Genomic DNA, 81,277 nt, shown 5'->3' on the forward strand with positions numbered 1-81,277 from the left:
CACTGCCCCGCGCACAGCGGATCAACCCCGGCACCGGTGCCGCCCTCGCCGTGGTCCCCATCTGGACCGACAAAGAGGACAGCCAGCACCGTTCCTTCGGCGTGTTCTACCTGCCGCCGGCAGGGGACATCTGGATGCTCCGCCCGGGCTTCACCGGGTTCCTTGAACCCGGCGTTGACGACTTCGAGCACCTGGTGGCCCTCCGCAACGACGCGTTCCGGAAGGCCGTGTCCCACGCAAACGAATTCCTCTTCGGCCCGCCACGGCTCGTGGAGTGACCTTGTTTTCTGGCCTGCAGGGTTCAAGCCGAAGATGCTTCGGTCCGGAAAAGCAGTGGTTGTCTTCGATCCGGAAATAATTAGTGGTTGTCGGGGGCGTCATTCCACCGCGGGAAGGAGCGCCGGGTGTCCACAGTGCAGGCACCGGTTACGGGCAGCAGTTCACGGCCTATGCGTGGACGGGGACGGTGCCGATGACCAGTGTGCCCTGGGCGGCGGCGTGGCGGAGGTCGAGGCCATTGAGTGTGATGCTGAGGTTGTCGCCGCTGATGACCAGGACGTGGCCGCCGCAGGCGGCCTCTAGCCACAGCGCGTCTGCAGGCTGCTCCGTGTGGAGCTGGTCCCGGAAGAGGTTTTTGCCGCGGATGCTGAGGGTGATGAGGCCCTGTGGTGTCACGGCGAAGCCGCAGCTCGCAGACGTTGCGGTGGCCTCTTCCAGGATGTCGCCCAAATCCGGGCTCATGGCCAGCTGGAAGCCATGGAAGAGCAGCACCGAGACGAGGGCGGAGGTCATATCGCCGTCATTCTCCCGGAACGTCACGACCGGGACCAGCGTATAGGCCAGCACCGGCACCAGCCGTTCCTCTCCGTTGGCGGTCTGCTGCGTCAGGACCAACCGGGCCGCCACAGGGGTGAGCTCGCTGGGAGCCCAACGGCCCCGCTGGACACTCAGGCCGGGATCGCTACAGCCGCGGTGGCACACACAGTCGGTGAACGTGACGTAATTGGTGCCGTCCGGCCCGGTGCTTTCCGTGACGTTCACCAGCAGCGAGAGCGGCTCACCGGACTCAAGGGGCCCCCGGCAAGCAGCGCACGCGGTCGCCATGGAGGCAGCCGTGAGCACGTAGTCGATCGTGTCCCTGCCTTTGAACGACTCCAAACGCCCGTCCCAGGCAACATGGCGCGTGACTGGCATGGCAGCGAACCCCGTCCTCCTCATACTCCCAGGAACTCTCTGGTCCCGGGGTCGTGTCTCCTTCGTCTTCATAGGGCGCGGTCCCCGGGTCACGGGTACCGGAAACCGCGCCCGGGGGAGGGGCACCTCGCCGCTATTGCTGCCTGCCGGGCAGAGAGGCAGTGGCGTCCGGCGCTCCTCCCTGTCGGTTAGGCGCTGATCTGCTGCTGGGCGCCCTGGCCGGTGGTGATTTCGATCTTGCGCGGCTGTGCCTTAGGAGCGACCGGGATGCGCAGGGTCAGCACCCCGCCGTCGTACCCGGCCTTCACATTCTCGGCATCCAACGCGTCGCCGAGGACCAGCTGCCGGCTAAAGACACCCTGCGGCCGCTCTGCGGCCACCAACTCGGCCCCTTCGGGGGCGGTGATCTTCCGCTCAGCCTTCACGGTCAGGACGTTCCGCTCGACGTCGACGTCGATCGAGTCAACATCCACGCCGGGCAGGTCGGCCGCGACGACGAATTCGGTGTCCTCCCGCCACGCATCCAACGGCATGGCGGCCGGGTGCGCGGCCGTGCCGAACACCTGCTGGGCAAGCCGGTCCAGCTGGCGGAACGGATCGCTCATCATCAACATCACATACCTCCTTGTTCACTGTTCACGGGTCTCGGATGATCTATATCCGCCGATATAGATTTTTTACCACTTTCGTTAACCTCAGGCAAGGGCCTGGACGGGTGAAACTCCGCCCCTCCGACGGGGACCGAGGAGATGGTATGGCTGCCCGCCACAGTGTTTAACGGTTGTTTGGCAGCAGGTAGCTGTGCTGCGTTCCAAGGCGTGGTCCGGACACTCCTCCCTGCGTCCGCCACCGAGTCGGGACGGCGCGGGAAGGTCAGCCTTCACATTCGGTGCAGTACTTCCTACCGCCTTCTTCACGGGCCAGTTGGCATCTGTGGTGGACGAGGAAGCAGGACATGCACGTGAATTCGTCGGACTGGGCCGGCACGACGTGTACGAGCAGTTCCTCGTTGGAGAGGTCCGCGCCGGGCAGTTCAAAGGATTCGGCGAGGTCTGCCTCGTCCAGGTCAATGACTGCGCCGCCTGCGGCGCCGGCTTTTTTCGGTTTTCAGCTCCACGAGAGGCTCCGTGGCCTCGTCGTCCTGCGTCGCCCGCGGCGCATCGTAATCGATGGACACGCCTGATGCTCCTTCATCTGGTCATGGGCAAATCTTCGCTAACCAAATTCCAACCTCAAGGCCAAGGGCCCTATTCCCCGTGGATGAAACGGTAATACTGGAAAAGTCCTTGAGCCGGCGTGGCCCAGCAAAAAACTGACGTGCCTGGCGGCACTGTCTTACCGACGATCTGTCCGCCGGCTCAAGGTCCGTCAAAGAGGGTGTTGATCCAGGCGGACATGACCTCATAGGAGCCTGATTCGACCAGTCCAATTATCGTTTTGTCTGCCCACCTGCCCCGCGCCCGATCAATCAGCATGGATCTCGGCTGAGGGGCAATTTCCATCTTGGCAAACGAATCAATCCAAGTCATCGCGGGCATTGACACCCACGCCGATACACACCATGTCGCCGTCATCAATGAACACGGCAAACCCCTCGCGGATAGGGAATTCCTGGCCGTGTGATCGGGATACCGAAAGATCTTAGACTTCATCCCCCGCTACGGCACGGTCACCGCGGTTGGTGTCGAGGGAACAGGATCCTATGGCGCGGAACTCACCAAGACGCTTCGCAATGAAGGGCTCACCGTGTTGGAGGTGAACCGCCCGAACCGCGCTGCGCGGCGGCTGAAGGGAAAGTCTGATCCGCTGGACGCGTACCACGCCGCTCAATCAATACTCGACGGCCGGACCACCGCGATCCGGAAAGCCAAAGACGGCCCCGTTGAATGCCTGCGAGTCCTGCGGGCCGCCCGCACATCAGCGGTCAAAGCCCGCACCGCCGCAATCAACCAGATCAAAGGGCTCCTGGTTACGGCCGCGGACAAAGTCCGCGCAAGATACCGGACACTCGGGGCCAGAGCTCTAATCACCGCCCTGCAGCGGCACCAGGCCTTCGGGACGTATGGGCGACCCAACCTTTGTTTGCCTCCTGACACTGAAGGCCCTGGCCACGCGTTGCCAGTCCCTGTCAGCAGAAATCACCGCCACGGACGCCGCACTCCAGGAAATCCTCGACACCTATGCCCCGATGCTCTGCGACCTACCCGGCGTCGGCACGGAAGTGGCCAGTCAACTGCTCGGCACCGTCGGGCGTCGGGGTCGCACCCATAGCCGCATCCTCGGGCAAAACCACCCGCCACCGGCTCAGCAGAGGCGGCGACCGCAATGCCAACCACGCCTTGCATTCGGTAGCCCTTGTCCGAATGGCTTCGTGCCAACGAACCAAGAAATACGTGACTAAACGCACCGCCGAAGGCAAGAGCAAACGGGAAATCATGCGCTGCCTCAAACGGTACGCAGCCCGGGAAATCTACCGCCAAATCACCAACCCTCAAGCAGCCCCCAACAACACCGACCTGCGCCACATGCGCACCAAACTCGGATTGACGATCACCACCGCAGCACGCGAACTTGGCCACTGGCCATCCAAAATTTCCCTTCTGGAACGGGCCTCGTCCGCAACGACGCCCTCGCCGTGGACTACCGCCAATGGCTGACCGAATAAACAACCAAAATCAGGATTTGAGAGGATTAGGGTCACCAGATCATCTGCAATTCACATCGACAAAGGTTTTTGGTGGCCTGTTCGAGCTCCAACGGCCAAGCAGCTCCGCACTCCTCCGTTAGCTTGCGCGCCCGGGCTACGTAGACGATCGCCAGGCTCTGCTGCTCTTCTCGAATGCTGAACTCACTGAGCATCGGGATCGGTCATGGACAGCGGCCCTCCCTGCTCACAGGCATGAACGACTCCAGCAGCGCGCCACCGACCGCTTCGACAGAGGCCACGCGGGTGATCTTTGGCAACACCCTCGCTCGCTTCCTCCATTAGCCTTGCTTGCCGCTGGGACGACGGGCAGGCTTGGGCCGACGGGTCCGCTCAGGCCGTTAGGGGCACTTTGAGGAAGTCATCGAGTGCCGCACGCGTAAATGCACTCTGCCCGAGGCCCAGGTGGCCGCCGGACTCCTGTGGGATCAGGACGCATCCGGGGATGCGATGAGCCGCCTGCTCGGCAGGGGCGAACGCGCACAACGGGTCGTCCTTGGCTTGAACGATGATCGTCGGGACGGCGATCTTTTCGATGGGAAGGTCATTGACGGCGGGGTTCGAGACGTAGGCGTCGAACACGGCACCCGCTGCTCGCGGGCCAATCGGGAAGATGCTCTCCACCATCTCGTCCATCTCTTGCGCCTGCTCCGGCGTCTTCGGAAATCCCGCAGGAACCCCCAACAGGCGGGCGAATTGTGCTCGTGCGGCCTTCTTCATCACCCACAGCGGGAGGTCGGCGTAGAGCAACTTCGCCCACACCGGTGGGGCAACCGCCATCGGGCCGCCCGGGAAGCTGCCTGACAGGACGACGAGGTGTTTCGTCCGATCCGGATGGCGCAAGGCGAACTCGAACGCGGCGGTGGTACCGGCGGAGATACCCACCATGTCCACCTGGAGGACATCGAGATGGTCGAGCAGTGCGGCGAAGGCATCGGCCTGGTCCCGCGGACTCGCACTGGCAGCAAGCCCGGAACCTAGATAGCCAAAGCGTGATGGGGCGATGATCCTGTATCCGCGCAGGATCGAGCGGACGGAGAGCAGGGCCCCGTCGCAGCCGTGGAAGATGCCGTGACTAACGAGAACCGGGTCGCCGGCACCGGACTCGGCGTACTCCACCGTACCGAAGGCGGTGCTGATGTAGTGGCGCTGAACGGCTGACAACCGGTTCCGAGCGACCATGAAGTCCCGCCGGTATGCCCGGATGACGCCTGTGGCGAGCCCCGCTACGGTGGTGGCCGTCGCGGCGATGAGTATGCGGGTGGTCAAGGTTGTCATGACCTTCATGGTGTTCGCGGACGAAGGGTACTCCCAGAGGCCAAGGTCCCGCATAACGCGACCGGCGCCGGCACCTTTCGTTGGCCGGGCCCACTGCGTCTCAGTCCTTCTTGCCCATGCCCACACTCTGAAAGCACGTTCGTGGATGGGTGGCTGTCGCATTCGAGGGTGACAGGAGTATGGGGACATCTCCCGACGTCAGGTCGTTCGGCACTGATGGGTGTCCGCTTCCGGACAGATCATGGAACCGAGGAGGCAACAGCAATGAATACCCTTCGAAATGTTGATTCAGGTGGCGACGTGATCTCGCGTTGGTGGCGTAGTCGGGCTGTCAAGAGAGGCCTGATCTTGGCGGCGATCCCAGCTGTCGTGGTGTACGTCATCACGGATGTCCTCTCGGCCCTGCTATACGGCGGCTACAGGTTCCTGGACCAAGCGATTAGTGAACTGAGTGCCTTCGGATCACCTGTCCGACCGCTCATGGTGACCGCCATCCTCACCCACGCTGTGCTCCTGCTGGCATTCGCAATAGGCCTTCTCCGGGTGGCGCAGCGAGGAAGCGCCTTGTGGTGGATTGGCACCATCGGGGTCGCGGGTTTCTTAGTCGTAGGCATCCCGAATCACACGTTCTGGGCGATGAGTTCCCGGGGGACGGTGACGGGGTTCAACGACACGATGCACATCGCGTTGTCGATCGTGTTCACGGTGATCGTGGTTGCCACGATGATTCTTTCTGCAGTCGCGTACCGCGGCTGGTTCCGCCTTTACGCGGTGGCTACCCTGGCCGTTGTGGTCGCGTTCGGGGCAGCTGCTGGCGTCGCGATCCGGGGGATCGAGCAGAACGAGACTGCGTGGGCAGGCGGGTTTGAGCGGATCAACGCTTATGCCTACTTCGCATGGCTCATCGTGCTCGCCGTGATGGTGACTCACCATGAACTCGACTCCCCACGAGTGGGTGGCGAGGGCGACGGTTCCCGTCCCGAGGTACCCGCGTGAGGGCTGTCAGCGCATGCACCTAGGAGCGGCCCTGTCCGCCGACCGTGCGGTGCCGGTCAGTGATGCCCACAGCTCAAGTTCCACCTCCCACCGGGGAACCGATCGGATTGATGAGGTTACCCCGGGGTGCGAAAGTTGCCGGAGTGTTGAGCAGCTGGCCCTAAGCAGGTCTGGCAGTTGCGGTTGTCCGTGACGCGAGGCTGGCGTGGTTCCACGGCATGGTGTTGCAGAAGTGGCCCAGTGCGCTGCCCTGGTCGGAAGCTCCTATACCCGGATCCTCAGGCAAGACCACCCGTCACCGTCTCCTCAGAGGCGGCGACCGCAACGCCAACATGCCCTGTACCAGGTGGTCCTGGTCCGCGTGGCTTCCTGCCAACGAACCAAGGACTACGTGGCCAAACGCACCGTGGAGGGCAAAAGGAAAACGCGAAATCATGCGCTGCCTCAAACGCTACGCCGCCCGGGAAATCTACCACCAGATTACCAACCCCCAGGCAGCCCCCAACAACACCGACCTGCGCCAGAAGCGCACAGAACTCGGCTGCACCATCACAACCGCAGCACGCGAACTTGCCCACCGGCCCTCCAAAATTCCCCCCTGGAACGCGGCATCCTCCGCAACGACACCCTGGCGGCGAACACCCGCCAATGGTTGACCGACCAAACAGGGCAGAGAGATAGCCCGTAAAAGACGGGTCCTTGGCCCCTACGGCGGAGGATTGCCTCAGGGAAGACTAGTTGCATGCGAAACCTCAGCACGTTGAGTGAGGAATCATGTCAAGAACGAACTTGAGCGGGAAGGCCAGACTTCTTCCGGGGATCACCTGGTCGACGTTCCTCGTCGGGGCGATACTGCTACTTAACCTCGGCGACGCCACGCTCTATGGCGTCGGAGTTCCGCTCGCCGCCCTGGTCCTCGTACTTATCCTGCCCGCTTCGCGACCCAGATGGGCTGTTCGTGTTGACTGGCTCGATATGGCCGCAGTCTTCGGACTCTACGTAGGTGTCGTGGCCCTCTTCTGGCTGGCTTTTAGGGTGTTTACCCAGGCAAACACTCTCGGGCTGTTCCTCTCGTTCGCTGCGGGGATGCTCCTCGGCGTCCTAGGTCCAGTTGGATACAACACGTGGATCCGGCGTAGAGCCCTGAGTGGTTTGGGCATCACTCGCAGGAATGTGGGCCAGGCCTTCGTCCTAGGGCTTGTCCTCGCGGCGATCCAGTTCATCATCACGTTGTGGGGATATCCGCTCCCGCGTCCCGTCGACTGGGTACCGCTGCTGGCTTTGGCAGTCACCGTGGGATTCTTCGAAACGGTCTTCTTCAGAGGATTCATTCAGACCCGCCTCGAGGCCAGCTTCGGTCCGGTCGCAGGTGTCGCCGGAGCCGCCGCCCTGTACGCGGCGTACCATGTCGGATATGGCATGGGAGGGTCCGAGATGCTCTTCCTTTTCGGGCTCGGCACGGTCTACGCGATCGCCTTCACCCTTGTCCGCAACGTCATCGTCCTCTGGCCTCTGCTGGTGCCCCTCGGATCGTTCTACAACAACCTGCGCGGCGGCGGGATCCCGATGCCGTGGGAAGCCATCTTGGGTTTTGTGGACGTGCTGGGGCTCATGTTCGCCGCCGTCTGGTTTGCCTCAAGGCATGAGCGTCGTCTCAAGGCGGCTGGAGCGCCCCACAGCAAGGAGGCCACGCCGAAACCCCATCAGGTTCGTCGACGAGAGTAGTGAGCGCGTTCCCTCAACCGTCACGATCCTCATTCATTCATTATGAATTGATCGCATGCCAAACAAGCGGTGGCGCCACTGTTCAAAATTCCCTTCGTCATGATTTGAAACCTATAGGAGCATCGTCTTAGGTGGAACGCGGAGCGTCAGTACGCCGTCCCAAGCTCAAAGCGTGGACAATGTCCACACCCATTTTCACCAGCTCAGACGATCTCAAAAGTGGGGCCCGACGCCGGGAGCGCAGGAGCTCTTGTATTCTGCGCCAGGAGACTTCCGTAACGGAATCCCCCGCCCACCGACGCGTCAGGCATCCGCCACCACAGCGGATAAAGGATCCATTCTCGGCGTTGGGTTTCATGGTTCAGAAGAGGGTTGGGTTGGTCTGTGTCGTAATGGTGTGGGACTGGCTCGGATTGCCTATGTTTTCGGGACTTCCCAGTGTTTTCAAGGGCCGGAATGCAGTTCGAGTCCCACCTTGGGCACACATTTTCCGCCAGGCTGGGGCCCCTACGGCCTCTAGCCCGGCTGACAGTGTCAACATCCTGTCGGCGGTGGCTCGGATGGCGTCCTCAAGCTGTGTAATTATTGTTGGCCGTTTCTGTGGTCGGATCCTTCCTTCTGGATTCAGCGAGGGTGTGCTTCTTACTCCTTCATTGCGCGGTCTGGGCCGAGCGACATGACTGTATTGGAGCTGGGGGAGTGGGATTGCGCCGACTTGTTGTCTTGTGGTGATCATGACTGATCATGGGCTTGTTCGCGGCTTGCAGCATCACAACTGAGCTTCCTTGGCTTCTTTTTTGCGGGTTTGATCCGTCGGACTCGCTGCATGGGTTGGCCGAAGTGCACGTTGGCTGGCCATTGCTGCTGGCGCTGATGCCGGCGTCAGCGGTGGATAGTGTCCATGGAAGACTCGCCTGGTTTCCTGCGGACGCAGAAGCATCATCAACTCCAGAGGTAAGGGCTCTTCGGCCAAATCCCATGTCGGAGAGCCGATATCCGGCCTTTCGTCGAGTATGGCCGTCAGGGGATTGGGGGAGGGCCCGCTAGCAGGGGGCAAATCTGGTTTCTCCGAGGTGCGGGAGTTCCCACAGCTCCTTCTACGACCGGTGGTGGTCCATGAGCAGCTTGGCCATGGTCCTGGCGCGGCCGGCAGCGCGGGCGTCGCCCTCCGCCGCGGCGACGATAGCTCCCTTGATCAAGATGTGAATAGACCAGGCGAAATCGTGCGGGTCGTTGAGCCCGGCCGATTCTGCGAGTTCCGCGATCTGTTGCCGCGTCCTGTCCAGGTACTGGATGCTCGCTTTCCCGAGGGGGTGGTCGGAACCCATTTCCATCAACACGTGCAGGAAGGAGCTGACCTGGGCCGCGCCCTCGCGGAACCAGTCGTCGAAGACGTCAAAGATGGTCAGCATGGCTGCCTCGTCACTGGTTCCGCGGCGGGCGATTGCGTCCTCGATCGCGACCGTGCGTTCCAGATACCACTGCTCGAGGAAGGCCAGCACGACATCGTCCTTGGAGCGGAAGTGCCTGTAGAAGGTTGCCTTGGCCACGCCTGATGCGCGGATCAGTTCGTCGACTCCGACGTCGCGAATCCCGCGGCGCGCGAACAGCTGGTAGGCCGCGGCAACGATCTTCTCCCGAGGACCGCCTGTTGCGGAGCGCCCTGACTGTTCAGCGCCGCTTTCTGGAGTTTCCACACACGGATAATACACAATCCCACGGGACCAAGACAGACAGACCGGTCTGTCTCGTGCTTCGGAACATTGGTCCTATCCTGCGAACCCCGTGGAGAGACATCAAGGAGAACAACTAGCTGGGGGGTTCACCCGGACCTCTGGAGCGTCGGCCGGGGTCGAGGCTGAGGATGCCAATCCGCGGAGAACCCTGCGCCTATCTAGGCGAGCTTTGGAACGCCGATAGTGGAGATCCATAAACTTGGGCCGACCGTGGGAGGGCATTTGGAACGCCACCGATCGAAGGGTTAGCAGCCGGCTAGTCACTGCTCTGCGGCCGCTCTTGCGACACCCATTTGGCTGTGGCCTCCGTTGGGTCGGGTTCTTGGCTCGCGTGTCGGAAGGTCAACTCGTACCTGCCTTCAGGACTTTCTATCGGGAACTCCGATAATTCTCGAAGCTCAGACTTACGGTCCTTGTCTCCACCTTGGTAGGTCACGTGCAGCCTCATAGTCGCAACCGTAGAACACCTGCTGGCTCATAGAAAGCTCTCTTCAGGCAGCGCGCACGGCGTGAGCGCTCTTCATGAACTCCAGATCCGAGGATGCTGCGTTCGCCGATGACGTCGCCTCGTCGGCTTCGACGGAGCCGATTCATTGCACGGCTTTCCCTGAACTTCGGGTTCGGTGGAAAGCTCGGGATCGCCGTAGGCCACCTGCGCTCATTCCAGGACCTGGTCTGCTTCCTTGACGTACGCGCCATCCAACCGGTCGTGGACAGCACTTTTGCCGTCGAGGACGCCCAAAGAGCCTACGAGAAGCTGGCTGAGGGCGCCTTTGGGAAAAGTCATCACCCATCGCCCAACAAGAGCCCGGCCCCTCCGCCGAGGGCAGAACCTGAATGCGGTCCCGGTCCGGTGGGGCGGGAGGGCATGGGTCAGGATGATGGTGTGACGTCGATGAGTACCTTCCCGATGGTGCCCTGCTCCACGGCGTCATGTGCCGCTGCGGTCGCTTCGAGCGGGAAGCGGGTCAGCGGCAGGCCGTGTTCTTCGCCGACGCGCAATGCACCGGCCTTCAGCGCCTGGGAGACGGCGGCCACGGCGTGTTGTTTCTGCTCGTCCGTCACGGTGTAGGTGAGGATGAACTGGTATCGGACGTTCTTCGTCATGCTTTCACGGATGGGAACCGTCACTGATTCCCCGGGATTCGCCGCGTAGATGGCTATGGTTCCGCTTGGCTTGAGCACCTGCACGTCGGAGTCGATGTTGGCTGGGGCGTTTACGTCGACGATGGTGTCGACTCCGCCGGGGGCGGAGCGCCGGACGGCAGTCACGACGTCGTCGGTGCGGTAGTTGACGACGGTATGGGCGCCGGCGCTGTGTGCGAGTTCAGCTTTCCGGTCTCCGCTGACGGTGGTGATGACGGTTGCTCCGGCCCAATTTGCGAGCTGAATGGCAGCGTGTCCCACTGCGCCTGCGCCGCCGGTGACCAGCACCGTTCGTCCGGCCAGGGCTCCGGGGGAGAGCCTGGCAGGGCCGTCCTCGTTTGAGGTCAGCGCCCGGTGCGCTGTCAGGGCGGGGATGCCGATGGACGCGCCGGTGTCGAAGGATTCAGCGTCCGGAAGCGTGACTGCTTTGGCCGCCGGTACGACCGCGTACTCCTGTGCCGTGCCCTCATTGCTGCCCCAGGCGACGTCCCAGAGCCAGACGCGGTCTCCGGTGCTGAGTCCTGTCACTCCGGAGCCGACTTCGTCGATCACGCCGGCGCCGTCCTGGTTGGGAACCTTCGGTGCCTCCAGCGTGGTGCTTGCTCCTCCGCCTGCCCGGGACTTCCAGTCGGTGGGGTTCACCCCGGAGACGACCATGCGGACCCGGACCTCACCCTGGCCGGGATCAGCCAGCGGCTTGTCCTGAAGCTTCAGCACCGAGGACGAACCTGTCTCTTCGTACACAATCGCTTTCACGTCTTCTCCAATGAGTCGGGGTACCCGGGGCCGGCCTTACCAAACCAACCTATCGAAGGACGACGACCAACTTCCTGTGCATGATCCTTTTGCCGTCTGGCACTCGGTTGAGGTGGAAATGACGTCAGATTGGGGTGAAGTTCCAGCTGACATGCGGTAGGTCTGGCGCGGCGATAGGTGAAAGTTCTTGCGTCAGCGGGGCAGGAGCAGGCGGATCTGGGTCCTGATGTCCTGCACAATGTCCTCGATGCGAAGAGCGGGATTCGCACTCATTGCCATGCTGAGGAACATGACGGCCGAGACGATGCGTGCGGTTGTTGCGGCATCATCGGCACTGAAAATTTCATCGCGGCCCAGGATGGCAGCGATGGCCTTCTCGGTCTGCGCGACGATGGAAAGGGCTTCACTGTGGTGTGGCTCCGTTGGGTCCCCGAAGACCATCTCCCGCAGGTAGGTGCGCCCATTCTCGACCTGAACGCGGTTGCACTCCACGATCGGCCCCACGATGGCCATCAGCGCATCCAGTGCATCCGGGATGGTTTCAGCATTGGCCCGGCCCCGCTCGAGCGCTTCGGCGTAGTGCGCGTTCTGCACGAGTAGAAGGAGTTCTCCCTTGGTCTTTGCGTAGAGGAATAGGGTTCCGGTGCCGATGTCGGCCTTATCGGCGATTTGCTGGGTTGTGACCTCCTCGATCCCGTGTTCCGCGAACAGTTCACTGGCCGCGGCAGTGATGCGGTCAAGCTTCTGCTGCTTGTTCCGCTCGCGTCGTCCGAGCGGCTGGGATGCGACGGGCATGAAGGTTCCTCTGGGCGTAACTGACTGGACTCAGTTATGAGTGTAACGACCACGGAGAGCCGAGGGCATCCCCGGTATGTCTACTTCTCGCAGTGGGAGGGCTTGACCGTGCTTCACGCAGGTAAGCGCGGCGTCTGTGTTGTAAGCGTGAGTTGCCGGCGACGAGTTGCTTTGTGACGAACCTGCGGAAATGAGTGCGGGCCTTTTAGTAGTTCATATCGTTCCGGTTGCGGCGGTGACGTGGGGCGCCCATTGTGCCTCCTGGTCTCGAGCGGTGATGGTCAGTTGGCGAGGAATTCGACGGCGGCGGGGGCGAATTTGGCGTGGTACTGGAAGATGGCGCCGTGGCCGGAGTCGGGGTAGATGATCAGTTCGGATCCCTTGATACGCCGGTGCAGGTCTTCGGAGAGGACGGATGGCACCATGCGGTCGTTGTCGCCGTTGGCGATGAGGGTGGGGTGCGTGAGCGTGGACAGGTCTGACGGGGTGGAGCGGCTGAACGACTGGATGGCCTTAAGCTGCGTTTGGAATGCACGGGTACTGATCGGCTTGTCACGGTTGGCGGCGCGTTCCTGAAGGCGTTTGATGAACGCTTTCGCGGCCGGCTTGCCGGTGGTGTTGCGGTTGAAGAACAGGAATTCCTTGGGATCGGACCGTGTCAGTGTTGCGCGCAGGATGTCCCGGTAGGTGGTGCCGACCACTTTATCCATATCTTTTCCTCCTCTCGGGCCGGTCCCGGTGAGTACGAGCTTGCGGACCAGGTCGGGATGCCTGAGGGCGAGGTCTTGGGCGATCATGCCGCCCAGGGAGAAGGAGAAGACATCGATCGTGTCGAACCCGAGGGCCTTGATGAAGGTGTAGGCGTCGTCGGCCATTGCCTCGATACTGTCGGGAACCTGCCCGGTGGAAGCGCCGACGCCGGGCTGGTCGAAGGTGATGACGTGGCGGTTCTTTGCGATGGGGTCGATGATGCGGGGATCCCAGTTATCCAATGTGGCGGCGAGGTGCACGAAGAACACGACGGGGATGCCGCCTCTGGGCCCCAGCTCGCGGTAAGCGTAGGTGGTACCACCGGCGGTGATGGCTTTGGTAGGTGCTTTCGTGTAAGAAGTGACGACGGATTCGTGCGGGGTGCCGGTGTTGTCCATGACGGTTAGTTCTCCTGGGTGGTCTGCGAGGTGGAAAGGCTGGGGCGGGTTCAGGCGGTGAGACTGAGCACTGCTTTGCCGCGGATGCCGCCCGCGGCCAGGGACTGCAGCGCCTCTGGGGTCTGGTCGAAGCTGAAGACTCTTCCTACGGTGGGGCGTAGCACGCCGTCGTCGACCAGGGCGCTGATCTGGCGCAGTTGGTCGCCGCTGGCGCGCATGAAGAGGAACTCATAGCTGACGCCGAGTTTCCTAGCCTGCCTGCGGATCTTGCTGCTGAGCACGGTGGTCGCCAGGCGCAGCATGGGACTCAGGCCGGCTTTGCGCGCGAATGCCGGATCCGGCGGGCCAGAGATCCCGATCGCCTTGCCACCGGGCTTGAGGACGCGCAGTGACTTCTCGAGGTTTTCCCCGCCGAGGCTATCCAGCACCAGGTCGTACCCGTTGAGGAGCTGCTCAAAGTCCTGGGTGCGATAGTCGATCACGATGTCGGCTCCGAGGTCGCGCACGAAGCCGGCGTTGGAGCTGCTCGCGGTGGTCGCAACTGTCGCGCCGAGGTGCTTGGCGAGCTGGATGGCGATCGAGCCGACCCCGCCGGCGCCGGCGTGAATGAGAACCTTGTGTCCTGGTCGCACGTTGCCCTGCTCGACGAGGGCCTGCCATGCCGTCAGCGCCACCAGCGGCAGCGAGCCCGCCTCCTCCATGCTGGCCGATGCAGGCTTCAGCGCAAGGTCTTCCTCGGCGACGGCGATGCGCTCGGCGAAGGTGCCGATGCGGTCCTGGTCGGGGCGGCCGTACACCTCATCGCCGGGCTTGAACCCGCGCACCTTTGCCCCGACTTGGAGGACGGTGCCAGCGACGTCGTTGCCGAGGATCAGCTGAAGTTTGTAGGGCAGGATCTGCTTGAACTCGCCCAGCCGGATCTTCTCGTCCAACTGGTTCAGGCCCGCTGCCTGCACCTGCACGAGGACATCGCAGTCCCCGACGATTGGCTCGGGGACGTCCGCCTCGCGCAGCGGCTCCCGGTACTTGGTGACTACGAATGCTCGCATGCCGTGATGCTCCTTCAGGGGTGTTGGTTAGATCGGTCGAAAAAATGATCATAATCAATTATGACTAAGCTCAGATATTTGTCAAAAGGGAAGCCTGATCGCTGCGAGTAGGGGAGCACTGGCTGAGCAGTTCTGAATTACGGAGTCTGGAGAGAACAACGCCACGAACGGTGGCAACAAGAGCCCTTTTGCAGGCAGTCCCCCGCCTATTTCGTAACGCCGATAGTGAGCGTTTCATCATTCTGGAACGCGCTGGGCATGGTGGCTGTTCGATGCTCGATAGGGCGACGTTCTGGTCATGGCCTTCTCGGTCTTTCCGCCCATGAGTTGTTCTAAGGAGGTCGCAACGCTATGACGTTCATTGAATCCCAGTCCTCGGCTTGCTCCGCAGATCAATGCACGGTCAGGGTCGCGGGTCGGACTCCGCGGGGCCGCGGAAAAGTGGTGGCACGAGGCGGAAGGATGGCGTGCGGTGGAGAGGCATGCTCCACGCTCGAAGGATTGCATGAGGCCGGTCGGTGTTGCATCCAGTGGGGAAAAAGCGGGTGTGCACAATGTGCACACCCGGGGCTTCAGATTCGGCTGTACCGGCAGCGGACAGGGCCGGATTCGGGATGTTTTCGGGGGAGTGGCGGATTCTCAAGGGTTGGCGCCCGGTTCGAGTCCCACCTCGGGCACAGTGTTTCCAGTCAGGGGCTTTTTAGTCTCTGAGTGTGCACATTTTGTTCACTGGTGGGCCCCTTCAGGGGCCTTTTTTTTGTTGGTGGCCGTTGCCTTCTCTCTTGTTTGGTAGCGGTGTCGCTCGTTAACCGTTCATGACGGTGAGGGCGGCTAACTGCATGACCTGACGGGGGTTGGGGGAGCGGTGCCGCCGTGGCTTGGTTTGCATTCTTTGATGTCCCGACTGTTCATGCCGACGTTCCGAGAAGGTGCATGACCTGTGCGTCTTGTTGACGGGTTCTGCGCGGCGTGGGGTGCAGAACCCTGCCAATCAGGAGGATCCCATGTCGCTCATGCGGTGGCCATGCTCTCGCTCTCCGGCCATACGGAACGAAACTGTCCAATCGAACGAGCGGCTCCAAGGCTCTGGTGGTGCAGCGGGCTTTTCGGGCGTTGGAGATCGTTCAGTGTTCAGGCCAGAACGAGTATGTCCGAACCTGACAGAGTCATTAGCCCGTAAGTAAAGGCGCCCAGGTCCCACGCCTCGGCGAGACCTCCGTTGGCCCAGAAGGCGAGCGAGAGAACGAGCAGGGTGAAGTGTTCGCCGTCCAGGCCGGTCCTGGCCGCTTGGGGCAGAACGTTGACGTCCATTGATCCCTCCCGTATCGGGTGTCCTTTCCGATACCGCGAGCACAGACGATGGCGAACGCCAGCTCAGCCAACCGACCTGACCCTGGCCTAGCGTTGTCTGTGTCCGAGCCTTTCCTTTGAATCCCGTCGGCGCTGGCCCATTGTGCGTATCTGCTGCAGGAACCGCCTGCGGGGATAGTCTCCAGCCGGGGCCGGCGCCGGTTCTTATTCATCGCCGCGAGAGAAGCGCTAACGGTGCTTTGCGGCTTCGCTCATCTCTCACAGTCCCACCGTGACGCGCTGGACATTATGGTAATTCTTGCCAAAAATTCATGGGACCCCAAACGTCAGGGAGCTCCAACGATGACTGTGACATCACTGTTGAGTGAGACGGCCGGTTCATGTCCGGTAGGGCCATGCCTCCATGGACAGCTGTCGGTCAGCCGGCGCGGTGTCAGATCGGGGAGAGGCGGTGAACCAGCAGCCGGTGTCATGGCGTTCGGTCCCCGGGTCGGTTTGGCACCTGTACCAGCCGCGGGCTGAAGCTAGAGAGGACGGGCTGGCCCTTCGCTGCGGAAGTCGGTCCGCTCAGCTTGAGGGCGTGGATCGTGCCGACATCATGGGGCCGCTTAAACGGCGTCTAGAGGGACAGATCCGACCAGGTGTGGCCAAGGCGTCGTCCCGGCCGCCAGAGCCAAGCTGAAAAGAGGCAATGTGCACACCCTCGGTTTCAGATCGGGTCTTATGACGGCCGAACTGGGCCGGATTAGCGATTGCGGGGAGTGGCGGATTCTGAGGACTCGTACCCGGTGAGCGGCCTAGGGATCCGGTTTTACTTTGCGGTGTTCTGGGCGGCGAGGTCGTCATCGAAGCCGCCCAGCGCTCTGAGTTCGGCCAGAGTTTCATCACCCAGAGCGGTGGTGCACAGCGTATGCGGCATGGACCGGGCAGCGTTGGCGATGATCGCCGCTTCCCTCGCGTCGGCTTTGGCCTGATCCGGGTGAAGGCCCGCGATTCTTCGCATCGCTAAGCCCTGCGGGTAGCCAACGGCTGCACCGGCCGCTTGGGCCACCGCGACCTGCAGCGCTCCAACAGGGGCACGCTGGTCCACCACAAGGAGGATCTTCCCATGCGCGAAGAGGGAGCCAAGAATTTCCCGGAGCCGGTTCTCGTCGTTTGGCAGAGCCCGTCGAAGAGCGTTTTGCTGGCCCTGTCCAGGGCCACCGCATGGTGGCCTGACTTCCGGACGCCACACCCGATGAGCACGTCAATGTCTTGGTGATCCAGAAATCACCGCCATAGTCGCTCCTATGTTCGGAGTCCACCGAGCTGTGTTGGCTGGCCGTCAGCGGGCTCCCTGTTGCGTTCGGCGGCGGCGGTTCACGGTGTCGGAAACTGCTACGCCGATGAGGGGAAGAACGGCCCCCATGGCGGCAACAAACGCGGGGAGGAGAAGGCTCAAATTTGCCAGCACCACTAAAGCTCCAATGCCGACGAGATCAGATGGGGGGCGCAGGCCCAGTACCTGTCGAATAAAAAAACCCCGGCTGGCAAGGAAGAGTGCCGGCCCACTAAATAGAAGTAGAACGGTGGACAGGTCGGGGCGGGCGGCCGGATCGCTGATCACGAGCTGATCACCAACTGCCACCAGGATCAGGCCTGCGAGTAACACGACCAAGGTGTTGCCAGCCAAAATGCCGGGCCGGAACTGATCATCGACCGAAGCAAGCTTTTTCAGAATGTCCTGTTCGAGGCCGTGGAAGTAGCACCACCAGATCGCGACGCTTCCGGCCAAACTTATGGTCCCGGTCAGAAATATCAAGGGGTCCTCCAGGTTGCCTGCAATCGCCAGGCCGGTTGAGAGGATCGTCTCGCCGAGCGCGATCAGGTAGAACAATCCGAACCTCTCAAAGATCCTCTCTCCCGGGAGCGGGACCCGGCTTCCTTCGGTTTTCCGGCCCGGCAACCGGTGCGCCAGCATATGGCCGCCCAGATCGATCGCGGCAGCGACACCCCAGAACATCAAACGGGGCCCTGGATCGAAGAAGACGCCGGCAATCCAAAACGGCGCGCTCATACACCCCCAGATCAGAGTGCGCACGAAATGGTTGTGGGTGGTCGGGTCAAGTCCGACAGTGAGTATCCACGCGCCCCGGCCCAGCTGGACAAGGAGATAGCTCGCAGCAAAGAGCCAGCCGAAGGCGTCAAACGCTGAGCCGATGGAGGCGTTCATGAACAGTGTGACAAGCATGATGATCAGCAGCATCCACTGGACTTCAAGCCGGGAAGTGTCCAGCAATGTAGCCGACCAGGTCGTGTACACCCACACTTTGTAGACCGCAAGAAGTAGCACAAACGTCTCACCGGCCCCCACCCAGGAGGGATGCTCCAGCAGATGATGGGACAGCTGCGATAGCGCGAAGACAAAGACCAGATCGAAGAATAGCTCAAGGCGTGTAACCCGGTCTCCGGAGGTTGCGGAACGCGTCAGCGGCCTGGCACGGAACATCAGTATCCTCCACTGGGCTAGGAGCGGACGGATGCCCCCTCCTGTTGTCGAAAGACTGACGACGGTCAGCAGAGAAGTCAAGGGGGAACTCGGCAGAGAGGTGGAACGGTGCACCGTCCGGCGGCGTCATGGAGCCGGTTCAAGCTGCCGCGGCCTCTTGACAGGCTCAATGTCCCCGGGTTGACTCCGGCCCTAACGAGGCGATTCGCCAGCAGCCCGTCCTCCCTTGCGCGGAACGTGCGGTTAAGACGGGCCAGCGTCTGCATCAGTAGCGCCCCCTTGAGCGGCCGAATCAGATACAGGCTATGCAGCGGGCGGGGAGTCGTAGCCGGCGAGCATCAAGTCCTTGACAATCGCCAGTTCCAGTTCGTAGTCCACATAGCCCCTCGTCTTGACCCCACAGACGAATGTCTCCCGCCCCCTTACCGTCAGACGGCCGATGCTAGCGAACGAGGTTCAGCGCCGCGTTGACGATGGATGCTTCGTCGATACCGTGGATCCGGTGTGGCGCCGTGCGCTGGCTGACGCAGATAATGTGCGAAAGCGCGCCGCCCGGGACGGCGCATAGCTGAGGGCACAGGAGCGCGCAGCGGTCTCTTTGGCGTGGCTGCCCGTCCTGGACAACCTGGAACTGGCCTTGGCTCATGCCCCGTCTGCCGGGGACCCGCTCGTCGATGGCATAGCCGCAATTCGATCCCAGGCCATCGATACCCTGGCCCGCCTGGGCTATCCGCGGATCGACTCCGAGAACGTCCCCTTCGATCCACGGACCCACGAGGTGGTCAGTGTGTCGGAAACGGACGAGACTGATCGCGCGCGTCCTGCGGCTGCATTCGGAGCTGGCGCTGAACTATGCGGCAATCCCGCTGGTACTGGACTTGCTGGCGCGGGTGGACACGCTGGAACGGCGTTTGGTTGAAATCACGCAAGTGGAAAGGACTACTTCGCGATGAATATGGAGAGTTTGACCCTGAAGTCGCAGGAGGCCTTGGCAGGGGCCCAGCGGATCGCCCAGCAACACGGCCATACCGAGACCGACGGCGAGCATCTGCTGGCGGCCCTGCTGGAGCAGGAGGGTGGCCTCGTTCCGCGGCTGCTCGTGGGCATGCAGGTTGACGTGGACGAGCTGAACAGGGCGGTCGAGTCCGAGCTGCGGCGGAAGCCGAAGGTCACCGGGCCGGGGGCAGCGCCAGGGCAGGTGTACGTGAGCCGCAGGCTCGGCACACTCCTCGATGCCGCTGAACGTGAAGCCAAACGGCTCAAAGACGAGTACGTCTCCGTGGAACACCTGCTGGTCGCGCTGGCGGAGGAAGGCCGGTCCACGGCGGCCGGCAAGGTGCTGGCCGAGCACGGCATCACTCGCGAGGCGTTCCTCTCGGTCCTGACCCAGGTCAGGGGAAACCAGCGCGTCACCTCGGCAACGCCGGAGCAGACCTACGAGGCGCTGGAGAAGTACGGCCGCGATCTTGTGGCGGACGCCCGCACCGGAAAGCTGGATCCGGTCATCGGCCGCGACGCGGAAATCCGGCGGGTCGTCCAGATACTTTCCCGCAAGACCAAAAACAATCCGGTGCTTATCGGCGAGCCTGGAGTCGGCAAAACCGCCATTGTGGAGGGACTGGCCCAGCGGATCGTCCGGCAGGATGTGCCGGAAGGCCTGAAGAACAGAACCATTTTCTCGCTCGACCTGAGCGCCCTCGTGGCCGGTGCCAAGTACCGTGGCGAATTCGAGGAGCGGCTGAAGGCGGTGCTGGCCGAGGTGCTGGCGGCAGAAGGCGGGATCCTGCTCTTCGTAGACGAGCTGCACACCGTCGTCGGGGCGGGCGCGTCCGAGGGGTCGATGGACGCCGGTAACATGCTGAAGCCAATGCTGGCCCGCGGGGAGCTGCACATGATCGGCGCCACCACCCTCGACGAATACCGGAAACACATTGAGTCGGATGCGGCTTTGGAACGCCGCTTCCAGCCGGTCCTGGTTGAGGAACCCGACGTCGAGGACGCCATTTCCATCCTTCGCGGCTTGCGGGAGCGACTTGAAGTCTTCCACGGCGTACGGATCCAGGATAGTGCTCTGGTGGCTGCGGCCACCCTATCCCACCGGTACATCACCGACCGCTTCCTCCCGGACAAGGCCATCGACCTCGTGGATGAAGCGTGCGCCCGGCTGCGCACCGAAATTGATTCAATGCCAGCGGAACTGGATGAGCTCACCCGAAAGGTCACGCGGCTCGAAATCGAAGAGGCTGCACTCTCCAAGGAGACCGATCCGGCCAGCAAGACCCGGCTCGAGGAGCTGAGGCGTGAATTGGCGGACCTGCGCGCCGAGGCCGACGCGAAGAGGGCCCAATGGGAAGCCGAGCGCCAGGCGATCCACAAGCTGCAGGAAATCCGCACTGACCTGGAGCGGGTGCGGCTGGAGGCTGAGGAAGCCGAGCGGAACTACGACCTCAACCGGGCGGCGGAGCTACGCTACGGCCGACTTGGTGACCTCGAACGGAGGCTGGCCGCCGAGGAGGAACGGCTGACCGCGAAACAGGGTGAAAAACGCCTGCTCCGCGAGGTGGTGACAGAAGACGAGATCGCCGACATCGTGGCGGCCTGGACAGGCATACCGGTCGCACGGCTGAAGCAAGGCGAACGTGAAAAAGTCCTGCACCTGGATGAAATCCTGCGCGCCCGCGTCGTGGGGCAGGAAGAAGCGATTAGCGCGGTGACGGACGCCATCATCCGCGCCCGCTCTGGTATCCGGGATCCCCGCCGGCCCATCGACTCCTTCATCTTCCTCGGCCCGACCGGCGTCGGGAAGACCGAGCTTGCCAAGGCTCTGGCTGCGGCGCTCTTCGACAGCGAGAACGCAATGATCCGGCTGGACATGAGTGAGTACCAGGAGCGCCACACCGTGAGCCGGCTTCTGGGGGCACCTCCTGGCTACATCGGTTACGATGAAGGAGGACAGCTCACGGAGGCGGTACGCCGGAAGCCTTACTCGGTGGTGCTGTTCGATGAGGTGGAAAAGGCCCATCCGGACATTTTCAACACTTTGCTGCAAGTGCTCGACGACGGACGGATTACGGACTCGCAAGGCCGGACCGTCGATTTCCGCAACACGGTCATCATTATGACCTCCAATATCGGCTCCCAGTACCTTCTGGAGGGTCCGGCCGAAGGCGGGGCGATCACCGAGGAGGCACGCGGCATGGTCATGGGTGAGCTCCGGGCGCATTTCCGCCCCGAGTTCCTCAACCGCGTGGACGATACGGTCCTGTTCGCACCCCTGGGACTGCCGCAAATCGAACGCATCGTTGATCTGCAGTTCCAGCAGCTGCGGCAGCGGCTGGCCGAGCAGCAAATAGAGCTGCACCTAACCGAGGAAGTGCGCCTCCTGATAGCCGAACGCGGCTTCGACCCGGTATACGGTGCCCGGCCCCTGCGCCGCTACATTTCCCATGTGGTGGAAACGCAAGTGGGCCGGGCCCTGCTGCGTGGCAGCGTCGCGGAGGGCGGATTGGTCAGGGTGACCGCATTCGAAGGGGAACTCGTGGTTGACTACAGCACGATAGAGCTGGAAGGGGCCGGAACCGCATGAACAAAGCCATCATCAAATGTCCCCATTGCGGCAAGTCCAACCGCGTTCCGGCTGTCGCCGAGGGCCGGCCACGCTGCGGGAGTTGCCACCGGGAGCTTCCCTGGGTGGTTGAAGCGGGCGACGACGACTTCGGCGAGATCGCCGAACGGTCCGGCGTTCCGGTACTGGTGGACTTTTGGGCGGTGTGGTGCGGACCCTGCCGGATGGTGAGCCCCGTGCTGGACCAGTTGGCACACGAACGCGCGGGGCAGATCAAACTTGTGAAGGTCGATGTGGACCACTCGCCGCAGCTCTCCGCCAGATTCGCCATTCAGGCAGTGCCAACGTTGCTGGTCATCGTCGACGGCAAGATCGTCGCGAGGCAGGCCGGCGCAGCTCCCGCCCCGGTACTAAGATCCTGGTTGGAGGGGGCTCTCACGAAGTAGCTCAAGAACAGCGGACGACCGCGGGCGGTTTCCCGCCACCCCTTATGGGCGCGGTGTCCCCGTTTTAGATGGTTGATAAGAATCCCGTGGTCTGACCGATTCAATGACCACACTGGCAACCATGTTGAGACGGGACATGCTCGTCGACTTCGAGCCGGCCACCTGTCTCGGACGTCGGTGCTCGGTGATGGCCGTGCGCCGAGCAGCGGAGGGATTTTCCTTTCATGAAGAGAAGAGCCGCGGCACGTCCTTGGTCCCTGCATCAAAGTGGGTGGGGACACTGTCCACACCCTGGGCTTCGGATTCGGTTATACCGGCATCGGACCGGACCGGATTGGGGATGTTTCGGAAGAGAGGCGGATTTTCAGGGGGAGCGGCTGGTTCGAGTCCCCCTCGGGCACAGTGTTTTGGCAAGTCAGAGCGGTTTGGAGGCTTGGAGTGTGCACAAAACTCGATTTCTGTGCACACCCGCCCTAATTTGGGAGCGCAAAAAAGACAGACGGATCGACGTCATTCACGGTCCTCTGGCGCAACCCTCAAACTCGAAAACAAGAGGGAATCACCTTCTTGACCGCCGCTGAAGCCCAAACCCTGAAAAGGCTGCTGGACTCGAACAACCAGTCCTTCGAAATCGCACAGCACGCGATGGTCAAGAACAGGGAGTGAGCCTGGAGCAGATCGTGTACGTGGCAGAACGAGCACCAAAGACCGCATTGTTCGTCCTCGTGGACCGGGTGAGGAAGAGTCAGCAGATCATCCGCGTAGCGCCGCATCCGGTGAAGGACGCAGGGGCGGATCCCCGTGATCAAATCCGGATTCCGGACCTGTCAGCCCGACGGTGCTTCCCATAAATCATTTTCGGAATGATTTCCGTATTAGTGACGCAAAGATCTGAACAATCCTTGGTCCGCATCAGCGTTGCTGTGAGGAGCCCTCAATTCCCTGCACCTGCCAAGGTGTCCGCCGGTGTGCCAAGAGGGGACCACAGGTGTGTAGGGTTAGCAACTGGTCTGAACCTAACGCTCAAGGGCCCTTTTATGCCAGGCGGACTGCCGTCTAAGGAACTGGCCGCACCATGACACCCGATAAAGTTGGTGCCATGGGGGATAAGAAGAACGAAGAGCATTTCCAACGGGTCATCAACCGCCCGTTCCGCTACGGGTACTCCGTGGGCGGCAAAACCATCTACGCGTACACGAAGGAGGAATGGGGGCTCGGTGCCAGCTCAGGCGGCGGCGACCATAACCTGATCCGTTCCTTCTACTTCAGCCTTTTCTTGACGGTTCTGGTGGCGCCGGTCTCGCTGTTCTGTCTGCTCCTCGGGATCCTCGCGATCTTCAAGATGCCGATCATGGGGCTGGTCATGGTGTTCTTCGGGCTTCTCTTCGGCCTCGCTGTCCTCCAGGGATACTTCAACATCACGGAAGAATGGCGCGGGCGCAAGGCCCGAAAACTCAAGGGCCTCCCGAAGCTTTGGTGGGAGGCTGACGATGACCGCGCCTACGACTGGTTCCTGAAGCACCCGGATCCCCGCATCCAGATGACCCTAGACTACTTCCCGTATTCCGTGAAGCTCCGTAAGGAAGATGAGTCCGCAGCCAACGTCATCACCAATCCGGTAGAGAACGCCCCGTGAAAATTGCCTTGTATGTCATCTGGGCGCTGTTCGTTATGGGAGCCGCGTTCTCCTGCACCAAGGCAGTCCGGACCACAAAGCGCCAGGAGCAGCTGATTGCCACCTGGCCCAAAGCCCAGGGCGTCGTGACCGGCAGCAGACAAGGCTGGAGTAACGGCGCGGGCAACGCAACTCGGAGCATCCGCTACTGGCCGCGCTACCAATTCCATGACAGCCGCGGCGTGCTCTACGTCGGGGAGTCCGATGTCTCCTACCGAGGCAAACCAGTCCCTGGGTCGCCTCTTGAAGTGGCCTACAACCCGGAGGATCCGAACCAGACCCTCCAGGTCACTGCCCGGTCCAATAAGGTCCTCGGCTGCCTGATCCCGGCCTTTGCGCTTCTGTCCCTAGCCGCTTTCTGGTTCATCGGGGTTTTCCCGGGCTGAGACAAAAATGCCACCCGTAAGAGAAAGATCCAACGTGAAGAAAATCCTGGCCGCCCTAGCCATCGCCACAGTCGCCGGCCTGACGGCATGCGCCTCAACCCCCAAAGAACCCATCGGGCCAAGCTCCATACCTACGGAGACAGCCGTCACCCCGCAGGCATCGCCTTCAGAATCATCACCGACAACCACGACTGACAGCCTGAAGGAGGCCTGCGAAACGCTCAACGCGCTCTACGCCGAGGACAAAGCCCTTCCCGGCACCGACCCGAACGCCTACGAGGACATCTACCTGAGGTCGCAGGACGCAAAAGACACGGTTTCAGGGGACCTGACAGGCCTTTTTGCGTCCCTGAGCGTCTTGGCCATCGATCACTCGGCAGCAGCTAAGAATGGAGGCCAACCCGAGCAGGGATCCAAGGACGCCATCCGGGACGCCGTCTTCGCCAACGCCGGCACCTGCACGGCCGAGGGCGTCACGCTCCGGCTCTAAAAACAGTCCGGCATGAAACCAGCAGCATCAGACTGACCAACGGGGGATCGAATGAACATCATGGCAAGGCGGGAACAGAGGCTCCCGGAAGGACTGACAAGCCGCCATCGCAGTCGTGGATTCGTTGCTGGGTTGCTGGCCTTAGGTCTGTTCCTCGGGGGATGTACCGTGTCCACGAACCACCCCGGGACCGAGACAAAGACGCTATCGCCCGGCGCTTTCTCCACCCTCGATGCCGCCGGCGTGGAGCAGATCCGCGCCAGCAAGACAGCGAGGCTGGACATGAGCTCCAGAACCTTGCAGAAGGCTGACGTGAACCTGGAGCCTACAAAGGACTATGGGCCCGAAATCAACACGAGGGACTCCAGCAAGATCAACCTCACCATCGTGGGGCCCTCGGGGGAGATCAACGGCGAAACGGACAGGATCCGCTTCAACACCTTCCACACGCGATCGGACTTCAGTGAGGTCACCTATTTCCTCACCACAACCTCCCGGGATGAGTACTACGGGTACATCCGGGACGGCGTACAACGTTACGGCATCGACGCCGACGCCGCGGAGCGGTGGATCACCTCAAATGAGAAGGAGCCCGGTTCAAGAAGCGACTACTCCCTGCCCTCGGGAACTGACACGGGCCTGAGTGTGAACTATGACCTCCGTTATGACGGCACGAAAGAAATCCAAGTGATCATCGTTCACGTCCGCCCAGCAGCCTAGAAACAGGCTGAAGCTGTCCCGCTTGCCCAGATCCTCTTCAAAGATAGGAACGACTATGGTCTACGACCGTGAGCGTGAGCGGCGCAACGATGCCGTCTACGCCGAACACAAGAGAGCCGTCGCCGCCGGCGAGAAGCGGGTTCTCCGCAAGACCAGCACCGGCGAGCTGCACAGCTACCCGGGAGACGAGATCGGCTTCACGCCCGGCCGCGGCCAGGCCCAGGTCAGCACCTGGTGGGGCATGGGGATTCTCATGCTCTTCTCAGCAATCTTGTTCATCGCCATGTGCTGGCTGTTCCAGCGTCCCCTGTGGGAAGGGGAGGCACCCGAGTGGGGCGCCTTGTGGCCGATTGGCATCTCAGGGTTTTTGACTCCCTATGCGTTCATACTGGCCCGCGATGAGTACAAGGCGACGCAGCTGCGCAAGCTGCGCGGCTCCCCCAAGCCGGGCACTTCCGGAGTGGTGGACATCGATCTGCTGGAGCTGGGACAGGAGCGTCTTGGCGGACCCGACACGTCCCGATAGGATTCGATCGATGTTCTCCCAAGACGAGCAGTTCCGCAGACACCGACTCACCAAGCCGCTGGCCGGGATTATCAGCAGCCACGGACGAAGTCAGGGGTCGGTCGGTCTGTCTTGCTCTACGGATGCAGCTTCCAAACGGGAAGGACATCACCCGAGTATGCGCGCGTAGGGGGTTATCGCACTGATACAGAGACTAGAAACCCGTGCTATGCAAGCTTCTACGCCCCAGGCCAATGCGGGATTGGCTATTCGGGCCAGCCCCGGCGCGTCGGCGCACCAATGATGATCCGGACAAGCCGTGGTTAGAGAGGGATCTAAAAATCACCTATGAAATGCGTTTGACATCTGGTTGGATATCTATGACAGATCGTGACAAGCCCCCAGATGGCCGGAAAGGGCACCCCGTGCCCAAAACCATCATGACTCCTGGCACTGGCAGCAGTGTTTGCTTATGGCACTGCTCCGGCCGACACTCAGCTGCCTCTTGATTCGCGACAGGCCGAAGATCTGATGGACAGTGCAGCGTTCAGCTTCGGCCGGCCCTTTGAGTGCACGGCGGAAATCACCGGCACGTCCGGTTCCGACTTCATCGGCTCCTGCACCACGCACTTCCGTGAGTTCCCCGACGGCCGAATTCCGCTCATCACCAAGATCCAGGATCATCTCACCTCCACAACAGCGTCTGGTTCCCGCAGGAGCCGGACGCTGTTTCGTTTCCAACGACCAAACATCCTCACGAGGCCGGAGTAGCATCATGACCGACCTGCACCTGGCCCTCGTCACTGAGTGGCGAAGGTCGTGTTCAGGTAAAGCTGCTTCAAGGGGGCGCAAGAGACGGACCGGAATCTGCGGGATCAGAGCCGTTCCAGGCCGACCCGGGGTGAGATACTACGCCACGGGCAAGGGGGCAAGGGGGCGAGAGAGTACGCAGGCTACATGGAGGCGTTCCGCGCTTGCCTCGCGCAAGACTCTTAGCTGAGGCACAAAACACTTTGTGGAACGTCCGTTCGTTGCTGGGCGGAGATGACCCTAGTGGGACTTCCCGGTTCATTGCCACCCGTCGCTCAACCGTATTGGGTACAGGTTTGCCCGAGGCGGCTCCTCGGGCGTTTTGCGTCTCCTCCGTGCTGGGGGCGACGCCCGCGAGGGCGGCGATGTTGCGGGCTGCGTTGATATCCCTGTCGAGGACAAAGCTACAAACCCGACATTCGAATGTTCGTTTTGGAAGTGTCAGTTTGGCTTTCACCGCGCCGCAGGTTGAACACGTTTGGCTTGTTGGCGCCCATTGACCGATGACTATCACCTCTGGGCTTGACCTGGCAACTCAAGAAAATCTGGGTCAGCTATTGATCGTGTGGCCGAAGCAGCGTAGATTGTTCAACAAGAGGATTGTTGAACAATCTGAGGCCCAGTAGGCAGCCCTTTCGGATGTTGGCTGCTCCCACGAAGGCCAAACCGGAACGGAATGGTCAGGAGAATAAGCCGTGAAGAAGAGGGTTCTGGTGGCGGAGAAAAGAGCCTGCGGAGCAAGGCAGGCGTCGACGCCACGGCAACAAAGCATGCATTGGGAATTGCCCGGCACTAGGCAAGGCCCCCTGGCAACATACATCTCGTTGTCCGAGAGCGACCTCTTTCCCGGTGATTCGGCGGCCCCGGCTTGCCTAGACTCAACCAATGAGCCGGAAGGCGCTCCCTGCTCGCTGCTCGTACTGGAAGACGAGCGCTTCCGTGCACCACGCCACCTCCAAATCGCTTAGAACCTTCGAGGAAACGCCAAATGCCGGCCGATGGAGGGGGTCAATCATCCGCCCTGGTCAGGGTGATCATGTAGCGGTCGTCCCCTTCGATGCCGTCGTCACCGATCAATTCCAAGTTGAAGTACTGCACCTCGACCCGGTAGGTCCCCGGTGGCACCTCCACCTTCCCGCCGCTAAAGCCGTTGTCCGTGGGTCCCGATACCTCCACCACTCCGCTGGGGACCTCCAGTGTTCCCGTCATGACCCTATCCACGCTGCCGGTGAATGAACGCTCTGAGTCGAGGCGGATAAGAACGGGTGCGTCGAAATCGCGCGCTGTGCCCACGGCTATATACCGGTCGCCTGTCCTCCGGCTGCACGACAGTGGAATAGTTTGTGCTTTTCCCGCTCGGGGGCGGGAGGGGCATTCGCCTGACAGCCGCCGCAGATCCGGTCAGACCAGCCAGCGCCACCAGTGTGACCGCTCCGGTTCCGGCGTCGGTTCCGGTTCCGGTTCCTCGCCCAAGGCCAGCGCGGCCTTCACAATGTCGTCCGCGGTGAGCGTCATGACGGCCTCGCGATCGAGCGCGTCCAGACTTTGCTTCTCGTCGAGTGACAGCCGCAGTGCCTGGCGGTTGAGCGCCTGCTCGAACAGCGTGCGGGCGAACCGTGCGTTGCCGGAGTCCTCGCCCGCGTGGAGCCCGGTGAGGATACGGCGCAGCATCTGGTCCGCGCCCGGCTCCAGTGTGTACTCGTGCTGGGCCAGCATCTGGTGGAAGATCGTCTGGAGTGCGTCGACGGAGTAGTCGGGGAACGTGATCTCGCGGGCGAACCGGGAGCGCAGTCCGGGGTTCGAGAGCAAGAAGGACTCCATCAGCCGCGGGTACCCGGCCACGATCACGACCAGGCGGTGGCGGTGGTCCTCCATCCGCTTGAGCAGGACCTCGATCGCCTCGGGGCCGAAGTCCGTCCGGCCGTCCTCCGGGGCCAGCGCGTAGGCCTCGTCGATGAACAGCACGCCGTCCAGCGCACGCCGGATCACCCGGTCCGTCTTGATGGCGGTCGCTCCGACGTACTGCCCCACCAGGCCCGAACGGTCGACCTCGACCAGGTGGCCTTTCTGCAGCAGACCGACCGCGCGGTACATCTCGGCCAGGAGCCGGGCCACGGTGGTCTTGCCCGTGCCCGGGTTTCCGAGGAACACCAGATGCTGTGAGGTGGCCACCTCCGGCAGGCCGTGCGCCTTACGGCGGGCCTGAACCTGGAGCAGTGCGACGAGGGCCCGCACCTGTTCCTTGACGGTCTCCAGTCCGACCAGCGCGTCGAGTTCAGCCTGAACCTCGGACAGCGGCCGGGCCGGCCCGGGCCTCGCACCGATGAGATCGCCGACCAGGTCGTCGACGCGCTCCGAACCGGGCAGCTTGAGCTGATCGGCCAGATGGCCGATGGTTTCGCGCAGGTCGTCGAGCGGATGGCGGCTGGCAGCCATGCATCCACTGTAGTACTCGATTCCCAGGTATTGAACGCGGCAACCCATCCTGCCCAAGGTTCTCGGCGGAAGCCGGCAGGGAGCGGTTCCATATCCCCTAAACCATCAATTTACTGGAGTGGGGCTTCTCTTCCCAAAACTGGTTCCCCTGGCGGGGGTGATACCTTTCTGCCCCCTGGGGTATGGAGCAGAGTGCGCAACGTCTGGATGGTGTCGGCCTCCGCGGCCGTCTTGTCGTCACGGTAGCGCTTGACGCGTGCGAACCGAAGGGCGATTCCACCCGGATAGCGGGGAGAGTGTTGGACGCCGTCGATGGCGATCTCGACCACGGTGACCGGCTCGGTCCACACCGTACCCGCCGTACGCCGCACCTCCAACTCCTGGAACCTTTCAGTCTGCCATTGCAGCAGCGCATCGGTGAGGCCCTTGAAAGTCTTGCCCACCATCACGTAGCCGCCGGGTTCGCCGAACTCGCCAACAGGGTCCAGGGCTCCGAGGTGCAGGTTCGACAGCAGCCCGGTGCGCCGTCCTGACCCCCATTCGCAGGCGAGCACCACCAGGTCGTAGGTGAGCACCGGCTTCACCTTGATCCAGTTCGAACCCCGCCGCCCCGCGGCGTAGGCCGAGCCCACCGCCTTCACGACCACACCCTCATGGCCGGCGGCCAGCGCATCGCGCGACACGCCCTCGGCAACAGCCGCATCCACAGTGATTTTCCCCGGGATGCGGTGACCGGGGGCGTTGCGCTCGAGCACGCCGATGCGTGTGGACAGCGGCTCGTCGAGCAGGTCGCGCCCGTCGATGTGCAGGACGTCGAAAAACCACGGATGCAGCAGCGTGGTGCGCGCCGCGTTCGCCCCGAACCGTGACATGGTCTCCTGGAACGGCCGGGGGCCGCCGTCCTCATCTAGGGCTAAAGTCTCGCCGTCGAGGATCACATCGCGCACGGGCATTCCGCGCACCACCTCCACCACCTCAGGCAGCCGATGGGTCACTTCGGCCAGGGAGCGGGTGTAGATGCGGACGTCGTCGCCGGAACGGTGAACCTGGATCCGTGCGCCGTCGAGTTTGTATTCCACCGACGCTTCCCCTGTCGCCTCCAGCGCCTCGCTGGCACTGGCCGCAGTTGCGGCGAGCATGGGCTGCACGGGACGCCCGACGACAAGGCCGACAGCGTCAAGCTGGGCCGCGGTGCCCGTGATCGCCAGCAGGGCGGTCCCGCCGAGATCGCCGGAGAGCATCGCTGCGCGGCGTACGGCCTCGACCGGCCGGCCGGCGGCGCGGGCGACCGCATCCGTCAGTACGCCTTCGAGTGCACCGGTACGAAGTTCTCCGAGCAGCACGCCGGCAATGAAGGCCTGCTCTCGTTCGGTGGCTTCCGCCATCAGAGTCCGGTGGGTGGCGGCGCGTTCCACGGTCGAGCCAGCGCCCGCGGTTGCCTGCAGCCGGTCCAACGCAGCGTCGAGGTGGGCAATAGTGAGATTCGGTTCAGGAGCGGGCTCGCCCCTGGCCGCCCTCATGCCACTCCAGCCGATCCCGACTCGGCCCTGGCGAGGCTTAGCGGTGAGCAGGCCGACCGCCGTCGGGATGTCCGCGGGGTCGAGCCGGAGCAGCAGGTCTGCAAGTTCGTTGACCTTGCCGAGCCGGGAACGGGTGGCCGCGACGGCTTCCAAGGTCCTCACGAGCACGTCGAGCAGCATGGCATCAGTCTGTCACGGCCACTTGCTATGGACCGCGATTAGGCCCTGCGCGTGGCAATCATCATCGCCAAACTGTTCGTCACCCCGACGGCGTCTACCAGGCGCCGGTGTCCGATGACGAGGCCGGCGCTGCCGTCGGCGAGGAGATTGGCCGCATCGACGCCTTGCTCCTCGGCCGGAAGACCTACGACATTTCCGCGGCCTACTGGCCGCACCAGTCCGACGAGATCGGCGGCACGCTTAACCGGGTGCCCAAGTTCGTCGTCTCCAATTCACTGGTGGCTCCGGCGTGGGCGGGCACCAAGGTGCTGCCAAAATGCAGTGGCCGCGGGCCGGCTCCGTGAAGAGTTAGACGAGGTGCACAGGTTCGGCAGCGGCATCCTCATCCGGGCGGTGTCACTGGTCTGCGACCGAGCGGGCAGCACGGTGACGCAGGACATGCCGGGCGCCTGATGGGCAAGGTTATCGCGTCCATCACCACGCCCGTTGACGGCTTGATTACCAGTCCGTTGCCGGCCTTGGCTGGACATGGGGTCGCCCTCGACCGGGTCTCGGTCGAGGGCGATCCCCGAAGTGCGGGGCGCTACATGGTCACGAGAGTACGAGAAGGACGCCTAGGATCCGGAGCCCTTCGCCTGGATCCCGCCCGGTGCACTCTCGGAGAGCAGATGCTCCCCCTCCAGTACCTCGGGGTCGGCCGGAGCTACGGTGATACGCCCGGCCCGGCTGCCGGTCTCGGGGAGCGTGAAGTAGACGATGAGACTGAGGGCGACGATGGCGATCATGTAGACCGCGACGAACATGGGTTGTCCAGCGCCGACGAATGCGGCGGCGATAAGTGGTGCGGTGCCGCCGAAGACGGCGATGACAATCTGATGCGCGAACCCAATGCCAGATACCCGGACTGCTGCCGGAAACAGCTCGGCCTGAATGGTCGGGTAGACCGCCTGCCAGATACCGAGAACCACCCAGCCGGATGCCGACACCAGAACGTAAACGCCGAAGCCTGGCTGGTTCAGCAGCAGGAGCAAGGGGTAGAAGAGCACGATCATGCCGATGGCACCGATGATGGGGAAGATCTTGCGTCGGCCCAGTCGATCCGAGAGCGCGCCGCAGACCGGCACGATGACGACGAGCAGGGCCAGCCCGATAACGCTCCCGGCCAGGGTGGAGGACAGGTCCCGGCCGGTGGTCAGCTTGGCGTAGGTGGGGAGGAAGGTGGCCCAGGTGTAGTAGGCCACGGCCGGGGCAGAGAGCACCGCTGCCTGCAGCAGAGCCTTCGGGTGTTCGCGGAGCAGGTCCATCAGTCGCGCCCAGGCGGACTTGTGATCGACGAGGGCCGTTGCCTCAAACTCAGGGGTCTCGTCTGCGCGGGCCCGCAGGATGAGGCCGACGACGCCGAGGACGCCGCCCACCAGGAAGGGGATGCGCCAGCCCCAGGCGGCGAGGTCGTCTGGAGCAAAGGATGATGTCACCATTGCCGCGGCGCCGGTTGCTGCGAGGGTCGCGAGGCCGCTTGCCATGTTGGAGAAAGAACCGAACAGGCCCCTCCGGTTCGCGGGAGCGTGTTCGACCATGAACGCGATGGCACTCTGCTGCTCAGTTCCGGCCGAGATTCCCTGGAGGATGCGTGCAACCAGAAAGAGAACAGGTGCTGCGAATCCGATCGTCGCAAATGGAGGTGTGAGGCCAATGATCAGAGCGCCAAGGGCCATCCCGGAGATGGACAGCGTCAGGATGAGCCGCCGGCCGTAGCGGTCGGCCAATGGAGAGATGATGATTCCGCTCAGTGGGCGTACAACGAACCCGACCGCGTAGGTGAGCAGTGCTGCGACAAGGGATGCGAACGGCGACTCGCTGGGGAAAATCTGTGACGAGAACACCGCTGCCAGCAGCCCGTAGATGTACCAGTCGTACCATTCCACGAAGTGGCCGATCGTGCCTGCCACCATGTTGATGTTGCGGCGAGGGCGCCCGGCGGACACTTCAGAATGCTCCGGGCTGCCGAAGGCTTCTTTTGAGGTCTTCATTGAACTCTCCATATTTTCACGTTTGCTGGGGAGGGGTATTGGAATATTTGGGACAACCGCAACGACGCGGTGGGCCGGTCTTGCCCGCCTGTACCTCGCTCGAACGGATTGCTGACGGCAAACTCCGGGGAGGCCGTCGCGGCTGCTTGCTGTTAATGAGATCGGTTGCAGTGACCGCGTCGCTGAGATCGGTTGCTGAGATCGGTTGCAAGCAACCATACGTAGGGTAGGCGGGTCTGTCAACGAATTTTTTCGATTCGGAAACGGGGGTCCCGATCTTGCCTCAGTGGCTGATAGGAGGAGCTGCTGCCGCCCTTGTTCGATGGCCCAACGCGGACCGGGAGGGCGGGGGGTGCCCTGAGCCGTTATCCCTCAACGGGCAGGGGCTTCTCGTTGTTGAGATCAAGGAAACGGACCCCGGACCAGGCGCAGTCCAGGCTGCCGTGTGCCGCCCAGTACTCGTCCCAATGCGCAAGTTTCCACCGATCTCTTTCCAGGCCCCTTCGAATAAGCCGTTCCCGGAGAACGTCCTGGGAGACTTGTACCCGCACCACTGTGGTCTGCGAGGGCGGCCAGTGGAATTCTTCTGCGGCGTTCGCCAGGTAGTCCGGGGCCGCGAAGTACGCGCCGAAAGGTGCGTCGAGTACGACCGATCGTCCCAGCCGCAGGTTCACTCCTGCGACATCCATGAGTGTCTGGTACTCCAAGGGCAGCAGCTTTTCCCGGTAGAAGGTGTTGGATTCCCGGTCGGTAGGGTCATGCCCCGTTGCCTCTAATGCGAACTCGACAAGGCGGCCGCATATCCGGTCCTTGTCCAGGTACGCGGCATTGTGCTCCTTTGCTGTTTGCTGGGCAATGGTGGTCTTTCCGGATCCCGCAGGCCCGACGACAATGAAGACTTTGGGGGCTGTCATTGGCGGGCCTCTGCCACTGCTGAGAGAAATTCTCTGGCGGCCTCGGTGACGCGGGAGAAGTCGCCGTCGGGTTGCCATGCTTTTGTCACGGCGCTGCCGACGCCGACGCAGGTGACGCCGGCAGCGAACCATTCGGCGACGTTCCCGGGAGTGACGCCGCCTGCCGGCATGATCGGCAGGTGTGCCAGCGGGGCGAGGACCGACTTCGCATAGGGGATGCCGCCGGCTTCGGTGGGGAAGAGCTTGAGGATGTCAGCGCCGGCTTCGGCGGACTCCACAAGTTCCGTCGGCGTGTATGCGCCGCTGATGGTCGGGACCTGGTACCGGTTGGCTGTCCGGATCATCGCCGGGTTCAGTTGGGGGCTGACCAGGAAGTCAGCGCCGGCGCGGATGCACTCGTAGGCTGAGTGCTCGTCCAGAACCGTTCCGGCTCCGATCGCGACTCCGTTGGGCCCGTGCTTGGCCGAGAGTTGGCGGATTACGTCCACGGCACCTGGGATCGAGAGCGTGATTTCAAGGGCCCGAAAACCTCCGGCGATTGCCGCTTCGGCCACCTGTTCTGCAAGCTCTGCGCTTTCCAGGCGCACGATCAGGACGGCCCCGGACTGGTCAATGGTCGTCAGGGTGCGAAGTTTCTTATGCATTGCTGGCCTTTCTTCTGGCCCGGGCAGTTTCCCCTTGTTGCGGGACGCCCTTGGGCCGCTATTGAAGTGTCGTTGACAAACTCTCCCACCATCCATAGTGTTATTGCAACCGATCTCAGCAATCGATCTCATACTGAGTGGACAACAAGATCTCATACTTAGCAAAGGAGCTGGCAGGGTGAGCAAAACACGCACGATCATTCTTGGTGCTTCACACTGGCACGTTCCGCTGTACGCCCCGGCAATCGGCGAAGAACACCAGGTCGTCGGCATCAGTGACGACAACGTGCCGCTCGTCCAGGGACTGGCGAAGGCTTGGGGCGCTCCGGTTGAGGCGGACTGGCGGACCCTGCTCGATCTGCCGGACGTGGGGCTCGCCTATGTCTTCGGCCCGCACGATGGAATGACGCAAAAGTGTCTGGCCCTGATCGAGCGTGGCATTCCGTTCGTGGTGGAGAAGCCGCTGGGAACGTCCTTGGCGGAACTTGTCCAGGTGCGGAAGGCTGCGGACGCGGCCGGAGTGGCCGCAACGGTTCCGCTCATTCAACGGGGCGGCCCCGCCGACCGGTGGCTGGCCAAAGCCGGTCGGCCCACGTACCAGAGGATCTCCTTCATCGCCGGACCGCCCTCGCGTTATCTGGATAACGGCAATCCCTGGATGCTGGACCCTGCCACTGCAGGGGGAGGGTGTTTGGCGAACCTGGGGCCGCATTTCGTGGACCTGTTCCTGCAGGCCTGTGGCGAGTCTGCGGTGAGTGTCGACTCGCGGCTCTCGTCGGCCCTGCACGGTGCGGCTGTTGAGGACCATGCCAGCCTCATCGTCACCACCCCGAGCGGGTGTGAAGCCATCGTGGAGGTGGGGTACGCCTTCCCGGGTTCGCCGTTGAAGCGGTACTGCAGTTACACGTCGTCGGGCGGGGCGGGATTCGCCTCCGTCAACTCGGACGGTTCTGCCACGTTCACCGCGTTGGACGGGACGACGGAGTCCGCCGTGATCGACGTGGACAGTGACCCTCTCTATGATCCGTTTGTACGCCGTGTCGCGCAGACGCTGGAAGATGGATTCCGGGGGTTACCGACGCTCGCCGAGCTCGAAGATGTGATGCGCCCAATTTGGCAGGCGTATGACGACCATCATGGAGGAGAAGAAAATGGCTGACCTGAGTATCGATGTTGTTGCGAAGGCGGCCGGCGTGCACCGGTCCACGGTTTCCCGGGCATTCTCCCGGCCGGAAGCGGTGAAAAGCGAAACCCGCGAACACATCCTCCGCGTCGCCGAAGGGCTCGGCTACACGATGAGCCCGCTCGCCCAGGCGCTGCGCCGAAAGACCAGCACCTTCGTCCCGCTCATCGTGCCTGACATCACCAACCCGTTCTTTGCAGAACTTGCCAAGACCATGACGCAGGCCGCCGATGAGCGCGGCTACCAGCTCCTGCTCTGCGTCACGAACGGAGACCCTGCCAAGACCGACGGGTATTTCACCGCGATGCAGGCCATGTACGCGCCCTTCGGCATCGTAGCGCCCTCCACCAAAGTCGACACCGACGCCCTGAAACGCTTCGATTTCGGCCACAAGGTGGTGGTTATCGACCGTGTGGAAGACGACGCCTTGGTTCCAACGGTCACCGTTGACAGCCGCCGCGGCATCACGCTCGCCCTGGAACACCTGCGTTCCTTGGGGCACACCTCGATCGGCTACGTTTCCGGTATCTCCGGAACCCACACCGCCCAGGACCGGATGGACGCCTATCTGGAACTGTCGTCGGAAGGCAACAGCACGCCCCTTGTGCTCGACAGCGGCTCCGATCCGGACGCGGGGGCACGCGCGGCCAAACACTACCTGGAATTGGAGAATCCTCCGACGGCGATTATCGCCGCCAATGACATGGTCGCCTTCGCCGTCATCTCGGCCTTGGGCCAAAGCGGCATCCGCGTCCCGGAGGACGTATCGGTCATGGGCTTCGACGGACTCGCTCTGGGGGCCCGGTTCAACCCGCCCCTGACCACGGTGCGGCAGCCCATCGCAGACATGGGAACCATCGCAATCGAACTGGCGGAAAAGCAGAACCTGAACGGCTCGGTGGACCACGTCATTCTGGAACCCGAACTTCTGGTGCGCGCCTCCACCTCAGGACGGCGCAAATGAAAGGTGCCAACGAAGGAACCCTACGCCGGCTGCCCGGGCTGCGGCACACCGACCACGTCGGCCTGACAGTTCCGAACCTCGAGGACGCCATCAGGTTCTTCGTCGAAGTGCTCGGCGCCGAGGAGCTGTACCGCTCCGACCGCGGACCCGACCCCGAGTTCATGCCCACCAACTTCGACGTCCCTGCCGATGCCCGGCTCACCCTCGCCATGCTCCGCCTGCCGCCGAACCTGAACATCGAGCTGTTCGAATGGAGCAGCGCTGAGCGGAGGGAAACCCCGCCCCGGCACTGCGACGCGGGCGGGCACCACCTGTGCTTCGTTGTGGACGACGTCGACGAAGCGATCGCGGTGCTGCAGGAAACCCCGGGAGTCCGCGTGCTCGGAGAGCGCAAGGAAGTCGCCGGCGACAGTCCGCGCGTGGCCGGCAACCGCTGGACCTACTTCATCACCCCCTGGGGGCTGCTGATGGAAATCGTCGACCGATCCCGCGTCGCAGCCCCACCCCGGCTCGTCGGCCCAGCGGACTGGACAGCCACACAAGACATTTTTAGGAAGGACAATCAACAATGAGGCTTGCAGGTCACACACTAGGCACTCCGGACCACACGGTCCCCGAGGCACTGAAACTTTTTCGAGCCGCAGGGCTCGATGCCGCCGAAGTCATCTACCAGGACGGCTACACCTCAGGTCTGCCTCAGGGGGACCGGCGTGCCGCACTGGAGGCACTGAAGGCGGCAGAAGGCGAGGGTCTGCCGATTATTGGCCTGACGCCCTACACCACGGCCATCAACGCCCTCGACGAGAGTGAGTGGCGCGGGGGAGTCGACGAATTCCGCGGCGCAATTGAGACCGCCCATCTGCTCGGCGCCGACCGGGTGCGCGTGTACGCGGGGTCCTGGCATCCGGGCGACTCCGATCATGCCAGGCGATGGGCGAAACTGCGGGAGGCCCTGCAGACCCTGGCACCCGATGCGGAACAGGCCGGCGTGCGGCTGTGCGTGGAGAACCACTTCGGCACCATGACCCAGACCGCGGCAGAAACCGCCGCGCTCGTGCAGGAGGTTGCCCACCCGGCCGTTCGCGTTCTCTACGATCAGGCCAACCTCACCTTCACCCACGACGAGACGTTCGAGGAGGCCTTTGCCGTCCAGGGCGACCTGATCGGTCACGTCCACGTGAAGGACCTCGTCTTCACCGATCCCAACGCGGCCTTCCGCGCCACGGAAACGGCCCGCGTCGACGCGTCCGAGCGCGCCGTCCGATCACGGGTCATCGGCAGCGGCGTCCTTCCCTGGCCCCAGATCCTCGCTGCGCTGCTGCGCCACGGCTACGATGACCTGCTGAGCATCGAGTACGAGTACCGCTGGCACCCGCAAGACCTCCCAACCCCAGAGGACGGATTCCGGGAATCCGCGACCGCACTGCGCGGAATGCTCACTGATCTCGCTGAAATGGAGAACGCCCGATGAACGCGCAGCGCCTCCGCGTCGGCGTCATCGGCGCAGGCAATATCGCCACCATCGCCCAACTGCCCACACTCGTCCAGCGCGATGATGTCGAGTTGGCAGCCTTGGTGTCCCGCCGCGAGGACCCGGGCAACCTGGTCCGGCGCTGGGGTTTCGGCGCCGCCTACAGGTCAGTGGAGGACATGCTGGATGCCCGGGAGCTGGACGCCGTCTTCGTCCTCACACCCCGGTCCGAGCACGCCCACGCGGTCCAGCTGTGCCTGGACAATGGCGTCGACGTGTTCTGCGAAAAGCCCCTGGCTCCGGCCACCGAGGAAGCCGAACGTTTGGCGGACCTAGCCGACGAGCGCGGCCGCATACTGATGGTCGACTTCAACCGCCGCTACGCCCCGGTCTACACCGCCGGCCGGGAGCTGTTTGGCACGAAAGGCGCCACCTTTTGTGTGGCCCAAAAGAACCGCCCCGGATCCGAATACCGCGCAACGTTCGAGAACGCCATTCACATGGTCGACCTGCTCCGCTGGTACTGCGGCGGCGAAGCCGTGGACGTGGCCGCACACGCCGCCGGTGATGACCCCTGGGAAGAAGACGGCGTCGCAGCCATGATCCGTTTCAGCACCGGCAACACCGGAGTGCTCATGGCTGCCCGGACAGCTGGTGCCTGGAATGAGAAACTGGACGCCTACGGTGACGGTAAGACGGTTGAGGTTCGCGCACCCGAAACAGTGTCGACCACTGTCAGGGGAGTCACCACGTCGCGGGAGCTGAGCGCGGAGGCTTACGGCTGGGCGACCGCCACCGAAACTCTTGGGTTCGCGGCGGCCGTCCACCACTTCCTGGACCGGGTCGCGGACAGGGCAGAGCCGCTCACCTCCGGCCGCGAAGCCGTCCATACCCAGCGGCTGCTCGACCGGATCCTCGCCGCTTCCGGACTGCCCACAGAAGAACAAGAAGGCCGGCAATGGGCAAGCCACGCCACGAGCGGCACCAGCTAATCAGCACGGGCACGTGCTCCACACTCTTTGAAGACACCTCAAGTAAGGACGTAGAAAGATGAAACGGGCAGTCCACCAACCAACCGCGGGGCAGCAACGGACAAGCGGAGTTATCAGATGAGCCTTAAAGACCAAGTCGTTCTGGTAACCGGATCAAGCGGCGGAATCGGCGATGCAGTCGTCGACGCACTCACAGCCGAAGGGGCCCTCGTCATAGGTGCCGACCGCGCCCCGAAGGAGGGCCAGGAACTGGCCGGCTTCTTCCCGCTCGACATCACCTCCGAAGAACAATGCGCCACAGTCGTCCGTGACATCACAACCAGATACGGGCGCATCGACGCTCTCGTTCACGCAGCTGGGGTCTTGGGCACCACGCCGGACATCATGGAAACAACGACCGAAGAATTCGATTCCATCATGCGGATCAACGGCTCCGGCACGTTCTCCATGGTCCGGGAAACCGCACAATCAATGATCGGCACCGGAACTCCAGGTGCCATCGTGATTCTCTCCTCCGTTGCAGCCAAAGAAGCCCGCCTCAACTACTTGCCCTACAACGCAAGCAAACTCGCAGTACTTCACATCATGTGGTCCTTCGCCGAGCTGCTCGGCCCTAACGGCATATCGGTCAACGCCATCGCGCCAGGCCCAGTAAACACTCCCATGTGGGCACAGTTCGCAAAAGACTCAGGACCGGACGCAACCGCCAACCGTGCCAAGCGCGCCGCGCAACTTCCCATGCGCCGGTTCGCCGAACCAGACGAAGTCGCCCGCGCGATCCTTTTCCTTGCCGACCCAAACAACCGCTACATCACGGGCGTGTCCCTCGATGTGGCAGGAGGAGCACACCTGGGAATGGGAACCTGATCCAGGAAACCAGGTGAGGCTGCAATCTAACCGCCAAACGAAGTTTGCAGTCGCAACCGATCGGCGCCGGCCCCCCAAACTTTCGGTCCGTCTGCCGCTTCAAAAGCGGCCGGTTGCAGGAAGCAGGAGCTTCACCGCACTTCTGTGCCCTGTGGTGCGGCGAGTTTCGCTGACTTAGGGGCGATGGCTGTTGGGACGGCGCGAGCGGCAATGACCAACGTGAAGGCCGTTGCGAGGCCGAGAACCGTCCACGCGTAAATTTCCCGGCCGGTGAGGTCGGTTGTTGCAAGCCAGCGGATGGAATAGTTCGCGGTGGCACCAACGGGAAAGGTGAACACCCAAAACATCTGCGTGAAGGGAAGCTTGCGGTACTCGGGGAGGAGCATGACCTGCGTCAGCGCCATGATCACCAGCACGCCTGTTAGACCAAGCTGGACGGCCCCCACAGGTCCCGGATGTGACAGCATCCAGGCAATGTTGGCCGTTGCAGGCGCAGCCAGGTACGCGGACAATCCGGTCTTGGCGGCTGCTGTCAGCTCGCCGCCGGTCATCAGCCGGACGGTGACGACGGTTCCTACGACCAGCCAGAAGAACGCGCCGATGCCAAACGCGGCCATGGCTGCATCACGGGCGTGGATGCTTGAGAATCCGATGCTGGCAACGAAGAATCCGGGCACGACGGGCAGCAGGTAGCCGGGATGGATGGACTGCATGGACACCCCGCCGGTGACCCAGTGGGCGAGGAGCTGGGCGGCGACGATGGCAAGGGCGGCAATGAAACCCGTGCACAGCCAGGCGCCCCATGGCGGCAGATACTGGCTGTAGTGGGACGAAAGCAGGATCCCCACTAGCGGGATGAAGGACGCGAAAGGCCCCGCCACTTCGTGTCGCAAGTCGGCCCGGAATGCGCCTTTCCGGCGGAGGCCCCGAAACACGTAGACGGCGGTCAGGATCAGCCACAGCGAGCTGGCTGCCCCGTAGAGGATTTCCTCCGGCCACATCGGGGACCCGAGAGAGCTCCTCGCGGCGGACCAGCCGCCGCCAAGGCCGGCAAGCCCCAAGGGCATGCCGAAGCGGCTCAACGCGGGCATTCCCGAAAGGCGGGCCGGGGGCAAGGCGCGCTCCTGAGCGGCAGGCGTCAGGGCAACGGCGGTGCCGGTATCAGTCATGTTGTCAGAGCGCCCGGTTGGTGAGGGAAGATGAGCAGCGTGCTCGTGGCGGTGGCGAGGAGTTTTCCGTCTGCGGTGCTGAGGCGGCCTTCGGTGAAGATCACCCGCGGGCCGGTTTTCACGACTGACCCCTCTGCGCGCAGAGCACCCTTCTGGAGCGTGATGGGTCGCAGGTACTTGACCGCCAGGTCGATAGAGGTGTAGCCGATCCCTGCTTCCAAAGTAGTGTGTGCTGCGCAGCCGAGCGCCGTGTCGAGGAGCGTGCAGGCCAGGCCGCCGTGCACCATTCCGAGGGGGTTGTAGTGCGCTTCTCCCGGCCAGCACTGGAACTCGACGTGTCCGTACCTCGCATCGACGAGATCGAAATTCATGAGGGAAGCGATCGGCGGCGGCGCAATGCTGCCGTCGCGGAGGCCGGAAAAGTAGTCCAGACCCGACAGCCGTGGCAGCTGTTCGAGCGCAATTGCCGGATCAATCCAGGTGAAGGTTTCCGAGCGTTGCGCCGAGCTGTTGGTTGACACCGGGGTTTCCTCCTTAGAGCTCTGCAGGTCAGGGTTTGTCGCGGTCATACCGGGGTGTTGGCTGCCAGTACGGGGTACAGATCCGAGATCGAGCCAGACAGGCCGCGCTTCACTCCGGCGCTGATTTCGTCCACGATGACCTCGTAATCACCTTGCTCGAGCCCATCGAACGACTTCCGCGCGACTTCCTCGGGAGAGGTCTTGGGGGCATTCACGCCCTTGGCCATGGCTGTGTCCATGTAGCCGACGTGAACACCCGTGACCTGCGTGCCTTGGGGGGCCAGTTCCACGCGGAAGGAGTTGGTCGCCGACCACAGCCCGGCCTTTGATGCACTGTAGGCGCCGGTGAGTGCGATCCAGCTGAGCACCGAGTGGATGTTGAGGACCGCTGATGTCCCGCTGGCGGCGAGCACCGGTGCGAATGCCCTGGTCAAGGCGACCGGTCCGAAGAAGTTGGTCTCCATGACCTCACGGATCTTCTCGTCGGGGAGTGCCAAGAACGTGTCCGATTCGACGCTCATGCCGGCGTTGTTGATCAGAACGGTGACGTCCCGGGCCTGGGTAACTGCGGCCCGGATCGAGTCAGGGTTGGTGACATCGAGGGCGAGGGGGACGACCCGGGAGTCGTTCCACTCTTGCGGGCGGCGGGCCGTTGCGTAGACCTTCGCAGCACCCCGGGCGAGGGCCTGTTCCACGAGCTCGCGGCCCAAGCCTCCATTTGCACCGGTAACGAGGACGACAGCACCAGACAGCAGTGGCATGGATTCTCCTGATCTCAGAAAGGCGGCGACGCGGTTGTCGCGACCTCAGAGCATCAGACTAGCCGAGTGAGTTTGATTTTCCAACTGACTTGTATACTTGAAGAAAGTACCGAAAGCAGGTGAACGATGAATCGGCCGACCGACAAGGCAGTAGATGCACCCAGAGCGTGTTTCATCGCGGCGGGGCTCGACGTGCTCGGGGAGCGGTGGGCGCTGCTGGCGCTTCGCGAAATGTCCTTGGGCGTTCACCGGTTCGATCAGATCGCGCGTAATACCGGCGCGTCCCGCGACATCCTGGTGGGCCGACTGCGCACACTCGAAAGCCAGGGCGTGATCGAGCGCGTCCAGTACTCCGAGCGCCCCCCGCGCTACGAGTACCACCTCACAACTTCCGGGGCCGAAGTCGCGCCCATCCTCATTTCACTCGCAGCGTGGAGCAGTACATGGATGCGCGACGAGACACCCCGGGCCTCCTACCGGCACAGTTGCGGGGCCGACCTGAAACCGGTGGTGTCGTGTGCGGAATGCGGTGAGGAGTTCACGCCAGGAAGTCTGATGCTGGGGCCGCTTGTGTCAGCGGCCGGTACGGACCCGCCGTCCGACCAGTAAGGAGGATCCGGCTGGGAATGGGCTAACGGAGGAATACATAGAAGACGACAGCTAGGCCGGGAAAGAGCGCCTGGCCAATGGCGCTGGCGAGAAGGCGCTTCTCCGTTACCCACAGCCAGATGCCGAGGAAGACGTGGCTCGCGCAGCAGAAAATAACGATTGCCGATCCGCCGGCCGCTGTGCTGGAGACGTTCACCATCCACAGACCCACTGCGATGCCCAGCCCGAAGAGGATGTTGTAGGCGCCTACATTCATCGCCCACATGCGAACTGCCCGCACATCTTCAGGTCTAATCAAAAAGATTCGGTAGAAGCGTCGATCACCATGAAAGAAAATCTCCAACATGCCGACGCTTATCAGGGCCAAACCGGTCGATCCGGCGAAAATCTGGCTCAGCATCTGTCTCGTGCAGTGGTGACAGGTCCGCCGTAACCAGGCTGACACAGTGAATCAACGTCCGCGCTTCCCGCCGGCAAATGGCAAGGATGTGGAACGGGCTGGGGTGCAGCAGATGGTTGCGGCTTAATTCGCGGCCGGCAGTGCGTCCGGGACGCGGGGTTGGGTGTCTCCGGTGAAGGTGAACTTCGCGTCGTCGCCTTCGCCGTCTACGTCCACCGCAACGAAGTCGCCTTCGCGAATTTCGCCGAAGAGGATCTTCTCGGAGAGCTGGTTTTCGATTTCGCGCTGGATCGTGCGGCGCAGCGGCCGGGCACCCATAGCAGGATCGTAGCCGCGGGTGGCCAGGAGCACCTTGGCCGCCGTGGTGAGGTCGATGCTGATGTCCTTGTCCGCGAGGCGCTTCTCCAGACGGCCGATCATCAGGTTCACAATCTGAATGATCTCGTCCTGGGTTAGTTGGGGGAAGACGATGACGTCGTCCACGCGGTTGAGGAACTCGGGGCGGAAGTGTTGCTTGAGCTCTTCCGTGACGCGGGCACGCATCCGGTTGTAACCGGTTGTGGTGTCCGTGCCTGATTGGAAGCCGGTGGCGACGCTCTTGGAGATGTCCCGGGTGCCGAGATTGGTGGTCATGATGATCACGGTGTTCTTGAAGTCCACCACCCGGCCATGGCTGTCGGTCAGGCGGCCGTCTTCCAGAATTTGCAGGATGGAGTTGAACAGGTCTGCGTGGGCCTTCTCCACTTCGTCGAACAGGACTACGGAGAACGGTCGGCGGCGGACCTTCTCGGTCAGCTGCCCGCCTTCGTCGTACCCGACGTAGCCCGGGGGTGCACCGAAGAGCCGCGAAACCGTGTGCTTCTCTGAGTACTCGGACATGTCCAGGCTGATCAGAGCGTCTTCGTCGGCGAAGAGGAACTCGGCGAGGGCCTTGGCGAGCTCGGTCTTGCCGACGCCGGTGGGGCCGGCAAAGATGAACGAGCCGCCCGGGCGCTTGGGGTCCTTCAGGCCGGCACGGGTGCGGCGGATAGCCCGCGAAACCGACCTAATCGCTTCATCCTGACCTATGACACGCCTGTGCAGCTCGTCTTCCATCTTCAGCAGGCGCGAGGATTCTTCCTCGGTCAGTTTGAAGACTGGTATGCCGGTGGAGTTTGCGAGGACTTCAGCGATCAGGTCCTCATCGACTTCGGAGACGTCATCGATGCCGCGGGTCTTCCAGTGGCGCTCCATCTCGGCGCGTTCGGCAATGAGCTTCCGTTCCTTGTCGCGCAAAGAAGAAGCACTCTCGTATGCCGCGGCGTCAATCGCGGACTCCTTTTCCGCTCTGACGACGGCGATCTTTTCAGCGAGAGCCTTCAGTTCCGGCGGGGCAGTCATGCGGCGAATGCGCTGACGGGCACCGGCTTCATCGATGAGGTCGATCGCCTTGTCCGGCAGGAAGCGGTCCGCAATGTAGCGGTCGGAAAGGTTCGCAGCGGCGATCAGCGCGCCGTCGGTGATGGTGACGCGGTGATGCGCCTCGTAGCGGTCTCGAAGGCCCTTGAGGATCTCGATAGTGTGGGGCACGTCGGGTTCCTGGACCTGGATCGGCTGGAAACGGCGCTCCAGGGCGGCGTCCTTCTCGATGTGCTTGCGGTACTCATCCAGCGTGGTGGCACCAATGGTCTGGAGTTCGCCGCGGGCCAGCAACGGCTTCAGGATCGAGGCCGCGTCGATCGCACCTTCGGCGGCACCGGCACCCACCAGGGTCTGGATCTCATCAATGAACAGGATGATGTCCCCGCGCGTACGGATTTCCTTCAGGACCTTCTTCAGCCGCTCCTCGAAGTCACCACGGTAGCGGGAGCCGGCGACGACGGAACCCAAGTCAAGGGTGTAGATCTGCTTGTCCTTGAGGGTTGCCGGGATGTCGCCGCGGACGATCGCCTGGGCAAGGCCCTCGACGATGGCGGTCTTGCCGACGCCGGGCTCACCGATCAGCACAGGGTTGTTCTTGGTACGGCGGGAAAGGACCTGCATGACGCGTTCTATTTCCAGACCGCGTCCAATGACCGGGTCCAGCTTGTTCTCGCGCCCGGCCTGGGTGAGGTTGCGGCCGAACTGGTCCAGCACCACGGAACCGGCAGGGGCGCTTTCAGTCTGGCCCTGGCCGACACCGGCACCGGTGGTTTCGTTGCCCTGAGAGCCGGAGAGCAGTTGGATCACCTGCTGGCGAACGCGGTTGAGGTCTGCGCCGAGCCTGACCAGCACCTGCGCGGCAACACCCTCACCCTCACGGACGACGCCGAGCAGGATGTGTTCGGTACCGATGTAGCTGTGGCCCAGCTGCAGCGCTTCACGGAGCGCGAGCTCCAGCACTTTCTTCGCGCGCGGTGTGAAAGGGATGTGGCCCGAGGGGGCCTGCTTGCCCTGGCCGATGATCTCCTGCACCTGCTCGCGGACGCTGTCGAGCGAAATGCCCAGGGATTCAAGAGCTCTGGCGGCCACGCCCTCATGCTCGTGGATCAGACCCGCCAGGATGTGCTCGGTACCGATGTAGTTGTGGTTCAGCAGGCGTGCTTCCTCCTGGGCAAGCACCACTGCTCGACGGGCACGGTCGGTAAATCGCTCAAACATTTCGCCACACTCCTGGCTGCCCCTACCTTGATCCTACGTCCGGCGCGGACCCTCGTGGTGGTGTTTCGCCGAGAGGCAGGATATTAGTCGCCAGAAGTTCAGCCCGCGACGCCATGCCGCACGTTTCACGCGTCCGTTATAGCGGATTGCGGCTCACCAGCGACTCTGCTTCAGTTCCGACAGCGACATCGGCGTGGCGCACGAGCGGCCGGGATCCGCCGGACGGGCTTCTGGACTTAGACTGCATCACCGCACGTTCATGATGAGAAAGAGAGCTGCTGATGGCTAGTGACCACAACGCCCCGCGCAAAAGCGAAGAAGAACCGGCCGCTCCGGAATCCCTGGCCGCCCTTCACGCCCCACGTGGGGGAGCGGCCAAGGCCGCTGACACCGACGTCGAGGCAAGCGACACCGCTGAAGGCATCGAACTCCCCGGGGCTGACCTGTCCCGTGAGGAGCTAGTCGAAGTTCTGCAAGGAAGGTGAAGGCTAGGCATTCGTGACGGAGCAACCATGAACCTACCTGCCAAGGAAACGCCCCCGGGCGCCCGAGGGCCGGCGTTCGTCCCGCAGCGGATCACCGGCCCGGTTCTGGTTGGCGTCGTGCCCGGGCTGCCCCTGGCAGTCGTGCACCGCGCGGCGGATCTGGCCTACAGCCTGAAGGTCAAGCTGATCTGCGCGTACGTGGACATCACCACTTACCTCGCTGAAGAGACGGAGGACAGGGTGGAGGCCAGCCCCCTGTCGCCCTACGGGATCATTGATGACGTGGAAGCCACGAGTGCCGGCATCCGGAAATCGCTTCAGGAGGTCCTGGGCGGAGCTGGGGTCCGTTGGTCTTTCCTGACACTGTCCGGGGATCCGGCCCGGGCGCTGGGCCAGCTGGCCGAATCGGCCGACGTATCGGTAATCGTCGTTGGCGCCCGGGGACCAGGCCTGGGAACCCGGCTGGAACAATTGCTGGTGGGTTCGGTCGCCGTCCAGCTCACGCGAGGCCAGCACCGGCCTGTTCTGGTCGTCCCGCTCGCACGGCAGAATGACTCAGGAAACAGCACTGACAGAACAGCCGATGGCTGAATCTGCGCCGGTTATCCCACCTGATCCGCTGCGTTCGGACCCCCGAACCTGTTGTGCCTACGACGACGATGCTCCTACAGGCGTCAAATCCGGACTTGGTGAGCTTGGCATCCTGCTATGCAGACTTGCCCTGCGCCGACGGCCCGCCCTGGACCGCAGAGCAGGAGAAGGACCATGAAGAGGCTCGTGCCGGCTTCGAGTGCGATACCGCCGAACGGCGCGAGCAGTTCGCCGCAACCATCCAGGGCAAGGCCGACCGGACGGCCGTGGACGCCCGGGTCCTAGCCGAGGTGAGCCAGGGCACCTACCTCCGCAAGGCCGTCCGTGCAGGCTCGAGCAATCCCCCCCGCCGCCCGCCCGAATAACAGCACGGCCTTTTGGGTCAGCTGATGAAGGGGAGCCGGTGATATAGCTGCCTACGCGGCCGCGCCCGCACGTCGCACCCTTCCCGGTTCAGCGCACGAACGGAAGCTAGTGGCGGATCTCCAGCCTGCTGCCCTTCGACTGCGAGATGTGCGCCTCGTCGAAGTGCGGTGAGCCGCTCAGGGATGCCTCGGAGAACGATCCCGAGCTGGTGGAGACATACTGGTAGACGCCTGGCTCAACGATCCTCGTGCTGAATCCCTGCTGGGTCGGCGCGCCGACGGCGTTCCACTGCAGATCGACAGCGAGCGTGGTCCCATCGGTGAGCGGCACAGTTGCCTTGGCGTGGACGGCCTTGCGGTTGAAGTCGAAGGCTTCCGCAGGGGCAGTGCCGTACACGTCGCGCAGGACCTCCATGGTGCACTCGTTGACCATGAAGTCGTAGTACGCGACCGTAGGGCCGAACCCCTTGTCCGAGGCGAGTAGATCCTTCTGGGCGACGATGCACCCGTCTGGGCTCCTTGTCTGAGAGGTCGCGTAGGCGAACTCCCCGCTGTATCTGTCGCTGACGACTTGGTTCGCTGCGGAAGCCGAGGGCGCCATGAGGAGAGTGACTCCCATGGCCGCGACCAGTGACGAAGCGAAGAAACGGACGGAAGTGCGCATGATCCACCTGACTTTCGAGAGCGTTGCTGCCGGTGCAAATGATGGTCGCATCGCATTCATCCCCAGCACAAGGGGTTAATCCAATCGTTAGCGTTTTGTCTCCTCGGGTGAAAAAAGCTGACGTGCGCCCACATCCCGGCCGCTGCTGAGTACGGAGAGCACGCCGTGAGGCCGTTCGTCATTGATAACGGCGGCTAGGGCCAGAACACTCAACGGAGTGTTCTGGGATGGCTTAACGACAACGGCGTCTAGAGTCGCAACGGGGTTGTGGTTCCCTCTGATCCGATCAGAATCCTAAGACGGGAGTGTCTGCACCATGTAGTCCAGATCAGCGGAAGCGACGAAGAACGAAATCGCGCCTGGCGGATTTCGGACCACTGCCCGCTCTGGGCCGAGTTCCGGCTGGACGGAACGTTACGGCTGGTCAGCGGTTGTTTTGAATTGCGGGCTTGACCACCATGGAAGTGTGGGAACGAAAGACAAACGGTATAGGATCGGGTTCGCCCTCTGCCTACTGATCCCTCTAAGTGGGGCCGCAGGGTGCGTCTATGAATACCCGGAGCCCGTGCACACGCCAACAGCTGAGCTGATGCCGGTACCAGGGCCCCCGAAGCCATACGCTGATCCTCAGGTGCTGGAGCGCGAGGTCAAAAACCACGCTGAGCTAGACCGGCTCCTTAAGGCAGTGCCGGAACCGGTCATCCTTTCCGACATGGGGCCATTGGATGGTCCCGCCAGGGGTTTTGGCAAAACCGAGAAGGTGCCGGCGGCCGGGCAGTACACCGTCACTGCAGCCTGTGTTGGTGCTTCCGGTGCGAAGGTCGCCGTTGGACAAGAGCATCCCGGTGCCCCCTTTCGGCCGGTGGAGCTCGCGCTGGATTGCGTTGGGGCCACTTCGCATGTCATGGCACTTCAGCAGGGCTACATTTTTGCGCATCTTTTGCTGCCCGGCCCGGGCGATACGCCTTGGACAGGGGCAGTGGGCGGTGTCCGTGTGAGCGGACTGGTTGAGGCGCCTAACGACTGCTTGGCGTCCTCATCTTCGTCATCCTTGGGCTCGCCGGAAGCAATGCGTTCAGCGGTGGGTTAACAGCCCGTCACCTCTAGTACGACCAGCGCTGAGGCTGGAGGATCACACCTGAAACTCCGCGTCTGGTGACATGCCTGGGGATCAGCGGCGAAGCGCTGCCGGCGACAACACCGTCCGGACGTGGCGCGAACGGCCGGCGAGTGCCTCCTGCAGGGGCGGAAGGTGCTGCTCAATGTCCTGCACGATGGTTGCTACTGCAGCGACATCCGCCAGGGCGAGTGCCAGCTCCAGTTCGCGGCACAGCTGGTTCATCCGCAGGGCGCCGGCAAGCCACGACGTCGTTTTCAGGCTGAGCAAGGTATCCATGGCGATGTTCCGGTCCCGGACAGTCACCGTGCGGACGATGCGGTCAACCCGCCGGGGGAGGAGGGCGGTGTACTCCGTGATGAAGGACTCTGCGACCTCCCATGAGGATTCTTCGGCGAGTTTCTCGAGGTGTTGTGCATCCAACGCTGGCTTCGGACGCTCACTTCTCAGTCTGGGCCTACGCGTCATCTCTGTGTCTATAGCTGCTGCCATGGCGCCTTGCCTTCCGGTCGGTTGCGAAGTACCGGCTTTCCTAGCCGGTACCAACAGACTGCACGCCCTACCTCAAGGACCTCACCGTCGACGATCAATACTTGGTCAAGAAAGTCCAGTCCTGCTGCCACATCCGGCGCTACGATGTCGCCATCCCTGAGCGGAGTATGTGTCCATGGCGTCCAGCCGATTGCCACTCAGCAAGACCTGGGCTGCGGCTGCGCGTTGGAGGTTGTGCAGCTCAAAGCAGCCGCGTTGTTGTAGTTGGCGAGTGAGTCGATAGCGACGGTGCCGCGCACGGCCGGACCGCCGTCGTCGTTCCTCGCTGCCATGATGACGTCCTCACTGGCGAGGGTCGCCGCGTCAGTGTAGAGACGGGACCCATGGAAGTCGACCGCAGCGGATTTCGGCGAAAACACGTTCGGCTTCGGCCAGCAGGTTCCACCGGTTCCACGTCGCGCGGTTCGTCCCGACGCGCTCGCGGGTAAGGGACACGACGGCGTCAATCCAGCTCGCGGCGAAGTCGCCCGCCTGGAACGCGCTGGCTTGCGAGCGTCGAATGGTCGCCGCGAGGACCAGGTCCGGTTCAAATCCCCTGGCCGCTGACGATCCCTCCACTGGGGCAGCGACATGGCGGCGGGCATCGTGAAGGGAGGACTGACCTGAACTTCGCGCCGACCGCTTGGGACTGTCCCGTGCTGACTCCTGGGCTGTAAACGAGGGTTATTCCCACGGCTGACCCGTCCCGATAGGGTGATCACGGGCGGTGTCGATGAAGAATCGCCCGGTTTGGGATCAGGTGCCGAAAACGGGGCTGATCTTAGGCATTTCGATTCTCGGGAGGAAGCATGACTAATCCAGAGCAGGAACCGAGCCAGCAGGAAGGCCCGGCGGACGGTGGCGCGGCCGGCGTCCCGGGCGCCCACGACGGTGGTGCCGACGGGGGAGCTGACAGCGGTGCTGACGGCGGAGCCGACAGCGGTGCCGACGGCGGTGCTGACGGCGGCGCCGACGGCGGTGCTGACGGCGGTGCCGACGGCGGTGCTGACGGCGGTGCTGACGGGGGAGCCGACAGCGGAGCCGAAAAACGGGGCAGCTGAGTTTGAGCACCACCCGCACGGACTTTCAGGATACCGGCGCCGTGGAAGGCGCCGGTGTCCTGGAGACACGTCTGATTGACGTCGGCCGTGAGAGGTTCGCCGGCGATATCTGGGGGCGTACAGCGCTGCTCACGCGTTGCGCCAGCGACTTCTCCGATCTGTTCTCTGCCCAGGCCGTCGACGAACTGATCTCGCGCCGTGGACTGCGCACACCCTTCCTCCGTGTCGCCAAGGGAGGCTCTACATTTCCCGACTCGTCATTCACCTCCTCCGCCGGCGTCGGCGCCACCATCTCTGACCAGCTTGACGACACCGCTCTTTGGCGGAAATTCGCCGACGGTGCCACGCTCGTCCTGCAGGCTCTGCACCGCACGTGGGAGCCAGTCTCGGACTTCAGCGCCAAGCTGGGCACCGAGCTCGGACATCCGGTGCAGGCCAATGCGTACATCACCCCGTCCCAGAACCGTGGGTTCGACGATCACTACGACGTCCACGACGTCTTCGTGCTGCAGATCGAGGGAACCAAGCGCTGGATCATCCATGAGCCTGTCCAGCCGGATCCACTGCGTAGTCAACCCTGGACCGATCACCGCTCCGCTGTCGCCGAGGCCGCGAAAGGCGAGGCCTACATCGACACCGTGCTCGAGCCGGGGGATGCCCTCTACCTGCCACGTGGCTGGTTGCATGCCGCCGAGGCGCAGGGCGAGGTATCCATCCATCTCACGCTCGGAGTCCACAGCTGGACCCGTTACGCATTGGCCGAACAGCTCGCCCAGGCCGCGCTTGCCGTGCTAGGCGACGATCCCGAGATGCGCCGTACGCTGCCATTGGGCATCGACGGACCAAGCGGGGAGATCGACACCGTCCGTGCCCGCCTCGCCGCCGCCCTCGGTGAGGCTGATTCCACTCCACTGTTCCATCGCGCCCGGCGAGAACAGGGACGCCCGGCGCCGCTAGGGCCGCTGGCGCAGCTCGCCGCCGTCGACGGCCTCAGCGCCGAGTCTCGGGTGCGCCTTCGCGATGCGCTGGTAGCACGGCTGGAGGGCTCGCGCCTGACCACGCGTGTGGGTTGGTTCGACTTCCCAGAGGCCGATCTGCCGTCAGTGACGCGCCTGCTCGACGGGGAGGTTCGCACCGCGAATGAACTCGGCGTCGAACTTGTCGAAAGACTGTTGCGCGCCGGGGTTCTCGTTCCCGTTGAACAGTGACTTCGCCACAGTGGCCGCCACGGAACGCTTCTTCTGCTCTATAGACGCCCGGATGCGTGGTGACTCGATTGCAGGCACAGCGTCACACGGCTCTGTCTGGGTCCTCATCGAGTACCGGGGCGGGTGGCCGCTCAACGGCTTCGACGGCCTTGATCTCGAGCCTGAGACTAAAGCACTCGTGTCCTCCGCCGGGCAGGCGGCGCGGGCGCGGGTGCTGCTGGTGAGGCGGCCCGGCCGCCGCTGGCGTCAGGGTCCCAGCCGTTGGGCCGTACTTCGCTATGAGAACTCCGGCGCCTGTCGTCAGCAATGGGGAACGTGGGGTAAGGATCAGGATCTGGCGGAGATTGCCACAGCCCTCAGCATCCCCGGGGAGCTCGGCTATCCGCCCGTCATCCTGGTCTGCACTCATGGTCAGCACGACCAATGCTGTGCCGTGCGCGGACGGCCCGTGGGCCGTGCACTGAGTGAACGCTGGCCGGAGCTGGTGTGGGAATGCACGCACGTAGGCGGTGACAGGTTCGCGGCCAACGTCGTTGTCGTGCCCGACGGCGTCTACTACGGCCGTCTGGACGCCGAGTCGTCCGTCGCCACGGTTGAAGAGCATCTCGCCGGCCGTATCCACGCGGAGTATCTGCGCGGATACACGGATCTCTTCCCGCCGCAGCAGACCGCTGTCGTTGCCGCGCTCAGACGTTTCGGCCCGGCTGGCCGGAATGATTACAAGGTCGCCGCGACCTTCCGGGACGGCGATCACTGGCGGATCCGCATCACCGGCTGCACGCCCCACCATGGGCATATCGACGTCGAACTGCAGGCCCACCGGGCCCCGCCGTGCCAGTTGACCTGCCGCGGACCGGCGATGAGCTCGGCCACGGTCTACGAGCTCATTTCGATCCGCGCAGTCTGAAGTACGGGCTTATCGAAGGCAGTCTTAGTCGGGTAAGTCGCGGCAGGAGCTATTGCTCTGGCAATATGCAGCGCTGGCTTATTGCTTGCCCTCGCCAGCATGATCGCCGAGGGCATGTGAAGCAGGTTCCCAGACGGCAGGAGGAATTCCGTCGCTGACCTCGTCGACGAAGACGGTGGCACCTGGGACAGGCCATAGGGGCCCTGGCACCTAGTGATGGCGAGTGCAATTCACCGCTGTGCCCATCGTCCGATCCACCGCATAAGCGACGGCAGCACCACAGGTGTAGGCCAACAAATCTGCGGCGCCAAACGTGGTTCCCAGGACCAGCCGAAGGGGTGGCCAGGATTCTCCAAGTTCGGCAGGAAGGCCAGTGAGTTGGAACAGTTCGATCGTCACACAGACGGTAACGGCTGCCGCCGCAGTCAGTGCCTTGGACTTCGACGGAAGCACGATGGCCACGAGAATATAGACCAGAACCGCGTACAGGCCATCACCAGCGGGGCCAGTCCACGCCGTATCGCTGAACGTGCGAATGCTCAACCCAAGCACAACGCTCATCAGCCCGGCGATGCACAGCAGGCTCCGTCTGATTCTTGAATGCCCCGGTGCCACGGAAGAGCTCACAGCCTCTGCACCGCCGCTTTTCCTAGACAGATCATTGCCCCAAGCCCCCATCGTCGAAGCTGCACGATTCCTCCCAGTGCGGACCCACGAGGATCGCCGTATTCACCCTAGCTCAGTGCTCTGGTGCGCTAGGGGTGCCGGCCGATGACGGGGAATACGGCCTGCTCGTCGCTCCTGAGTCAGGGAGCCGAAGGCCGTGAGGTCCCGCAAGATTCTTGTTTGTATCAACCAAAGCCGGATCATCGCCTTCACCAGGAACGACGGCACAACCCCTGAACCGGTAGTCGCGTCGCTGAGAAGCCAGTGGCTTTCTCTTGGTTGAGCAAAGAACCGTGCTGGCACGGAAGCGTCTAGCCCCCGCCCGCACCGACGATGGGAATGCCGATTCAGGGCATCCGGCCCGTCAGAACCGGGGACCGTGCACCGAACGGCTAACAAAACACACACCACAATAGGAGAACCTCCCATGGTCATGAACACCTTGCGGCAACGGACGGGCCGGTCCGCCACTGCCGTCCTGATCGCCACGTTGCTTGCTGCTTGTGCCTTCGTTTTCGTCGGCAGCACGCTGACGGCGGCGCCCGCCCACGCTCTGTGTAGCGGCTCCAGCCAGGCGAACGGAACCTGGAAGAACATCGACGCAAACACCAATTCAGTCACCAAAGTGGTGCTCGACTGGGGCTGCGCCGACCAGGCACTGTGCGATACGAGTGGCCACTGCGTCTATCCCGCGGGCTCCATTCGGGTGTTCGGAAAGTGCCACCCCACCGACTGCGACTGGGGTTCGCGGCGGACCTACGCCGAGAACGGCGGATGGGAGAGCGCCACCTACAAGTACAGTTGGGCCACCAAGAGCGTGTGGGTCAAGCCCTACCAGTACTATGGCAAAACCTACCTGCGGGTCTGGGTCCACACCGACTTCACTCCAGCGGATGGCCGGCAGGACTACACCACCGACGTGTGGATGCTGAAGTAATCCTAGAGACAAAGAGATGCCGAGTGTGGCTGCTGGACACCGGCGGCCACACCGGCGGCCACCAGGTAAAGGTCCCGGTGCCGCCCCTCGCATTCTGGACCTGCTCAAGGAATATGGCATCAACGCAAAGATGAAGAAGCGGCCGAGGACAGGCGTCCACTCTGATGGACACCGGTACTGAGTGTGAGCCTTCCCGGCAGTAGTTCAGGGCCCGTTATAGGCAGCCGGGTCGGCCCTATTTGTTCAGCCTAGTGAGCGAACCGGTTGGCAGGTGGATCCAGCCCTCCTCACGCGCTGCAAGGCTCTGATCCGGCCCAGGAAGCAGGGTAGCCCGGCGGGCGGCCGCGCGGGCTGTCAGGGATGCGATGACCGAATCGAGCAGATCGTCCGAGGCGAGCAGTTGGTTCCTGTAGACGTCAAGGTCCAGCCAAGGTGCCGCGGCCGTGAGCTGGCGCAGAATGTCATCTCGCATTTCGGACTCCGGCGTCCCTCTGCCCTTGTACCTACGGGCGGAGATGCCCCATATCTTCAGGGAAGCAGCAGGGTAGACCTCGACAAGACGGTCCGTGCCGTCCCTGGGTTGTACGCCCCACAGACGCGCGATTTTGGCCTGAATGACTGCGCAACGCATGGCCGGATGTGCCAACCGATCCGCTGACACGCTCAACGGAATCAGGCCTGTTGTGTGGGTGACGAACCGGTCGGTGGCTCGGTAGACAAGCTCACGGCGTCCCTCCAACCCGTCATGACGAAGCACCCCATCCGGATCTTGGCGGGAATGACCGAGCAGAAAGGACAGGAACGGCTGGGGCCAGCCAAGAGGGCAGTCGATACCGGTCACGTCTGATGCTCCGAAAAGTTCGACCACGGTTTCGTCCCCGACGCCGAGAGACAGGTGGACAAGCTGTGCCTGCCCGTCGCGCCATTCAATGACCGCAGCTGCCGTTCTTTTCGGATCCGCAGCCAGGTCAATGCCCAGAGTCTTCACCCTGTCAAGGTAACCCGGCAGACACCAACCATGCCGCCTCTGGACGAGGAACGCAGTGCTCCTGGCGCACGTTGCTGCGCTACGGCACCGCGCTCTCCTCGCAACCGGGAAATAACCCTAGACCTACATCGCACTGAACCAGCGGGACACCCGTAATACGGCACGCCGACATAGATGAAGTACACCAGATATCCTTCCGAAAGACCTTGCGCAAAACATGGCAACTCTCGAGACTCCATACCAGGCAGCTTGGGGCGGGACCGATAATTGAAGTCGAGGTAACCATGGACATGAAACCGGAAGTCGGCGAACCCGATGCGGGACCCTGGCAAGCCGAGTCTCTGCATGGCGTGGTGCGGCGGTTACTGCCGGCAGCAAGTCAGCGACCGAACCGCCCTTGGATTGTAGCGGTGGATGGAAGGAGCGGGGCAGGCAAGACCTCCCTGGTCGATCGTCTACTGGCTCGAGTGCCGGACTCGGATGTCGTGCACACGGACGATGTCGCGTGGCATCTCTCGTTTTTTGACTGGGCCGATGAACTCCGTGACGGTGTCCTCGAACCCCTGCTCCGTGGCGAGGCGGTGCGTTACCGTCCGCCGGGCTGGGTGGCCCGAGGACGACCAGGTGCCATAGCTCTACCCACAGGGCGTTCCGTCGTGTGGGTGGAAGGGAGCGGATCATCACGCCAAGCGCTCTCCGACCTAGTCGACGCTTCGATCTGGGTGCAGTGCGACAACCTTGAAGCCCGACGTCGCCTCCTGGCACGAGATGGCCAGGAAGAAGAGGAGCTGCACAGGGAGTGGGAGGAACAAGAAATTCCCTTCCTACTTGAAGACCGGCCATGGGAGCGCGCTACAGTGATCGTGGCCGGAAGGCCGGCGCTAGAGCACGATCCGAATACCCAAGTAGTAACCGCACAGCCGGCACCAGCAGGCGCGGAGATCACCTAACGCGCGGATTCGCCGTCTTCGCCCTCCACTGCCAGTGCAACAAGCGCCGCAGGCCTTGGTCCGGGCATCACGCCCCGGTCCTACCCGGCGATGTCCTCGGCGATGTCCTCCGCCCACAAACCCGGGTTGTTTTCCTGGAACGTGAGCATCATGTCCACGCACCGCTGATCATCCATGACCACCACCTCAACGCCGCGTGATCGCAGAAGCTCGAACTCGCCGTCGAACGTGCGTGCTTCACCCACCACGACTCGGGGGATTTTGAACTGGATGATGGTTCCGGTGCACATGGCACACGGGGCGAGGGTGGTGTAGAGCGTGGTGTCCCGGTAACTCTTCTGGCGGCCGGCAGCACGAAGTGCGGACATTTCCCCGTGCGCGATGGGGTCGCCGTTCTGGACTCGTTCGTTGTGTCCGCTCGCGATGACCACTCCGTTACGGGCGAGTGCTGCTCCGATCGGGATGCCGCCTTCGTTGATGCTCTTTTGGGCGGCCTGATAGGCGGCTTCGAAAGCCGGGTCAGGGGCTGCTTGTGGTTTCGGGTTGCCGGCAGACTGCTGCGGTTCGTGGGTCATGCGGTCATTTTCGCATGCGACCATTCGCCGGCCCCGCTGACAGGCTGGCTCAGGGCTGCTGCTGGTTCCGGTCGGGGGTGGCCACCCAGACGGTCCGGGTGGCGCGGGGTTCCAGCTCGATATCGTCGGGTAGCCTTTCCAGCAGGTTTTCCACGGAGTCGCGGTCGTCCGCGGTCAGGGCCGGCAAGTGCGAGAAGCGGGCAAACCACTGCTGTGCGTACTCGCGTGCAGCCCGGGTCAAGGGTGCGGTTGTCGTCACCTCGGACTGGGTGACGGTGAACCCGGCGGCCTCGATGACCGGCGTCCAGTTGGGGTGGTGGTTCCACCCCTCGGCCGCCGCAGCGGCGTGGCAGCGCTGCTCCAGCAGCGCTTCGCGCGGATGGCTGAGGAAGCGGGGCAGGACGGCGAGCTCGACGACGACCAGGACTCCGCCCGGCGCGAGTGCACGGCGGATCCCCGACAGGAGCCGGGCGGGGTGGGCGACGTGGTGTAGCGAGGAGAATGCCCACACCAGGTCCACCGGCGCATCGGCCACTGGATCCGCCGTGATCAAGGAGCCGGCAAGCGCGGGGAACCCGTCGTCGAGGTCGGCCGCGACCACGGCGAAGCCTTGCTCACGCAGCAGCCTGAGCATTTGCGGGTCGTTGTCGACGCACGTCACCGCGGCGTCGGGGTACCGCTCGCGCAGCAGCCGGCTACCAGCGCCGGTGCCGGCGCCGAGGTCGACGACGCTGCGCGCAGATGGCAGGCCGGGCAAGTCCAAAACGGCTGCAAGATTGTCGCCGAACACCTCGGCATCGAGGTCGAGGAAGCGGCGCTGGTCATAACTGCGATATCGCTGGTGGTGCTGGTGATCCATGCTGGTTACCTTTCTCCTGTGGCCGCAGGGGCCATATCGGTGGCCGTCTGCCCATCATCAAGGCCATGGCGTCGGTGACCCTGAATGAACTTCGAGACGGTTGCTTCCGAGGCGGCCGAGAAAGGGCCGAAACGCCCCTCAATGGCCCACCGTGTTTCCTCTTCAATTAGATCGGCGTTGATCCGGGCACCGGTCATGACACCCTCGGCCGCCGCCGTGATCACTTGGGCCATTAAGTTGGAGACATTGCCCGCCGCGTACACACCTTGGACGGCCGTCGCACCGCCCATGGCGTCGGTCTCGATAAACCGTCCGGCCCCCGAAGGGTGCACCTGAGTACTTAGCCCGAGTGATTCCAGAAGTGTGGATCTGGCCTCCATCCGTGTTCCGACAGCCAGGGCCTGTATGTCGAACGAGGAGCCCTGGCGGAGCGTGAGCCCAGTGAGGACATCATCTACAGCGTCAACAGAGGCCACGGCGCCGTCGACGACCGTTACGGATCGGGCCGCGAGCTTGTCCCACTCCTCGTCGGTGGGTTCCACGGTGTCATTCAGGAAGAGGGTGATGTCCCCGGACCACTGCCTGAACAACAGCGCCTGATGGACCGACAGCGGACCGGTCCCCAGCACTCCAATCCGTTTCCCACGGATTTCCCAGCCATGGCAGTAAGGGCAGTGCACCACACCCTTTCCCCATTGCTCCCGCAGCCCGTCGATGGGCGGCAGCCCGTCAGTCAACCCGGTGGTGACAAGGAGGCGTCTGCCGGAAAACCGGCGGGCATCGCCGAGGACCACCTCGAATCCATCGGGGGTGCGCCGTGCCGAAACGGCTTCCCCGTCAATGACCACCCCTCGGTACGAGAGCACTTCGCTGCGTCCGATGGCCAGGAGTTCCCCGGGGCTCACACCGTCCCTCGAAAGATAACCGTGCACACCTGCCGCAGGTGCGTTACGGGGGGTTCCTGAATCGATGACCAGCACCGAGCGCAGCGCCCGGCCCAGCGTCGTGGCCGCGCTGAGTCCCGCCGCGCCGCCGCCAACAATTACAACGTCATACCGTGAGGGGTCCATACTCATCCGTCCTTGCTCGCGTCCTGAAAAGTTTGCCGCCAGCGTCCATGGGCGGTTAAACCACCTTCCAGCGCAGGAGGGAATGTTGGCAATTCATGTTGCTGTTATGGCAAACTGCGGGCATGGCAACTGACCTTAATGACGTTCTCGGGGCGGTCGGCCCCCGGCTTCGGGCACTCCGCACGGAACGGGACCTCACCCTCGGAGAAGTGTCTTCCGCATCCGGAGTGTCCGTTAGCACCCTGTCCCGCTTGGAATCCGGCCAACGCAGGCCAAACCTGGAAATCCTGCTGCCCCTCGCGAGGTTGTACGGTGTTCCCCTCGATGATCTGGTCGGCGCGCCGCCCACCGGGGATCCAAGAATCCATCTGCGGCCCATAACCCATGGCGGCATGACGGCTGTTCCTCTCACGCGCCGCCCCGGCGGATTGCAGGCGTTCAAGATGGTGCTCGCCGGTGATGCCCGCGGGGCCGAGCCCGACCCGCGGGTTCACGAAGGCTACGAATGGCTTTACATCCTCAACGGACGACTGCGCTTGGTGCTGGGCGACAAAGACTTTGAACTCCGCCCGGGCGACGCCGCGGAATTCGACACCCACACACCACACTGGTTCGCCAGCGCTGACGGAAAACCCGTCGAGTTCATTAGCCTGTTTGGACAGCAGGGCGAACGGATGCACGTACGCGCCCGGCCAAAGCCGTCATAGCCGAAGGAGCCCGATGCTGCACCCGCTGGGACTCCGTACCCGGTTCGCCCGCAGATGTCTGGATCGGAGGTGGCCGGGCGCGTATTCTGGTGTCACCCGCGACGGGATGTGAGCTGGAATCATGGCAAGAACGCGCCTGTCATCGCCAATGCGCAGGCTCCTGTTGAGGATGTTCGGGTTCGTCATCCTCAGTAGCATCTGCGGCGTCCTTGTGGCAGCCTACCTTGTTCCGCAGTTCGCCCTCGCGGGCACCACCGTCACCAGGTCGCTCACTTATTTCAACAGTCTGCCCAGCGAACTGGCGGTCGAGCCGCCGGCACAGACCACGAAGATGCTGACGGCGGACGGAAAGACGATCGCGACCTTCTTTGCTGAAAACCGTGTGCGGATCCCGCTCGGAGAGATGTCTCCGTATATCAAGGATGCGGTCGTGGCGATCGAGGACAGCCGTTTCTATGTACACGGCGGGATTGATCCACTGGGCGTTCTCCGGGCACTGACGACCAACATTACCGAAGGGGAACGGCAGGGGGCGTCCACCATCACCCAGCAGTACGTGACCAATGTGGCCAACGAAGCAAGGATCTCCGCCGGACATGAAGAGCAGGTGATCCTCAGCGGGCAAAAGAACATCCTGGACAAGGTCCGTGAAATGCGGCTCGCGATCGAGCTTGAAAAGAAATTCACCAAGGAAAGGATTTTGGAAGGATATCTCAACATCGTCTTCTTCAACCGCAACGCTTACGGCATCGAGGCGGCCGCCCAGTACTACTTCAGTATTCCCGCGAGCAAGCTCAACCTGCCCCAGGCCGCACTCCTGGCCGGGCTCGTCAACAGCCCCAGCACCTATGACCCGGTCACCAGTCCGGAGAACGCCATCCAGCGCCGTAATCAGGTCCTGGGCGCCATGCTCGAACAGGACAAGATCACGCAAAAAGAGCACGACGACGCCGTGGCCGCTGACGTGGGATTGAAAATCCGGCCCTCCAAACAGGGCTGCGCTGCGGCCGTGATGGCTCCCTACTTCTGCAGCTACGTCGCTCAGCTGATCCTGAACAACCCCGCTTATGGGGCAGACATTGAAGCGCGCGAGCAGAAGCTGCGCCGCGGCGGCCTGACCATCACCACCACCCTCGACAGCCGTCTTCAGGCCGCGGCCCAGGCCCAGGTGAACGCAACGGCCGGGGCGAATCCAACCAAATGGGGCGCATCACTGGTCACCGTCCAGCCCGGTACCGGCAAGATCCTCTCGATGGCGCAGAATACGGTGTTCCTGCCCCAGAAGGGGAAGTTCGACACGCAGCTGAACTTCAACGTGGATTCGAAGGACGCCAATGGCAATGACCTCAATGGCGCCGGCGGCTTCCAGCCGGGTTCCACCATGAAACCGTTCACCTTCGCGCAATGGCTTCATGAGGGCAACAAGATCACGCAGGTCGTGGACGCGTCCCGGCGGGAGTACCCGCTCGGATTTAACTGGCGCTCCTCCTGTGGGAAGATCCTTGGCGCCTACAGCAGCAAGCAGCGCAGGGCGGGGCTCGAAGCCTCTGAGGATCTGCAGAACAACTCGGGAGAGTTCTACCGGAGGATGCCCGCCGACTATGGGCTGTACAACTCCATCAACACCGCGACCTTTGCCGAAGCTGCCCAGCTGGACTTCTGCGGAATCCAGAAAATGGTCGATGCAGTGGGTATCCGCAGCGGGCTGGACGGCTCCCGGATCAACATGCACCAGCTGGGCAATATCCTCGGAGGGACGGCTGTGGCCCCGCTACACATGGCCAATGCCTTCGCCACCTTCGCCGCTGACGGCCGCTACTGTGAGCCGTTTGCCATTCTGCGGGTGAACGACATCGCACAGCGGACCCTTACCGCCCAGAAGCCAAGCTGCAAGGCCACCGTCGACCGGGAAGTGGCCCGTGGCGTCAATTCGGTGCTCCAGGACGTGATGAAGAAGGGCTCCGGCGTCCACATCAAACCCAAGATCAAAAGCGGGATACCCATTGCGGCCAAGACGGGCACAAACAACAGCAACGGCGCCACCTGGGTGGTGGGCTACACCACCGGACTTGCCACGGCGTCCTTCTTCGGCGACACGATGGAGGGCCAGAAGCGGCCCGGCAGGAACCTCACCATCAACGGAAAGCGCTACGACCGCATCGACGGCTACATGCTAGCCGGACCGCAGTGGTCGACGTATATGAACAAGGTTGCCGGACTCTACCCGACAAAGGCGTTCCCCAAGCCTCCAGCTTCGATGAGATGAAAATATCCATAATCTAAACCGCTGATGCCAGGAACGCCGTCCGCCTGCCAAGGCAATTTGTAGATTGTTTACAATCTACGAACCGTGCTATCTTTCCCGTATGGCTTCAGGTCCAGTCGCGGACTGGGTGACCACGAGACCTCCAAAAGGCCATAGCAGCAACTCGGGAAACAGCACGAGAAGGGAGGCCAACAAATGAAAAATGACACTGTATGGTTCACCTGTGAGGACGACTGTGAGTTCTGCTCGGGGCCCGAGACAGACTAGGCCTGTCAGTCGGTGGAGTCCGGCGTCTTTCATGAATTCGGCCAGCCGTGGCCTGTGCCCCAGGTGGAATACCGGGTTGGTTCGGTCGGTGGATCCCGCGCAGTTGAATATTGACAGCCAGGAGGGCGGCGCCGGCCGCAACCAGGCACTGACGAGCTTTAACGCGGCCGGCGCCCTGGTGCTGTTCTGGCCGCGGACGTAATCCGAACTAAGGGTGTGGCCCGGGATCCCGTGGGCTCTCGGGCCACACCCATCTGGTACGTCAATGCTTGGTCAGTGTTTTTGGACGCTCACGACGGCGGCACCGGATTTCCGCTGCTGCGGCACCTGTGGTGAGGCGGCCGGGCCGGTGGGCGTCGGCGTCGGACTTTTCACTACCCGATACTAGACAGTGGCGCGTCGCGCCACGTTGTAGAAGCGGATGTTTTCGTATTCTTCGAGCCCTTCGGCGCTTCCTTCGCGTCCGAGGCCTGACTGCTTGATGCCTCCGAAGGGGGCGGCAGCGTTGGACGGTACGCCTTGGTTGATGCCCACGATTCCTGTCTGGAGACGGTCGGCGACGTTAAGGGCGCGGTCGAGGTTCTCGGTGAATACATAGCCTGCGAGGCCAAATTCTGTCGCGTTGGCCCGGTTGATTGCCTCGGTTTCCGAGCTGAATCGCTGAATCGCCGCGATGGGGCCGAAAATCTCGGACTTGGCCACGTCGGAATCATCCGTGACCCGGTCCAGGACGGTCGGGGCGAAGAAACTGCCTGCAGAGTCGTATCCGTGGCCGCCGGTCAGCAGTGTGGCGCCCAGGCTCACGGCATTCTCGGTGTACGCGTGCATTTGAGCTACTGCCCGATCGTCGATCAGTGGACCCAGTGCAGTCTGCTTTCCGAGGCCGCTTCCGACGGCGACCTGGGCGAAGCGTTCGGTGAGCGCGGACACGAAGTCATCGGCTATCCCGTCCTGTACGTAGATGCGGTTGGCTCCAATGCAGGACTGTCCGCCATTGCGCAGCTTCGCGGCAAACGTTCCATCCACCGCCCGCTGAAGATCAGCGTCATTGAAGACGATGAGCGGTGCGTTACCGCCGAGCTCCATCGAACTGCGGAGCACATTCCGGGAGGCAAGCATCAGGAGCTGACGGCCCACCGGCGTGGACCCGGTGAACGAAACCTTCCGGACCCTTGGGTCAAGCAGGACGGCTTCACTAAACGCCCCTGACTTTGAGGTGGTGATGACCTGGATCAGTTCTTCAGGCACCCCTGCCTCAACGGCGAGCTGTACAGCAAAGTACGTCGTCAGGGGAGTAAGGGTCGCAGGCTTGATGACTACGGGGCATCCTGCTGCCAGCGCCGGTGCGATTTTTCGGGTTGCCATGGCCAGAGGGAAGTTCCATGGCGTAATCAGCACCGCCAGGCCCACGGGGGAGCGGCGCGTCAGGAGGCTCGCGCCTCCGTCCGGCGTCTCCCGGAAGTTACCTGCGGGGCGCACCGCCTCCTCGGCGTACCAGCGAACGAAGTCGGTACCGTACTTAACCTCACCGCGGGCCTCTGCAAGTGGCTTGCCCATCTCGCGCGAAATCAGGTGTGCGATATCTTCAGTGTGGGCAACGAGCTTGTCATACCAGGCGTGCAGCACGTCGGCACGCTGACGAAGCGTGCTGTTTGACCAGCCAGCTCCAGCCGCGTCGGCCTTTCCCACAGCTTCCAGCGCAGCCTCGACATCAGCGTCAGGGACATGGGCTATGGTCTCGGCCGTGGCAGGGTCCTGGACTGCGATACCTTGGCTGGGCAGCTTGATGGATTGGATGACTGCGTCCGCGTGCCGGAGGCTGTCGGCGTCCGCCATAGTCAGCGGTGTAGCAACGTTGGTTGTAGGGCTCATTGGTTCTCTCCTTCGGTTGTGGCTTGCTCTAAGGGACGGTGTTCCGGGGATCAAGGAGTTCAGCAAGGTGGAGGCTCTTGCGGTCCGGTTCCAGTTGCTTGACCTGCATCGCGCAGCTGAAGCCGTCGGCAAGGACAGGTGTGTCTGCCGCAGTGCTTTCAAGGGCAGGAGCCAGTGCCTGTTGCGCCACCTTCATGGAGATGTCGTAGTGGTTGGCTTCGAAGCCAAAGTTTCCCGCCACGCCGCAGCAACCTGTTGCCTCCGCGACACTAGCTACTCCGAGGGCCGCCAATGCTTTCCTCTGTACTGTCGCCCCAAAAGTTGAGTACTCGTGGCAATGGGTCTGGACCGTTACTGCCGATGGCACAGTAGGGGGTTGCCAACCGTCATCCACCCATTGCTTCACGGCTTCGGCAAAGCTCTGGATCCGGTGCGAAACGCGTTCGGCGGCTTCGGTGCCGAGAAGCTCGGGACCGTCCTTTTTCAGCGCTGCAGCACAGCTGGGCTCGATGACAACGATTGGTGCGTCGCTGCCGTCATCCAGCTTGGCCACGGTCCTGCCCAACATCTTCTTGGCAGCGTCCAGTTGGCCAGTGGAGATCCAGGTTAGGCCGCAGCAGGCGTCTGTCTCGCAGGAGACCTGTCTTCCGGCGCCTTCGATAACCCGTGCCGCGGCTCCGGCCACCTCTGGTCGGAAACCCTTCGTGAAGGAGTCGACAAAGAGGACCGTGTCCGCGGCCGCCGGCGTCTTTGCAAATGCTTCCAGGGCATCGCGGAGCATCTTCCCGGAAGCGAACTTGGGCATGGCCCGCTGGGTGGTGAGCCCGCCGGCCGTCGCCACCACCTTCCCAAGCGGGCTTGCCAGGATGGCATTGACCAACGGGCTGATGCGAGACGTGAGCTTCAGCCACCTGGGCAGCCACCCGAGCGAGAAGTGTGACATCGGCCGGAGCTTGCCCTCGTAGTAGTGCGAGAAGAACTCCGATTTGTAGCTGGCCATGTCCACGCCTGCGGGACAGTCGTTGGAACAGGCCTTGCAGGCCAGGCACAGGTCCAATGCGTCGCGGACGTCTTCGGACTTCCAGCCTTCGTCGATGGTCCGGGCACCCCGGACCATGTCCTGGAGCGCCCTGGACCGTCCACGCGTCGAGTCCTTCTCGTCCCCTGTGGCCCGGAAGCTCGGGCACATCACCCCGCCGGAGTCCGAACGGCACCTGCCGACGCCGATGCAAGCCTGGACGGCATGGACCCAGGGGTCGGCTCCGGCCGCGGCAGCCTCGACGGGCCGGAGCTCGAAGTGCGTTCTCCACTCACGCTCGGGGACTCCCTCGAGCGCCAGATTGGCGTCAAACGGATCCGGGTCGGTGATCGATCCCGGATTCAGGATTCCTGCCTCATCCCATAGCCTGCGGTATTCCTCGAACGCGGCGAGCATACCGGGGGAATACATATGCGAAAGCAGTGCCGACCGGGCCCGCCCGTCGCCGTGTTCTCCGGACAAGGAGCCTCCGTGGCGGACAACAAGTTCGGCGGCGGCCTGAGTGAACTTGCGGAACACGCTGCGGCCTTCCTCCGTGCGCAGATCGTAGGTGATACGGATGTGCATGCATCCCGCGCCAAAGTGTCCGTACATGATCCCGGTCAGCTCGTGGTCGACCAGGAGCGCCCGGAAGTCGGCAAGGTAGGCTGCAAGGTTCTGCGGGGCGACGGCGGAGTCCTCCCAGCCCGCCTGGGATTCTCCGCCACTGGCGGGCCTGGATGACAGGCCTGCGCCGTCTTCCCTCACCCGCCACAACGTAGCGCGTTCAGCAGAGTCCGGAACGGCACACCCATCGACCAGGCGGCCGTTAGCAGCGAGCCGTTCCAGCAGCAGGGCGGCCTGGCGGGCCACTTCGTCCGGGTCGTCGCCGTCGAGGTCTACGTACAGGAATGCCTTGCCCCGGGGAAGTCCCCGGACGGAATCGTCTCCGCGGCGCAGCCGCATGGTATCCACAATGGCCTCATCGATGCCCTCGACCGCTGCCGGTGAGAAGCCAAGGATGGTCTCGATGTCCTTTGCGGCATCGACTACATCTGAATACCCCAGGCAGACCAGCAGTGCACTGGATGGCTTGGGAACGAGTTTCATGCGGGCGCGGACGACGACGGCGCAGGTTCCTTCCGTGCCGACCAATGCCCTGGCCACGTTCAGGCCGTTCTCCGGCAGCAGATTGGCAAGGTGGTAGCCGGAAACCTGGCGCTGGATGCGGCCAAGTTCACGACGGAAAGCAGCCAGGTTGCCCTGGGCGAGCTCTCTGAGGTCTTCGGCCAACTGGAACGCGCGGGACACAGAGTAAGCGTCGGACGGATGGGTGGCCCGGACGCCCTTGTCCGATGCGGTAAGGAGGGCTCCATCGGAGGTGACGACGTCGATCTCGTGGACGTGATCGGAGGTCCGTCCGTAGCGTACCGAGTGGTTGCCGCACGCGTCGTTTCCGATGGCGCCACCGATGGTGGCACGGTTTTTTGAGGACGGGTCGGGGGCGAACGTCAGGCTCCCGCCGGTTGCACGTTCGGTTTCGCGGGTGAGCTGGGCAAGCACAACGCCGGCTTCGACGTCTGCCGTTCCTGTCGTCTCATCGATGGTGATGATCCGGTTCATGTGCCGCGAGAAGTCCAGGACGATTCCCGGGCCGATGGCGTTTCCAGCCATGGACGTCCCCCCGCCCCGGCTAATCAGCGCAGTTTCGGTTTCCCGGCACGCCGCCATGACGGCGGCGACGTCGTCGACGCTGCGGGGAAACACAACGCCGATGGGCGGGATCCGGTAATTGGACGCATCGTAGGAGTATGCGGCCAGCCGGTGACCGGAGGCTTCCACGGGCACACCCGCGGCCTCAAGCCTTTCCAAGATCGGTACGTGTTCCGGGGCGGTGAACTTTAAATGCATGGTGCGCTTTCCACTTGGTTTTTCATGGAACGGTCTTGATGAATCGAGAAGCCACCGAGGGGCAGCGCCGGCGGGAAGTCCACCCATGATCGGGAGCGGGCGCCTGTGCCGACCTAGTGATCTCGGGAGGGTTCTTCCGGGATTCTGGTGCTCAGGAACGCTTCGGCGTCGTTCAAATGGGCCGCCCAAAGCTGCAATGCTTCTTCCGGGATGCCGACGACAAGGGCATCCAGAAGCGCAGTATGTTCATCGTGCAGCGTGGACACTTGGGGGTACCGGGGGCGAAGAAGTGCCATCAGGAGGCGGATCTCTGTAGATATCGTCTGAAAGAGCCTGCTCAGCCTTGGCGAGTCTGCAGCTGCCACGACTGCCGCATGAAAGCCCATGTCAGCTCGTGCCGCAGTTTCCCAATCTTGATCATCCTTGACCTCTGAAAACCTAGCCAGGGATTTCCGGATGGGCTCCGTATCGGCGCCTTGGCAGACTGCACGGACCGCCTCAAATTCGATGAGTCGGCGGACGCGAAATATGTCGGCGACGTCCTGGACGGAGAAACGACGGACCCGGGCACTTTGCCCGGTTTCACGTTCCAGGAAGCCTTCGGCGATGAGGCTCTGTACCGCAACGCGGGCAGTGGGCCTCGCCACGCCCAACTTCTGAGCCACGTGGCTGTCCTTAACCCGTGCTCCCGCTGAGTAGTCTCCGGCCAGGAGGCTGCGTTCAAGCCGGATACGGACGGCGTCGGCAACTGTCACAACTTCATTGATCGTCACCCTCAAAACTGTATAACAGCTATACATTTTTTCGAAGAATTGGCGACGCTCAAGGTAACTCTGAGTACGACGCGTGAAGCGCAGGTCTAGGGACCCGAGTAGAAACCGGCGGCGGCCGTTCATGTCGATTATCGCCGGCAGTTACTCCGCAGGAAGATGTCAACGATTTGCCTCGACCTTAGACATTCGCTCCAGCGTCGGCTACGATTGTCAACAATTGACAGCACTGCAGAAGGAGAAGTTTATGCGTCCGTACGTGTACGTACCTGCGGCCACCATCGCCGGAGAGCTCGAGCCCAACGGCCATCGTCCTGGCTACGACTCGGGTGACCCCAGGACGTCGATCCTGAAGTTCGACACCGCCATCAAGACGGGTGTCTGGGAGTGCCAGCCCGGCGGCTGGGAAGTGACCCCGCGCGCGGACACCGAGGTGTGCTACATCGTGAGCGGCCGCGCGACCGTCACTGACGGCGCCACCGGCAACAGCTACGAGATCTCCGGCGGCGACGTGATCGTGCAGCCCAAGGACTGGTCGGGCCGCTGGGAGGTCACCGAGACCATTCGCAAGGTTTACTGCCACGGCTTCGACTGAGCGCCGTCACACCGGACAGGGTACTGATGTGCGGGCCGACCCTCATCGAGGGGGCGGCCCGCTCTCGCTTTCCGGCACCATGGCGAGCGGTGACCCACGGACTCCTCTGGAGAGCAGCTAACTGTTTGTGGCTGGGCTCCTGTCGTCAGCAGCCTTCAAGGAGACGAGCCCTTTTCAGGCCGGCTGAGCCTCTTTGATGGCCTGCATGACGCGGTCGGTGACTTCGTCGATGGCGCCGATGCCGTCCACTTGGGTCAGGATGCCGCGCTCGGCATACTTGGCCACAACGGCCTCGGTCTGCTCGTGGTAGAGGTCCAGCCGGTGGCGGATGCGGTGGAACCGCGCGCACTTTTCGTGAAGGCATCCGGCTACCGGGTGAGGCCGGTTTACGGCGCAGACCGCCGCGTTTAACTATTGAGCAGCCAGGGCGAGGCTGCCCGCCACAGCCACGGCCCTGCCGCCGAGATCGCATCCTTACTAGGATGGCCGGAAACGAAGCGGAGGACGGGCAGATGAATCAGCGAATGACGGAAGCTTCCGAAACCGGGTACGTCCCCGTCAACGGACTGCAGATGTACTACGAGCTGCATGGTGCCGGCGGCACGCCGCTGCTGCTCCTGCATGGCGGGCTATTCGATATTGAGCAGCAGTTTGGGGCATTAATCCCGAGCTTGGCGGCGGGCCGCAGGGTTATCGCCACGGATTTCCAAGGTCACGGCCGAACCAACGACATCGACCGTCCACTGAACACCCGCGACCTGGCATCCGATGTCATCGGGCTCCTCGCGCATCTGGACGTCCGCGAGGTCGATGTCTTCGGGTTCAGCGTCGGCGGTGCGGTCGCACTGCACCTGGCGGTGAACCGCCCGGACCTGGTCCGCAAACTCATCGTCTCGTCGGTGTCGTTCCGGCCTGACGGCGACCGCGGCGGAAACGCCGAAGCGGTCGCTGCAATGACAGTCGACATGATCGCCGGTACCCCCATGGAGCAGCGTTATCTGGCCGTATCGCCGCACCCTGACCGCGAGCATCTCCAGGGGCTGTTGGACAAGCTCGGTGGCTACGATGCGGGCGCCACAGGGTGGAGTGATGATGAGATCCGCGGCATCGCCGCCCCGACACTTATCACCGCCGGGGATTGCGACATGGTCAAGCTTGAGCATGCGGTGCGGTTCCTCCAGTTGCGCGGCGGAGATGTGAACGGCGACTTTGAAGGCGTGCCCGCGTCGCAGCTCGCCGTGTTTCCCGGCACAACACACTTCTTTGGGCTGGCAAGGACCGGCCTGGTGCAGGATGTTGTGACGACCTTTCTGGACTCACCTGTGCCTTCCGGCTGGCAGGACCGGTGACCACATCATGACCGCCACCTACACGTTCGACGTCTTTACCAGCCTCGACGGCTTCGGCGCCCACCGTGGCAACTGGGGCGGCTACTGGGGCAAGCAAGGCCCTGAACTGCTCGACCACCGCCTCGCCCTGTACAGCGAGGAACAGCGGATGGTCTTCGGGGCCAACACGTACCGGGCGTTCGCACAGATGCTGGCCTCAAGCACCGAGGGTACCGATGTCCGTGACCCATGGGTCACGCGGATGACGAACCTGCCGGCAACAGTGGTGTCGACCACGCTTGAGGGACCCCTCGACTGGCCGGACGCGACCATCGCGAGGGGCGACGCCGTCGACGTCGTCGCCCGGCTCGAGGAGGAGTCCGAGGTGCCGTTGCGCTCGCACGGCAGCCTGTCGATGAACCGGGCACTGATGGCCGCCGGTCTGGTCGACCGCGTCCAGGTGACGCTCTTCCCTGTGATCACCGGTCAGACCGGGCTGAACCCGATCTTCCAGGGCGGGGCCGACTTCGACCTCGAGTTGATCGAAAGCCGGACGCTCGACGGCCACACCCAGGAACTCATCTACCGGCCGATCCTGCACGTCTGACTCTGTCCATCCACACGGCATCACCCGAAAGCACCTGATCTCCCCGACGATGCCGGGCGTCGGCTATCCGCGGTGGGGGGGAGCCCAGTTCGACAGGCCCTTCGTCGCTCAGGTAGGCGGCCTCGGAGTGGGCAGCGATGTCGATGCCGCGCAGTTCATCGGCCTCGTGGATGCGCAGGCCCATCGTGACGTTGAGGACCTTTGCGATGACCCACGTGACGACGAAGGAATAGGCAAGCACAGCCAGGGGTGCCAGCGCCTGGACGCCGAGCAGGCCAAAGCCGCCGCCGTAGAACAGTCCGTTGACCTTCTTTGGGGCGGCCTCTGTGGCGAACAGGCCGAGCCGGAACTTCAGTTCGATGGCCAGGGAGCAGACGTCGCAGGCGGCGATGGCGGTGTTGAGAAAGACCACGGAGGCGTACTGCCCTGCGGTGAGCGCGTGCGCAGCGGCACCCAGCACGGGCATGAATACCGCGTGCTGGGCACCCTCAAAGGCCACACGGACGCCCTCGAACCGACGCTGACTGACGCCTCAGATGTCTTCCCGCTGTTCCAGCACCCCGGAACCGAATTCATCTACATGCTCTCCGGCAAGATGATCTACGGGCACGGAGCCTACGAGTACGCCATGGCGGAGTGAGTTCTGACTCCGAGGATGTGGATCTCAAAGACCGAAGGCATTCCTGTAGCTTTTCACCGCGTTCGTGACCGTCGGGTAAAAGTGGTCGGGACCGAACCGGCTGCTGGCGCCGAACCGTATCAGGCGGTCTTTGATGGGGCCCTTCATTTCAGCGAAGACGAGGCTGATTCCTTGTTCTGCCAGTTCGTCGTCGAGCTCCACAAGACAGTCCAGGGCCGTGGTATCCAGGTCCGTGATGGCTTCGGAAGCGACAATCACCCAATGAACGGGGCCAGGGGCGTGGGCGACCAGGTTCCGGATGTGCTCGGCGAAAACTTCGCCGTTGGCGAAGAACAGGGGCGCGTCGAAGCGGGCGATCACCAGGCCGGGAACCCGTTGCGCTTCCGGATGCCTGTTCAGATCGTGGTACCCGGGGATGTCCTCAACGCTGGCCAGTTCGGTGCGGTAGGGGTCCCATGCTCGCCGGATGAAGGCTACCAAAGACATCGCGATCGCAATCACAATGCCCTGCAGCACGCCAATGAACGCGACGCCGAGAAACGTGGTGATCAGCAGTGCGGTTTCGGTGCGGCTCATCCTGGCAAGCCGGAGAAGGGTTTTGACATCGATGAGCGAGGAGACCGCAACGATGACGACGGCGGCCAGCGTGGTCGTGGGCAAAAAGGCGGTCACGTTCGGTGCCGCCACCATGAAAACCAGGACCGCCGCGGCCGCCACCACGCCACTGAACGGAGTCCGCGCCCCGGCGTCGAGCGCGGTCGGTGTCCGTGACGAACTTCCGCATACCGGAAAGCCGCCAAACAGCCCGCTGGCCACGTTTGCTATGCCAAGGGCGCCCATTTCCTGGTTTCCGCTCGTGTGCACTTCGCGGCTTCCAGCCAGGCTTTTGGAGAGGGTGGACGTATCGGCGAAAGCGATCAGCGCGATTCCGGCCGCTGGCCCGATGAGGCCTATCACGTCATCCAAGGTGGCGCCTCCCAGAGCCGGCGAAGGAAGGCCCGGGGGCAGCGCCCCGACCATGGGGAGCGCATCTTTCAGGTTCAGTGCCGCGGTCACCGCGACGGATGCCGAGACGGCAAGCAGGACCCCGGGCACTTTCCACCGGAGGATACGGCCCGCGACGATGATTGCCACCGTTGCGAGTCCGAATGCAATAGCGACGGGATTGGTGGCTCCGCTCAGGACGGCTTCGGCAGTTGCCGCAACCTTTCCGGGAAGGGAGCCATCGGAAATGGAGATCCCAAGAAGTCTGGGCAACTGGCTGACGATGACGGCCAGAGCAATCCCATTCAGGTATCCAACGCGGATTGGCTTCGACAAAAGCCCCGTGACAAAACCCAGCCTGAAGATCCTTCCCGCTAAGAGGAACGCTCCGATCAGGATCGCCAGAACTCCGGCCAGTGCAACAGCACGGTCAGGTTCGCGGCCCGCCAAGGGTAGGACTGCAGCCGCAATCATGGGGGCCAGGGATGAATCCGGCCCCACAACGAGCACACGCGCCGGGCCGAAAACTGCAAAGAACAGCATGGGAACGACCGATGCATACAGCCCAGCGACAGCCGGAAGGGCTGCCGCCTCCGCGTAGGCCATTCCCGCCGGAATCATTACGGCGCTCAACGCCGCCCCAGCGGCGAGGTCGGACCTAAGCCATGACCGCTTATAGCCCCGGGCCAGCTCGATGCCCGGTACCGCTTTAAGGATCCAGTTCCCACTCATGGTCGCCTGGGCCGACCCCCTCTGTTTCCCTCTGAATAGGAAAATCTGTAAGGGTCTGAGTTTAGCGGTGATCCTGGTCGGCCCACATTGCCCAGAGGTGTTCTTCGCGAGCTGGCAGGGAGCAGCTCACGGCAGGGCGTTGGGGTTTCTGAACACGCTGTAACAGAGACTAGACGACAGTTCTGTCAGATTTTCGCGATCTGGGCGGAGAACTTGCGGCTGAGCCTGTTCTTGGCTCCGCGTTCGACCAGAGTCGGGATGTACGTCCGAATCCTGCCGGCATCGAGTGTTTCATATTCTTCCGTGACGACCTGGGCGATCAAGGGCCGGGGCGCGTCGGGATAGCGTGCGGCGAGCCGTGCGGTGACTTTGGCGATGGTGTCGTGCTTTTCCGTGTCGTCCATTAGATCAGTTTGAGGGCGTAATGCAGCCGCGTCCATCAGCCTCCTTAGTGTTTGTGCGGACGATGCCGGATCCCTCCGACCGGCCTCGCCGAGGTCGGTGATCATGCCGGTGCCGGCACACCCAGCCGTTCTGCCGGAGAAGTGTCCAAGGAGTGTTCCGGCGCGCCGGCCCATTCTGTTAGACTGCCGTCGATTCTGAGGGGATGCCGGAAGGGAGACCCGGATGACGCAGGCAGGAATGCCGTGGACGCCCGGGGATCCGTGGTGGGTAAGGGACAACCTGCGCGAAGCCATCGACCGTCTCGTCAAGGTGGGGTACACCGTGAGCGGCGGCCAGGGCGAAGACCCGGAGCTCATCGACCCCGGCGGCTTAGCGGTCGAGACCTGGCGCGAGGACTACCCGTATGACGTGCGGATGTCCCGGGAGGAATACGAGCTCGAGAAATACCGTCTGCAGGTCGAACTGCTGAAGTTCCAGTACTGGGGCCAGGACCACGGCCTCAAGAACGTCATCGTTTTCGAGGGCCGTGACGCCGCCGGCAAGGGCGGAACGATCAAGCGCTTCACCGAACACCTGGACCCCCGTTCGGCCCGGACCGTGGCCCTCAGCAAGCCGTCGGACCGTGAACAGGGCCAGTGGTACTTCCAGCGCTACATCCAGCACCTGCCCACGGCAGGTGAAATCGTGATGTTCGACCGTTCCTGGTACAACCGGGGAAACGTGGAACGGGTCATGGGCTTTTGCACCGACGCGGAGTATCACACCTTCATGGAGCAGGCGCCGGTCTTCGAGAAGATGCTGGTGGACTCCGGCATCCACCTGAACAAGTTCTGGTTCTCGGTCACCCGGCACGAGCAGCGTACCCGCTTCGCAATCCGCCAGATCGACCCGGTGCGGCGCTGGAAGCTTTCGCCCGTGGATCTTGCCTCCCTGGACCGGTGGGAGGACTACACCGAAGCCAAGGAAGAGACGTTCCTGCTCACCGACACAGATCACGCGCCGTGGATCACCATCAAGTCCAACGACAAGAAACGCGGGCGGATCAACGCCATCCGGTTCTTCCTTAACCAGTTCGACTACGACGACAAGGACACCTCGGTCGTGTACGAACCGGACCCGCTCATCGTGCGACGGGGCCGCGAAGCCGTCGGAGACTGAAGGCGACATCGGGCAAAAGATCAGGCAGGGGCAGTGGCCCGGTTGGCTGCTTCAAACGAGGTTTGGTGCGGAGACCGTACAGGGTGTCGGGCCCGAGTCCGGTTCCTGCTTCCCGATCGGCGGCGACGGCCTCGTAGACCTTTACCGGACCCCAAAATCACGCTGAAGTGAAATGGATAGATCAGGTCAAATGATCGTAGTCTCCTCGCACCCAAGCAGCGTGCCGTTGGGCGGAAGCGTGGAGGACGGCCTTGGCTCCGGACGCGATGACGTTGTTGAAGTTGCCGTAGATCCGGTCGAACTTGAGTTCGCCCAGTTGGGCGGCGATTCGCAGTGCCACCGCGCCGGATAGCGGCAAATGATTCGGGTAGCTGCGCATGAAGGCGATGGAACTGCGGTCTGGATTCGGATACACGCTGTCGCCGGTCAGCAGGACTCCTTTGCCACCCGCTCCCGCAGCCCAGTGCACCACCGCGCTGCCCAGGAAGTGCCCACCGGTCTGGTGCAGTGTCAATCCTTCGGCGATAGTTTGACTGCCGGACCAGTATTCGATGACTGGATCATTGCGTCCCAGCCAGCGGCGGTCTGCGTCCGCAACAAGTACAGGGACGCCACCGAGCCGGTGCGACCATTCGACCTGCACACCGAACATGTGTGGATGGCTGGCGGCGATCGCCAGGACCGGACCTCGCTCCAGCACGGCCTTCACAGCGTTGTCATCGACATATCCGACCGGATCCCACAGCAGCGAACCCTCGTGTGTCAGCACAAGCTGAGCGGTCTGGCCGATCCCGACTTTTGGCTCCGTCTTGATCCCGACAAGTCCCGGTTCGTTCTCCTTCAACAATGCCTGCTGTCCCTGATGCGCCAGCCCGTCCAGTGTGAGCCACTGTTGTCCGTCCTCGGGCACGTACTGCCGCTCGTCGGTGCAGATCGGGCAGAGCCCCGGGGTAGGTTCGTCACGTTCGACGGCGCAGGTCGCGCAGATCAGCATGGGTGGCCCCTTCTCGGCGAGTTGTGCCCTGCTTTCCGCCTTCACCTTCGGCCGCAGGCTGGCGTGCCCAGACTATGGCACGCGAAAGTCTCCTAGGAAGAGGATCCGTACGGACGCGTGATCGCCTCGAGGAAATGCCCGTCAGGATCCGCGAAGTAGACGCCACGTCCGCCGTCGTTGTGGTTGATCTGCTGCGGGCGGGACCGTCCCGGGTCCGCCCAGTAGGGGATGCCCTGGACCTGGATCCTTGCGAAGATTCCGTCAAAGTCCTCCTCGCTGACCAGGAAGGCGTAGTGCTGCGGGGAGATGGGCCTGTCCACCGTGGCGAAATCGAGGGCCACCCCGTGGTCGAGGGGCACGGTCATGAAAGACCACATGGCTTGGGGTTTCGGCAGTCCGAGCACGTTGGCCAGGAACTCCGCCGAACGGCGTTTGTCCGTTGCGTAGACGATGGTGTGGTTGAAAGCGACCGTCATCGTGACCTCCTCGGGTGTTTTGTCTGCGACCATCTACGCCCGGCGCTCTTCAGATTTCACGAGCGCCCTATGTGGATTGTTGCTACTACGACAGGTCCGATGAGGCCTTGGCGAGCGGCAGCACCAGCATGTAGCCGGCCGGCAGATTGCTGCTCCAGCGTCGCGGCTCGCGGACGACGAACTGCGTCGCCAACTGCTTGGGCGTGAGCAGGGCGTTGGGCGCGGGGGAAGGTCCCCACCGCTCGTCGCCGTACGGGTAGAGCGGATCCTGGACGCGGATGCCGGTGACCGAGAACCGCGGGAACCGGTCGGGATCGCCGAGCGAGGTGAAGCCGCTCATCACCCATACGTGGCGACCTCGCCACATGACCAGCCCGACCGGCCGGCCCGTGTCGGCGATGGCGCGCGCCGCGGTCCGCAGCGCTTCCTGGTAGTCAGCGATGCTGACGACGGTGTAGGGCCCCATTCCGACCTTGGTCAGCACCTCCGCCCAGCCCAAGGGGTTGGCGCCGTTAAACGAGTTGGACGACCGTGCCCGGGCCATCTCCCACAACTGTCCCTGCTGAACGCGATCGGCCCACGTGCCGCCCCCCGTGTCGTCGATGAGGTTGTGCATGATCTGGATGCTCGCCGCCACACACCACTCAAAGGTGTACTGGGGAACGAAGTCCCCCTCCTTGTAGAGGTTGAGGGCGAACGCCCGGGGCACCGGGGCCGGCGTGGGAACCGATGTCGGGGTGGGGGACGGGGTCGGGTGAGGAGCGGGGACGACCTCGCGTGCGGCTGGCGGGGCCGGAGAGGTCTGGATCGGTCGATCCGTGGCGGCCTCATCGAGCCTGATCGCGGGCGCGCAGCCCGAGAGGAGGGTCGCTGGGATGACGAACCAGGCCAGAAGACGGAGCTGGGCACCGATCATGGTCAATCCAGTTTATCGCGACGGCGGGAATGCGTCGTGGTGGGCCGCCGCAAGCCCTGAAACGAACATTCGCCGTCCCTGTAAGCAGGGAGGTCAGTGGCCGGCTGCCTGCCGGGTCCTGAACTCTGCGGCGGCATATGCACCCAGGATCCGGACCTCGGTGGTAAAGAACTCCAGTTCCTCCAAGGCTAGCCGCAGCGACAGGTCCGCGGGGTGGCCCTCGACATCGGCCATGAACATGGTGGCAGCAAACTCGTTGCCCACCATGTAGCTCTCCAGCCTAGTCATATTCACGCCGTTTGTGGCAAAACCGCCAAGAGCCTTGTAGAGCGCGGACGGGACGTTCCGGACGCGGAACACGAAACTGGTCACTGCCGGTCCGGGCAACTCGTCCCGGGTCGGCAGTTCCGCTTCCCGCGCTAGAACCACAAAGCGGGTGGTGTTGGACGGATCGTCCTCGACCCGAGAGGCCAGCACCTCCAGGCCGTAGATCTGGGCAGCGAGCGGGGGAGCGAGAGAGAGTTTGGCGGGATCGTTCCACTCCCGCACTTCGCGGGCAGAACCCGCCGTGTCTCCGGCGATGACGGGGCGCAACCGGGCTTCACGGATCAGGCGCCGGCACTGGCCCAGGGCGTGTATGTGGCTGTGGACCTCGGTGGCCGCCTCGATGGTGCTGCCGGGGATGCCAAGCAGGTCGAAGTGGATAGGCAGGAAGAACTCGCCGACGATCTGCAGACGGGACTCGGGGAGCAGGATGTGGATATCCGCCACCCGGCCGGCGATCGAGTTCTCGATCGGAATCATGGCCAGATCCGCCTCGCCGCTGGACACCAATTCAAAGACGTCCTCGAAGCTGGCGCACGGGACGCTTTCCAGCTCGGGGAACATCTGCTTGCAGGCGATATGGGAGTTGGCGCCGGGCTCACCCTGGTACGCAATCTTCTGGGTCACGCTCCGTATGGTTTCACGACCCAAGCCCGCCCACCCAAACCGGGTCGCGCCGAAGGTCACGAGGATCCTTCGAAATCCATTGTTCGGCGCCCGGGGCGACCCTATACTGGCGACACCGCGAGCTGTTCGAGATCAAATCCACTACAGGACCAGGGGCACCAACCCCCATGGAACGGAAGCAGCAGACCGATGAGCACAGTGCATCAGGCGGACCAGGACGGCGAAGAGGACCGCGCCCTGCAGGAGTTGCGCGGGCACCTGGCGGGGTCGGTGATCGAACCGCACGATCCGTTGTATGACGAGGCCCGGGCGGTATGGAACGGCATGATCGACGTGCGTCCGCGGGCCGTCATCCGGGCGGGAGCCGTGGGAGACATCGATCCCGTCCTGCGGGCAGCCCGGCGCACCGGCCTGCCGCTTGCCGTACGCGGGGGCGGGCACAACATTGCCGGCCATGGCACTGTCGAAGGCGGTCTCGTGCTGGATCTAGGCCAGTTGCGCGGTGTGGATGTCGATGTGAAACGCCGGCTCGTGACCGTCGAGCCCGGGGCGACCCTGGCAGACGTGGACCGCGCCACCGCAACGCACGGACTGGCCGTGCCGCTTGGGGTGATCAGCGCCACAGGGGTTGCCGGACTGACCCTCGGCGGAGGGGTGGGCTGGCTGACCCGGTCCAACGGTCTGAGCCTGGACAACCTGGACTCCGCCGATGTCATCACCGCCACCGGAGAGCACCTGCACGCCAGCGAGCAGCAGAACCCCGAGTTGTTCTGGGGGTTGCGCGGCGGGGGCGGAAACTTCGGCGTGGTCTCGTCCTTCACCTTCCGCGCCCGGCCGCTGCCGGCTGCCGTGCTGGGCGGAAATTTCTTCTACCGCCCGACCCGCTGGAAGAGCGCGCTGAGAGCCTTCGATCGGTGGACGCAGGATCTGCCCGAGGAGATGAACCCGATTGTCTCCTTCCTGGTGCTCCCGCCCGACTTCGAGATGGGCGAGGAGCCATGGATGATCATCGGCTTCGCCTGGGCTTCGGAGAACCACCAGCCCGGGCTCGAGCTGATCGGGCAGCTGCGCGATGCCGCGCCACCAGACGAGGAGGAAGTCGGGCCGACCGCCTGGCTGGAGTGGCAATCTGCCATGGACAGCGTCTTTCCCAAGGGCTCCCGGGGGTACTGGAAGAACGTGTCGTTCTCCCGGATGGACGATGCTGCCGTTGACGTTCTGGTCGGTTTCGCCTCCGAGGTGACCTGGTTCGGGACCGGGATCGATATCCACCACATGCAAGGGGCCTTCGAGCGTGTGCCGGAGGAGGCCACAGCGTTTCCCAACCGCTCGGCGAAGTACTGGCTGAATATCTACGGCTTCTGGCAGGACCCGGCGGAGGACGAGCGGCTGAGCGCGTTCGCCAGGAAGGCCTACGCTCTCATGCAGCCGTTCGTCGAGCACGGCGAATACGTCAACTTCCTCGGCGCAGAAACCGGACAAGACATCGTCGAGGCCGCGCGCCAGGCTTACGGGCCGGAGACATATGACCGACTGGTGGCACTGAAGAACCGCTTCGACCCGCACAACCTCTTCCGACTCAACCACAACATCGTGCCGACCTCCGCCTGAGACATCGGCGCGGCGCGCGGGCAGGCGCTGGGGGAGTGGTCCAGGCTGGCACCCCTCGGTGTTCTGGCGTTGCCTGTTTCCTGTCCTACGACAGTTCACGGCGCGGCTCCCGCCGCTGCCAGTTATGTGAGGGGCAGGAAGAGGACGGTGTAGATCCCCAGGACGGCGAGGACGACGACGCTCGCTGCGACGGCCGCCGTCGATGCGATGTCCGGGACCATCGCATTCTGTTGGATGCCGCGGATGGCGCGGTGGAGGCGGCGCCTGCGGGTGAGGTTGATGGCCAGGGCGGTCAGGACGGCGGCGGCCACCAGCGTGCCGGCGAACCAGCCGTGGTGCGGCATCCAGCGCAGGAAAATGGCGGCGGCTGCCACCAGGGACAGGGTGGTGCGGCGCCAGGCAAGGTCCGTGCGCTCGGGTTGGAGGCCGGCATCGCCGTGTGTCGGGGTATTGCCCTGTCCCGTCACGGGTCAGGCGGCGCGGGCCAGGACGAACACGACCATCACGGCCGCGACGAGGGCGCCGCCGGCGGCGAGGATGGGCGCGATCCAGGGCAGCGGCAACGGGGTCTTGTGCCGCATGGCACGTTCGACGTTCAGCCAGCGGAAGAACGAACCGCCGCCGATGACGAGGGCCAGCACCAGCAGGAGCACCGCGATGGTTCTGCGAAGTTCCGGGCCAAAGAGGTCGGCCATGAAGGCCTCCACGGCGACCCCGCCCGCCAGCAAGGCCAGAGAGGTGCGGATCCAGGCCAGGAAGGTGCGCTCGTTGGCCAGGGTGAATCGTGGATCGGGCTCGGTTCCGCCTCCCAGAATCCGGGCGGAAAGTCCGCTTCGTCCACCACCGCTCCGGGGGTCAGCATCTGCCATGTGGGGTTCCCTTGTTGTCGACGGTGCCTGTTTCAGTTCAACGCTATGGTGCGAAAGCCTAGATTGCCGGAGGAAGATTCGGGCGTGTTGGAGGTGAAGCACACCATCACCTCGCGGTAAGAACTGGAGGCGCAACTTCTGGCAGTGGCAGAACCTGGGGAAACTCCGGCGCTGAGTCGCCGCGGCCTATTGAACGCCTACTCGCTCCGGGGATAGCATTTCGGGCACAGGCGTCGAAGCCGCATCTCCCTACAGCGTGGTGCCGATCAGGCCGTGGCTTGGTTAGACCCGGATGGGAACCGGCTGTCCTCGGCTGAGGGGCCCAGTGGACATTGATGTCGATCAGATCGGGGACACGGCGATGGGCGAGGCAACGGCGAAGGCGTCATCAGCGGGCCTGATGGTGGACCTGATCATATCCCTGGACGGGTATGCCTCGGCCGAGGGATGGCCCGGCTGGTGGGGTCTGGAGGGGCCGGAGTACCTGGCTTGGCTCGAGCAGGAGGGGGAGAAGGGCTACACCTTCCTTCTCGGGGCGAACACCTATCGGCTGATGTCCAGCATGTCCCAAGAGGCCGTAGCCGGGGGCGCAGGGTTCTCCGAGGATGAGGGGGCCAGCCTGACCGGCCTTGCCGCCGTGCCCAAGGTGGTTTTCTCCTCCACCCTGCAGGCGCCGCTGACGTGGCCGAACTCGGAGCTGGTCACCGGGGACGCGGTGGACGCCGTCAGGGAGATGAAGCGGTCCGTGACCGGGCCCCTGAGCACCCTCGGGAGCCTCAGTCTTTGCCGGTCGCTGCTGACCGCTGGCCTTGTGGACAGGTTCCGGCTGGTTGTCTTCCCCGTGATCACGGGTCGCACCGGTCGGGAGCGGATCTACGACGGCTATCCGGATGTCGCACTCGAGATGGTGGACAGCAGGACCTTCGACGGCCGGCTCCAGCTGCTCGAGTACGTCCCCACCGTGCTCAGCGGCCCGCCGGGCAGCGGTCCAAAGACCGATTCGCACAACAGTGACTAGCCATT

83 protein-coding genes and 7 pseudogenes are annotated in these 81,277 nt (G+C 63.2%); 41 read left to right on the forward strand and 49 right to left on the reverse strand.

What is annotated here, in order from left to right; genetic code table 11:
* On the forward strand, positions 1-278 hold a 278-nt coding region (locus AC3A3W_RS12210; RefSeq protein ID WP_487443116.1), incomplete at its 5' end, for a hypothetical protein.
* 169 nt (positions 279-447) lie between these two features.
* Here AC3A3W_RS12210 and AC3A3W_RS12215 read toward each other — a convergent pair.
* From AC3A3W_RS12215 to AC3A3W_RS12225, 3 genes and pseudogenes are all read right to left on the reverse strand, one after another.
* The gene (locus AC3A3W_RS12215) at positions 448-1,194 is read right to left on the reverse strand and encodes a hypothetical protein (protein WP_487443117.1); all 747 of its coding nucleotides are present in this window, start codon (positions 1,192-1,194) and stop codon (positions 448-450) included.
* A 188-nt stretch (positions 1,195-1,382) separates the two neighbouring features.
* A complete protein-coding gene (locus AC3A3W_RS12220; protein ID WP_487443119.1) occupies positions 1,383-1,808 on the reverse strand; it encodes an Hsp20/alpha crystallin family protein in 426 nt (141 codons plus the stop codon).
* Positions 1,809-2,067: 259 nt separating this feature from the next.
* Positions 2,068-2,371 (reverse strand): annotated as a pseudogene (locus tag AC3A3W_RS12225) (DUF4193 domain-containing protein).
* 473 nt (positions 2,372-2,844) lie between these two features.
* On the opposite strand from AC3A3W_RS12225, the gene AC3A3W_RS12230 reads away from it, so the two are divergent.
* The 3 genes and pseudogenes from AC3A3W_RS12230 to AC3A3W_RS12240 all read left to right on the forward strand — a co-directional run bounded on the left by AC3A3W_RS12230 (position 2,845) and on the right by AC3A3W_RS12240 (position 3,851).
* Positions 2,845-3,465, forward strand: a complete 621-nt coding sequence (locus tag AC3A3W_RS12230) for an IS110 family transposase (protein ID WP_487443261.1) — start codon at positions 2,845-2,847, stop codon at positions 3,463-3,465.
* Positions 3,462-3,527 (forward strand): annotated as a pseudogene (locus AC3A3W_RS12235) (hypothetical protein); the annotation flags it as partial. The gene AC3A3W_RS12230 and the pseudogene AC3A3W_RS12235, both read left to right, overlap by 4 nt.
* 60 nt (positions 3,528-3,587) lie before the next feature.
* Positions 3,588-3,851 (forward strand): hypothetical protein, encoded by a 264-nt coding sequence (locus AC3A3W_RS12240; RefSeq protein WP_487443269.1) that lies wholly within the window; start codon positions 3,588-3,590, stop codon positions 3,849-3,851.
* Positions 3,852-4,231: 380 nt separating this feature from the next.
* Here AC3A3W_RS12240 and AC3A3W_RS12245 read toward each other — a convergent pair whose 3' ends face one another.
* Complete coding sequence (locus tag AC3A3W_RS12245) at positions 4,232-5,176, reverse strand: alpha/beta fold hydrolase (protein ID WP_487443121.1); 945 nt, start codon at positions 5,174-5,176, stop codon at positions 4,232-4,234.
* A 348-nt stretch (positions 5,177-5,524) separates the two neighbouring features.
* Between AC3A3W_RS12245 and AC3A3W_RS12250 the strand changes: the two genes are divergently transcribed.
* The 3 genes from AC3A3W_RS12250 to AC3A3W_RS12260 all read left to right on the forward strand — a co-directional run bounded on the left by AC3A3W_RS12250 (position 5,525) and on the right by AC3A3W_RS12260 (position 7,897).
* Positions 5,525-6,172, forward strand: a complete 648-nt coding sequence (locus AC3A3W_RS12250) for a DUF998 domain-containing protein (RefSeq protein ID WP_487443123.1) — start codon at positions 5,525-5,527, stop codon at positions 6,170-6,172.
* A gap of 434 nt (positions 6,173-6,606) precedes the next feature.
* A complete protein-coding gene (locus AC3A3W_RS12255) occupies positions 6,607-6,828 on the forward strand; it encodes a hypothetical protein (RefSeq protein ID WP_487443125.1) in 222 nt (73 codons plus the stop codon).
* Between the two features lie 118 nt (positions 6,829-6,946).
* Complete coding sequence (locus AC3A3W_RS12260) at positions 6,947-7,897, forward strand: CPBP family glutamic-type intramembrane protease (protein ID WP_487443127.1); 951 nt, start codon at positions 6,947-6,949, stop codon at positions 7,895-7,897.
* A 1,097-nt stretch (positions 7,898-8,994) separates the two neighbouring features.
* On the opposite strand, the gene AC3A3W_RS12265 is transcribed toward AC3A3W_RS12260, so the two are convergent.
* From AC3A3W_RS12265 to AC3A3W_RS12310, 10 genes and pseudogenes are all read right to left on the reverse strand, one after another.
* Positions 8,995-9,594 carry a TetR/AcrR family transcriptional regulator gene (locus AC3A3W_RS12265; RefSeq protein WP_487443129.1) on the reverse strand — a complete coding sequence of 200 codons (600 nt, stop codon included), beginning with the start codon at positions 9,592-9,594 and terminating at the stop codon, positions 8,995-8,997.
* Between the two features lie 697 nt (positions 9,595-10,291).
* On the reverse strand, positions 10,292-10,420 hold the full coding sequence (locus AC3A3W_RS12270; RefSeq protein ID WP_487443131.1) for a hypothetical protein: 129 nt from the start codon (positions 10,418-10,420) through the stop codon (positions 10,292-10,294).
* Between the two features lie 86 nt (positions 10,421-10,506).
* Positions 10,507-11,535 carry an NADPH:quinone reductase gene (locus AC3A3W_RS12275; protein ID WP_487443133.1) on the reverse strand — a complete coding sequence of 343 codons (1,029 nt, stop codon included), beginning with the start codon at positions 11,533-11,535 and terminating at the stop codon, positions 10,507-10,509.
* Between the two features lie 192 nt (positions 11,536-11,727).
* Positions 11,728-12,330, reverse strand: coding sequence for a TetR/AcrR family transcriptional regulator (locus AC3A3W_RS12280; protein WP_487443134.1), 603 nt, complete (start codon positions 12,328-12,330; stop codon positions 11,728-11,730).
* 281 nt (positions 12,331-12,611) lie between these two features.
* Positions 12,612-13,478 (reverse strand): alpha/beta fold hydrolase, encoded by an 867-nt coding sequence (locus tag AC3A3W_RS12285; RefSeq protein ID WP_487443136.1) that lies wholly within the window; start codon positions 13,476-13,478, stop codon positions 12,612-12,614.
* A 50-nt stretch (positions 13,479-13,528) separates the two neighbouring features.
* Positions 13,529-14,527, reverse strand: coding sequence for an NADP-dependent oxidoreductase (locus tag AC3A3W_RS12290; protein WP_487443138.1), 999 nt, complete (start codon positions 14,525-14,527; stop codon positions 13,529-13,531).
* A gap of 1,131 nt (positions 14,528-15,658) precedes the next feature.
* Positions 15,659-15,838 carry a hypothetical protein gene (locus AC3A3W_RS12295; protein ID WP_487443141.1) on the reverse strand — a complete coding sequence of 60 codons (180 nt, stop codon included), beginning with the start codon at positions 15,836-15,838 and terminating at the stop codon, positions 15,659-15,661.
* Between the two features lie 820 nt (positions 15,839-16,658).
* Positions 16,659-17,104: pseudogene (locus tag AC3A3W_RS12300) on the reverse strand (IS110 family transposase); the annotation flags it as partial.
* Between the two features lie 58 nt (positions 17,105-17,162).
* Entirely contained in the window at positions 17,163-18,407 is a 1,245-nt protein-coding gene (locus tag AC3A3W_RS12305) for a low temperature requirement protein A (protein WP_487443143.1), read from the reverse strand.
* A gap of 128 nt (positions 18,408-18,535) precedes the next feature.
* Positions 18,536-18,701 (reverse strand): annotated as a pseudogene (locus AC3A3W_RS12310) (type I restriction enzyme subunit R domain-containing protein); the annotation flags it as partial.
* Positions 18,702-18,963: 262 nt separating this feature from the next.
* Between AC3A3W_RS12310 and AC3A3W_RS12315 the strand changes: the two are divergent.
* From AC3A3W_RS12315 to AC3A3W_RS12360, 10 genes and pseudogenes are all read left to right on the forward strand, one after another.
* Positions 18,964-19,077: pseudogene (locus tag AC3A3W_RS12315) on the forward strand (nucleotide exchange factor GrpE); the annotation flags it as partial.
* Positions 19,078-19,111: 34 nt separating this feature from the next.
* Positions 19,112-19,279: a chaperone modulator CbpM gene (locus AC3A3W_RS12320; protein WP_487443145.1), complete on the forward strand. Its 168-nt coding sequence runs from the start codon at positions 19,112-19,114 to the stop codon at positions 19,277-19,279.
* The gene (gene clpB / locus AC3A3W_RS12325) at positions 19,276-21,912 is read left to right on the forward strand and encodes an ATP-dependent chaperone ClpB (RefSeq protein ID WP_487443147.1); all 2,637 of its coding nucleotides are present in this window, start codon (positions 19,276-19,278) and stop codon (positions 21,910-21,912) included. Before AC3A3W_RS12320 ends, clpB begins: the two co-directional genes overlap by 4 nt.
* Positions 21,909-22,337 carry a thioredoxin gene (trxA, locus tag AC3A3W_RS12330; protein WP_307465815.1) on the forward strand — a complete coding sequence of 143 codons (429 nt, stop codon included), beginning with the start codon at positions 21,909-21,911 and terminating at the stop codon, positions 22,335-22,337. The genes clpB and trxA overlap by 4 nt, the downstream gene beginning before the upstream one ends.
* A gap of 1,075 nt (positions 22,338-23,412) precedes the next feature.
* Complete coding sequence (locus tag AC3A3W_RS12335; protein ID WP_487443148.1) at positions 23,413-23,973, forward strand: hypothetical protein; 561 nt, start codon at positions 23,413-23,415, stop codon at positions 23,971-23,973.
* A complete protein-coding gene (locus AC3A3W_RS12340) occupies positions 23,970-24,398 on the forward strand; it encodes a DUF3592 domain-containing protein (protein WP_487443150.1) in 429 nt (142 codons plus the stop codon). Before AC3A3W_RS12335 ends, AC3A3W_RS12340 begins: the two co-directional genes overlap by 4 nt.
* A 34-nt stretch (positions 24,399-24,432) precedes the next feature.
* Positions 24,433-24,888: a hypothetical protein gene (locus AC3A3W_RS12345; RefSeq protein ID WP_487443152.1), complete on the forward strand. Its 456-nt coding sequence runs from the start codon at positions 24,433-24,435 to the stop codon at positions 24,886-24,888.
* 168 nt (positions 24,889-25,056) lie between these two features.
* A complete protein-coding gene (locus AC3A3W_RS12350; RefSeq protein WP_487443154.1) occupies positions 25,057-25,608 on the forward strand; it encodes a hypothetical protein in 552 nt (183 codons plus the stop codon).
* 55 nt (positions 25,609-25,663) lie between these two features.
* Positions 25,664-26,134 (forward strand): hypothetical protein, encoded by a 471-nt coding sequence (locus AC3A3W_RS12355; protein WP_487443156.1) that lies wholly within the window; start codon positions 25,664-25,666, stop codon positions 26,132-26,134.
* A 510-nt stretch (positions 26,135-26,644) separates the two neighbouring features.
* Positions 26,645-26,884, forward strand: a complete 240-nt coding sequence (locus tag AC3A3W_RS12360; RefSeq protein WP_487443158.1) for a hypothetical protein — start codon at positions 26,645-26,647, stop codon at positions 26,882-26,884.
* A 67-nt stretch (positions 26,885-26,951) separates the two neighbouring features.
* On the opposite strand, the gene AC3A3W_RS12365 is transcribed toward AC3A3W_RS12360, so the two are convergent.
* The 4 genes from AC3A3W_RS12365 to AC3A3W_RS12380 form a co-directional block, all read right to left on the reverse strand.
* The gene (locus AC3A3W_RS12365) at positions 26,952-27,437 is read right to left on the reverse strand and encodes a zinc ribbon domain-containing protein (protein ID WP_487443159.1); all 486 of its coding nucleotides are present in this window, start codon (positions 27,435-27,437) and stop codon (positions 26,952-26,954) included.
* A 494-nt stretch (positions 27,438-27,931) separates the two neighbouring features.
* Complete coding sequence (locus AC3A3W_RS12370) at positions 27,932-28,132, reverse strand: hypothetical protein (RefSeq protein WP_487443161.1); 201 nt, start codon at positions 28,130-28,132, stop codon at positions 27,932-27,934.
* Between the two features lie 192 nt (positions 28,133-28,324).
* Complete coding sequence (locus AC3A3W_RS12375) at positions 28,325-29,359, reverse strand: AAA family ATPase (protein WP_487443263.1); 1,035 nt, start codon at positions 29,357-29,359, stop codon at positions 28,325-28,327.
* Positions 29,360-29,469: 110 nt separating this feature from the next.
* Complete coding sequence (locus AC3A3W_RS12380; RefSeq protein WP_487443163.1) at positions 29,470-31,059, reverse strand: ATP-dependent DNA ligase; 1,590 nt, start codon at positions 31,057-31,059, stop codon at positions 29,470-29,472.
* A 107-nt stretch (positions 31,060-31,166) separates the two neighbouring features.
* Between AC3A3W_RS12380 and AC3A3W_RS12385 the strand changes: the two genes are divergently transcribed.
* Positions 31,167-31,403, forward strand: coding sequence for a dihydrofolate reductase family protein (locus tag AC3A3W_RS12385; RefSeq protein WP_487443164.1), 237 nt, complete (start codon positions 31,167-31,169; stop codon positions 31,401-31,403).
* Between the two features lie 270 nt (positions 31,404-31,673).
* On the opposite strand, the gene AC3A3W_RS12390 is transcribed toward AC3A3W_RS12385, so the two are convergent.
* The 3 genes from AC3A3W_RS12390 to AC3A3W_RS12400 all read right to left on the reverse strand — a co-directional run bounded on the left by AC3A3W_RS12390 (position 31,674) and on the right by AC3A3W_RS12400 (position 34,647).
* On the reverse strand, positions 31,674-33,089 hold the full coding sequence (locus AC3A3W_RS12390; protein ID WP_487443166.1) for an MFS transporter: 1,416 nt from the start codon (positions 33,087-33,089) through the stop codon (positions 31,674-31,676).
* 365 nt (positions 33,090-33,454) lie between these two features.
* Positions 33,455-34,003, reverse strand: a complete 549-nt coding sequence (locus AC3A3W_RS12395) for a P-loop nucleotide/nucleoside kinase family protein (RefSeq protein ID WP_487443168.1) — start codon at positions 34,001-34,003, stop codon at positions 33,455-33,457.
* Positions 34,000-34,647, reverse strand: a complete 648-nt coding sequence (locus tag AC3A3W_RS12400) for a bifunctional 4-hydroxy-2-oxoglutarate aldolase/2-dehydro-3-deoxy-phosphogluconate aldolase (RefSeq protein WP_487443170.1) — start codon at positions 34,645-34,647, stop codon at positions 34,000-34,002. The genes AC3A3W_RS12395 and AC3A3W_RS12400 overlap by 4 nt, the downstream gene beginning before the upstream one ends.
* Before the next feature lie 178 nt (positions 34,648-34,825).
* Between AC3A3W_RS12400 and AC3A3W_RS12405 the strand changes: the two genes are divergently transcribed.
* The 6 genes from AC3A3W_RS12405 to AC3A3W_RS12430 all read left to right on the forward strand — a co-directional run bounded on the left by AC3A3W_RS12405 (position 34,826) and on the right by AC3A3W_RS12430 (position 40,124).
* Positions 34,826-35,806 (forward strand): Gfo/Idh/MocA family protein, encoded by a 981-nt coding sequence (locus tag AC3A3W_RS12405; protein ID WP_487443172.1) that lies wholly within the window; start codon positions 34,826-34,828, stop codon positions 35,804-35,806.
* The gene (locus AC3A3W_RS12410; RefSeq protein ID WP_487443173.1) at positions 35,799-36,794 is read left to right on the forward strand and encodes a LacI family DNA-binding transcriptional regulator; all 996 of its coding nucleotides are present in this window, start codon (positions 35,799-35,801) and stop codon (positions 36,792-36,794) included. The genes AC3A3W_RS12405 and AC3A3W_RS12410 overlap by 8 nt, the downstream gene beginning before the upstream one ends.
* Entirely contained in the window at positions 36,791-37,366 is a 576-nt protein-coding gene (locus tag AC3A3W_RS12415) for a VOC family protein (protein ID WP_487443175.1), read from the forward strand. Before AC3A3W_RS12410 ends, AC3A3W_RS12415 begins: the two co-directional genes overlap by 4 nt.
* Entirely contained in the window at positions 37,363-38,265 is a 903-nt protein-coding gene (locus AC3A3W_RS12420; RefSeq protein ID WP_487443178.1) for a sugar phosphate isomerase/epimerase family protein, read from the forward strand. The genes AC3A3W_RS12415 and AC3A3W_RS12420 overlap by 4 nt, the downstream gene beginning before the upstream one ends.
* Complete coding sequence (locus tag AC3A3W_RS12425; protein ID WP_487443180.1) at positions 38,262-39,257, forward strand: Gfo/Idh/MocA family protein; 996 nt, start codon at positions 38,262-38,264, stop codon at positions 39,255-39,257. The genes AC3A3W_RS12420 and AC3A3W_RS12425 overlap by 4 nt, the downstream gene beginning before the upstream one ends.
* A 117-nt stretch (positions 39,258-39,374) precedes the next feature.
* Positions 39,375-40,124, forward strand: coding sequence for an SDR family NAD(P)-dependent oxidoreductase (locus AC3A3W_RS12430; RefSeq protein ID WP_487443182.1), 750 nt, complete (start codon positions 39,375-39,377; stop codon positions 40,122-40,124).
* Between the two features lie 131 nt (positions 40,125-40,255).
* Here AC3A3W_RS12430 and AC3A3W_RS12435 read toward each other — a convergent pair whose 3' ends face one another.
* From AC3A3W_RS12435 to AC3A3W_RS12445, 3 genes are read right to left on the reverse strand one after another with little or no spacing between them, the layout of a single operon-like run.
* Entirely contained in the window at positions 40,256-41,293 is a 1,038-nt protein-coding gene (locus AC3A3W_RS12435) for an SLAC1 family transporter (protein WP_487443184.1), read from the reverse strand.
* Positions 41,290-41,814 carry a PaaI family thioesterase gene (locus tag AC3A3W_RS12440; protein WP_487443186.1) on the reverse strand — a complete coding sequence of 175 codons (525 nt, stop codon included), beginning with the start codon at positions 41,812-41,814 and terminating at the stop codon, positions 41,290-41,292. Before AC3A3W_RS12440 ends, AC3A3W_RS12435 begins: the two co-directional genes overlap by 4 nt.
* 44 nt (positions 41,815-41,858) lie before the next feature.
* Positions 41,859-42,575 (reverse strand): SDR family oxidoreductase, encoded by a 717-nt coding sequence (locus AC3A3W_RS12445; protein WP_487443188.1) that lies wholly within the window; start codon positions 42,573-42,575, stop codon positions 41,859-41,861.
* 126 nt (positions 42,576-42,701) lie between these two features.
* Here AC3A3W_RS12445 and AC3A3W_RS12450 point away from each other — a divergent pair, with 126 nt between their 5' ends.
* Complete coding sequence (locus tag AC3A3W_RS12450) at positions 42,702-43,184, forward strand: winged helix-turn-helix transcriptional regulator (RefSeq protein WP_104138997.1); 483 nt, start codon at positions 42,702-42,704, stop codon at positions 43,182-43,184.
* 22 nt (positions 43,185-43,206) lie between these two features.
* Here the strand turns inward: AC3A3W_RS12450 and AC3A3W_RS12455 are convergent, their stop codons facing one another.
* Together AC3A3W_RS12455 and AC3A3W_RS12460 are read right to left on the reverse strand one after the other, a co-directional pair.
* On the reverse strand, positions 43,207-43,584 hold the full coding sequence (locus AC3A3W_RS12455; RefSeq protein WP_487443191.1) for a DUF1304 family protein: 378 nt from the start codon (positions 43,582-43,584) through the stop codon (positions 43,207-43,209).
* Positions 43,585-43,707: 123 nt separating this feature from the next.
* Positions 43,708-46,203, reverse strand: coding sequence for an ATP-dependent Clp protease ATP-binding subunit (locus tag AC3A3W_RS12460; RefSeq protein WP_487443193.1), 2,496 nt, complete (start codon positions 46,201-46,203; stop codon positions 43,708-43,710).
* A gap of 281 nt (positions 46,204-46,484) precedes the next feature.
* Between AC3A3W_RS12460 and AC3A3W_RS12465 the strand changes: the two genes are divergently transcribed.
* The 3 genes from AC3A3W_RS12465 to AC3A3W_RS12475 all read left to right on the forward strand — a co-directional run bounded on the left by AC3A3W_RS12465 (position 46,485) and on the right by AC3A3W_RS12475 (position 47,644).
* Entirely contained in the window at positions 46,485-46,688 is a 204-nt protein-coding gene (locus AC3A3W_RS12465) for a DUF4193 family protein (RefSeq protein ID WP_487443195.1), read from the forward strand.
* A gap of 27 nt (positions 46,689-46,715) precedes the next feature.
* Positions 46,716-47,279 (forward strand): universal stress protein, encoded by a 564-nt coding sequence (locus tag AC3A3W_RS12470; RefSeq protein ID WP_487443197.1) that lies wholly within the window; start codon positions 46,716-46,718, stop codon positions 47,277-47,279.
* A gap of 98 nt (positions 47,280-47,377) precedes the next feature.
* The gene (locus AC3A3W_RS12475) at positions 47,378-47,644 is read left to right on the forward strand and encodes a hypothetical protein (RefSeq protein ID WP_487443199.1); all 267 of its coding nucleotides are present in this window, start codon (positions 47,378-47,380) and stop codon (positions 47,642-47,644) included.
* Between the two features lie 106 nt (positions 47,645-47,750).
* Here AC3A3W_RS12475 and AC3A3W_RS12480 read toward each other — a convergent pair whose 3' ends face one another.
* The 5 genes and pseudogenes from AC3A3W_RS12480 to AC3A3W_RS12500 all read right to left on the reverse strand — a co-directional run bounded on the left by AC3A3W_RS12480 (position 47,751) and on the right by AC3A3W_RS12500 (position 50,535).
* Complete coding sequence (locus tag AC3A3W_RS12480) at positions 47,751-48,308, reverse strand: hypothetical protein (protein ID WP_487443201.1); 558 nt, start codon at positions 48,306-48,308, stop codon at positions 47,751-47,753.
* A 120-nt stretch (positions 48,309-48,428) separates the two neighbouring features.
* Positions 48,429-48,557 (reverse strand): annotated as a pseudogene (locus AC3A3W_RS12485) (aldehyde dehydrogenase family protein); the annotation flags it as partial.
* A gap of 922 nt (positions 48,558-49,479) precedes the next feature.
* Positions 49,480-49,848, reverse strand: a complete 369-nt coding sequence (locus AC3A3W_RS12490) for a hypothetical protein (RefSeq protein WP_487443202.1) — start codon at positions 49,846-49,848, stop codon at positions 49,480-49,482.
* A 266-nt stretch (positions 49,849-50,114) separates the two neighbouring features.
* Positions 50,115-50,249 (reverse strand): hypothetical protein, encoded by a 135-nt coding sequence (locus tag AC3A3W_RS12495; protein WP_487443204.1) that lies wholly within the window; start codon positions 50,247-50,249, stop codon positions 50,115-50,117.
* A gap of 31 nt (positions 50,250-50,280) precedes the next feature.
* Positions 50,281-50,535, reverse strand: coding sequence for a hypothetical protein (locus AC3A3W_RS12500; protein WP_487443206.1), 255 nt, complete (start codon positions 50,533-50,535; stop codon positions 50,281-50,283).
* Between the two features lie 230 nt (positions 50,536-50,765).
* Between AC3A3W_RS12500 and AC3A3W_RS12505 the strand changes: the two genes are divergently transcribed.
* From AC3A3W_RS12505 to AC3A3W_RS12515, 3 genes are all read left to right on the forward strand, one after another.
* The gene (locus tag AC3A3W_RS12505; RefSeq protein WP_487443208.1) at positions 50,766-51,017 is read left to right on the forward strand and encodes a hypothetical protein; all 252 of its coding nucleotides are present in this window, start codon (positions 50,766-50,768) and stop codon (positions 51,015-51,017) included.
* Between the two features lie 2 nt (positions 51,018-51,019).
* The gene (locus tag AC3A3W_RS12510; RefSeq protein ID WP_487443210.1) at positions 51,020-52,225 is read left to right on the forward strand and encodes a cupin domain-containing protein; all 1,206 of its coding nucleotides are present in this window, start codon (positions 51,020-51,022) and stop codon (positions 52,223-52,225) included.
* 67 nt (positions 52,226-52,292) lie between these two features.
* Positions 52,293-53,132 (forward strand): ferredoxin family protein, encoded by an 840-nt coding sequence (locus AC3A3W_RS12515; protein ID WP_487443265.1) that lies wholly within the window; start codon positions 52,293-52,295, stop codon positions 53,130-53,132.
* A gap of 210 nt (positions 53,133-53,342) precedes the next feature.
* On the opposite strand, the gene AC3A3W_RS12520 is transcribed toward AC3A3W_RS12515, so the two are convergent.
* Positions 53,343-53,693: a ribosomal maturation YjgA family protein gene (locus AC3A3W_RS12520; protein WP_487443212.1), complete on the reverse strand. Its 351-nt coding sequence runs from the start codon at positions 53,691-53,693 to the stop codon at positions 53,343-53,345.
* Between the two features lie 532 nt (positions 53,694-54,225).
* On the opposite strand from AC3A3W_RS12520, the gene AC3A3W_RS12525 reads away from it, so the two are divergent.
* Positions 54,226-54,735, forward strand: coding sequence for a hypothetical protein (locus tag AC3A3W_RS12525; RefSeq protein ID WP_487443214.1), 510 nt, complete (start codon positions 54,226-54,228; stop codon positions 54,733-54,735).
* Positions 54,736-54,970: 235 nt separating this feature from the next.
* Here AC3A3W_RS12525 and AC3A3W_RS12530 read toward each other — a convergent pair whose 3' ends face one another.
* From AC3A3W_RS12530 to AC3A3W_RS12545, 4 genes are all read right to left on the reverse strand, one after another.
* Positions 54,971-55,723 (reverse strand): DUF429 domain-containing protein, encoded by a 753-nt coding sequence (locus AC3A3W_RS12530; RefSeq protein ID WP_487443216.1) that lies wholly within the window; start codon positions 55,721-55,723, stop codon positions 54,971-54,973.
* 1,030 nt (positions 55,724-56,753) lie between these two features.
* The gene (locus AC3A3W_RS12535) at positions 56,754-57,248 is read right to left on the reverse strand and encodes a nucleoside deaminase (protein ID WP_487443218.1); all 495 of its coding nucleotides are present in this window, start codon (positions 57,246-57,248) and stop codon (positions 56,754-56,756) included.
* 49 nt (positions 57,249-57,297) lie between these two features.
* Positions 57,298-58,107, reverse strand: coding sequence for a class I SAM-dependent methyltransferase (locus AC3A3W_RS12540; protein WP_487443220.1), 810 nt, complete (start codon positions 58,105-58,107; stop codon positions 57,298-57,300).
* Between the two features lie 5 nt (positions 58,108-58,112).
* Complete coding sequence (locus tag AC3A3W_RS12545; RefSeq protein WP_487443222.1) at positions 58,113-59,177, reverse strand: NAD(P)/FAD-dependent oxidoreductase; 1,065 nt, start codon at positions 59,175-59,177, stop codon at positions 58,113-58,115.
* 122 nt (positions 59,178-59,299) lie between these two features.
* On the opposite strand from AC3A3W_RS12545, the gene AC3A3W_RS12550 reads away from it, so the two are divergent.
* Both AC3A3W_RS12550 and AC3A3W_RS12555 read left to right on the forward strand, forming a co-directional pair.
* On the forward strand, positions 59,300-59,884 hold the full coding sequence (locus AC3A3W_RS12550) for a helix-turn-helix domain-containing protein (RefSeq protein WP_487443224.1): 585 nt from the start codon (positions 59,300-59,302) through the stop codon (positions 59,882-59,884).
* Positions 59,885-60,005: 121 nt separating this feature from the next.
* Complete coding sequence (locus AC3A3W_RS12555) at positions 60,006-62,150, forward strand: transglycosylase domain-containing protein (protein WP_487443226.1); 2,145 nt, start codon at positions 60,006-60,008, stop codon at positions 62,148-62,150.
* Between the two features lie 651 nt (positions 62,151-62,801).
* Here the strand turns inward: AC3A3W_RS12555 and AC3A3W_RS12560 are convergent.
* The 3 genes from AC3A3W_RS12560 to AC3A3W_RS12570 all read right to left on the reverse strand — a co-directional run bounded on the left by AC3A3W_RS12560 (position 62,802) and on the right by AC3A3W_RS12570 (position 68,114).
* Complete coding sequence (locus AC3A3W_RS12560; RefSeq protein ID WP_487443228.1) at positions 62,802-64,289, reverse strand: NAD-dependent succinate-semialdehyde dehydrogenase; 1,488 nt, start codon at positions 64,287-64,289, stop codon at positions 62,802-62,804.
* 28 nt (positions 64,290-64,317) lie between these two features.
* A complete protein-coding gene (locus AC3A3W_RS12565; protein ID WP_487443230.1) occupies positions 64,318-67,218 on the reverse strand; it encodes an FAD-binding and (Fe-S)-binding domain-containing protein in 2,901 nt (966 codons plus the stop codon).
* 113 nt (positions 67,219-67,331) lie between these two features.
* A complete protein-coding gene (locus tag AC3A3W_RS12570; protein WP_487443232.1) occupies positions 67,332-68,114 on the reverse strand; it encodes a GntR family transcriptional regulator in 783 nt (260 codons plus the stop codon).
* 121 nt (positions 68,115-68,235) lie between these two features.
* On the opposite strand from AC3A3W_RS12570, the gene AC3A3W_RS12575 reads away from it, so the two are divergent.
* Positions 68,236-68,583, forward strand: coding sequence for a cupin domain-containing protein (locus AC3A3W_RS12575; protein WP_487443234.1), 348 nt, complete (start codon positions 68,236-68,238; stop codon positions 68,581-68,583).
* Between the two features lie 174 nt (positions 68,584-68,757).
* On the opposite strand, the pseudogene AC3A3W_RS12580 reads toward AC3A3W_RS12575, so the two are convergent.
* Positions 68,758-68,913: pseudogene (locus AC3A3W_RS12580) on the reverse strand (adenylate kinase); the annotation flags it as partial.
* 152 nt (positions 68,914-69,065) lie between these two features.
* Between AC3A3W_RS12580 and AC3A3W_RS12585 the strand changes: the two are divergent.
* Both AC3A3W_RS12585 and AC3A3W_RS12590 read left to right on the forward strand, forming a co-directional pair.
* On the forward strand, positions 69,066-69,932 hold the full coding sequence (locus AC3A3W_RS12585; protein ID WP_487443236.1) for an alpha/beta fold hydrolase: 867 nt from the start codon (positions 69,066-69,068) through the stop codon (positions 69,930-69,932).
* A gap of 7 nt (positions 69,933-69,939) precedes the next feature.
* Positions 69,940-70,518 carry a dihydrofolate reductase family protein gene (locus AC3A3W_RS12590; protein WP_487443237.1) on the forward strand — a complete coding sequence of 193 codons (579 nt, stop codon included), beginning with the start codon at positions 69,940-69,942 and terminating at the stop codon, positions 70,516-70,518.
* On the opposite strand, the gene AC3A3W_RS12595 is transcribed toward AC3A3W_RS12590, so the two are convergent.
* The gene (locus AC3A3W_RS12595; RefSeq protein ID WP_487443239.1) at positions 70,490-70,984 is read right to left on the reverse strand and encodes a hypothetical protein; all 495 of its coding nucleotides are present in this window, start codon (positions 70,982-70,984) and stop codon (positions 70,490-70,492) included. The genes AC3A3W_RS12590 and AC3A3W_RS12595 overlap by 29 nt on opposite strands.
* 9 nt (positions 70,985-70,993) lie before the next feature.
* Here AC3A3W_RS12595 and AC3A3W_RS12600 point away from each other — a divergent pair, with 9 nt between their 5' ends.
* Complete coding sequence (locus AC3A3W_RS12600) at positions 70,994-71,158, forward strand: hypothetical protein (protein ID WP_487443241.1); 165 nt, start codon at positions 70,994-70,996, stop codon at positions 71,156-71,158.
* 24 nt (positions 71,159-71,182) lie between these two features.
* Here AC3A3W_RS12600 and AC3A3W_RS12605 read toward each other — a convergent pair whose 3' ends face one another.
* Together AC3A3W_RS12605 and AC3A3W_RS12610 are read right to left on the reverse strand one after the other, a co-directional pair.
* Positions 71,183-72,874: a SulP family inorganic anion transporter gene (locus AC3A3W_RS12605; RefSeq protein WP_487443243.1), complete on the reverse strand. Its 1,692-nt coding sequence runs from the start codon at positions 72,872-72,874 to the stop codon at positions 71,183-71,185.
* Between the two features lie 185 nt (positions 72,875-73,059).
* Positions 73,060-73,278: a three-helix bundle dimerization domain-containing protein gene (locus tag AC3A3W_RS12610; RefSeq protein ID WP_487443245.1), complete on the reverse strand. Its 219-nt coding sequence runs from the start codon at positions 73,276-73,278 to the stop codon at positions 73,060-73,062.
* Positions 73,279-73,501: 223 nt separating this feature from the next.
* Here AC3A3W_RS12610 and ppk2 point away from each other — a divergent pair, with 223 nt between their 5' ends.
* Positions 73,502-74,437: a polyphosphate kinase 2 gene (gene ppk2 / locus AC3A3W_RS12615; RefSeq protein ID WP_487443247.1), complete on the forward strand. Its 936-nt coding sequence runs from the start codon at positions 73,502-73,504 to the stop codon at positions 74,435-74,437.
* A gap of 181 nt (positions 74,438-74,618) precedes the next feature.
* Here ppk2 and AC3A3W_RS12620 read toward each other — a convergent pair whose 3' ends face one another.
* The 4 genes from AC3A3W_RS12620 to AC3A3W_RS12635 form a co-directional block, all read right to left on the reverse strand.
* On the reverse strand, positions 74,619-75,431 hold the full coding sequence (locus tag AC3A3W_RS12620; RefSeq protein ID WP_487443249.1) for an MBL fold metallo-hydrolase: 813 nt from the start codon (positions 75,429-75,431) through the stop codon (positions 74,619-74,621).
* 92 nt (positions 75,432-75,523) lie between these two features.
* A complete protein-coding gene (locus AC3A3W_RS12625) occupies positions 75,524-75,907 on the reverse strand; it encodes a VOC family protein (RefSeq protein ID WP_487443250.1) in 384 nt (127 codons plus the stop codon).
* Between the two features lie 85 nt (positions 75,908-75,992).
* Entirely contained in the window at positions 75,993-76,823 is an 831-nt protein-coding gene (locus AC3A3W_RS12630) for a hypothetical protein (protein ID WP_487443252.1), read from the reverse strand.
* A gap of 93 nt (positions 76,824-76,916) precedes the next feature.
* Positions 76,917-77,774, reverse strand: a complete 858-nt coding sequence (locus AC3A3W_RS12635) for a prephenate dehydratase (protein ID WP_487443254.1) — start codon at positions 77,772-77,774, stop codon at positions 76,917-76,919.
* A 189-nt stretch (positions 77,775-77,963) separates the two neighbouring features.
* Here AC3A3W_RS12635 and AC3A3W_RS12640 point away from each other — a divergent pair, with 189 nt between their 5' ends.
* Entirely contained in the window at positions 77,964-79,385 is a 1,422-nt protein-coding gene (locus AC3A3W_RS12640) for an FAD-binding oxidoreductase (RefSeq protein ID WP_487443256.1), read from the forward strand.
* Positions 79,386-79,507: 122 nt separating this feature from the next.
* On the opposite strand, the gene AC3A3W_RS12645 is transcribed toward AC3A3W_RS12640, so the two are convergent.
* On the reverse strand, positions 79,508-79,852 hold the full coding sequence (locus AC3A3W_RS12645) for a DUF202 domain-containing protein (protein ID WP_487443257.1): 345 nt from the start codon (positions 79,850-79,852) through the stop codon (positions 79,508-79,510).
* Between the two features lie 3 nt (positions 79,853-79,855).
* Positions 79,856-80,254 carry a YidH family protein gene (locus AC3A3W_RS12650; protein WP_487443259.1) on the reverse strand — a complete coding sequence of 133 codons (399 nt, stop codon included), beginning with the start codon at positions 80,252-80,254 and terminating at the stop codon, positions 79,856-79,858.
* Between the two features lie 361 nt (positions 80,255-80,615).
* On the opposite strand from AC3A3W_RS12650, the gene AC3A3W_RS12655 reads away from it, so the two are divergent.
* Positions 80,616-81,272 carry a dihydrofolate reductase family protein gene (locus AC3A3W_RS12655; RefSeq protein ID WP_487443267.1) on the forward strand — a complete coding sequence of 219 codons (657 nt, stop codon included), beginning with the start codon at positions 80,616-80,618 and terminating at the stop codon, positions 81,270-81,272.
* Positions 81,273-81,277: the final 5 nt, after the last annotated feature.

It is taken from the genome of Arthrobacter sp. Soil_N43 (assembly GCF_057655195.1).

Bases quoted from the DNA above. Each gene is read 5' to 3' on its own strand.
- AC3A3W_RS12215 (WP_487443117.1), bottom strand. From the start codon at position 1,194: ATGCCAGTCACGCGCCATGTTGCCTGGGACGGGCGTTTGGAGTCGTTC.
- AC3A3W_RS12220 (WP_487443119.1), bottom strand. From the start codon at position 1,808: ATGTTGATGATGAGCGATCCGTTCCGCCAGCTGGACCGGCTTGCCCAG.
- AC3A3W_RS12245 (WP_487443121.1), bottom strand. From the start codon at position 5,176: ATGACAACCTTGACCACCCGCATACTCATCGCCGCGACGGCCACCACC.
- AC3A3W_RS12255 (WP_487443125.1), top strand. From the start codon at position 6,607: ATGCGCTGCCTCAAACGCTACGCCGCCCGGGAAATCTACCACCAGATT.
- AC3A3W_RS12260 (WP_487443127.1), top strand. From the start codon at position 6,947: ATGTCAAGAACGAACTTGAGCGGGAAGGCCAGACTTCTTCCGGGGATC.
- AC3A3W_RS12270 (WP_487443131.1), bottom strand. From the start codon at position 10,420: ATGACTTTTCCCAAAGGCGCCCTCAGCCAGCTTCTCGTAGGCTCTTTG.
- AC3A3W_RS12280 (WP_487443134.1), bottom strand. From the start codon at position 12,330: ATGCCCGTCGCATCCCAGCCGCTCGGACGACGCGAGCGGAACAAGCAG.
- AC3A3W_RS12285 (WP_487443136.1), bottom strand. From the start codon at position 13,478: ATGGACAACACCGGCACCCCGCACGAATCCGTCGTCACTTCTTACACG.
- AC3A3W_RS12290 (WP_487443138.1), bottom strand. From the start codon at position 14,527: ATGCGAGCATTCGTAGTCACCAAGTACCGGGAGCCGCTGCGCGAGGCG.
- AC3A3W_RS12295 (WP_487443141.1), bottom strand. From the start codon at position 15,838: ATGGACGTCAACGTTCTGCCCCAAGCGGCCAGGACCGGCCTGGACGGC.
- clpB (WP_487443147.1), top strand. From the start codon at position 19,276: ATGAATATGGAGAGTTTGACCCTGAAGTCGCAGGAGGCCTTGGCAGGG.
- trxA (WP_307465815.1), top strand. From the start codon at position 21,909: ATGAACAAAGCCATCATCAAATGTCCCCATTGCGGCAAGTCCAACCGC.
- AC3A3W_RS12335 (WP_487443148.1), top strand. From the start codon at position 23,413: ATGACACCCGATAAAGTTGGTGCCATGGGGGATAAGAAGAACGAAGAG.
- AC3A3W_RS12355 (WP_487443156.1), top strand. From the start codon at position 25,664: ATGGTCTACGACCGTGAGCGTGAGCGGCGCAACGATGCCGTCTACGCC.
- AC3A3W_RS12360 (WP_487443158.1), top strand. From the start codon at position 26,645: ATGGACAGTGCAGCGTTCAGCTTCGGCCGGCCCTTTGAGTGCACGGCG.
- AC3A3W_RS12370 (WP_487443161.1), bottom strand. From the start codon at position 28,132: ATGACGGGAACACTGGAGGTCCCCAGCGGAGTGGTGGAGGTATCGGGA.
- AC3A3W_RS12375 (WP_487443263.1), bottom strand. From the start codon at position 29,359: ATGGCTGCCAGCCGCCATCCGCTCGACGACCTGCGCGAAACCATCGGC.
- AC3A3W_RS12380 (WP_487443163.1), bottom strand. From the start codon at position 31,059: ATGCTGCTCGACGTGCTCGTGAGGACCTTGGAAGCCGTCGCGGCCACC.
- AC3A3W_RS12390 (WP_487443166.1), bottom strand. From the start codon at position 33,089: ATGAAGACCTCAAAAGAAGCCTTCGGCAGCCCGGAGCATTCTGAAGTG.
- AC3A3W_RS12395 (WP_487443168.1), bottom strand. From the start codon at position 34,003: ATGACAGCCCCCAAAGTCTTCATTGTCGTCGGGCCTGCGGGATCCGGA.
- AC3A3W_RS12400 (WP_487443170.1), bottom strand. From the start codon at position 34,647: ATGCATAAGAAACTTCGCACCCTGACGACCATTGACCAGTCCGGGGCC.
- AC3A3W_RS12410 (WP_487443173.1), top strand. From the start codon at position 35,799: ATGGCTGACCTGAGTATCGATGTTGTTGCGAAGGCGGCCGGCGTGCAC.
- AC3A3W_RS12415 (WP_487443175.1), top strand. From the start codon at position 36,791: ATGAAAGGTGCCAACGAAGGAACCCTACGCCGGCTGCCCGGGCTGCGG.
- AC3A3W_RS12420 (WP_487443178.1), top strand. From the start codon at position 37,363: ATGAGGCTTGCAGGTCACACACTAGGCACTCCGGACCACACGGTCCCC.
- AC3A3W_RS12425 (WP_487443180.1), top strand. From the start codon at position 38,262: ATGAACGCGCAGCGCCTCCGCGTCGGCGTCATCGGCGCAGGCAATATC.
- AC3A3W_RS12430 (WP_487443182.1), top strand. From the start codon at position 39,375: ATGAGCCTTAAAGACCAAGTCGTTCTGGTAACCGGATCAAGCGGCGGA.
- AC3A3W_RS12435 (WP_487443184.1), bottom strand. From the start codon at position 41,293: ATGACTGATACCGGCACCGCCGTTGCCCTGACGCCTGCCGCTCAGGAG.
- AC3A3W_RS12445 (WP_487443188.1), bottom strand. From the start codon at position 42,575: ATGCCACTGCTGTCTGGTGCTGTCGTCCTCGTTACCGGTGCAAATGGA.
- AC3A3W_RS12450 (WP_104138997.1), top strand. From the start codon at position 42,702: ATGAATCGGCCGACCGACAAGGCAGTAGATGCACCCAGAGCGTGTTTC.
- AC3A3W_RS12455 (WP_487443191.1), bottom strand. From the start codon at position 43,584: ATGCTGAGCCAGATTTTCGCCGGATCGACCGGTTTGGCCCTGATAAGC.
- AC3A3W_RS12460 (WP_487443193.1), bottom strand. From the start codon at position 46,203: ATGTTTGAGCGATTTACCGACCGTGCCCGTCGAGCAGTGGTGCTTGCC.
- AC3A3W_RS12465 (WP_487443195.1), top strand. From the start codon at position 46,485: ATGGCTAGTGACCACAACGCCCCGCGCAAAAGCGAAGAAGAACCGGCC.
- AC3A3W_RS12470 (WP_487443197.1), top strand. From the start codon at position 46,716: ATGAACCTACCTGCCAAGGAAACGCCCCCGGGCGCCCGAGGGCCGGCG.
- AC3A3W_RS12480 (WP_487443201.1), bottom strand. From the start codon at position 48,308: ATGCGCACTTCCGTCCGTTTCTTCGCTTCGTCACTGGTCGCGGCCATG.
- AC3A3W_RS12495 (WP_487443204.1), bottom strand. From the start codon at position 50,249: ATGGCAGCGAGGAACGACGACGGCGGTCCGGCCGTGCGCGGCACCGTC.
- AC3A3W_RS12505 (WP_487443208.1), top strand. From the start codon at position 50,766: ATGACTAATCCAGAGCAGGAACCGAGCCAGCAGGAAGGCCCGGCGGAC.
- AC3A3W_RS12520 (WP_487443212.1), bottom strand. From the start codon at position 53,693: ATGAGCGTTGTGCTTGGGTTGAGCATTCGCACGTTCAGCGATACGGCG.
- AC3A3W_RS12525 (WP_487443214.1), top strand. From the start codon at position 54,226: ATGGTCATGAACACCTTGCGGCAACGGACGGGCCGGTCCGCCACTGCC.
- AC3A3W_RS12535 (WP_487443218.1), bottom strand. From the start codon at position 57,248: ATGACCCACGAACCGCAGCAGTCTGCCGGCAACCCGAAACCACAAGCA.
- AC3A3W_RS12540 (WP_487443220.1), bottom strand. From the start codon at position 58,107: ATGGATCACCAGCACCACCAGCGATATCGCAGTTATGACCAGCGCCGC.
- AC3A3W_RS12545 (WP_487443222.1), bottom strand. From the start codon at position 59,177: ATGGACCCCTCACGGTATGACGTTGTAATTGTTGGCGGCGGCGCGGCG.
- AC3A3W_RS12550 (WP_487443224.1), top strand. From the start codon at position 59,300: ATGGCAACTGACCTTAATGACGTTCTCGGGGCGGTCGGCCCCCGGCTT.
- AC3A3W_RS12555 (WP_487443226.1), top strand. From the start codon at position 60,006: ATGGCAAGAACGCGCCTGTCATCGCCAATGCGCAGGCTCCTGTTGAGG.
- AC3A3W_RS12560 (WP_487443228.1), bottom strand. From the start codon at position 64,289: ATGAGCCCTACAACCAACGTTGCTACACCGCTGACTATGGCGGACGCC.
- AC3A3W_RS12565 (WP_487443230.1), bottom strand. From the start codon at position 67,218: ATGCATTTAAAGTTCACCGCCCCGGAACACGTACCGATCTTGGAAAGG.
- AC3A3W_RS12570 (WP_487443232.1), bottom strand. From the start codon at position 68,114: ATGAACGGCCGCCGCCGGTTTCTACTCGGGTCCCTAGACCTGCGCTTC.
- AC3A3W_RS12575 (WP_487443234.1), top strand. From the start codon at position 68,236: ATGCGTCCGTACGTGTACGTACCTGCGGCCACCATCGCCGGAGAGCTC.
- AC3A3W_RS12585 (WP_487443236.1), top strand. From the start codon at position 69,066: ATGGCCGGAAACGAAGCGGAGGACGGGCAGATGAATCAGCGAATGACG.
- AC3A3W_RS12590 (WP_487443237.1), top strand. From the start codon at position 69,940: ATGACCGCCACCTACACGTTCGACGTCTTTACCAGCCTCGACGGCTTC.
- AC3A3W_RS12595 (WP_487443239.1), bottom strand. From the start codon at position 70,984: ATGCCCGTGCTGGGTGCCGCTGCGCACGCGCTCACCGCAGGGCAGTAC.
- AC3A3W_RS12605 (WP_487443243.1), bottom strand. From the start codon at position 72,874: ATGAGTGGGAACTGGATCCTTAAAGCGGTACCGGGCATCGAGCTGGCC.
- AC3A3W_RS12610 (WP_487443245.1), bottom strand. From the start codon at position 73,278: ATGGACGACACGGAAAAGCACGACACCATCGCCAAAGTCACCGCACGG.
- ppk2 (WP_487443247.1), top strand. From the start codon at position 73,502: ATGACGCAGGCAGGAATGCCGTGGACGCCCGGGGATCCGTGGTGGGTA.
- AC3A3W_RS12620 (WP_487443249.1), bottom strand. From the start codon at position 75,431: ATGCTGATCTGCGCGACCTGCGCCGTCGAACGTGACGAACCTACCCCG.
- AC3A3W_RS12625 (WP_487443250.1), bottom strand. From the start codon at position 75,907: ATGACGGTCGCTTTCAACCACACCATCGTCTACGCAACGGACAAACGC.
- AC3A3W_RS12630 (WP_487443252.1), bottom strand. From the start codon at position 76,823: ATGATCGGTGCCCAGCTCCGTCTTCTGGCCTGGTTCGTCATCCCAGCG.
- AC3A3W_RS12640 (WP_487443256.1), top strand. From the start codon at position 77,964: ATGAGCACAGTGCATCAGGCGGACCAGGACGGCGAAGAGGACCGCGCC.
- AC3A3W_RS12650 (WP_487443259.1), bottom strand. From the start codon at position 80,254: ATGGCAGATGCTGACCCCCGGAGCGGTGGTGGACGAAGCGGACTTTCC.
- AC3A3W_RS12655 (WP_487443267.1), top strand. From the start codon at position 80,616: ATGGGCGAGGCAACGGCGAAGGCGTCATCAGCGGGCCTGATGGTGGAC.